110 protein-coding genes and 3 pseudogenes (1 of these 113 cut by a window edge) are annotated in these 111682 nt (G+C 71.8%); 54 read left to right on the forward strand and 59 right to left on the reverse strand.

Annotation, left to right across the window (positions count from 1 at the left end; translation table 11 throughout):
* Positions 1-257: 257 nt before the first annotated feature.
* Positions 258-989, reverse strand: coding sequence for a class I SAM-dependent methyltransferase (locus AB0C96_RS25070; RefSeq protein ID WP_362920000.1), 732 nt, complete (start codon positions 987-989; stop codon positions 258-260).
* Positions 990-1301: 312 nt separating this feature from the next.
* Positions 1302-1472 carry a hypothetical protein gene (locus tag AB0C96_RS25075; protein ID WP_362920197.1) on the reverse strand — a complete coding sequence of 57 codons (171 nt, stop codon included), beginning with the start codon at positions 1470-1472 and terminating at the stop codon, positions 1302-1304.
* Between the two features lie 10 nt (positions 1473-1482).
* Between AB0C96_RS25075 and rho the strand changes: the two genes are divergently transcribed.
* Positions 1483-2571, forward strand: coding sequence for a transcription termination factor Rho (rho, locus tag AB0C96_RS25080; RefSeq protein WP_362920184.1), 1089 nt, complete (start codon positions 1483-1485; stop codon positions 2569-2571).
* 31 nt (positions 2572-2602) lie between these two features.
* Here rho and AB0C96_RS25085 read toward each other — a convergent pair whose 3' ends face one another.
* The 3 genes from AB0C96_RS25085 to AB0C96_RS25095 form a co-directional block, all read right to left on the reverse strand.
* On the reverse strand, positions 2603-3115 hold the full coding sequence (locus AB0C96_RS25085; RefSeq protein WP_362920186.1) for a DinB family protein: 513 nt from the start codon (positions 3113-3115) through the stop codon (positions 2603-2605).
* A gap of 82 nt (positions 3116-3197) precedes the next feature.
* On the reverse strand, positions 3198-3740 hold the full coding sequence (locus AB0C96_RS25090; protein ID WP_362920002.1) for a DoxX family protein: 543 nt from the start codon (positions 3738-3740) through the stop codon (positions 3198-3200).
* A 636-nt stretch (positions 3741-4376) separates the two neighbouring features.
* Positions 4377-4616 (reverse strand): chaplin, encoded by a 240-nt coding sequence (locus AB0C96_RS25095; protein ID WP_362920004.1) that lies wholly within the window; start codon positions 4614-4616, stop codon positions 4377-4379.
* A gap of 289 nt (positions 4617-4905) precedes the next feature.
* On the opposite strand from AB0C96_RS25095, the gene AB0C96_RS25100 reads away from it, so the two are divergent.
* From AB0C96_RS25100 to AB0C96_RS25115, 4 genes and pseudogenes are all read left to right on the forward strand, one after another.
* Complete coding sequence (locus tag AB0C96_RS25100) at positions 4906-5484, forward strand: hypothetical protein (protein ID WP_362920006.1); 579 nt, start codon at positions 4906-4908, stop codon at positions 5482-5484.
* Between the two features lie 148 nt (positions 5485-5632).
* Positions 5633-6243: pseudogene (locus AB0C96_RS25105) on the forward strand (HAD family phosphatase).
* Positions 6244-6277: 34 nt separating this feature from the next.
* A complete protein-coding gene (locus tag AB0C96_RS25110; RefSeq protein ID WP_362920008.1) occupies positions 6278-6955 on the forward strand; it encodes an AIM24 family protein in 678 nt (225 codons plus the stop codon).
* Positions 6956-7039: 84 nt separating this feature from the next.
* On the forward strand, positions 7040-7813 hold the full coding sequence (locus AB0C96_RS25115) for a ribonuclease H (protein WP_362920010.1): 774 nt from the start codon (positions 7040-7042) through the stop codon (positions 7811-7813).
* Between the two features lie 105 nt (positions 7814-7918).
* Here AB0C96_RS25115 and AB0C96_RS25120 read toward each other — a convergent pair whose 3' ends face one another.
* Positions 7919-8836, reverse strand: coding sequence for a helix-turn-helix transcriptional regulator (locus AB0C96_RS25120; protein WP_362920012.1), 918 nt, complete (start codon positions 8834-8836; stop codon positions 7919-7921).
* Between the two features lie 89 nt (positions 8837-8925).
* Here AB0C96_RS25120 and AB0C96_RS25125 point away from each other — a divergent pair, with 89 nt between their 5' ends.
* The gene (locus tag AB0C96_RS25125; RefSeq protein ID WP_362920013.1) at positions 8926-10254 is read left to right on the forward strand and encodes an MFS transporter; all 1329 of its coding nucleotides are present in this window, start codon (positions 8926-8928) and stop codon (positions 10252-10254) included.
* Here the strand turns inward: AB0C96_RS25125 and AB0C96_RS25130 are convergent.
* Complete coding sequence (locus AB0C96_RS25130) at positions 10245-10892, reverse strand: TetR/AcrR family transcriptional regulator (RefSeq protein ID WP_362920015.1); 648 nt, start codon at positions 10890-10892, stop codon at positions 10245-10247. The genes AB0C96_RS25125 and AB0C96_RS25130 overlap by 10 nt on opposite strands.
* Positions 10893-10903: 11 nt before the next feature.
* Between AB0C96_RS25130 and AB0C96_RS25135 the strand changes: the two genes are divergently transcribed.
* The 4 genes from AB0C96_RS25135 (at position 10904) to AB0C96_RS25150 (ending at position 14584) form a co-directional block, all read left to right on the forward strand.
* Positions 10904-11284 (forward strand): agmatine deiminase family protein, encoded by a 381-nt coding sequence (locus tag AB0C96_RS25135; protein WP_362920017.1) that lies wholly within the window; start codon positions 10904-10906, stop codon positions 11282-11284.
* Positions 11285-11380: 96 nt separating this feature from the next.
* Entirely contained in the window at positions 11381-12778 is a 1398-nt protein-coding gene (locus AB0C96_RS25140) for a tetratricopeptide repeat protein (RefSeq protein WP_362920019.1), read from the forward strand.
* 73 nt (positions 12779-12851) lie between these two features.
* Positions 12852-13601, forward strand: coding sequence for a class I SAM-dependent methyltransferase (locus AB0C96_RS25145; protein ID WP_362920021.1), 750 nt, complete (start codon positions 12852-12854; stop codon positions 13599-13601).
* A 71-nt stretch (positions 13602-13672) separates the two neighbouring features.
* Positions 13673-14584 (forward strand): aminoglycoside phosphotransferase family protein, encoded by a 912-nt coding sequence (locus AB0C96_RS25150; RefSeq protein ID WP_362920023.1) that lies wholly within the window; start codon positions 13673-13675, stop codon positions 14582-14584.
* Here AB0C96_RS25150 and AB0C96_RS25155 read toward each other — a convergent pair.
* The 4 genes from AB0C96_RS25155 to AB0C96_RS25170 form a co-directional block, all read right to left on the reverse strand.
* Positions 14574-15413, reverse strand: a complete 840-nt coding sequence (locus tag AB0C96_RS25155; RefSeq protein WP_362920024.1) for an alpha/beta fold hydrolase — start codon at positions 15411-15413, stop codon at positions 14574-14576. The two genes, AB0C96_RS25150 and AB0C96_RS25155, sit on opposite strands and share 11 nt — an antisense overlap.
* Positions 15410-15841, reverse strand: coding sequence for a helix-turn-helix domain-containing protein (locus tag AB0C96_RS25160; protein ID WP_362920026.1), 432 nt, complete (start codon positions 15839-15841; stop codon positions 15410-15412). Before AB0C96_RS25160 ends, AB0C96_RS25155 begins: the two co-directional genes overlap by 4 nt.
* 84 nt (positions 15842-15925) lie before the next feature.
* Positions 15926-16660 carry a methyltransferase domain-containing protein gene (locus AB0C96_RS25165; protein ID WP_362920028.1) on the reverse strand — a complete coding sequence of 245 codons (735 nt, stop codon included), beginning with the start codon at positions 16658-16660 and terminating at the stop codon, positions 15926-15928.
* A 289-nt stretch (positions 16661-16949) separates the two neighbouring features.
* Entirely contained in the window at positions 16950-17609 is a 660-nt protein-coding gene (locus tag AB0C96_RS25170) for an NAD(P)H-dependent oxidoreductase (RefSeq protein WP_362920030.1), read from the reverse strand.
* A 242-nt stretch (positions 17610-17851) separates the two neighbouring features.
* On the opposite strand from AB0C96_RS25170, the gene AB0C96_RS25175 reads away from it, so the two are divergent.
* From AB0C96_RS25175 to AB0C96_RS25185, 3 genes are all read left to right on the forward strand, one after another.
* Positions 17852-18841: an ornithine cyclodeaminase family protein gene (locus AB0C96_RS25175; protein WP_362920032.1), complete on the forward strand. Its 990-nt coding sequence runs from the start codon at positions 17852-17854 to the stop codon at positions 18839-18841.
* Positions 18838-19104, forward strand: a complete 267-nt coding sequence (locus AB0C96_RS25180; RefSeq protein ID WP_362920033.1) for a hypothetical protein — start codon at positions 18838-18840, stop codon at positions 19102-19104. The genes AB0C96_RS25175 and AB0C96_RS25180 overlap by 4 nt, the downstream gene beginning before the upstream one ends.
* Before the next feature lie 94 nt (positions 19105-19198).
* Positions 19199-19840 (forward strand): AAA family ATPase, encoded by a 642-nt coding sequence (locus tag AB0C96_RS25185; RefSeq protein ID WP_362920034.1) that lies wholly within the window; start codon positions 19199-19201, stop codon positions 19838-19840.
* Between the two features lie 32 nt (positions 19841-19872).
* Here AB0C96_RS25185 and AB0C96_RS25190 read toward each other — a convergent pair whose 3' ends face one another.
* Positions 19873-20580 carry a TetR/AcrR family transcriptional regulator gene (locus AB0C96_RS25190; protein WP_362920035.1) on the reverse strand — a complete coding sequence of 236 codons (708 nt, stop codon included), beginning with the start codon at positions 20578-20580 and terminating at the stop codon, positions 19873-19875.
* Positions 20581-20671: 91 nt separating this feature from the next.
* Between AB0C96_RS25190 and AB0C96_RS25195 the strand changes: the two genes are divergently transcribed.
* The 3 genes from AB0C96_RS25195 to AB0C96_RS25205 all read left to right on the forward strand — a co-directional run bounded on the left by AB0C96_RS25195 (position 20672) and on the right by AB0C96_RS25205 (position 22600).
* On the forward strand, positions 20672-21064 hold the full coding sequence (locus tag AB0C96_RS25195; protein WP_362920037.1) for a DUF4345 domain-containing protein: 393 nt from the start codon (positions 20672-20674) through the stop codon (positions 21062-21064).
* A gap of 129 nt (positions 21065-21193) precedes the next feature.
* On the forward strand, positions 21194-21820 hold the full coding sequence (locus AB0C96_RS25200) for an alpha-ketoglutarate-dependent dioxygenase AlkB (RefSeq protein ID WP_362920039.1): 627 nt from the start codon (positions 21194-21196) through the stop codon (positions 21818-21820).
* Positions 21821-22021: 201 nt separating this feature from the next.
* Positions 22022-22600 carry a hypothetical protein gene (locus AB0C96_RS25205; RefSeq protein ID WP_362920040.1) on the forward strand — a complete coding sequence of 193 codons (579 nt, stop codon included), beginning with the start codon at positions 22022-22024 and terminating at the stop codon, positions 22598-22600.
* 34 nt (positions 22601-22634) lie between these two features.
* On the opposite strand, the gene AB0C96_RS25210 is transcribed toward AB0C96_RS25205, so the two are convergent.
* From AB0C96_RS25210 to AB0C96_RS25225, 4 genes are all read right to left on the reverse strand, one after another.
* On the reverse strand, positions 22635-23570 hold the full coding sequence (locus tag AB0C96_RS25210; protein WP_362920041.1) for a LysR substrate-binding domain-containing protein: 936 nt from the start codon (positions 23568-23570) through the stop codon (positions 22635-22637).
* Between the two features lie 164 nt (positions 23571-23734).
* Positions 23735-25270 carry an aldehyde dehydrogenase family protein gene (locus AB0C96_RS25215; protein WP_362920042.1) on the reverse strand — a complete coding sequence of 512 codons (1536 nt, stop codon included), beginning with the start codon at positions 25268-25270 and terminating at the stop codon, positions 23735-23737.
* A gap of 34 nt (positions 25271-25304) precedes the next feature.
* Positions 25305-26696: a VOC family protein gene (locus AB0C96_RS25220; RefSeq protein ID WP_362920044.1), complete on the reverse strand. Its 1392-nt coding sequence runs from the start codon at positions 26694-26696 to the stop codon at positions 25305-25307.
* Between the two features lie 46 nt (positions 26697-26742).
* Positions 26743-27918: an FAD-binding oxidoreductase gene (locus AB0C96_RS25225; protein WP_362920046.1), complete on the reverse strand. Its 1176-nt coding sequence runs from the start codon at positions 27916-27918 to the stop codon at positions 26743-26745.
* A 375-nt stretch (positions 27919-28293) separates the two neighbouring features.
* Here AB0C96_RS25225 and AB0C96_RS25230 point away from each other — a divergent pair, with 375 nt between their 5' ends.
* Together AB0C96_RS25230 and AB0C96_RS25235 are read left to right on the forward strand one after the other, a co-directional pair.
* Entirely contained in the window at positions 28294-28641 is a 348-nt protein-coding gene (locus tag AB0C96_RS25230; RefSeq protein ID WP_362920047.1) for an Ig domain-containing protein, read from the forward strand.
* A gap of 80 nt (positions 28642-28721) precedes the next feature.
* Positions 28722-29960, forward strand: a complete 1239-nt coding sequence (locus AB0C96_RS25235) for an FAD-dependent oxidoreductase (RefSeq protein ID WP_362920188.1) — start codon at positions 28722-28724, stop codon at positions 29958-29960.
* A gap of 76 nt (positions 29961-30036) precedes the next feature.
* Here AB0C96_RS25235 and AB0C96_RS25240 read toward each other — a convergent pair whose 3' ends face one another.
* Positions 30037-30936, reverse strand: a complete 900-nt coding sequence (locus tag AB0C96_RS25240; RefSeq protein ID WP_362920049.1) for an MBL fold metallo-hydrolase — start codon at positions 30934-30936, stop codon at positions 30037-30039.
* Between the two features lie 174 nt (positions 30937-31110).
* Positions 31111-32604, reverse strand: a complete 1494-nt coding sequence (locus AB0C96_RS25245; RefSeq protein ID WP_362920051.1) for an alpha/beta hydrolase — start codon at positions 32602-32604, stop codon at positions 31111-31113.
* A gap of 175 nt (positions 32605-32779) precedes the next feature.
* Here AB0C96_RS25245 and AB0C96_RS25250 point away from each other — a divergent pair, with 175 nt between their 5' ends.
* From AB0C96_RS25250 to AB0C96_RS25305, 12 genes and pseudogenes are all read left to right on the forward strand, one after another.
* Positions 32780-34036 carry an ATP-grasp domain-containing protein gene (locus AB0C96_RS25250; protein ID WP_362920053.1) on the forward strand — a complete coding sequence of 419 codons (1257 nt, stop codon included), beginning with the start codon at positions 32780-32782 and terminating at the stop codon, positions 34034-34036.
* Complete coding sequence (locus AB0C96_RS25255; RefSeq protein WP_362920055.1) at positions 34033-34902, forward strand: DUF364 domain-containing protein; 870 nt, start codon at positions 34033-34035, stop codon at positions 34900-34902. The genes AB0C96_RS25250 and AB0C96_RS25255 overlap by 4 nt, the downstream gene beginning before the upstream one ends.
* Positions 34899-35993 (forward strand): pyridoxal-phosphate dependent enzyme, encoded by a 1095-nt coding sequence (locus tag AB0C96_RS25260; RefSeq protein ID WP_362920057.1) that lies wholly within the window; start codon positions 34899-34901, stop codon positions 35991-35993. Before AB0C96_RS25255 ends, AB0C96_RS25260 begins: the two co-directional genes overlap by 4 nt.
* Complete coding sequence (locus AB0C96_RS25265; RefSeq protein WP_362920058.1) at positions 35990-37078, forward strand: dipeptide epimerase; 1089 nt, start codon at positions 35990-35992, stop codon at positions 37076-37078. The genes AB0C96_RS25260 and AB0C96_RS25265 overlap by 4 nt, the downstream gene beginning before the upstream one ends.
* Positions 37075-38334, forward strand: a complete 1260-nt coding sequence (locus AB0C96_RS25270; protein ID WP_362920060.1) for an MFS transporter — start codon at positions 37075-37077, stop codon at positions 38332-38334. Before AB0C96_RS25265 ends, AB0C96_RS25270 begins: the two co-directional genes overlap by 4 nt.
* A gap of 10 nt (positions 38335-38344) precedes the next feature.
* On the forward strand, positions 38345-39136 hold the full coding sequence (locus tag AB0C96_RS25275; RefSeq protein ID WP_362920062.1) for a class I SAM-dependent methyltransferase: 792 nt from the start codon (positions 38345-38347) through the stop codon (positions 39134-39136).
* A gap of 30 nt (positions 39137-39166) precedes the next feature.
* On the forward strand, positions 39167-40756 hold the full coding sequence (locus AB0C96_RS25280) for an ABC transporter substrate-binding protein (protein WP_362920064.1): 1590 nt from the start codon (positions 39167-39169) through the stop codon (positions 40754-40756).
* A complete protein-coding gene (locus tag AB0C96_RS25285; RefSeq protein WP_362920065.1) occupies positions 40753-41706 on the forward strand; it encodes an ABC transporter permease in 954 nt (317 codons plus the stop codon). The genes AB0C96_RS25280 and AB0C96_RS25285 overlap by 4 nt, the downstream gene beginning before the upstream one ends.
* On the forward strand, positions 41703-42563 hold the full coding sequence (locus AB0C96_RS25290; RefSeq protein ID WP_362920067.1) for an ABC transporter permease subunit: 861 nt from the start codon (positions 41703-41705) through the stop codon (positions 42561-42563). The genes AB0C96_RS25285 and AB0C96_RS25290 overlap by 4 nt, the downstream gene beginning before the upstream one ends.
* A complete protein-coding gene (locus AB0C96_RS25295; protein ID WP_362920069.1) occupies positions 42560-44047 on the forward strand; it encodes an ATP-binding cassette domain-containing protein in 1488 nt (495 codons plus the stop codon). Before AB0C96_RS25290 ends, AB0C96_RS25295 begins: the two co-directional genes overlap by 4 nt.
* 69 nt (positions 44048-44116) lie before the next feature.
* Positions 44117-44654: pseudogene (locus tag AB0C96_RS25300) on the forward strand (oxidoreductase C-terminal domain-containing protein); the annotation flags it as partial.
* Between the two features lies 1 nt (position 44655).
* Positions 44656-44847: pseudogene (locus AB0C96_RS25305) on the forward strand (cytochrome P450); the annotation flags it as partial.
* Between the two features lie 7 nt (positions 44848-44854).
* Here the strand turns inward: AB0C96_RS25305 and AB0C96_RS25310 are convergent.
* Complete coding sequence (locus AB0C96_RS25310; protein ID WP_362920190.1) at positions 44855-45214, reverse strand: CAP domain-containing protein; 360 nt, start codon at positions 45212-45214, stop codon at positions 44855-44857.
* Here AB0C96_RS25310 and AB0C96_RS25315 point away from each other — a divergent pair.
* Positions 45114-45440: a hypothetical protein gene (locus tag AB0C96_RS25315; RefSeq protein WP_362920199.1), complete on the forward strand. Its 327-nt coding sequence runs from the start codon at positions 45114-45116 to the stop codon at positions 45438-45440. The genes AB0C96_RS25310 and AB0C96_RS25315 overlap by 101 nt on opposite strands.
* 553 nt (positions 45441-45993) lie before the next feature.
* On the opposite strand, the gene AB0C96_RS25320 is transcribed toward AB0C96_RS25315, so the two are convergent.
* Positions 45994-46899 carry a LysR family transcriptional regulator gene (locus AB0C96_RS25320; RefSeq protein WP_362920071.1) on the reverse strand — a complete coding sequence of 302 codons (906 nt, stop codon included), beginning with the start codon at positions 46897-46899 and terminating at the stop codon, positions 45994-45996.
* Positions 46900-46982: 83 nt separating this feature from the next.
* Between AB0C96_RS25320 and AB0C96_RS25325 the strand changes: the two genes are divergently transcribed.
* Positions 46983-47933, forward strand: a complete 951-nt coding sequence (locus tag AB0C96_RS25325; protein ID WP_362920073.1) for a PhzF family phenazine biosynthesis isomerase — start codon at positions 46983-46985, stop codon at positions 47931-47933.
* Positions 47934-48035: 102 nt separating this feature from the next.
* On the opposite strand, the gene AB0C96_RS25330 is transcribed toward AB0C96_RS25325, so the two are convergent.
* The 5 genes from AB0C96_RS25330 to AB0C96_RS25350 all read right to left on the reverse strand — a co-directional run bounded on the left by AB0C96_RS25330 (position 48036) and on the right by AB0C96_RS25350 (position 54992).
* Positions 48036-48917 carry a carbohydrate ABC transporter permease gene (locus AB0C96_RS25330; protein ID WP_362920074.1) on the reverse strand — a complete coding sequence of 294 codons (882 nt, stop codon included), beginning with the start codon at positions 48915-48917 and terminating at the stop codon, positions 48036-48038.
* On the reverse strand, positions 48914-50320 hold the full coding sequence (locus AB0C96_RS25335; RefSeq protein ID WP_362920076.1) for an ABC transporter permease subunit: 1407 nt from the start codon (positions 50318-50320) through the stop codon (positions 48914-48916). Before AB0C96_RS25335 ends, AB0C96_RS25330 begins: the two co-directional genes overlap by 4 nt.
* A gap of 18 nt (positions 50321-50338) precedes the next feature.
* Positions 50339-51682 carry an ABC transporter substrate-binding protein gene (locus AB0C96_RS25340; RefSeq protein WP_362920077.1) on the reverse strand — a complete coding sequence of 448 codons (1344 nt, stop codon included), beginning with the start codon at positions 51680-51682 and terminating at the stop codon, positions 50339-50341.
* Between the two features lie 77 nt (positions 51683-51759).
* On the reverse strand, positions 51760-53517 hold the full coding sequence (locus tag AB0C96_RS25345) for a glycoside hydrolase family 13 protein (RefSeq protein WP_362920079.1): 1758 nt from the start codon (positions 53515-53517) through the stop codon (positions 51760-51762).
* Positions 53518-53720: 203 nt separating this feature from the next.
* Positions 53721-54992: an ABC transporter substrate-binding protein gene (locus AB0C96_RS25350; RefSeq protein WP_362920192.1), complete on the reverse strand. Its 1272-nt coding sequence runs from the start codon at positions 54990-54992 to the stop codon at positions 53721-53723.
* Between the two features lie 172 nt (positions 54993-55164).
* Between AB0C96_RS25350 and AB0C96_RS25355 the strand changes: the two genes are divergently transcribed.
* The 3 genes from AB0C96_RS25355 to AB0C96_RS25365 are packed head-to-tail and all read left to right on the forward strand — an operon-like array spanning position 55165 to position 58756.
* On the forward strand, positions 55165-55671 hold the full coding sequence (locus tag AB0C96_RS25355) for a PadR family transcriptional regulator (RefSeq protein ID WP_362920081.1): 507 nt from the start codon (positions 55165-55167) through the stop codon (positions 55669-55671).
* Positions 55668-56429, forward strand: a complete 762-nt coding sequence (locus AB0C96_RS25360) for an ABC transporter ATP-binding protein (RefSeq protein WP_362920083.1) — start codon at positions 55668-55670, stop codon at positions 56427-56429. The genes AB0C96_RS25355 and AB0C96_RS25360 overlap by 4 nt, the downstream gene beginning before the upstream one ends.
* A 2-nt stretch (positions 56430-56431) precedes the next feature.
* The gene (locus AB0C96_RS25365) at positions 56432-58756 is read left to right on the forward strand and encodes an FtsX-like permease family protein (protein ID WP_362920084.1); all 2325 of its coding nucleotides are present in this window, start codon (positions 56432-56434) and stop codon (positions 58754-58756) included.
* A gap of 190 nt (positions 58757-58946) precedes the next feature.
* Here the strand turns inward: AB0C96_RS25365 and AB0C96_RS25370 are convergent, their stop codons facing one another.
* Positions 58947-60293: a cysteine desulfurase gene (locus tag AB0C96_RS25370; protein WP_362920086.1), complete on the reverse strand. Its 1347-nt coding sequence runs from the start codon at positions 60291-60293 to the stop codon at positions 58947-58949.
* A gap of 244 nt (positions 60294-60537) precedes the next feature.
* A complete protein-coding gene (locus tag AB0C96_RS25375) occupies positions 60538-61920 on the reverse strand; it encodes a family 2B encapsulin nanocompartment shell protein (RefSeq protein WP_362920087.1) in 1383 nt (460 codons plus the stop codon).
* Positions 61921-62549: 629 nt separating this feature from the next.
* Here AB0C96_RS25375 and gntA point away from each other — a divergent pair.
* Together gntA and AB0C96_RS25385 are read left to right on the forward strand one after the other, a co-directional pair.
* A complete protein-coding gene (gntA, locus tag AB0C96_RS25380; protein ID WP_362920088.1) occupies positions 62550-63290 on the forward strand; it encodes a guanitoxin biosynthesis heme-dependent pre-guanitoxin N-hydroxylase GntA in 741 nt (246 codons plus the stop codon).
* A gap of 73 nt (positions 63291-63363) precedes the next feature.
* Complete coding sequence (locus tag AB0C96_RS25385; RefSeq protein ID WP_362920090.1) at positions 63364-63639, forward strand: hypothetical protein; 276 nt, start codon at positions 63364-63366, stop codon at positions 63637-63639.
* Between the two features lie 34 nt (positions 63640-63673).
* Here AB0C96_RS25385 and AB0C96_RS25390 read toward each other — a convergent pair whose 3' ends face one another.
* The gene (locus tag AB0C96_RS25390) at positions 63674-63976 is read right to left on the reverse strand and encodes a hypothetical protein (RefSeq protein ID WP_362920092.1); all 303 of its coding nucleotides are present in this window, start codon (positions 63974-63976) and stop codon (positions 63674-63676) included.
* A gap of 273 nt (positions 63977-64249) precedes the next feature.
* Positions 64250-64750 (reverse strand): RICIN domain-containing protein, encoded by a 501-nt coding sequence (locus AB0C96_RS25395; protein WP_362920094.1) that lies wholly within the window; start codon positions 64748-64750, stop codon positions 64250-64252.
* 695 nt (positions 64751-65445) lie between these two features.
* Here AB0C96_RS25395 and AB0C96_RS25400 point away from each other — a divergent pair.
* Positions 65446-66309 carry a DUF5707 domain-containing protein gene (locus AB0C96_RS25400; protein ID WP_362920095.1) on the forward strand — a complete coding sequence of 288 codons (864 nt, stop codon included), beginning with the start codon at positions 65446-65448 and terminating at the stop codon, positions 66307-66309.
* Between the two features lie 286 nt (positions 66310-66595).
* Here the strand turns inward: AB0C96_RS25400 and AB0C96_RS25405 are convergent, their stop codons facing one another.
* From AB0C96_RS25405 to AB0C96_RS25415, 3 genes are all read right to left on the reverse strand, one after another.
* The gene (locus tag AB0C96_RS25405; RefSeq protein ID WP_362920097.1) at positions 66596-67312 is read right to left on the reverse strand and encodes a methyltransferase; all 717 of its coding nucleotides are present in this window, start codon (positions 67310-67312) and stop codon (positions 66596-66598) included.
* 73 nt (positions 67313-67385) lie between these two features.
* Positions 67386-67637 (reverse strand): DUF6355 family natural product biosynthesis protein, encoded by a 252-nt coding sequence (locus AB0C96_RS25410; RefSeq protein ID WP_362920194.1) that lies wholly within the window; start codon positions 67635-67637, stop codon positions 67386-67388.
* Positions 67638-67934: 297 nt separating this feature from the next.
* On the reverse strand, positions 67935-69275 hold the full coding sequence (locus AB0C96_RS25415; RefSeq protein ID WP_362920099.1) for an esterase: 1341 nt from the start codon (positions 69273-69275) through the stop codon (positions 67935-67937).
* Between the two features lie 292 nt (positions 69276-69567).
* On the opposite strand from AB0C96_RS25415, the gene AB0C96_RS25420 reads away from it, so the two are divergent.
* Positions 69568-69735: a hypothetical protein gene (locus AB0C96_RS25420; RefSeq protein ID WP_362920101.1), complete on the forward strand. Its 168-nt coding sequence runs from the start codon at positions 69568-69570 to the stop codon at positions 69733-69735.
* Between the two features lie 46 nt (positions 69736-69781).
* On the opposite strand, the gene AB0C96_RS25425 is transcribed toward AB0C96_RS25420, so the two are convergent.
* Both AB0C96_RS25425 and AB0C96_RS25430 read right to left on the reverse strand, forming a co-directional pair.
* Positions 69782-71065, reverse strand: coding sequence for an aminotransferase class I/II-fold pyridoxal phosphate-dependent enzyme (locus AB0C96_RS25425; RefSeq protein WP_362920103.1), 1284 nt, complete (start codon positions 71063-71065; stop codon positions 69782-69784).
* Positions 71066-71240: 175 nt separating this feature from the next.
* The gene (locus AB0C96_RS25430) at positions 71241-72641 is read right to left on the reverse strand and encodes an FAD-binding oxidoreductase (RefSeq protein ID WP_362920105.1); all 1401 of its coding nucleotides are present in this window, start codon (positions 72639-72641) and stop codon (positions 71241-71243) included.
* Positions 72642-73310: 669 nt separating this feature from the next.
* Between AB0C96_RS25430 and AB0C96_RS25435 the strand changes: the two genes are divergently transcribed.
* Positions 73311-74312, forward strand: a complete 1002-nt coding sequence (locus tag AB0C96_RS25435; protein ID WP_362920107.1) for a DUF2278 family protein — start codon at positions 73311-73313, stop codon at positions 74310-74312.
* Positions 74313-74336: 24 nt separating this feature from the next.
* On the opposite strand, the gene AB0C96_RS25440 is transcribed toward AB0C96_RS25435, so the two are convergent.
* The gene (locus AB0C96_RS25440) at positions 74337-74795 is read right to left on the reverse strand and encodes a MarR family transcriptional regulator (RefSeq protein WP_362920109.1); all 459 of its coding nucleotides are present in this window, start codon (positions 74793-74795) and stop codon (positions 74337-74339) included.
* A gap of 137 nt (positions 74796-74932) precedes the next feature.
* On the opposite strand from AB0C96_RS25440, the gene AB0C96_RS25445 reads away from it, so the two are divergent.
* Both AB0C96_RS25445 and AB0C96_RS25450 read left to right on the forward strand, forming a co-directional pair.
* The gene (locus AB0C96_RS25445; RefSeq protein ID WP_362920110.1) at positions 74933-75823 is read left to right on the forward strand and encodes an MBL fold metallo-hydrolase; all 891 of its coding nucleotides are present in this window, start codon (positions 74933-74935) and stop codon (positions 75821-75823) included.
* A gap of 211 nt (positions 75824-76034) precedes the next feature.
* A complete protein-coding gene (locus AB0C96_RS25450; protein WP_362920112.1) occupies positions 76035-76595 on the forward strand; it encodes a hypothetical protein in 561 nt (186 codons plus the stop codon).
* Between the two features lie 54 nt (positions 76596-76649).
* Here AB0C96_RS25450 and AB0C96_RS25455 read toward each other — a convergent pair whose 3' ends face one another.
* Positions 76650-77303, reverse strand: coding sequence for a TetR/AcrR family transcriptional regulator (locus AB0C96_RS25455; protein WP_362920114.1), 654 nt, complete (start codon positions 77301-77303; stop codon positions 76650-76652).
* 116 nt (positions 77304-77419) lie between these two features.
* Between AB0C96_RS25455 and AB0C96_RS25460 the strand changes: the two genes are divergently transcribed.
* Entirely contained in the window at positions 77420-78337 is a 918-nt protein-coding gene (locus tag AB0C96_RS25460) for an alpha/beta fold hydrolase (RefSeq protein WP_362920115.1), read from the forward strand.
* Positions 78338-78378: 41 nt separating this feature from the next.
* On the opposite strand, the gene AB0C96_RS25465 is transcribed toward AB0C96_RS25460, so the two are convergent.
* Together AB0C96_RS25465 and AB0C96_RS25470 are read right to left on the reverse strand one after the other, a co-directional pair.
* On the reverse strand, positions 78379-78870 hold the full coding sequence (locus AB0C96_RS25465) for a hypothetical protein (protein WP_362920116.1): 492 nt from the start codon (positions 78868-78870) through the stop codon (positions 78379-78381).
* A 139-nt stretch (positions 78871-79009) separates the two neighbouring features.
* On the reverse strand, positions 79010-79618 hold the full coding sequence (locus tag AB0C96_RS25470; protein WP_362920118.1) for a helix-turn-helix domain-containing protein: 609 nt from the start codon (positions 79616-79618) through the stop codon (positions 79010-79012).
* A 152-nt stretch (positions 79619-79770) separates the two neighbouring features.
* Here AB0C96_RS25470 and AB0C96_RS25475 point away from each other — a divergent pair, with 152 nt between their 5' ends.
* The gene (locus AB0C96_RS25475; protein ID WP_362920119.1) at positions 79771-81222 is read left to right on the forward strand and encodes an amidase; all 1452 of its coding nucleotides are present in this window, start codon (positions 79771-79773) and stop codon (positions 81220-81222) included.
* Between the two features lie 121 nt (positions 81223-81343).
* Here AB0C96_RS25475 and AB0C96_RS25480 read toward each other — a convergent pair whose 3' ends face one another.
* Positions 81344-82210, reverse strand: a complete 867-nt coding sequence (locus tag AB0C96_RS25480; RefSeq protein WP_362920121.1) for a dienelactone hydrolase family protein — start codon at positions 82208-82210, stop codon at positions 81344-81346.
* Between the two features lie 319 nt (positions 82211-82529).
* Positions 82530-83297 carry an alpha/beta fold hydrolase gene (locus tag AB0C96_RS25485; protein WP_362920123.1) on the reverse strand — a complete coding sequence of 256 codons (768 nt, stop codon included), beginning with the start codon at positions 83295-83297 and terminating at the stop codon, positions 82530-82532.
* A 154-nt stretch (positions 83298-83451) separates the two neighbouring features.
* Between AB0C96_RS25485 and AB0C96_RS25490 the strand changes: the two genes are divergently transcribed.
* A complete protein-coding gene (locus AB0C96_RS25490) occupies positions 83452-84357 on the forward strand; it encodes a LysR substrate-binding domain-containing protein (protein WP_362920125.1) in 906 nt (301 codons plus the stop codon).
* A 130-nt stretch (positions 84358-84487) separates the two neighbouring features.
* Here AB0C96_RS25490 and AB0C96_RS25495 read toward each other — a convergent pair whose 3' ends face one another.
* The 4 genes from AB0C96_RS25495 to AB0C96_RS25510 all read right to left on the reverse strand — a co-directional run bounded on the left by AB0C96_RS25495 (position 84488) and on the right by AB0C96_RS25510 (position 87543).
* On the reverse strand, positions 84488-84946 hold the full coding sequence (locus AB0C96_RS25495; RefSeq protein ID WP_362920127.1) for a recombinase family protein: 459 nt from the start codon (positions 84944-84946) through the stop codon (positions 84488-84490).
* A gap of 213 nt (positions 84947-85159) precedes the next feature.
* Positions 85160-85882, reverse strand: a complete 723-nt coding sequence (locus AB0C96_RS25500) for a VOC family protein (RefSeq protein ID WP_362920128.1) — start codon at positions 85880-85882, stop codon at positions 85160-85162.
* A gap of 182 nt (positions 85883-86064) precedes the next feature.
* Positions 86065-86616, reverse strand: a complete 552-nt coding sequence (locus tag AB0C96_RS25505; protein ID WP_362920130.1) for a Tn3 family transposase — start codon at positions 86614-86616, stop codon at positions 86065-86067.
* Between the two features lie 156 nt (positions 86617-86772).
* Positions 86773-87543, reverse strand: coding sequence for a TetR/AcrR family transcriptional regulator (locus AB0C96_RS25510; protein ID WP_362920132.1), 771 nt, complete (start codon positions 87541-87543; stop codon positions 86773-86775).
* 114 nt (positions 87544-87657) lie between these two features.
* On the opposite strand from AB0C96_RS25510, the gene AB0C96_RS25515 reads away from it, so the two are divergent.
* The gene (locus AB0C96_RS25515) at positions 87658-88734 is read left to right on the forward strand and encodes an alpha/beta hydrolase (RefSeq protein ID WP_362920135.1); all 1077 of its coding nucleotides are present in this window, start codon (positions 87658-87660) and stop codon (positions 88732-88734) included.
* Between the two features lie 72 nt (positions 88735-88806).
* On the opposite strand, the gene AB0C96_RS25520 is transcribed toward AB0C96_RS25515, so the two are convergent.
* From AB0C96_RS25520 to AB0C96_RS25550, 7 genes are all read right to left on the reverse strand, one after another.
* A complete protein-coding gene (locus AB0C96_RS25520; protein ID WP_362920137.1) occupies positions 88807-89952 on the reverse strand; it encodes a hypothetical protein in 1146 nt (381 codons plus the stop codon).
* 16 nt (positions 89953-89968) lie between these two features.
* The gene (locus AB0C96_RS25525) at positions 89969-91576 is read right to left on the reverse strand and encodes a hypothetical protein (RefSeq protein ID WP_362920138.1); all 1608 of its coding nucleotides are present in this window, start codon (positions 91574-91576) and stop codon (positions 89969-89971) included.
* A 75-nt stretch (positions 91577-91651) separates the two neighbouring features.
* Positions 91652-93505 carry a peroxidase family protein gene (locus AB0C96_RS25530; RefSeq protein WP_362920140.1) on the reverse strand — a complete coding sequence of 618 codons (1854 nt, stop codon included), beginning with the start codon at positions 93503-93505 and terminating at the stop codon, positions 91652-91654.
* 63 nt (positions 93506-93568) lie between these two features.
* Positions 93569-95482 (reverse strand): GMC oxidoreductase, encoded by a 1914-nt coding sequence (locus AB0C96_RS25535; protein WP_362920142.1) that lies wholly within the window; start codon positions 95480-95482, stop codon positions 93569-93571.
* Positions 95483-95497: 15 nt separating this feature from the next.
* Positions 95498-95911, reverse strand: a complete 414-nt coding sequence (locus AB0C96_RS25540) for a hypothetical protein (RefSeq protein ID WP_362920144.1) — start codon at positions 95909-95911, stop codon at positions 95498-95500.
* Positions 95912-96282: 371 nt separating this feature from the next.
* Positions 96283-96702, reverse strand: coding sequence for a nuclear transport factor 2 family protein (locus AB0C96_RS25545; protein ID WP_362920146.1), 420 nt, complete (start codon positions 96700-96702; stop codon positions 96283-96285).
* 323 nt (positions 96703-97025) lie between these two features.
* On the reverse strand, positions 97026-97544 hold the full coding sequence (locus tag AB0C96_RS25550) for a hypothetical protein (protein ID WP_362920148.1): 519 nt from the start codon (positions 97542-97544) through the stop codon (positions 97026-97028).
* Here AB0C96_RS25550 and AB0C96_RS25555 point away from each other — a divergent pair.
* Positions 97525-98601, forward strand: coding sequence for a hypothetical protein (locus tag AB0C96_RS25555; RefSeq protein WP_362920150.1), 1077 nt, complete (start codon positions 97525-97527; stop codon positions 98599-98601). The two genes, AB0C96_RS25550 and AB0C96_RS25555, sit on opposite strands and share 20 nt — an antisense overlap.
* Before the next feature lie 918 nt (positions 98602-99519).
* Positions 99520-100458 carry a YwqG family protein gene (locus tag AB0C96_RS25560; RefSeq protein ID WP_362920152.1) on the forward strand — a complete coding sequence of 313 codons (939 nt, stop codon included), beginning with the start codon at positions 99520-99522 and terminating at the stop codon, positions 100456-100458.
* 288 nt (positions 100459-100746) lie between these two features.
* Here AB0C96_RS25560 and AB0C96_RS25565 read toward each other — a convergent pair whose 3' ends face one another.
* Together AB0C96_RS25565 and AB0C96_RS25570 are read right to left on the reverse strand one after the other, a co-directional pair.
* The gene (locus AB0C96_RS25565; RefSeq protein WP_362920154.1) at positions 100747-101547 is read right to left on the reverse strand and encodes an alpha/beta hydrolase; all 801 of its coding nucleotides are present in this window, start codon (positions 101545-101547) and stop codon (positions 100747-100749) included.
* A 113-nt stretch (positions 101548-101660) separates the two neighbouring features.
* Positions 101661-101987 carry a putative quinol monooxygenase gene (locus AB0C96_RS25570; protein WP_362920156.1) on the reverse strand — a complete coding sequence of 109 codons (327 nt, stop codon included), beginning with the start codon at positions 101985-101987 and terminating at the stop codon, positions 101661-101663.
* Between the two features lie 107 nt (positions 101988-102094).
* Here AB0C96_RS25570 and AB0C96_RS25575 point away from each other — a divergent pair, with 107 nt between their 5' ends.
* The 3 genes from AB0C96_RS25575 to AB0C96_RS25585 all read left to right on the forward strand — a co-directional run bounded on the left by AB0C96_RS25575 (position 102095) and on the right by AB0C96_RS25585 (position 103844).
* The gene (locus AB0C96_RS25575) at positions 102095-102412 is read left to right on the forward strand and encodes a helix-turn-helix domain-containing protein (RefSeq protein ID WP_362920158.1); all 318 of its coding nucleotides are present in this window, start codon (positions 102095-102097) and stop codon (positions 102410-102412) included.
* Between the two features lie 74 nt (positions 102413-102486).
* Complete coding sequence (locus tag AB0C96_RS25580) at positions 102487-103236, forward strand: SOS response-associated peptidase (RefSeq protein WP_362920159.1); 750 nt, start codon at positions 102487-102489, stop codon at positions 103234-103236.
* Positions 103237-103337: 101 nt separating this feature from the next.
* Positions 103338-103844: an NUDIX domain-containing protein gene (locus tag AB0C96_RS25585; RefSeq protein WP_362920161.1), complete on the forward strand. Its 507-nt coding sequence runs from the start codon at positions 103338-103340 to the stop codon at positions 103842-103844.
* 42 nt (positions 103845-103886) lie between these two features.
* Here the strand turns inward: AB0C96_RS25585 and cynR are convergent, their stop codons facing one another.
* Positions 103887-104792 carry a transcriptional regulator CynR gene (gene cynR, locus AB0C96_RS25590; RefSeq protein ID WP_362920162.1) on the reverse strand — a complete coding sequence of 302 codons (906 nt, stop codon included), beginning with the start codon at positions 104790-104792 and terminating at the stop codon, positions 103887-103889.
* Between the two features lie 126 nt (positions 104793-104918).
* On the opposite strand from cynR, the gene AB0C96_RS25595 reads away from it, so the two are divergent.
* Positions 104919-105554, forward strand: coding sequence for a carbonic anhydrase (locus AB0C96_RS25595; RefSeq protein ID WP_362920164.1), 636 nt, complete (start codon positions 104919-104921; stop codon positions 105552-105554).
* Between the two features lie 172 nt (positions 105555-105726).
* A complete protein-coding gene (gene cynS, locus AB0C96_RS25600; RefSeq protein WP_362920166.1) occupies positions 105727-106197 on the forward strand; it encodes a cyanase in 471 nt (156 codons plus the stop codon).
* A 110-nt stretch (positions 106198-106307) separates the two neighbouring features.
* Here the strand turns inward: cynS and AB0C96_RS25605 are convergent, their stop codons facing one another.
* The gene (locus tag AB0C96_RS25605; RefSeq protein ID WP_362920168.1) at positions 106308-106781 is read right to left on the reverse strand and encodes a hypothetical protein; all 474 of its coding nucleotides are present in this window, start codon (positions 106779-106781) and stop codon (positions 106308-106310) included.
* 580 nt (positions 106782-107361) lie between these two features.
* Between AB0C96_RS25605 and AB0C96_RS25610 the strand changes: the two genes are divergently transcribed.
* The gene (locus AB0C96_RS25610; protein ID WP_362920170.1) at positions 107362-108387 is read left to right on the forward strand and encodes an alcohol dehydrogenase; all 1026 of its coding nucleotides are present in this window, start codon (positions 107362-107364) and stop codon (positions 108385-108387) included.
* 6 nt (positions 108388-108393) lie between these two features.
* Here the strand turns inward: AB0C96_RS25610 and AB0C96_RS25615 are convergent, their stop codons facing one another.
* The 4 genes from AB0C96_RS25615 to AB0C96_RS25630 form a co-directional block, all read right to left on the reverse strand.
* On the reverse strand, positions 108394-109356 hold the full coding sequence (locus AB0C96_RS25615; protein ID WP_362920172.1) for a nitronate monooxygenase: 963 nt from the start codon (positions 109354-109356) through the stop codon (positions 108394-108396).
* Positions 109357-109413: 57 nt separating this feature from the next.
* Positions 109414-109782, reverse strand: coding sequence for a VOC family protein (locus tag AB0C96_RS25620; protein WP_362920174.1), 369 nt, complete (start codon positions 109780-109782; stop codon positions 109414-109416).
* 133 nt (positions 109783-109915) lie between these two features.
* Entirely contained in the window at positions 109916-110404 is a 489-nt protein-coding gene (locus tag AB0C96_RS25625) for a hypothetical protein (RefSeq protein WP_362920176.1), read from the reverse strand.
* A 124-nt stretch (positions 110405-110528) separates the two neighbouring features.
* A protein-coding gene (locus AB0C96_RS25630; RefSeq protein WP_362920178.1) for an oxygenase MpaB family protein crosses the window boundary here: on the reverse strand, positions 110529-111682 show its 3' portion. Its footprint extends 292 nt past the window's final position; only the last 1154 of its 1446 coding nucleotides appear in the window; its start codon lies off the right edge, out of view — the gene reads right to left on this strand; its stop codon occupies positions 110529-110531.

Consider the following 111682-nt stretch of genomic DNA (forward strand, 5'->3'; position numbering starts at 1 on the left):
GCGTCGACGTGCTCTTCGCCATGCTCAGAGACGGCACCTTCTACGAGTCACGACCAGCCGTCCCTGCTTGACCAAACCCATAAGGGCACCCCCCCCGCGGGACCGCTTCGTCCAGGACGTCCGTATCCACTGGACCGTGATGTCCATGTGCTCCTCCGCCCCCTCCTTCCTCTTCCTCTTCTTCCGCCCTCCGCGCCTGCCGCCACGCTCGGCGGCCCGTCGCCCGCCCCGTCGTCCGCTCCGTGAACCGACTCCGTTCACCGGGCCCGAGTGGCCACCACCAACCGGCCCCGAGGGCTGCCGTCGGACCGCCGGCCGAGCTCGGGCAGTGCGAGCAACCGCACCTCGAACCCGGTCCGGACCAGCTCGGCACGAACCTCGGCGAGGCGGAACACCCGGTAGTACATGACGAAGGGCGGGTGCCACAGCGCATTGCGGACCCGCATCGCCGCGTCGAAGGCGAACAGCGTCCAATACGTGGGCGACCCCGGTCGGGGAGGCGCACCGATCGGGAAGACGAACCGGCCGCCGGGCCGCAGCACCGAGTGGACCTGGGCGAACAGCCCCGGCCGCTCCCTGGGGAGGAAGTGCCCGAACGCGCCGAAACTCGCGACGAGGTCGAAGACCGGCCCGAACGGCAGCGCCCGCGCATCCGCCCGCACCCACTCCACCTGCGGTCCGTCCGGGGCCACCGGTTCACGGTCCCGGCCCACCGCCAGCATCCCCGCGCTGATGTCGACGCCGGTCACCCGGTCCCGGCACACCTGCCGCAGTACGTCCATGCCCGCGCCCGTACCGCAGCACAGGTCGAGGCCGCTGCCGAACGGGCCGAGCCGTCGCAATGCGCGTGACACCGGAGTCAGCACCGACTCCGGCGTACGGAACGGCGTGTGGTCGAACTTCGGGGCGAGCAGGTCATAGCCGTGCTCGACGGACGACAGCGCCTGGACGGCGAGCTCACGGAGTGTGGGGCCCTGGGGAGTGAACATCGGACCTCAGCATACGGGCGGTCCACGGCGTGCCCGATGGTCTGCGGGGTGCCGGGTGGTCTGCGGGGTGCCGGATGGTCCGCGCCGAGTGGTACAGTGCGATCGAAGCGCACTTGTGTTCGCCGTATTTCCGGCGCCGGTGCCCGACCGCACCCCTGCGTGCGGCTCTTCCTCACCTCGCGAGTCCACCGCGTAAGCCTCTTGCGCACCCGGACCCACCGCGACCGCTTTCCTCTCTCGCCGGCCGCGGGCCCTCTGTGCGGCCCGCTCACCGAGGGCGTGCAGTGACCGCCCCTCGCAGCTCTGCCGGCTTCACCTCACCACTGCCAGCCATGGACGCACGGACAGATTCCCGAGGACATCGATGACCATCACCGACACAACCACCCGCACAAACAGGGTCATTGCCACTGCCCCAGCCACGACGACCACCACGACCAGCACGAACACGAACACGACCACGGCCACGTCGACGACCGCCACTACGGCCGGAATCCTCGACGTTCCCCGAGGGCAGCAGGAGAACGGTGTGCTCCGCGCGCACGGATGCCTCGCCTCGCCCCAGGACGTCCGCGTCCCCCTCGCGCTGATCCGCCAAAGGGGCCTGCGCAAGGGCGACTTCGTCGTGGGGACGTCCAGCCGGCCGGGTACCCTCACCGACGTCGCGTCGGTCAACGGCCGTCCGCCGGAGGCATTGCGTGACCGTCCGCACTTCCGCGACCTGACTCCACTGCACCCGCGGCACCGTCTGCGGCTCGAAAGCGCACGGGGTGGACTGACGCCGCGCATCGTCGACCTGATCGCTCCGATCGGAAAGGGACAGCGCGGCCTGATCGTCGCCCCGCCCAAAACGGGGAAGACCGTACTGCTGCAACAACTCGCCGCCGCATTCGCCGAAAACCACCCGGAATGCCGGCTGATGGTCGTCCTCGTCGACGAACGGCCCGAGGAGGTCACCGAAGTGCGTCGTCACGTACGGGGCGAGGTGTTCGCCTCCACCTTCGACCGGTCCCCGAGGGAGCACATCGCCCTTGCCGAACTGGCTGTGGAACGCGCGAAGAGGTTGGTGGAACAGGGGCAGGACGTCGTCATCCTCCTGGATTCCCTGACCCGACTGTGCCGAGCGCACAACAACGCCGCCGCGGTGGGCGGCCGAACCCTGAGTGGGGGCGTCGACGCCACCGCGCTGTACGGCCCCAAACGGCTCTTCGGTGCGGCCCGCTGCGCGGAGGAGGGCGGCTCGCTGACGATCCTCGCCACGGCCTTGGTGGACACCGGCTCTCGGGCCGACGACTACTTCTTCGAGGAGTTGAAGAGCACCGGCAACATGGAGCTGCGCCTGGACCGCGTGCTCGCCGGCAAGCGGCTCTACCCGGCGGTGAACATCACGATGTCCGGCACCCGACGCGAGGAACTGATGCTTCCGGCAGGCGAGTTGACGGCTGTCCGGCAGCTGCGCCGGGCCCTCCAGGTCGGCGACGAGGCGGCGAATGTGCAGGCGCTGCTGGAGAAGGTCCGACACACGCCGGACAATGCGACGTTCCTGCGGCAGATACGGTTCGGCACGGCTCCGGGCAACTGAACGGAGCTGACGTCTCCCCGAACCAGGGCGGTCAGTAGTAGCCCTTGTTGCCGTCGATCAGTTCCCGGATGGTGTCCAAATGGCCGGCATGCCGGGCCGTTTCCTCGATCATGTGGAGGAGCATCCATCGCAGCGTCGCGGCGGAGGCACGGAAATCCGGGTGCTTTCCGGCGTCGTCCAGCGAATGGGCCGCGATGATCTCGTTCGACACCGCGCATTGCCGGTCGTACTCCTGGAGGAGCTGGGCGAGCGGAACCCCTTCGACCATCATGTCGGCGTCCTCGGGCCCGTCGTCGAACTGCGGGCCCACGGCCGGCCGGCCCAGGAAGAGGATCTCGAACCAGCAGTGCTCGACCCAGCGCATGTGGGAAACCAGGCCCGCCGGCGTCATCAGGGGCGAGTCCGGCAGAACGGAACGCTGGGCATCCGCCTCCGACAACCCCTCGCATTTCCACCGGATGATGGCGCGCTGCATTTCAAGCCAGCCGACCAGCTGGGTCCGCTCGTCGGCGTCGTACGGAGGGCGTTCACGGAGAGAAGCCATGGTCGCTGACGCTAACTCGGCGACCGGTGCTTCGCACGGCAATTTCAGGCTGCCCACGGGTGGCCGACACCGTGGACATGGCTCACAGGAGCAGTATGACCATGGATCCGAGGCCGCCCAGACCCAGGGCGAGCGCCCCCCAGATCAACCCGCCGTCCCGCCACCGGAAGGGTCGGTCGAGGGCGAACTGGCCGGGGCCGATGGCGGCGACCGCGAGCGCGACGACCGCGATGGTGAGGGGATATTCGATACCGCCGTTCTGGGCCCAGAGGCCGCCCGATGCGCCGAGGACCATGGCGTTGATCATGACACCGATCAGGGCGGCCGAGGCGAGAGGCGTGAGGAACCCCACCGCGAGGCCGAGGCCGCCGAGGAGCTCCGAGGTGCCGGCGAGTCCGGCGAAGAACTCGCCGGGGCGGTAGCCGAGGGCCGCGAAGCCTTTGCCGGTCTCGGCGAGCCCCTGGCCGCCGAAGAGGCCGAAGAGTTTCTGGGCGCCGTGGCCGGCCGTGATCACTCCTACCGACAGGCGTAGCAGGAGCAGACCGAGATCGGCGCCGAGCTGGGTGGAGTGGAGGGCATCGGACCGGGCGTGTGTACCCGACCGTTGCCCGGCGAGCAGTTTCATGAGGTGTCGCTTCCCACACCGGCGCGTCGTGGGGCCGCGGTGTCGTACCCGGCGCCGGTGCGCTCGTGGTGGGGGAGTCTCGCAGACGATCTGGGGGCTACGGGGCGTGTGGGGCGCGGCGCGGGGGACAGCGCGTTCGGGAGATGAGGATCTCGCCCTTCACATTCGATCGTGCTACGCGAGGAGCCCCCTGCCTAGGGCTGTGGGCGACTTATCTCTCCTTTTCAAGAACACGGCCGGGGGCTGATCCGGTGACTGCGGTGTCACCCGTGGTCAGGGGCTCGCTCTCCCCGCTCGCGGGGTTCGGGACGGCGCCGCATGGACGGTGTGCCCCGGCCTCTGGCGCTCGCCTACCGGCCGGTACGTCCACCCGTGCTCGTCTCGGTGATCTTGATGTGAACGCCCCGTTCCCCTCTCGGTTCCCTCGCGATCCGTATCCGTACGCCCGCGTTCTGTCCGGGTGGGGTGCCCACCTGTCTGCCACCCCGGCCTGCCGGGAGACCCGGGGCCTGTTCGGGATGCGGGCTCAGTGGAAACGGGCCCTCGGTGGGGGAATCCGAGGGCCCGTTCCGTTTCTGTCGGCGCCCGTGGGGTGGGCTACCCACCCCGGGAGGGTCGTGCGCCGGACCGACCTCGTCAGCCGTTGACGCAGATGTTGCCGAAGGCGGGGTTGAGCACACCGACGATGCTGAGCGTATTGCCGCAGACGTTCACCGGCGTGTGGACGGGGACTTGGACGGTGTTGCCGGACAGGGCACCGGGCGAATGGAGCGATGCGCCCTGGGCGCCGCTGTCGGCAGTGGCCAGACCGGCCCCACCCAGGACGACTGCGCAGGCGCCGGCGGTGATGAGGGCACTCTGGATCCGGTGAGCCATCGATCGGTCTCCTTTACTGGCGACGAACACATACAGAAACGTTCTTGCCCCGGTGACTCCCGCTCCAGAGACGCGGGGCACGAAGATCAGGCGTCCCGGTGATCCGTCGGACGCGCGTTGACGGTCTCCCGTGCGAAGCGCAGACGGCAGCGCTGATCCCGGACGCTCGCGTCGCCTCGTGACGCCTCGCCCTGCCTCGCCTCGCCTCGTCTCCGCTCGACGTGGAGACTGTGACGTTCGATGCCCCCGGAAAACCGGTACGGCCGGCCAAGACGAGGAACGACACGACATGCGCGACGACTTCCGGCCCCGGAGTGACAACCCTGGTGAGTACGCCGCCCGTTCGGCCGCCGCGTGGGCATGGCTCTCCAGCGCCGTCGATGCCCAGCAGGAGGGCGAGTGGGTACTCGACGCGATGGAGCGGCAGGTGCTGGCCGACGTGGTGGCGTCGACCAACGCCTTGCACGGAGGACATCTGCCCCCGCACACCCAGGACCCCGTGCACACACGCGTCGGGCGCATCAGCAACTGGGCCGGTGTGCTGCGCCTGGCGGCGAGGGCCGGTGGGTGGGAGCTGCTGCCGGTCGTCGGGCGGGACCCCTCGGCCGGCACCCGGCCGGTGGGCATGGCGCATCTGCTGTCGGGTGTCTACGCGCTCGCGGAACAGGGCGAGCGGTGGCAGGAATGCATGCGGGACGTCGCGCGGATGCGCCATACCGCGGTGCGCGAGAGCGGGGTGCCTTCGGAGCAGAGCTTCGAGGAGGCGCTCGTCGAACAATGCCCGGGATTCGAGCGGGACTTGGCTGATGCCGAGGCGTTCTTCACGGGGCCCGGTTCGCTGGAGGATCTGATGCTGTTCTTCTACTGACCTTCTACCCACCTTCTGCTCACCTCCCACTGATTCGCCCTTGACCTTGTCCTTGGGGAAAGGCTCAGGGTGAGGGGGCCGGAGCGGCCGGCGGGACGGGCCTGGGTGTTCGTCTGCGGGAGGGCGAGGAACGCGGGGGAGGCGGAGGATGGGCGTGCGGTGCGTCATTCTCGACATCGGTGGAGTTCTGGAGATCACTCCGGCCACCGGCTGGGCCAGCAGGTGGGAACAGCGGCTGGGTACACCGCCGGGTGCCGTGAACGAGCGGCTGGGCGATGTCTGGCGGGCGGGCAGCGTCGGGGCGATCACCGAAGGCGAGGTCCGCGCACGGGTCGCCGAGGCACTCGGGCTGGGGCCGGTCGAGGTGGATGCGTTCATGGCCGATCTCTGGGACCAGTACCTCGGGGCGGCCAATGGGGAATTGATCGGATATGTGCGGGGCTGCGGTCCCGCTGCCGGCTCGGGATCCTGAGCAACAGCTTCGTCGGCGCCCGGGAACGCGAAGCGGCGCTCTACCGTTTCGGTGAGTTGGTGGACGACATCGTCTACTCCCACGAGATCGGGGTCTGCAAGCCCGATCCGCGCGCCTTCGAGGTGGCCTGCTCCCGGCTGGCGGTCGACCCTGAGGACTGTCTCTTCATCGACGATGTCGCGGAGAACGTCGAAGCGGCCGAGGCGATGGGCATGCAGGGTCTGCTGTTCCGGGGCAATGCGGAGGCGATGGCGCGGATGGCGCGTCATGTGGCGGCCGGTGCCTGAGTTCCGCACCACACCGCCGTCTACGATGCTCGCCATGAACAGTGAGCTTTTCGCATCCGAGAACATGGCCGTACCCGCCGCCGCGCCCGGCATGACACTCCAGAACGCCAAGTCCATAAAGTACGCGGTGGACGGCGAGTGTTACGCGCGGCAGGGGGCCATGGTGGCCTACCGCGGTGAGCTGCAGTTCGAGAAGCAGGGGCAGGGCGTCGGAAAGTTCCTCAAGCGTGCGGTCACGGGGGAGGGGCTGGCGCTGATGGCCGTGCGGGGCCGCGGCGAGGTGTGGCTCGCGCACGAGGCCGCCAACTGCTTCATCGTCGATCTCGCCCCCGGTGACGGGATATCCGTCAACGGCCGCAATGTGCTCTGCTTCGACCCGTCCCTCTCCTACGAGATCAAGGTCGTCAAGGGCGCCGGCATGGTCGGCGGCGGGCTCTTCAACTCCGTCTTCACGGGCCAGGGCAAGCTGGGCATCGTGTGCGAGGGCAACCCCATCGTCATTCCCGTCGCCCCGCAGGCGCCGGTGTTCGTCGACACCGACGCCGTGGTGGGCTGGAGCAGCAGCCTCCAGACCGCCCTGCACCGCTCCCAGAGCCTGGGCTCGATGCTCCGTGGTGGCTCCGGTGAGGCGGTCCAGCTCCGGCTCGACGGCGAGGGCTTCGTGATCGTCCGGCCGAGCGAGCTCCGTCCCGAAAAGGCCGCCGGCAACTGATCGCGTGCCGCGCGCCTTCCGCCGTTCCCCGCGCCCGTCCTTGCGCTGCGGGGCGCGGCTTCGCCCCCCGCGTCGCCGCCTGGCATGATCGCGCGCATGGCTGAACGCGTGATTGCCGCATGTGACGGCGCATCGAAGGGAAACCCCGGGCCCGCCGGCTGGGCCTGGGTCGTCGCCGACGCACAGGAGACCGTCGTCCGCTGGGAGGCCGGCCCCCTGGGCACCGCCACGAACAACGTCGCGGAGCTCACCGCACTGGAACGCCTGCTGGCGGCCACCGACCCTGCCGTGCCGATCGAGATCCGGATGGACTCCCAGTACGCCATGAAGGCCGTCACGACCTGGTTGCCCGGCTGGAAGCGCAAGGGGTGGAAGACGGCCGCGGGCAAGCCGGTCGCCAATCAGGACCTGGTCGTCCGCATCGACGCGCTCCTGGCGGGCCGCGCCGTGGAGTTCCGGTACGTCCCCGCGCACCAGGTGGACGGCGACCGGCTCAACGACCTCGCCGACCGTGCCGCGAGCCAGGCCGCGGTCTCCCAGGCAGCCGCCGGCAGCCAGCTCGGCTCCCCGGAGCCACCGGCGTCACCGGATGCCGGTGGCGCGGGCCGCCGCACCGCGGGCTCGGCGGCGAAGACCGCGTCGTCCAGGCGCCGTTCCGCGGGCGGCGCCGCCACGTCCACCCGCGCGGCGAGGCCGACCAACTCGGCGAACTCGACGTCGTCGCGGACCCTCAACGCCAAGTTCCCCGGTCGCTGCCGCTGCGGCCGCTCGTACGCGGCGGGTGAGCCGATCGCCAAGAACCCGGACGGCTGGGGGCACCCGGCGTGCCGATCGGGCGCTGCCCCGGACGCTCCCTAGGACACAGGCGGACGCAGCGTTCCGTCCGCACGGGCGGAACGCATCCGGCCGTCCCGTTCGTCCGCGGCCGTCAGCCGTCAGCCGTCAGCCGTCAGCCGTCAGCCGTCAGCCGTCCCCGGTGAGCCTGCGCACTCCGGCCTCGGCCGTGGCGTCGTCGGGCAGATAGCAGAGGAAGTGGTGGCCCGGCTCGTCCAGGGCCGCCAGCTTCACATAACGAAGGCGCAGGTCACCCACCTTCGGGTGGCGGAAGTGCCGCACCGCGGGCTGATAGACGGCGGTCTCCCGCCGCCTGTACCAACGGGCCGCGTCCGGGTCCCGGGTGATCTCCTCGGCGATCTCCGCGTACCGCCGGTCCTCGGGGTGGCGGGCGGCGTTGGCGCGGAACTGGCCCAGCAGCCCGCGCGCTTCGGCCTCCCAATCCGCGAGCAGGGCACGCGCCGGCTGCCAACGGAACACCAGCCACGGCAGATTGCGCCGCTTCGGGGGAAGGCGAGCGGGGTCGGTGAGCAGCGCGGCATAGCCCGCGTTCCACGCCAGCAGGTCCCAGTGCGGGTCGATGACCACGGCCGGGTTCGGGGCCACCGACTCCACCAGGGACAACAGGTTCCGGGAGACCCAGCCCGGCGGGTGGCCGGACGGCCCGGCGGTGTCCTCGACGAACGACAGGACGTGCGCGGTCTCCGCCCCGTCCAGGCACAGGGCCCGTGCCACCGCGCGCAGCACCTGTTCCGACGTACGGACCCGCCCCTGTTCCAGCCATGCGTACCAGGAACTGCTGATGCCGGCCCGTTGGGCGACCTCGTCGCGCCGCAGCCCGGGTGCGCGGCGCCGCGGGGCCACCGGCAGACCCAGTTCGACGGGAGACAGTCGCTCCCGGCGGGAGCGCAGGAAGGCGCCGAGTTCCTGGCGGGGGGGCAGGGTGGGGCGCGCTCCGTCGACCGGCGGTTCCATGACGCTCATCGCGTCGCCGTCTCCCTCCCGCTGGTGCTCGTCCTCGCTGCTCAAAGTATGAGTGATGGTCATCGTTTGACGAGCACCGGCGGACGACGCGGGTGATGGGCTGAACAGGGCCCGGGAATCCAGCCGGGCGCCCAGAAAGGAGCAACCCCGCCGTGTTCCGCGACACATCCGCGTCCACGTCGTCCACCCCCTCACCGACGCCCGGTACCTCCGCCGGGCCCGCGACGCCCGACCTGCCGGCAACGCCCGACCTGCCGGCAACGCCTGACTTGCCTGCTACAGCCGACTCGTCCGTAAAACCCGACCCGTCTGCCACACTCGACCCGCCCGAAACGTCCGACCTGCCCGTCCGCGCCCTCCGTCTGCTGCGGATCGCCGGCCTGGTCAGCAACTTCGACCGGTTCTGCATCGCCCCGATGCTGGTCCTCATCGCCGCGCGGCTCGGCACCGACCTGTCGACGGTGGCGCTGGCGGCGGGCGCCTACTACCTCACCTACGGCCTGACGCAGCCGGTGTGGGGCCTCGCCAGCGACCGGCTGGGCCGGATCCGGGTGCTGCGGCTCTCGCTCGCGGCCGGCTCCCTCGCCGCGGCGGTCTCGGCGCTCGCCCCGAACCCCGCACTGCTGATCGCGGCCCGCGCCCTCTGCGGAGCCTGCTTCGCCGCCTGCATCCCCGCCTGCCTGAGCCACATCGGCGACGTCGTCCCCGCCGCACGACGCCAACGCCCGCTCACCGACCTGATGACCGCCTTCTCCCTGGGCACCGCGCTGGGCACGGTCACGGCCGGCGCCCTGGCGCACTACGTCAGCTGGCGCCTGGTCTTCGCGCTGCCGGCGCTGCTCGCCGGGTACCTCTGGCATGCCCTGCGCCACCTTCCCGAACCGGCACGGCAGCCCGCCGGCGCCTCCCTGCTCGCCCCGTTCCGTGTGGTCCTCGGATCGCGGTGGATGTGGTACGTCATGGGTGTCGCCCTGCTCGAAGGCGCCGTGCTGCTGGGCTTCTTGACGTATCTGGCACCGGCGTTGGAGAGCCGGGGCGTGCCGGCCCCCGTCGCCGGTGCGGTGTCGGCGCTGTACGGCGTGGGGGCCATGGCGTGCGCGCAGCTGGTCAAGAAGCTGGTGGGCCGGTGGAGTCCCGTCCTGTTGATCGTGGCGGGCGGGGTGCAGGCCGCCGTGGCCTACGGTCTCGCGGCGGTGAGCCGGGGCGTGCCGGCCCTGGCGGTCACCGCGTTGCTGCTGGGCACCGGCTGGTCGTTCCTGCACACCACCGTCCAGTCGTGGGCCACCGCCGTGACCCCGGCGGCACGGGCCACCGGTGTCGCGATGTTCGGCGTCAGTCTCTACGGCGGCAGTGCGCTCGCCGGTGTCCTGACGGCGAGCGCGGCAGGACACCACGCGTACGGACACCTCTTCCTCGTCGCCGCCGTACTGACGCTTCCGCTGACCCTCGCGGCCGCCATCGGGCGCGCCCGCTACCGGTGACGCGGGCGTCGAACCGTCCGCGGAAGCTCCACCTCGACGGCGCCGCGGATCAGTTCGTGCGCGCGGTCCAGCGTCGTGGTCCCGCTCAGCCAGCGTTCGCTGAGGCCCTCGGTCAGGCCGGTCAGTCGTTCCGCCGCGGCGTACGCGGCGGCGTCGGCTCCGTCCGCCCCGCCCCCGTCTGCCCCGGCCCCGTCCGGCCCGGCGCCTGCCTCACCACGGTCGGCCGACCGCACCTGGTGCACGAGGCGTGCGACGTCCTCCACCCACGCGCGGGTCGCGCCGGCCAGCGGCTCCCGGAGGTCCGGGTTGAAGACCGCGGTGGCGCGCAACTCGCCCCAGGCCGCGCTGTTCTCCCGGACCTGCGCGATGTCCTGAAGCTCCAGCAGCAGCATGTCGGTGAGCTGGACGCGAGGATCGTCGGAGGACTCCAGCGCGGCGTCGGTGTAGCGGACCGCGCGCCGGCTGATGAACTCCAGGGTGCGGCGCAGCAATCCGGCGCGGTCCTTGAAGTGGTAGTAGATCAGCGCGGTCGAGACGCCGGCCTCCGCGGACAGCTCCTCGACGCGCAGCCCGCGCACACCGCGCCGCGCGATGAGCCGGGCGGCGGCTTCGAGGATCTGGGTGGGCCGGTCCGGCATCGCACGCTCCCGTGGTCCCGAGATATCGATGCGCGACACCGGACCGGTCTTCGTCCTCGAATCCGGCGTCCCCGGCGGCTCAGGAGTCCCCGGAAGCCCTGGACGGGGCCGTCGATGCGCGGGGCAGGCGACTGGAGGTCGTCGAACTGCCCGAGCCGGTCGACATCGGTCGCCGCGGGGACGGCTTCCTGGCCAGCTATGTGAACTACTACGTGGTCAACGGCGCCGTCGTGCTGCCCCGCTTCGGCGACCGCACGGCGGACGACCGGGCCGCGTCGCTCGTTCGCGACCTGTACCCGGGGCGGAAGGTCGTGCAACTGCCCGTCGACACCCTCGGAGAGGGCGGCGGCGGGATCCACTGCGCGACCCAGCAACGGCCCAGGACGCACTGAGCGGAAAATCGGCAGGAAACGCCACGAAGCAGCCGGGTTCGGCCAGTTGCGTGAAACGGCCTGACGCGGCCGTTCCGCTCCGGGGACGATGGCGTGATGACCACCGCGGACCGCCACGGGCACGCCATGACCGACACCGGCACCGAAGCCCTCGCCCAGTACGAACAGGCCCTGGACGACCTGCTCTTCTTCCGCCCTCAGGTCGTGGAGTCCGCGCGGTCGGTGCTCACCGCCTCGCCGGCCTCCGCGATCGGCCACGCCTTCGCCGCCTACCTGGGCGTGCTGGGGACCGAGGAGAAGGACGCGACCGCCGCCCGGGAGACCTTCGTCCGCTTCCGCTCCGGCGTCGACAATGCGCGGCTGACACCCCGCGAGCGCGGGCACCTCGCCGCCGCCACGGCGTGGCTGGACGGCGACGTCCACGGCGCCGGCCGCCTCCTCGGCGACCTGTCGGTCGAGTTCCCCCGCGATGTGTTGGCGCTCTTCGTTGGGCACCAGCACGACTTCCTCACCGGCGACGCCCAGCGCCTGCGCGACCGCATCGGCGGCGCACTCGACGCCTGGGACGAGGACGATCCGCACCACGGCCCGCTGCTCGGCATGTACGCCTTCGGCCTGGAGGAGTCGGGTCACTACGAACACGCCGAACAGGTCGGCCTGGCGGCCCTGGCGCAGCACCCGGGCGATGTCTGGGGGATCCACAGCGTGGTCCACACCTACGAGATGCGCGGGCGCTTCACGGACGGCATCCGGTTCCTCGACGCCCGCACCGCCGACTGGGCGAGCGGCACCCTGCTCACCGTCCACAACTGGTGGCACTACGCCCTCTACGCCCTGGAGGCCGGCGACACCGGTCGCGTCCTGGAGATCTACGACTCCGCCCTCCACCACGACGGGTCGGCGGACGCGGCCATGCAACTGCTCGACGCCGCCGCGCTGTTGTGGCGGCTGTACCTCGCCGAGGACGTCCACGACGCCCGGTGGGCCCGACTCGCCGACGCCTGGGAGAGCCGCCACGACGGCCCGCACTACGCCTTCAACGACGCCCACGCGGTGATGGCCTACGTGGGGGCCGGCCGGCTCGCCCGGGCGAGGCAGCTCGTCCAGGACCGGGAACGCTGGCTGGCGGCGGCGCCCGGCGTGAGCAACCGCGCGATGACCGCGGACGTCGGCCTGCCGGTCTGCCGCGCACTGATCGCCTACGGAGAGCAGGACCACGCCCGGGCGGCCGAGCTGCTGCTGCCGGTCCGCCACCGCCTGCACGACTTCGGCGGCAGCCACGCCCAACGCGACGCGATCCAACGGACCCTCGTCGAGGCCTCGCTCCGCGCCGGGCGCACCGAGCTCGCCCGCACCCTGCTCAGCGAACGCATCCAACTCCGCCCGATCTGCCCCTACAACTGGTCCGCCAAGGCCCGCCTGGAAGAGCACCTCGGCGACCCGGACCGGGCGGCGTCCGCCCGCGCACGCGCCGCCGCACAGGCGGCCACCTGAGCCCGCGACCGCGCTCGGCCGCTCGGCCCGACGAGGGTGGCCGACGCATCGACAGCACGGGGATGATGGCGCGATGTTCTCCGATGCCGACTCCGCTGCCCTCTACGACGTGCTGAACCCGTGGGACCCCGCGGTCTGGCCCGGCGATGCCTTCTACGAGGAGCTGGTCATGGCCGCGGACGCGGTGGCGGACGTCGGCTGTGGTACCGGTGGCATGCTGCACCGTGCCCGCGAGCAGGGGCACCGGGGACGCCTCGTGGGTCTGGACCCGGATCGGGCGGCGCTGCACCGGGCCCGGCGCCGGAGCGACATCGAGTGGGTCGAGGGAAGCGCGGTGAGCGCCCCGTGGCACGCCGCGTTCGACCTGGTGACCATGACCGGCCACGCGTTCCAGTGCCTCGTCGACGACGCCGAGGTGCGCGGGTCGCTGCGGGCGATCCGTGCGGCGCTGCGCGACGGCGGCCGGTTCGTGTTCGAAACGCGCCATCCGCAGGCGCGAGCCTGGGAGGAGTGGAACCCGTCGAACGCCTCCGACGTCACCGATGCCCGTGGACGCAGCCTGCGCGTCTGGCACGAGGTCGAGTCCGTCGTCGGCGATGTGGTCACCTTCAGCGGAACGACGGCGGAGCCGGCCGGGGCCGTCCTCCGCGTGGAGCGCACGCGCCTGCGCTTCCTGGACGTGACGACCCTGGACGCGTTCCTCGCAGAGGCGGACCTTGTGGTCGAGGCCCGGTACGGCGATTGGGACCGTGGGCCCGTCACCGGAACGAGCCGGGAGATCATCACGATCGCCGTACCGGCGCGGCGCACCGAATCCCGTTGACGGGCACCGTCCCCGCTCGCTTACATCGGCGTCGGCCCTGATCGGGGTCGGCTCCGATCAGGAAGGTACCGATGCGCGCTCGCAGGATGCACGCCGACGAGGCGGACATCGACCTCCCCCTGGTACGCCGGTTGCTCGGTGCGCAGTTCCCGCAGTGGGCGGGGCTGCGCCTCACGCCGGTCGACTCCGCCGGCACCTCCAACGCCATGTACCGGCTCGGCGCGGACATGGTCGTACGGCTCCCTCGCCGGGCGGGGGCCGCCGACGACGTGGCGAAGGAGCACCAGTGGCTGCCGCGGCTCGCCCCGTTGCTGCCGGCGGCCGTTCCCGCACCGCTCGGCGGCGGAGTGCCCGGCGAGGGGTATCCCTGGCACTGGTCCGTCTACCGCTGGTTGGACGGCCGGCCCCCGACCGCCGGCCGCATTGCCGCACCGGACCTCCTCGCCCGGGACATGGCGGAGTTCGTCGCCGCCCTCCACCGCATCGACCCGGCGGACGCACCTCCCGCCTATCGCAGCGAGCCCTTGGCGCTGCGCGACGCGGCGACCCGCACCGCGATCGCGGAGCTCCGGCAGCGGGCGGACCGGGAGCCGCAGCACGGACTCGTCGACACCGACGCGGTGACCGCCGTCTGGGACGCCGCGCGGCAGGCCCCCGAGTGGCCCGGCCCGCCCGTCTGGATCCACGCCGACCTCCAACCCGGGAACCTGCTGCTCGCCCGAGGACGGCTCGGCGCCGTCATCGACTTCGGGTGCGCGGGCCTGGGCGACCCCGCGGTCGACCTGATCGCGGCGTGGTACGTGCTGCCCGCCACCGCGCGCGGCGCCTTCCGCGCCGCCGTGGGGGCCGATGCCGCGAGCTGGTCGCGGGGCCGCGGCTGGGCCCTGTCGATCGCGCTCCTCGAACTCACCTACTACTGGGAGACCAACCCCCGCATGGCGGCCATCGCACGGCACGTCATCCGTGAGGTCCTCACCGGGTGAGGAACGCGAGGACGGCCTCGGTCCGGCCGAGGATCGCGTGCCCGACCTCGGGCAGGAGGTCCGCCGTGGCGTGCGGGACGCACTGCCGTACGCGCCGGAGGGTGTCCCGGGAGTCGAATATGGCGTCCCGGCCCCCCACCGTCACCTGCACGGGCATGGTCAGCCGGCGCAGCCGGTCGTAGGAGAAGACCGGCAGCCGCTCGGTGCGCGGCCTGAACTGGCCGAAGATCAGGGCCACTTGGTCGAGGACGGGCCGGTCCTCCGGGGCGTACAGGCCGGTGCCGACCTGTACGGAACGGCGCTTCCCCCAGTCCCCCAGGGGACGCAGCAGCAGCGCCTTGAACAGGAAGGCCGTCTTCTGCCTCCCGATACCACCGGGGCACAGGAGGGCCAGACGGGTCACCCGTTCCGGACGGCGGGTGGCGTAGTCCAGCGCCATCCAGCCGCCGAGGGAGGTCCCGACGACCGAGGTGGCGCCGATCCCGAGGCCCTCCAGTACCTCGTCCAGCCATCGGGCGTGGGCGTCGGAGGCCAGGGGCGGGCGGGACGGTGCGCTGAAGCCCGGTTCACCGATGAGGTCGAGGGCGTAGGTGCGGAAGTGCCCCGCCCAGGAGGCGATGTCGTCCCGCCACATCGTGGTGTTCGCCCCGGAGCCGTGCAGCAGCAGGAGGGGCGGGGCGTCCTCGGGTCCGGAGACGAGGACGAAGGTCTCGCCCTCGCGGGTCGGCACCCGCACCTGTTCGGCGGGGACCGGCCAACCGTCCAGCACGTCCTGGTAGCGCCGCCGGATCTCGTGCGCGCCGGCCTCGGACCGGTAGATCGTGCTCATGACGTGAGAACCCCCTCGACGTACTCCAGAAGTCGGGCCGTGTCGGCCAGGCCGCCCAACACGATCACCTTCATCCTGGCCCGCTCCTCGTCGTAGACCGTCTCGATCCGCAACGGCCCGTCCTCCGGGCGCCGGTGGGCGACCGAGGCCGTCAGGAGGGTGGTCACGCGGTGGACCGTCTCGGGGCTGATCGCGTCGATCTCCACGATGCTCGACACCTCGGTGTGCCGCCGGCGCCGTGCCGTCTCGACCGGGGGCGCGGGCACCGGACGGCCGGTGAACGCCTCCAGGTCCTGGTGTGTGATGCGGTACTGCTTGCCGATCCGGACCGCGGTGAGCCGTCCGTCCCGCACGTAGTTGCGGATGGTGCGGACGTGCAGCCCCAGGCGTTCGGCGACTTGTTCCACTGAGTAGAAGTGATCATTCACGAGACTACCTTAACTTCCTCTATAGGGAAGGGGAATGGGTAAGAGTGGAGGAGGTTAGGGAACTTTGGGGAATGTTGGGGTTCCTCAGTGGGCGGGGCGGCGGAACAGGGCCGTCCAGAGGAAGGGTTCGCCGAAGTGCGGGGACTCCGGCGGCTCGTCGTGCATGCGGCGCAGTTCGACCTCCGTCAGGTCGGAGAAGATCCCGCGCAGGGACTCCGGGGTGTAGGCGAGACCGCCGTGGAGACCGGCCTGGCGGTAGACCTCGGCGTCGTCGAGTTCGCAGCCCATCGCGCCGGCCGCGAAGCAGCTGAGGGCGAGGTGGCCGTGGGGCGCGAGGAGCCGGTCGACGAGGGCGAGGTAGCTGATCCGGCGGTGCGGTGGCAGATGGTGGAAGCAGCCCGAGTCGTAGATCAGGTCGTACGGGCCGTCGAGTTCGGCGCCGGCGAGGGCGAAGGCGTCGCCGCAGTGGAACCGCACCTCGGCCCCCACGTCACGGGCGCGGTCCCGTGCCCAGGCGATCGCCGCCGGCGAGAGGTCGACGGCGTCCACCGCGAAGCCCTCCGACGCGAGGTGGAGCGCATTGCGGCCCGGACCGCAGCCCACGTCGAGGGCGCGGCCCGGGCCGATCACTCCGCGTGCGAGGTACGAGACCAGGTTCTCGTCCGGCTTCGCCACGAAGAACGGCACCTGCCGGGAGCGGTCGGCGTAGAAGCCGTCCCACCACGCCGCGGCATCCCTCGTCCACCGATCGGCCCCCTGCGCGAACAGGCCGTCCAGCAGCCTGAGTACGTCGTCGACCGTGCGGATGTTCCGGTCCATCCGGACCCCCTTTCCCGGTCCCGCGAAGCTACCGCCGAGCGGGGTGAAAGCCCAGGTCGGCGCGGCTTCCCGAACGCCGTCACCGGCCGCGGGGCGGGCTCGGTCGAGGGGGTGGGGGCCGCCTCTCGGGGGGTGGGGAGAAGGGGCGCCGGCACACCAGTCGAAGGCCGTCACGGGGGTGGTGTCGGCAGTCCCGGCCGGACTTTCCGAACTTTCCGAGCACTGCGCCGACCGCTCGGTGCGCCGGACCGCTCGGTGCCCGGGGCGCACCCGGGGCGATCCGGTCCGTTCAGTCCTCCGCCCGCTGGGTGACCGGCGCTTCGGTGCGGTCTCCCAGGAACTCGTACCACCGGCGCTGGAGGCACACATAGCGGGTATCCGCCTCGACGAGGCCGAGGAAGGACGTGACGGTCTCCCCGAGCCGCTCCTGAAGCCCGGCGTCGGCCAGTTGACCGTCGTCGGTGAAGCCCTTGTGGGCACCGGCGAGGCTGAACATGTCCGGGTAGACCCGGGTGCCGAGGTGCTCCAGCGGAACCCGCAGGGCCCACAGCCCCCGGTTGCCGCCGACCATCGACGGAGAGGCGGAGAGGAGGAGCGCATGCTTGGTCTTGAACGGCTGCGGCCGGACCCGCGAGACCCAGTCGATGGCGTTCTTCACCACGCCCGGCACCGAGGCGTTGTACTCGGGTGAGGAGAGGACGAACGCATCGCACCGCTCCAACCGGTCGCGCAGCGCCAGCGCGCCGTCGGGCAGCCCCCGTGCCATCTCCAGGTCACCGTCGTACAGCGGCATGTCGAACTCCCGCAGGGTGGCGAGGTCCACGTCGGCACCGGCGTCGACCAGCATGCGGGCGGCGAGCGCGGCCAGAAGGACGTTGGTCGACTCCGCCCGCAGCGCAGCGCCGAGGACGAGTACGCGCAGCGGGCCGGGACGGGCAGCAGTGGGCATGGTCGGTCAGGTCCTTCCGTCGTGGGACACACGCCGTCAACGCGTGCCCTCCGGGGGCGACATCTGGGACAAGTGTGGGCGGTGCGCCCGCTCTCGTGGTGCACGCCGCGCCCGCGCTTGTCGTGCACGCCGCGCCCGGCCGGCGACCGCTGCCCGTGAGTCGGCACCGCGATCGGGGATACCGTCGACCTCGCGGCCGGCGCCGCGCCGGCCGTACGACGCGGAGCGGGAGGGTGAGGCGGATGCTGGTCCTGGGGCGCGCGCAGATCGAGGCTCTGCTCGACATGGACGTGCTGATCGACGCTCTGGCGCCGGCCATGCGGGACCTCAGCGCGGGGCGGGCCTGCGCACCCGACCGGGTCGCCGCGCTCGTTCCCGAACGGGACGGATTCCTGGCCGCCATGCCGGGGTTCGTCCCGTCGACCGGGGCGCTGACCGGCAAGCTGGTCTCGGTCTTCCCGCGCAACTCCGGCACGCCGCTCCCGACCCACCAGGCACTGATCGCCGTCTTCGATCCGGACACCGGCGAGCCCACGGCGCTGCTGGACGGCACGGCGATCACCGCGGCGCGCACCGCCGCCTGCTCGGCGCTCTCGGCCCGGCTGCTGGCCCGCGCGGACGCCTCGTTACTCGCGGTCCTGGGCACGGGCGCCCAGGCCAGGGCGCACGCCGCGGCGATGTGCCGGGTCCGCCCGATCCGCCGGATCCGGGTGGCGGGCCGGGACCGTGCCAAGGCCGCCGCCCTCGCCGACGCGCTGTCCGTCGAACTCCGGCTGCCCGTCGAGGCGATGGACACCTACGCCCGGGCGCTGGACGGGGCGGACATCGCGGCCGCGACCACCCACGCCGTCGACCCCGTGATCCGCCGGCCCTGGCTGACCGCCGGTGTGCACGTGACATCGGTGGGCTTCAACCCGGTCGGTCGGGAGGTCGACGACGCCACGATCGTCGAAGCACTGGTCTGCGTCGAATCGCGGCGGGCGGCGCTGGCGCCGTTCCCGGCGGGCAGCAGCGATCTGCTGGTACCGATCCGCGAGGGCGTCATCACGGAACACCATGTGCACGCCGAACTCGGCGAACTCCTCGCCGGCAGCAGGCCGGGCCGGTCCTCGCGGGACCAGATCACGCTGTACAAGTCGGTCGGGGTGGCGGTGCAGGACGCCGTGGCCGCGGCGCTGGTCGTCGCCGCGGCCCGCGAGCGGTCGATCGGCACGGAGATCCGCCTGGCGTGACGGCGCGAGCGAGGGCGGCGCGCGCACCGGGACCGGAGGACGGTGTCGACGACGTGGCCGCGCTCGTGGTGAATGCCGACGCCAAGGGCCGCCGGCTCACCGACGTGGTGGGCGGCCAGGCCATCGCCTTCCACCGTCGCGTCGGCGGGAAGACCCTGGCGTTCGGCAGCCATGGCGACGGCCTGGAATCCAGCACGCACATGTACGGGCCGGCGCTCGGGGACGTGGCCGAGCAGGCCTCTGCGCAGGCGCAACGCCGCTGACCGGCGGGCGCGGCCGGGACGCGCGCCGGGGACCGGTGGCCCCGTGTGCGCCGGCGTGGCGCCGGTGCCGCGCTCCGTGGCGTACCGTCGGCGCATGCTCCTATGGATCAACGGACCGTTCGGCGGTGGCAAGACACAGACGGCGTACGAGATGCATCGGCGGCTACCGGGCAGCGTGATCTGCGACCCCGAACACATCGGCTTCGGCCTCCACCGGACGCTGCGGATGCTGCCGCCGTCCCTGCGCAGCGACTTCCAGGATCTGCGGGCCTGGCGGCAGGGTGTGTTCGAGGTGCTCGACCTGGCCCTGACCCGCCATGACGGAGCGGTGATCGTGCCGATGACCGTGGTGGAGCCGGCCTACTTCCAGGAGACCGTGGGACGGCTCCGGGAACGCGGCCACGACGTCCGGCACTTCGCGCTGCTGGCCGACCGGTCGACCGTCCTGCGGCGTCTACGGGAGCGCGGCCTCGGTAACCTCGCGCGGCCCCTGGTGGGCAAGGGCGCGCCCCTGCGCGGGGAGAGCTTCGCGGTGTCGAAGCTCGACCTCTGCCTGGAACGCCTGCGTGCACCGGAGTTCGCCGAGGCCGTCCGGACCGACCGACTCACCGTCCCGCAGGTCGCCGAGCACCTCGCGGCCGCCACCGGGCTGACCCTCGCGCCGAACACCGACTCGGCGGTCCGGGGCCGTCTGCGCCGCGCCTGGACGGGGGTCAGGCACATCCGTTTCGACTGAGCACGAACTTTTGTGACGGTGCGTCAACTCCACTACTCAGGAGTGGTCCTGGAGTCGGGAGCGGTCACGGAGTCAGGGCCGGCACCGGAGTCGAGAGCGGTCCTGGAGTCGGGAGCGGTCCTGGAGGGCTCGGCGAAACCGGCGCCGGCGCCGAAGCGTTCGAGGTCGACGACCGCGCCCAGCGCGCCCGTCAGGGCGCCCACGCACATGTCGCGCAGTTCGGTGCGGGAGAACGTCTGGTGCGTCAGCCAGTCCACGCACATCGTGCGGACGAACACCAGCCAGCTCATCAGTGCCGTCGACACCATGCGCCGGGAGCCGTCCTCCAGCCCGGTGGCGTCGAGCAGGCGCTGCCTCAGGACGGCCAGTTCGTCGGTGATGACGGCCTGGATCACCGGGTCGCCGGAGAGCACCCGGTTCGCGGCGAGCACCGTGTTCCGGTTCGCGACGAAGTAGTCGATGTGGGCGTCGAGTCCGGCGGACAGCTGGTCGAGCACGGGGGCGGCGGGGTCGATCTCCGATGCGGCCAGCAGGCGGTCCGCGGCCTGCCGGTAGACCGCGGCGAACAGGTCGCGCTTGCCGGGGAAGTGACGGTACAGCAGGGCGCGTGAGACGCCGGCGCGTTCGGCGACGTGCTCCATGAGCACGTCGTCGTAGGGCTTGGCCGCGAAGAGCTCGGCTCCGACGTCGAGCAGCTGGCTGCGGCGCTCGGCGGGGTCGAGTCTGCGGCGGGTGGTCATGCCGTCCAGGGTAATTGACAGCTGTCTACCAGCGGCCGTAACGTCCGGTTAGTAGACAGGTGTCTACTAACCGGAGGGGGTCGATCCGACCATGGCCGGGCTTCTGAAGCGGCTTGCGCTGATCATGGGGATCGCCTGTGTGGCGATCGGGGCCTACCACCTCGTGCTCGGTGTCGACTCGGTGCCGGGCGAGGGCTCGGCCGGTGCCACCGTCGACAGTCGGGAGCGGTTCTACGGGGCGGTCTTCCTGGGGTACGGCCTTGCCTGGATCTGGGTGGCCCGGCAGTCGCCGGTCCCGTCACGGGCGGTGCGGTGGCTCGCCGGCGTCTTCCTGCTCGGCGGGGTCGGCCGGCTGCTGTCCCTGGCCGTCCACGGGCAGCCGCAGTGGTTCCAGTTGGTCCTGACGGCCATCGAGCTGGTGCTGCCACCGGTCTGCTTCTGGCTTTCGAGCGCCGACGAGCGGGCGGTGGCCCGCGCGCACTGACGGGAGTCCCGCTCCGACTCGCCGCGGGGCGTCCGCGCGCCGGCCCGTGCGTTCGGAGTTCGCCCCGGCGGCCGGTCGACACGCCAGCGCCACAGAACATACATTCGAATCTGCGGTTACGCTGGAAGCATGGGCATGAACCTTCAAGGATCGCTCTTCGACCAGACCGACGAGATCCGCCTCGGTCCGCTGCACGGGCTGCGCCGGACCGAGCTCGGTGACGGGGCCTGGATCGACCTGCTGCCCGGGTGGGTGAGCGGGGCGGACGCCCTGTTCCTGCGGCTCGCCTCCGAGGTCCCCTGGCAGGCCGAGCGCCGGCACATGTACGAGCACATGGTGGACGTACCGCGGCTGCTCGCCTTCTACCAGGCCGACGACCTGCTGCCGCACCCGGTGCTCACCGAGGCGAGGGACACGCTCTCCGCCCACTACACCGACGAACTGGGCGAACCGTTCACCACGGCCGGGCTCTGCTACTACCGGGACGGCCGGGACAGCGTGGCCTGGCACGGCGACCGGATCGGCCGGGGCGGCCGCGCGGACACGATGGTCGCCATCCTGTCCGTCGGCGCGCCGCGCGACCTGCTGCTCCGCCCCCGGCACGGCCACGGCACCGTCCGGCGCCCGTTGGGACACGGCGACCTGATCGTCATGGGCGGCTCCTGCCAGCGGACCTGGGAGCATGCGATCCCCAAGACCACGCGCGCGGCGGGGCCACGGATCAGCGTCCAGTTCCGCCCGCACGGTGTGCGGTGACGGGGAGCGGGCGGCGGGGCGACCGGTGACGGTGGGGCGCGGTGGAGGTCGGCACCCCGCGGCGTCGCGCATGCGTGCCGATCGCGACAACTTCGTCCCGCCGGTGGCCGGAAGCCACCCGGAGCGCAACGCCGATGCCCGACCGGCCGTCCTAGCGCATGTAACTGGATTCCTCTCTTCCACTCTCTCTGGGGGTAGATCATGCGACGGTTGGGGACGACGGCCGCGGTGTTGGTGCTGACGGGAGCCGGGGTGCTGGGCGCGGCCGGGGCAGCCGGTGCCGCACCCGTCCCGACGGGCACGACCGGACCGGTCAAGGCCTGCGCGACGCACTGGGGCAGCACGGAGAAGTCGCTCACCGGCGCGAACGCCAAGCCGTTGCGGGACATCAGGACCGGGCGGAACGCGTGTTACGACCGGATCGTCTTCGACATCGGCGGTGCGGCGGACGGCAAGGTCGGCTACCACGTCGGCTATGTCGACGCGTTCCACCAGGACGGGTCCGGCGAGCGGATACCGGTCAAGGGCGGCGCCATCCTGGAGATCTACGTGACCGCGCCGAGCTACGACCCCTCGACGGGCCGGCAGACCTACGCCGGACAGGCGGGCAAGTCGCTGCCGGGCGTCGACCTCAAGGGGTACCGGACGTTCAAGGACACCAAGTTCGGCGCCAGCTTCGAGGGACAGACCCAGGTCGGCCTGGGCGTGCGCGCCAAGCTGCCGTTCCGGGTGCAGCAGTCCGGCCATCAGCTGATCGTGGACGTGGCGCACACCTGGTGACCCGACCCCACGGGGCGACTTGGCGCACGGCGTGTCAGGGGTACGACGGCCCGGTGTCCTGAACCCGGGCGTCGTCGCTCCACGGCACGGCCCGCACCACGTCCACCAGGGCCCGTACCGACGGCCGGTGCGCGGAGGCGGCGCGGCACACCACCACCACATGCCGCTCGACGGTCTCCCGCAGCGGCACCACGTCGAAACGCGAGGCGCGCAACCGGAGCATCAGGCCGGTCACCGTGCTCACGCCGATGCCCGCCTCGACGAGCGCCAATGTGGTCGCGGTGTCCGTCACCTCGTGCCGGACGTCCGGTTCCACACCGGCCCGACGGCACGCGGTGCGCACCGCCCGGCCGTAGTAGCTGTCGGCCGCGGGCAGGATCCACCCCAGGTCGCGGGTGTCGGCCAGCCCGACGGCCCGACGGCCCGGCATCGTCCCGGCGGGCACCGCCAGCGCGAACCGCTCGCGGTGGAGCGGCAGCACCCGCAGGGCCGGATCGCGGGGGAGGGGCACGTCCGGGTAGTCCAGGCCGAGCGCCAGATCCACCGCCCCCGCGGCGACCGCGTCGTACACCTCGTCGACGTCCATCTCGCGGCTGTGCACGGCCAGTTCCGGATGCACGGACCGCACCCGTTGCAGCGCCGGCGGCAGGACCTCGGCGGCTGCCGTGGCGAACAGCCCCACCCGCAGCACACCGGAGATCTCCCGGCGGGTCCGCTCCAGCGCCTCGACGGCCTCCGCCTCGGTGGCCAGGATCCGTTCCGCGTGCCGGGCCAGCGCCACCCCGGCGTCGGTGAGCTCGACCCGCCGGCCGACCCGCCGCAGCAGCTCCGCGCCGGCGGCCTTCTCCAACGCCGCGATCTGTTGGGAGACCCCGCCCGGCGTGTAGCCGAGGGCCTCCGCCACCGCGGTGATCGTTCCGCGTCGGGTCAGCTCCACCAGGGAACGCAGCTGGGCGCTCGTCCAGTCCATCCAGGAATGTTAGGAGATCCGGCGCACGACGTCCGGGCGGAGGGGACGGGCGGAGCGTCCGGGCGAAGTGGACGAGCGGGGGACCGGTTGCCCGGCGGCGCCGGTGACCGCAGGGCCCGCCGCCGGTCCCTCCCCGCCTCTCGGCCGGCGGAAATCCCTTTCCTCTAAAGGAAGTTGACCCCCTGAGCGAGCGGCAGGTCGTCCGAGTGGTTCACGGTGTTCGTCGCCCGGCGCATATACGCCCGCCAGGCGTCCGAACCGGACTCCCGGCCGCCGCCGGTCTCCTTCTCACCGCCGAACGCGCCGCCGATCTCGGCGCCCGAGGTGCCGATGTTGACGTTGGCGATGCCACAGTCCGAGCCGTCGGCCGCGAGGAAGCGCTCGGCCTCCCGCTGGTCCCGGGTGAAGATGCTGGAGGACAGCCCCTGCGGCACGTCGTTCTGTAGCGCGATGGCCTCGTCGAGCGTGCGGTAGGTGAGCACGTACAGGAGGGGGGCGAAGGTCTCCTCGCGCACGATGTCGGTCTGGGCCGGCATCCGGACCACCGCCGGGCGGACGTAGGCCGCCCCGGGCGCGCTCTCCTGGAGCCGGCGCTCGCCGCCGGTCAGCAGCTTGCCGCCGTCGGCCTGGGCGGCCGTCAGCGCTGCGGTCATCGCGGTGTGGGCCGCCGGGCTGACGAGCGGGCCGACCAGCGTGCCGTCCTCGAAGGGGTTCCCCACGGGCAGCTGCTCGTAGGCGTGCACGATCTTCTCCTGGAGCCGGTCCGCCACGTCCTCGTGGACGATCAGTCGGCGCAGGCTGGTGCAGCGCTGTCCGGCCGTCCCGGCGGCGGAGAAGACGATGCCGCGCACGGCCAGGTCGAGGTCGGCCGAGGGGGTGACGACCGCGGCGTTGTTGCCGCCGAGTTCCAACAGGCAGCGGCCGAACCGGGCGGCCACCCGTGGGGCGACGGCGCGCCCCATGCGGACCGAACCGGTGGCGCTGACCAGCGCCACCCGGGCGTCGTCGACGAGGCGTTCGCCGGTCTCGCGGTGGCCCAGCACCAGCCGGTGCACGGCGGCCGGCGCACCGGTCTCCCCGGCGGCCCGGTCGAGCAGCGCCGCGCAGGCGAGCGCGGTGAGCGGGGTCAGCTCGGACGGCTTCCACACCACGGTGTCGCCGCAGACCAGGGCGACGGCGGTGTTCCAGGACCACACCGCCACCGGGAAGTTGAACGCGGAGATCACGCCGACCACGCCGAGCGGGTGCCAGGTCTCGGAGAGCCGGTGGCCGGGCCGTTCGGAGGCCATGGTGCGCCCGTAGAGCTGGCGGGAGAGCCCGACGGCGAAGTCGCAGATGTCGATCATCTCCTGTACCTCGCCGAGCGCCTCGGAGCGGATCTTGCCGGCCTCGATGGTGACCAGGTCGGCCAGGTCGTCCTTGTGGGCGGTCAGCAGTTCGCCGAGCCGCTTCACCAGGGCGCCGCGCTGGGGGGCGGGCACCAGGCGCCACCGCCGGAAGGCCTCGTGGGCATCGGCGACGGCGGCGTCCACGTCCTCGTCGGCGGCGGCCGGCAGACGGTACAGGGCGCCGCCGGTCAGCGGCGTACGGGACACCAACTCGCCTTCCTCGGCCGGTAGTTCGACACCCAGGCGGCGCAGGCTCCGGGTGGCCAGGGTGCGCAGGGCGTCGGTGTCCAGGGGGTGTGTGCGGGTGGTCACGGTGAAGGCTCCTCGGAGGTCGTGGGTGCGGGGGTCAGTCGTCGGCCGGGGGCCTGAGCCCCAGGGCCCGGTGCGCCGCCCGCAGCGAGCTGTCCTGTTGGGCGGCGTAGAGCTCGAACGGGTCGTGCACCGTGCGCTCGATGGCCTCGGCGAGCCACCGCTCGTCGTAGGGGGTCGCGGTCTGGGTGCCGTCCCGGGTGCCCTCGTCGGTCAGGTTGGACTGGAAGATCCCGGCCGCCGAGCGGGGCAGGAAGTCCTCGTAGACGACGGGACGGGCGGTCAGCCAGCCGTCGGCCAGCAGCGCCGCGCGGTCGGTGGGCGGCCGCCGGCCGTCGCGGGGGCGGTCGACGACCGGGTGGTAGGTGAAGAACGCCAGCCGGTCGGCGGCCAGCCGGCCCTCGTCGCGGGGGAACCGCGCCTCCCAGAGGCCGCGGGCCACCTGCTGTGCGGTGGCCCCGGGGTGCTCGGCGAGCCGCCGGTCGGTCTCCGCGACGAGCTCGTCGTACAGCGCCCGGCCGGTGCGGGTGAGGGCCACGCCGCGGGCCTCGACCTCACCGAACCGCACCCGCAGGGACGCGGTGCGCAGACTGCCGTCGGGTTCGCGGAACCTCCGCGGCTCGGCCAGCGCACGGAAGGAGGTCTGACGCAGCAGCACCTCCGGCCCGTCCCACCGCGGCGGGCCCTGGATCCGGTCGATCATCGCGATCCCGCGCTCCTCCATCAGGGCGTAGAGCCGGTCGATGTCCAGCACGCGCGGGGTGAGGTGGTTGACATGGGTGCTGGACACCCCGCCGATGTCGGCCGCGACTGCCGAGATCCGCTCCAACTCGGCGTACCAGGCGCGGTCGACGGGCTCGGGCGACAGCTCGAAGGCGGCGACGGCGAGGCCGAGGAAGCGCTCGGCCGGCTCCTCGGGGAGGCCGCCCTCGCGTTCGGCACGCCGGGCCAGCTCGATCAGCTCCGGAGGGAAGAGCTCGCGGCGGGCCAGGAACGCCTCCAGCCGGGCCTGCCGGTCGGCGTCGAAGAAGCGCCGGTCGGCCGGGGTGAGCAGGGAGGTGAACACCCGGAAGGGGTTGCGGGCCAACTCCTCGGCGTCGACGGGCCGGAAGGCGGTGGACACCACCGGAACGGCGCTCGACGACGCGTCGCGCAGGTCGTAGAACCCCACCGGGTGCATGCCCAGCGCGGCGAAGATCTGCGCCGCCCGGCGCATCTCCCGGGGGGTGCCGACGCGGATGGCACCGTGGCGTTCCGCGGTGATCCGGTCGATGCTGCCGAGGCGTTCGGCATCGGCGTCCCGGCGCAGGACCTCGTCGTTGACCTGGCCGGCCACATCGAGCAGCGTGGTGTACGCCGGGACCTCGGTCCCGTACATGTCCGACAGGCGACGGGCGAAGGCGGCGCGCAGCCGCCAGGTGGGGACCATACGAACCTCCTGGAGCGAGGAGCGGTGACCGCGGGGTCCGGGCCGCTCAGATGATGTGGGCCTCGGGCCGGGCGCCGTGCCCGGCGAACCGGTCCGCGGTGAGCGGTGCGACGTCGATCGGTGGAGTGGCGCCGAGGTACAGGTCGCGGACGACCTCGCCGACCGCGGGCGCCTGGAGGAACCCGTGCCCGGAGAAGCCGGTGGCGTACAGGAACCGGCTGACGTCGCCGGCCTCACCGATCAGCGCATTGCAGTCCGGGGTCATCTCGTACAGGCCGGCCCACCCGCCGGTGACCGGCAGCTCGCCCAGCGCGGGGGCGCGGCGCCGGGCCGCGGCACGGAACGGCGCCAGCCATTCGGGGGTGAACTGACGGCCGAAGCCCGGCTCCTGGCGCGGATCGGACAGGCCCACGAGGAGGCCGTCCGCGCCGTCGTTGTGGAAGTAGAGCGTGGAGTCCAGGTCGAGGGTGAAGGGGATCCGCGGGGGAGCGGGGCGCAGCGGTCCGGTGAAGGCGATCTGCCGCCGCAGCGGGGTGACCGGAAGGCCCACGCCGACCATCGCCCCGACGGCGGCGGACCAGGCCCCCGCACAGCAGATCACGGTCCCGGTGCGTACCGTCCCGAGCGGTGTGCGCACCCCCGTCACCGCCGCATCGGCGGTGTCGACGGCGGTGACGGGGCAGTCGGCCAACACGGTCGCTCCGTGCCGGCGGGCCGCTCGCAGATAGCCGGCCACGGCCGCCGCCGGCAACGCCCACCCGTCACCCGGCGAGAACGCCGCGGCGACGAAGCTGCCGGGGTCGACGTACGGGCACAGCCCGTGGGCCTCGCGCGGGGTGACCAGGCGGCTCGGCACGCCGAGCTCGTTCTGCACGGCGATGCTCCGCTCGAAGGTCGCCACCTCTTCGGCGTCACCGAGGAGGAAGAGGTAGCCGACGCTCTCCAGCCCGACGTCGGCGCCGGGGCGCCGGGCGAAGCCGCGCCAGGCCTCCAGACTGCGCTGCCCGAGGCGGATGTTGACCGGATCGGAGAACTGGGCCCGCACCCCTCCGATCGGTTTCCCGGACGAACCGGATCCCGGCCGGTCACGCTCCAGCAGGAGCACCTTCTCGACGCCGGCCTCGGCCAGATGGAACGCGATGCTCGCCCCGATCACGCCACCGCCGACGATCACCGCGTCGGCGTACTCGGGGAGGGGGCCGGCAGCCGTGGTGAGAGCCATCAAGGGCCTTCCCGTCCTCTCGTTCGGAGACAGACCACACGCCCGGCGGATGCACCGCGCCCGGGCGCCCTGCCGTGCGCCCGCCGGTGCACAGATCGTTGCGCGCCGTGCCCCGAGCGTCTACCGACGGGTTCTGCGATTGATCTGTTAGGGGCGCTATACGGTCACCCAAGCGCCGTCGTCCACCGCCGGCGCACCGCACCCCCACGGCCCCGGACGCCGGCCCGGCGGCGGCGCGCCGTGTCACCCCACCGCAGGAACTCTCCGCGAACCAGCCGGTCGTAACCCGGGGCGGCGGTGCCGCCCTGCTTACCATCACCGCATCGAGAGGTGCGCGCCGCGCGAGTGCGGGGCCGGGCGAAGCGAGGTATCGGCATGAGTGCGAGAGCGGGCTCGGTCCAGGCGCTGACCATCCAGCCGGCCGGGGGAGCCGGGCAGCACGCCGGCCGCAGCGAGGCCTTCCCGCAACCGCTGAAGGTCCGGCTCGTCGAGCGCAACTCCCTCCGTCCGGTGTCCGGCGCCGAGGTGACCTTCTGCTGGGCGTCGATGAGTCAACAGGCCCTCTTCGAGGGCGACGAGAGCGCCGTCACCGTACGCACCGACGCCGGGGGATACGCCCAGACCCCGCTGCTGATGGCCGGCGACGCGGTCGGCACGGCCCTGTTCACCGTGACCGCCGAGGGCGCCGACCCGGAGGAGCTGGAGATCACGGTCGACCTCTGAGCCGACCCCGCCGGCGCGGGACCGGCCCGGGCGTCCGGGCGTCCCGGCGGTGACGGATGTCGGTGGGTTCGAAGGGAGTGGTGGCGTTGGAGCGGACCACGTGCTGTGTCGTGGGCGGTGGCCCCGCCGGGATGGTGCTCGGGCTGCTGCTGGCCCGGGCGGGTGTGGCGGTCACGGTGCTGGAGAAGCACGGCGACTTCCTCCGCGACTTCCGCGGCGACACCGTGCACCCGTCCACGCTGGCGCTGCTGGACGACCTGGGGTTGAGCGAGCGGTTCGCCCGCCTGCCGCAGCGGCGGGTGACGACGATTCAGCTGCCCCTCGGGCCGGACCGTTCACTGGTGACGATCGGGGACATCGGCGCGCTGCGCGGCAGGTTCAACTACATCGCCATGGTGCCGCAGTGGGACCTCCTCGACCTGCTGGCGGACGAGGCCGGCCGGGAGCCGTCCTTCTCGGTGCGGATGAGCACCGAGGCGACCTCCTTCCTGATGGACCGGGGCCGGGTCACCGGGGTGCGGTACCGCACCTCCGACGGACGCACCGGTGAGCTGCGGGCCACCCTCACCGTGGCCTGCGACGGCCGCGGTTCACTGGCCCGCACACTGCCCGAACTGGGGCTACAGCGGTTCGCCTGCCCCATGGACGCCTGGTGGTTCCGGCTGCCGCGGCGCGACGGCGATCCGCACGGGCTGGTGGGCGGCGTCGGCGACCGGCTGCTCAGCGCCATGATCGACCGGGGCGACTACTGGCAGTGCGCCGTGCTGATCCCCAAGGGCACCGACGCCGAGCGCCGCGCCGCCGGCCTCGGGCCGTTCATGGCCAACTACGCGGTAGCCGCCCCCTGGCTCGCCGACCGCGTCCGGGCGCTGAGCTCCTGGGACGAGGTGAAGCTGCTCGACGTACGGCTCGACCGGCTCCGGCGCTGGCACCGCCCGGGGCTGCTGTGCATCGGCGATGCGGCACACGCCATGTCGCCGGTCTTCGGCATCGGTATCAACCTCGCCGTCGAGGACGCGGTGGCCGCCGCCCGGCACCTCGTCGCGCCGCTGTGCGCGGGGACGGTCGGCCTGCACGACGTACGTGCCGTCCAGCGCCGCCGGTGGCCGACGACGGTGCTGACCCAGGCGCTCCAGCGGTTCGCCCATGCACGGGTCATCGGGCCGGTGCTGGCAGGGGAGGCGCCCTTCGGCAACCCCCGGCGGGCGCGGCGGATGGCCGAGTGGGTCACCACCTCACGCTGGCTGAACCGGGTGCCGGCGTACTTCCTCGCCTACGGCGCCGTACGGGAACGTCCGCCGGTCGTCTCGATGCGCTGAGCGGTCGCTCCCACCCTGTCCGGCCACCCGGCCGACGACCTCGCTCAGGTGCTCGGCCGGGTGCTCGCCCTCCCCGTCACCACCGCACGGCGGTGAAGTCGATCGGCCGCGGCTGCATCTCCTGGACCCGGGCCGTCAAGGCCCGCATGCGCTCCGCCATCTGCGGTGCGGGCAGCCGCTTGCGGTCGCCGTGCCCGGGCAGCAGCCATTCGAAGCGCAGCCGGTCGACCGTATGGGCCAGCGACGCCGCCAGCTCCGTGATGGAGTACCAGGTGACGCTCTCCGCCACCTCGATGTCGCCGGTCGCGCGTGACCAGTAGAAGCTGTCGCCGCTGAAGCAGTACCGCTCGTCGGCGACGTAGAGCACGCTTCCCCGGGTGTGGCCGGGCAGCGGATGGGCGAGTACGCCCTCGCCGACCTCCACGGTCCCGGTTCCGCGCAGGATGCGGTCCGCCTCGGGCGACGCCGCGAGATCGCCCTCGTGGATCCATAACCGGGCCCCGAAGCGGTCGGCGTACCGACGCCCGTGCGCCGCATGGTCCTGGTGGGTGAGGAGGACGTCGGTGATGCGGCCGAGCTCCTCGTACCGCCCGGCCAGCGACTCGCTCCAGCGAGGCGTGTCGACCATCATCAGCGTCCCGGAAGGGCGGCGCAGGACATAGGAGTTGGCCGCCGCGGTGTGCGGGGAGTTGTGCCCGCAGAGGTGGACGGTGTCGTCCAGGGCGAGCGGGAAGGGGTCCTGCGCCGGGTCCGGTCGATGGGACGTGCGGCGGATGGAACGGGAGTGACAGGCGAACGCGGCCGCGTGCAGCCGGCGTTCCTCCGCCTCGTCCCGCGGCTGCCGCAACACCCGTGACCGGCCGTCCACCTCACCGATCAGACCCGGCGCCAGCTGTCTGGCGACGTCGCAGTTGTTGCAGCGTTCGTCCACGTACCAGTCGGCGGCCGTGCTCTCCGCGGTGTGTGCATCGTCCATGGTGTGCGCCCCACTTCGTGCGTGCGGTGGACCGGGTTCGGCTCCGGCCCCGTGCACCACGAGGTTCCCTGGTGGGCGGTGAAAAGCGGAAGGGGGGTTGGGTCTTGTTTCTTCCGGTTTCCACCTCTCTCACGGGAGGACGAATGTGCTGACGCGTGCATGACATATGCGCCCTCATGGGGTGGGGAGGCCCGGTCCCCGGCAGTCCACGTCGGTGCCCGGCACGGTGCCGTCGACCAGGTACGCCGCGGCCGCCTCGTCCACGCAGTCGTTGCCGCGGCTGGCGAACACCCCGTGGGAGTAGTCGTGGTGGAGGGTGACCAAGCGGGAGCCGGGCAGTCGGTGCCGCAGCGCGCGGGCGCCGGCGAGCGGGGTGACCGGGTCGTGCGCGGAGGCGATCAGCAGCGCCGGCGGTGCCGCGGGGCTGCCGAGCGGAGTGCGGTGGGCGGGCCGGTGGTGCCAGTACGCGCACACCGAAGCCTCCATGCCGGTGAGCACCGGCCGGAGGTCGCTCCGGCGCAGCCGGCGGAGGTCGGCCACGATGCGGGCGGGGTCGGGCGCCCGGCCGTCCGCGCACTTCACCGTGCGGTTGGCGGCCTCGTAGGTCCGTGCCGCGGCGCCGTCGAAGGGCTCGGCGGGCCGCAGCGGGCCGACGGAACCGTCGCGCAGATACGCCCGCAGGCCGTCGGCGAGACCCGTCCAGCGCTCGGTCCGGCCCAGCGCCCGGTACACGGTGCGGTCGAACTCCGCCGCACCGAAGCCGTTCACGGGGCTTCGGCCCAGGCCGTGACGCACCCTCTGGTAGGCGGCGCGCACGGACGCGGCGCGGGCGCCGAGGCCGAAGCGCTCCTGGTGCCGGGCCACCCACGAGAAGAACACCGCGCGCTGCCGTAGCAGGGCCCGGCTCTGCCGGAGGTCGAAGTCGTACCACTCCCAGGGCCCGACGACGCTGTCCAGCACCAGCCGCCCGACCCGCTGGGGGAAGCGGGCGGCGTACGCGGCGCCCAGGTACGTCCCGTACGAGACGCCCAGGAAGGCGATCCGGGGTTCGTCGAGCGCGGCCCGGATGGCGTCCATGTCCCGGGCGGTCTCCGTGGTCGACAGGAACGGCAGGGCGTCGCCGACTCCGCGGGCGCAGTCGTTGGCGATCCGGCGCAGGTCGTCGAGGTACCGCCGCTCGGCGGTGCGGCCGACCGGCACCGGGTCCCGGCCGGGGCCGTCGAAGAGTCCGCCCATCCGGCCGCAGTCCGCGGGCGCGCTCGCGCCGGTGCCCCGGGGGTCGAACCCGATCACGTCGTACGAACGCCGCACCCGCTCGGGGAGTTTGGCGCGCTTGGTGACGGCGTAGCCGAGGCCCGGTCCCCCGGGGCCGCCCGGGTTGACCAGCAGGACGCCGCGCCGCTCGGACGCCGGTCCGGAGGCGCGGACGCGGGACACCGCGATGTCGATCCGGATGCCGTGCGGGCGGCTCCGGTCCAGCGGCACGCTCAGTCGACCGCACTCGACGCGCTCCGGGGCCGGCGGAGTCGGTACGGACTGCGGACAGGGGCCGAAGCGGAGTGCGGGCGCCGGGGGAGCGGCGTGGGCCGGGCCGGCCGGGAGCACGGTACCGGTGACCGTGAGGGCGCAGAGCAGGCCCAGGCGTCGGAGGGTGGGAAGCGGAATCACGGGTCTCGCCTTCGGAGAGGTGTCGGGTGGAAATGAAAATGATTATCGTTTACGGTCTGATGGTCAAGGCGGGCGGTCCGCACCCCCGTGTGTGCTCCCCGGACCGCCACCCGCCTCCCCATCACCCCATGGCGGCGTCCCCGTACGCCCAACTCGCCTGCGAAGAAGGGAAACCGTGGCTCATCTGCTGATGGTCGAGAGCTGGGTCGGAGCGATGAGCAGACTGCTGCCACGCGCGATCCGCGAGGGCGGACACGAGTTCACCTTCCTCACCCGCGATCTCCACCACTACCTGCGCTCCGCGCCCGAGGGGACCGGTCATCCGCTGCTCGGCGCCCGCAATGTGCTGACCGCGGACACCAACGACCTCACCGCGCTGCTGCCGTACGTCGAGCGCCTGCACACCGTGCTCTGCTTCGACGGCGTGGTCACCTCCTGCGACTACTACCTCCCGACGGTCGCGCGGATCGCCGGCCACCTCGGCCTGCCCGGCCCGACGCCCGAAGCCGTCGAGAACGCCTGCCGCAAGGACGCGACCCGTCGGGTGCTGGCCGCCGCCGGACTGCCCGGCCCGCGCTTCGCGGTCTGCGCGGACCGCTCCGAAGCCGTCGCCGCGGCCGCGGAGATCGGCTACCCGCTGGTGCTGAAGCCCGTGGACCTGTGCGCGGGCATGTTCGTCCGGCGCGTCGACGACGAGGCGGAGCTGATCCGGGCCCACCGCGCACTGGACGGCTTCCCCGTCAACGCCCGTGGCCAGCGCCGGGCGTCCGTGGTCCTCCTCGAAGAGCTGCTGCACGGGCCCGAAGTCAGCGTGGAGACCGTGACGTTCGGCGGAACCACCCAGGTGGTCGGGGTCACCGACAAGAGCGTGGGCGGGGCGCCGGCCTTCATCGAGACCGGCCACATGTTCCCCGCGGACCTCCCGCCGGCCGCCACGGCGGCGGCCCGGGACACCGCGGTACGGGCGATCGCGGCGCTCGGACTCGACGGCGTGGTGGCGCACACCGAGATCAAGCTGACACCCGACGGCCCCCGTCCGGTCGAGGTCAACCCGCGGCCCGCCGGCAACCGGATCACCGAACTGGTCCGGCACGTCACCGGCATCGACCTGGCCGCCGCCTGTGTGGAGGTGGCGATCGGACGGCCGCCCCGGCTGACCCGGCAGCGGACCGGGCTGTGCAGCGCGGCCGTCGGCTTCCTGGTGCCCGAGGCCGCGGGCGTACTGGAGGCGGTCGAGGGCGGCGACGCCGTCCGCGGGGCGGCAGGGTTGCTCGAACTCCAGCTCGCCGGGGCCGGTACGGCGGTCAAGGCCGACGGCAGCAACAACACGTACCTGGGACACGTCATGGCCGGCGACGCCGAGGGTCCGGGCGCCCGGCGGCGCGTCGAGGCGCTGCTGTCCCGGCTGGACGCGCGGGTGGTGACCCGATGACCCCGTCCACCGCCCCGGCCACGCCCGCCGCCACCGCCCGTGCCGCGTCGTACGACGACCTGGTGGCCGGCGTGCTGCGCGGCGACTTCGGCCCCGACCCGCGCACCCAGCGGATCGCCGTGGCCTTCAGCACCCGCCAGTCCGTCCGCCACGAGGGCCGCACCGGCGGCTACCGCAACGAAGTGCTCAGCCTGCGGCTGGCCGCGGCGGTCGGCGCCTGCGCGGTGGAGCCCGGCACACTGCCGGACGCCGCGGTCGAGGACTGCGTCGGTGCGGACGTCGCCCGGCTGCTGACGCACGAGCTGCGCCCGGTGCGGGTCGCCGCCCTGGACGCGTACCTGATGCACACCCACCCGCACACGCCCGGGAACGGCGCCCGGCCCTGGTCGCTGCCGGCCGGCTCGTCGCTGCGGAAGTCGCGCGCCCGGGCCCGGGCCGTCGCCGGGCTGGTCGACGCCGCGCCCGGCGCCCGGGTCCTCGTCGTCGGCGTGGTCAACTCGCTGCTGGAGGCGCTGCGGGAGCGCGGCCTCGGCTATGTGCCGTGCGACCTCAAGGGCGGGACGACGGAGTGGGGCGAGCCGATACGCACCGATGCGCTCGCCGAACTGGCGGGCTGTGATGCGGTGCTGGCCTCCGGGATGACCCTCGGCAACGGCACCTTCGAGCCGCTGCGCGCTCAGGCGCTGCGGCACGGCACACCGCTGGTGATGTTCGCCCAGACCGGAAGCGCGGTGCTGCCCCGGCTGATCGGTGCGGGGGTGACCGCGGTGTGCGCGGAGCCGTACCCGTTCTTCTGGCTGGACGGCGGTCCGGGCATCCTCCACCGCTACCGGGCCGGTACCGCGAACCAGGGAGCCGCCCGGTGACCACGGCCGTCGTACGTCCCACCGGGAACCGGGAGTTGCTCGGCCTGCTCGGCCGCACCCCGCTCGCCCGCATCACCACCGACCTGCCCTGCCCGCAACCCGGGTTCTGGGCCAAGCTCGAAGGGCTCGGCGCCGGCGGGATGAAGGCCAGGGCCGCGGTGTCCATGCTGCTCGGCGCCGAGGAGCGCGGCGAACTGCGGCCCGGTGCGCCGGTCGTGGAGTCCACCTCCGGCACCCTCGGCGTCGGCCTGGCCTTCGCCGGCCAGGCCCTGGGCCACCCGGTCGTCCTGGTCGGCGACGCCGAACTGGAGCCGTCCATGCGGCAGTTGCTCCGGTCCCACGGGGTCCGGCTGGACATCGTCGACCGGCCCGCGGCCGAGGGCGGCTGGCAGGCCGCCCGGCTGGCCCGGCTGCGCACCCTGCTCGCCGAACTGCCCGACGCCTACTGGCCCGACCAGTACAACAACCCCGACAACGTGGCCGGCTACGCCTCCCTGGCCGCCGAGCTCGCCGCCGAACTCGACCACCTCGACGTCCTGGTGTGCAGCGTCGGCACCGGAGGCCACAGCGCGGGAGTCATCGGCCCGCTGCGCCGGCACTGGCCCGGACTGCGGCTCATCGGCGTGGACGCCACCGGCTCCACCATCTTCGGCCAGCCCGCCCGGCCCCGGCTGATGCGCGGACTGGGCAGCAGCATCCACCCCCGCAACGTCGCCTACCCCGCGTTCGACGAGGTGCACTGGGTCGGCCCGACGGAGTCCGCCGACGCCTGCCGGCGGCTCGCCACCGGCAACTTCGTCAGCGGCGGCTGGAGCACCGGCGCGGCCGCGCTGGTCGCCGCCTGGGCGGCCCGTGTCCAGCCCGGAGCCGTGGTCGCCACGGTCTTCCCCGACGGCCCGCAGCGCTACCTCGGCAGCGTCTTCGACGACGACTTCGCCACCGCGCACGGCCTCGACCTCGCCCGCGCCGCCCCCCGCCCGGTCGAGATCCCGCACCCGCGGGCCGTGGAGGCCACCGGCTGGGTGCGCTGCCGCACCGTCACCGATCCCCTGACACCCCCTCGACACCCGTACCGGAGAGAGCACCCGTGAAGGTCAGTCAGCGCACCGTACGGCTCGAACTCGCCGAGCCACTGCGCATATCCCGCGCCACGATGGCGGCACGCGACGCCGTCTGGCTGTCCGTCGAGCACCGAGGCCGGCGCGGCCACGGGGAGGTGGTCAGCAGCGCCTACCACCGCCTCGACACCCGGACCATCGAGTGGCAGGTGGCCGAACTCGCCCTGGAATCAGGCAGGTTCGGCGACCCCGAGAGCGCCCTGGACGCGCTGTGCGACGGCCCGCCACCCGGCCGGGAACCGCACCCCGCGGTGGTCGCCGCGTGGGAGTCCGCCCTCCTCGACCTCGTCGGCAAGCGCACCGGAACGCCCGTGCACCGGCTGCTCGGCTCGGCCACCGCACCGGCCGCCGTCACCGCCCGCACCATCGGGATCACCACCCCGCGGCAGGCCGCCGCACAGGCCGCCCGGCTGGTCCGGGACGGCTTCTCGCTCCTCAAGGTCAAGGCTGGCGCGGCCGACCCCGAGGAGGACCTGCTGCGCGTACAGGCCGTACGCAGTGCCGCCCCGTACGCCCGCCTGCTGCTCGACCCCAACGGGGCCTGGCCGGCCGCCGAGGCCCCGACCCTGCTGTCCCGCTACGCGGACCTCGGCGTGGAGGCCGTGGAGCAGCCCATCGCCCCCGGCGACCCCGAGGCGTTGGCTCGCATCGCCGCACGCTCCCCGCTGCCGGTCATCGCCGACGAGGACGCGGTGGGCTTCGAGGACGCCCGTCGGCTGGCCGGCCGGGTCCACGGCATCAACGTCAAGCTCGCCAAGTGCGGTGGCGTCGGTGCGGCCCTGCGGATCGCCGAACTGCTCGCGGGCAGCGGCACCGCGTTGATGCTCGGCTGCCTGACCGCCAGCACGCTCGGCATCGCCCCCGCCGTGCACCTCGCCGACCGCGCCCGCTGGACCGACCTCGACGGCCACCTGCTGCTCGCCCACGACCCCTGGACCGGCATCGGCGGCACGGACGGCACCGTACGGGCGAGCCACCGCCCGGGGCTGGGCGTGGCGCCGGTGCCCCCACCCGACCTGGGGACCGCGGCGGACCGGAGTGCGGAGGCGGCGGTATGAGGACCTGGCACGAGATGCGCCGCTTCCCGCTCGCCATCCGCCTGCTGCTGATCAACCAACTCGGCGTCAACACCGGCTTCTACCTGCTCATCCCGTACCTCGCCGGGCACCTGGGGGAGGACCTCGGGATGTCCGCGGCCGTCGTCGGCATCGTCCTGGGCGTCCGCAACCTCAGCCAACAGGGCCTCTTCCTCATCGGCGGCTCGGCGTCCGACCGGCTGGGCGCGCGCGGCGTCATCATCGCCGGCTGCGCGTTGCGGACCGTCGGCTTCGGGCTCTTCGCGCTCGGCGACGGACTCGCCGTGCTGCTCGCCGCCTCCGTGCTCAGCGGGCTGGCCGGGGCGCTGTTCAACCCGGCCGTACGCGCCTACCTCGCGCAGGAGGCCGGCGAGCGCAAGGCCGAGGCGTTCGCGCTCTTCAACGTCTTCGCCACCACCGGAGCCCTGGTCGGACCGCTGCTCGGCAGCGCCCTGCTGGCCGTCGACTTCCGGGCCTCCGCGCTCACCGCCGCCGCGATCTTCGCGCTGCTCACCGTCGCCCAGGCGCTGGTGCTGCCCCGGCGGGCGGTCGAGCCCGCGCCGAACGGGGTGCTCACCGACTGGCGCGAAGTCCTCGGCAACCGCGTCTTCCTGGCGTTCTCCCTGGCCATGGTCGGCCTGTTCACCATGGAGAACCAGCTGTACCTGCTGCTGCCCGCCGGCGCCCGGCAGGCCACCGGCTGGGACGGTGCGGCCGGCCTGGTCTTCCTCGTCGGCACCGCCGCCAACCTCGCCCTCCAACTGCGCCTCACCCGTGCCCTGGCGCACCGCGGCAGCCGGGCGCGCTGGATCGCCGTCGGACTGGCCCTGATGGGGCTGGCGTTCGTCCCGCCGATGGCCGTCGCCGGCCTCGGCGCCCACCCCGGCGGCCTCGGCACCGCCGTCCTGCGCGCGCTGCCCGTGCTGGCCGGGGCGCTGCTGCTCTACCTCGGCGTCATGGTCGCCCAGCCGTTCGTGATGGAGCTGATCCCCGACTTCGGCCGCCCCCAACTCACCGGCACCTACTTCGGGCTGTTCTACGTGGTCTCCGGCATCGCCGCCGCGGTCGGGAACACCGTCGTGGGCTGGGCCATGGACACCGGTACCCGCGCCGGCACCCCATGGATCCCCTGGGCGTGCTGCCTGGCCTTCGGCCTGCTCTCCGCGGCCGGCGTGACCTGGCTGCACCGGCTGCGCGGACTGCCCGTACGCGACCCCGCCGTCCTGGCGACGGCCTGAGGAGACGGCGATGACCAGCGGAAACCTTCTCACCGACCACCCCGCCCTGTACGAGGCGCGGTTCCCCGACCCCGGGCGGCTGGCCGGCCGGTGGGCCGAGGACACCCTGCGCCGGTACGGCGCCGGCCCACGCGTCCTCGACCTCGGCTGCGGCACCGGCCGCGACGCCGCCCACCTGCACCGGGCCGGCCGCGACGTGGTCGGCGCCGACCTCTCCGAGGCGATGCTCCGGCACGCCCGCACCCACCACCCCGGCCCGGAGTACGTCCCGGCCGATCTGCGCGCCTTCGCCTTCCCGCACCGGCGGTTCGACGCCGTCCTCTGCCTGGACAGCGCACTGCTGTACTGCCACACCAACGACGACCTCGACGGCTTCCTGGCCTCCTGCCGGGGCGCACTGGCCCCCGGCGGACTGCTGGTCGCGGAGATGCGCAACGCGGCGTTCTTCCTCGGCCGGACGGAGCTGCTCGACGCCCCCTCCGTCACCGGCTTCCGCCGGCAGGGCACCGCGTACACCGCCACCACCACCCTCCGCGTCGACCGCCCCGCCCAACTGCTGCGCCGTACCCGCATCTGGACCGCCGACGACGGGTCGGCCCCGGTCGAGCAGCGCTCCGCATGGCGGCTGCTCTTCCCACAGGAGCTGCGGTACGCCCTCGCCGCACACGGCTTCGCGGCGCTCGCGCTGTACGACGGCCCGGGGCCGCGCACCGAGCCCGCCTGGCAGCAGGGCGACCCGCCCGGCCGCCGCCTGGACGGCGACCGGCTGCACCTGGTCGCCCGGCTGACCCACCACGACTGAGCCCACCACCCGAACCCAAGGACGCCTCCCATGCCTCCCGTGCCCCTCGACGACCCCCACCTCCCCGGACTGCGCCGCCGCGGCTTCCTGGCAGCCGCCGGTGGCGCGGCCGGCCTCGGTGCGCTCGCCCTCGCCGGCTGCGCCGGCCCCGGCACCTCCGGCGACTCCGCCCACGACACCCGTCCCCGGCGCGGCGGGACGCTGCGCGCCGCATTCGCCGGCGGCGGTGCGAGCGAGACCCTCGACCCGCACCTCACCAACCTCTTCGTCGACGCCGCCCGCGCCAAGGCCCTCTACGACAAACTCGCCGACTACGGCGCCGACCTCGCCGCCACACCGCGGCTCGCCGCGTCCTGGGAACCGAACGCGGCACTGGACCGCTGGACGGTCACGCTCCGCAAGGCGACCTTCCACGACGGCAGGCCGGTCACCGCCCGCGACGTCCTCTACAGCTACCGGCGGATCGCCGACCCCGGACGGGCCTTTCGCGCCAGGGCCTCCCTGGAGCCCATCGACCTCACCGCGAGCCGGGCCGTGGACGAGCGGACCGTCGCCTTCGTCCTCAAGCGGCCGACCGCCGAATTCCCCAACGTCCTCGCCGCGTTCGGCGCCTACATCGTCCCCGACGGCGCCCGGGACTTCGACCACCGGCCGGTCGGCAGCGGTCCGTTCCGCCTGGTCTCGTTCACGCCCGGACGGTCCACCGTCCTGCGCCGCAACGACGACTACTGGGACGGCGCCCCCCACCTGGACCGGCTGGAGTTCCTGGTCGCCAACGAGGAGTCGGCCCGGGTTAACGCCCTGCTCGGCGGCCAGGTCCAGTACGCCCACGAGCTGACGCCGACGACCGCGCGCGCCCACGAGGGCCAGGGGCGGATCGAGATCGTACGGCTGCGCAACAGCGCCATGCAGGCGTTCGCGATGAAGACCGACCGCCCACCGTTCGACGACGAGCGGGTGCGCCAGGCCTTCTTCCTGATCGCCGACCGCCAGGAGCTGGTCGACGGCGCGCTCTCCGGCGCCGGCACGCTCGGCAACGACCTCTTCGGCAGGGGCTACGAGTACTACGCGGACGACCTGCCGCAGCGCACACCGGACCTGGACCGGGCCCGCCACCTGCTGCGGAAGGCCGGCGCCGACGGACTGCGGGTCACCCTGGACACCTCCACCGTCGCCACCGGCTTCACCGAGGCCGCCGCCGTCTTCCGCGACCAGGCCGCCAAGGCCGGGGTACGGGTCCGGGTCGCCATGCGCAGCAAGGACAGCTACTGGCAGGACACCCTGGACTCCGGGACGCTGTGCTGCTACCGCTCCGGTGCGATGCCCATCGAGTCGCACTTCTCCCAGCGGCTGCTGAGCGGCTCCACCACCAACGCCACCCGGTGGCGGCACCGGGACTTCGACGCCCTCTACCAACAGGCCCAGTCCACCAGGAACAAGGCCGACCGGGCCGCCGTCTACGCGCGCATGCAGCGCCGCCTGCACACCGAGGGCGGCTTCCTGGTCTGGGGCTTCGCCGACTGGATCCTGGGCACCGCCCGCACCGTCCGAGGTGTGGCGCACCGGGCGCCCGCCAACACCCTCGACTGGGCCCGCTTCGACAGGGTGTGGCTCGCATGACGGGTCTGCGGTCCTGGCTGGTGCGGCGGCTGCTGCTCGGCGCCGGCCAGACCGTCGCGGTCGTCCTGCTGGTCTTCGCCCTCACCGAGGCGCTGCCCGGCGACGCCGCGGTCGCACTCGCCGGCGACCAGCCCGACCCGGCACGGATCGCGGCCGTCCGGGAGACCCTGCACCTGGACCGGCCCGCCCACGAGCGGCTCGCGCAGTGGGCGGGCGGACTGCTCCACGGCGACCTCGGCACCTCCCTCACCTCGGGCCGACCGGTCGGCTCCTACCTCGCCGACGGCTTCGGCCCCACCCTGCTGCTCGCCGCGCCCACCCTGCTCCTGCTGGTTCCCGTCGCGGTCGGCCTCGGCGTGCTGGCCGCCCGGTACGAGGGGCGGCGCCCCGACCGCGTCATCAGCGCGGTGACCCTCGGCGTCTACGCCGTACCGGAGTTCGCCCTCGGGGTACTGCTGGTCGCGCTCTTCGCGCTGCGCCTGGGCTGGCTGCCCCCCACCGCCCTCGGCCACGGCACCGACCTGTTGGCCCACCCCGCGGTGCTGGTACTGCCCGTCCTGGTCCTGCTGTCCCGGCCGGTGTGCTCGCTGACCCGGCTGATCCGCGCCGGCATGATCGACGCGCTGGCCTCCCCGTACGTCGCCCAGGCCCGCCGCTACGCCGTCCCCGGCGCGCGCATCCGCTATGCCCACGCGCTCCCCAACGGCCTCGCCCCCGCCGCCCAGCAGCTCGCCCGGACCGTCGACTGGCTGCTCTGCGGTGTCATCGTCGTGGAGGCGCTGTTCGCGGTCCCCGGACTCGGCACGGTCCTGATGAACGCCGTCGCGGAGCGCGACGTCCCGGTCATCCAGGGCCTGGCGGTCGTCTTCGGTCTCACCGCGGTCGTCCTCAATCTCGGCGCGGACCTGGTCACCCACCGCCTCGCACCGCGTACGGAGGTGGCCGCATGACGTCGGACACCCGGGCCGGCCGGGGACGCTTCGCCGCCGGCCTGTTCCTGGTCGCCGGGCCGCTGCTGCTCGCCCTGCTCGGGCCGCTGTGCGCCGGGGAGCCCGGACTACGGGCCGCCTCCTTCACCCTCGGCGGGGGCCACTGGGCGGGCACCGACTTCGTGGGCCGCGACGTCTGGCGGCAGGTACTGCTCGGCGGTCACCCGGTGGTCCTGACCGCCCTCGCGGCGACCGCACTGGCCTACGCGGTCGCGCTGCCGCTGGGCCTGGTCGGCGCGCTCACCCACCGCCGCTGGCTCGAAGAGCTGCTGATGCGCCCGCTGGACGTGCTGCTGGCGGTGCCGTCGCTGCTGCTCGTCCTGCTGGTCGCGGCGGTGTTCACGCCCGGTGCCGGGGGACTGGCCCTCCTGGTGGCGCTGGTCAACGTGCCCGACGCCGCCCGCACCGTACGGGCCGCGGCGGCCGAGGCGGCGGCCCGCCCGGCCGTCGAGGCGCTGCGCATGCAGGGCGAGGGCTGGTGGCGGATCGCCGTGGGCTACGTCGGCCGGGCCGCCCTGCGCCCTCTCGCGTCCGACGCCGGGGTCCGGCTGACCGGCGTGCTGTACCTCGTGGCCACCGCCGCCTTCCTCGGCGTCGGCACCGAACCCGACGCCACCGACTGGGCGGTGATGGTCGACCGCAACCGGACCGGCCTGTTCGTCCAGCCCTGGGCCGTCGCGCTGCCCGCCCTGCTGATCGCCGCCCTGACCACGGGCACCAACCTGCTCTGCGACGCCGCGCTCGGCCGGCGCGGCCGGCGCGCCCGTACCCCGCGGAGCGCCCGCGAGCCGGGCCACCACGAGAGGAGCACGCCATGACCACCGACACGGTCGCCGAGATCCAGGACCTGCGCGTCGAGGTCGACGGCCGGGCCCTCGTCGACGGGGTGTCCCTCCGTCTCGTAGCCGGCACGGTCACCGCCCTGATCGGTGCCTCCGGCAGCGGCAAGACCACCACGGGTCGCGCCCTGCTGCACGCGTATCCGCCCGGCGCCCGGGTCACCGGCACCGTACGCGTGGCCGACGGCGTCGTCGGCCACGTACCGCAGCACCCCGCCGCGGTGCTCAACCCCGCTCGGCCGGTGTCCGCCCTCCTCGCCGACATCGCCCGCGTGCAGGTGCGCCACCGGCCGTGGCGCGCCCGCCGTCCAGCCGCCCGGCGGCGGGTCCTAGAGGCCCTCGCCCGGGCCCAGGTGCCCGACGGCGCCACGCTGTTGCGCCGCTACCCCCACCAGCTCTCCGGTGGCCAACAGCAGCGCATCGTCCTCGCCCAGGCGCTGCTGACCGGTGCCAGGATCATCGTCGCGGACGAACCCACCACCGGCCAGGACGAGATGACGAAGCGTCAGATCATCCGGCAGCTGGCCGCCCTGGCGGAGCAGGGCCTCGCGATCCTCCTCCTGAGCCACGACCTGGACGTGGTACGCGCCCTGGCCGACGAGGTCCACGTCCTGCGCGCCGGCCGCATCGTCGAATCCGGCCCGGCCGCACGGCTCTGGCGGTCCCCCCGGCACTCCTGGACCCGCGACCTGCTCGCGCACCACGACCCCGCGCCCGTCGGCGACCGGCCCTCGGCCGGGACCCCCGCGACCCTCCACGTCCGGGACCTCACCGCCCGCCACCGCACCACCACCGTCCTGCACCCCACGGACCTCGTGCTCCACGCCGGCACCTGTCTGGCCGTCATGGGCCGCTCCGGCAGCGGCAAGACCACCCTCGCCCGCTGCCTCGCCGGACTGCACCGGAACCACGACGGCGAGGTCCTCCTCGACGGCACCGTCCTGCCCAAGAGCCTGCGGCACCGCAGCCGCGCGCAACTGGCCGCGGTGCAGTACGTCTTCCAGGACGCCCAGGCCGCATTCGACCCCCACCGCCCGGTCGTCGACCAGGTGGCGCGCACCGCCGTCCGCCTGCGCGGCCGCACCGGGCCGGCGGCCCGGGCCGAGGCCGAGCACGCCCTGAGCACCCTCGGCCTCACCCTCGACCTCGGACGCCGCACCCCCGACGGGCTCTCCGGCGGCGAACTCCAGCGCGCCGCCCTGGCCCGCGCCCTGCTGGCCCGCCCCAGGGTCCTGATCTGCGACGAGATCACCGCCGGCCTGGACGCCGTCACCCGCCGCGGCCTGCTCACCCTCCTCGCCGGCCTCCCCCAGACCCACCCGGACCTCTCCCTGGTCCTCATCACCCACGACCGCGACACCGCGGCCATTGCCCACCGCATCGCCGTGCTGGACGCCGGGCGCCTCGACGTGCGGCAACGAACAGCAGCAGCCACCCGGCGTGGACGGGCGCCGTCCGGATGACCCACCAACAGGCCCGCGCCGAACCCCTCCCGCGGCAAAGGACGCGCCCGCGGCACCGGAGAGCCCCGCCACGGGCGGCTCACCGGCGCGCGGTTCTCCGACGGCACGCGGATCGACGCCGACGTCGCCGTGGTCGCCCAAGGGCGCGATCCGCAACACCGAGTGGCTCGCCGACTCGGGGCTGGCGGCCGGCCCGCGCGGGGTGACCTGCGACGCCGGCTGCCGGGCCTTCGACATGTACGGGATCGCCACCGACGACGTCTTCGCGGCCGGTGATGTGGCCCGCTTCCCGCACCCGCTCTTCGAGTACCAGCTGCTGGCCCTGGAGCCCTGGGGCAACGCCGCCACCCAGGCCGAGGTCGCCGCCCACAACATGGTCGGCCCCGGGCCGCGGCGGCGCCCGCACCTGACCGTGCCGGCCTTCTGGTCCAGCCAGTTCGGCCTCAACATCAAGTCCGTCGGCGTGCCCACGTTCTCCGACCAGGTGGTCATCGCACAGGGCTCGCTCCAGGAAGCCCGGCTGGTCGCCGTCTACGGCTACCGGGGACGCGCGACCGCGGCGGTGACCGTCAACATGGCCAAGTGGCTGGAGTACTACCAGCGCCTCACACCTGGGGTTCGGCAGCGGCATCCACAGCTGCTTCGGCGCGCCGCTGGCCCGACTGGAGACCCAGATCGCGTTGACCGGGCTGATCCGGCACCTCGGCAACCCCCGTCTGGTCGAGGATCCACCGCCGTACCGGCGCAGCCCGGTGCTCCGCGGTCCGCGCCACCTGTTCAGCGAGGACGGCCGAGGCTGAGAGCGGCCTATCGGGCCGTTCCGAAGTCCTGCGTCCAGTAATCCCCGGGCTGTGCGAGGCCCACGCCGATCTCCTTGAACGAACAGTCGAGGATATTGCGCTTGTGACCCGGGCTGGACATCCAGCCCTTCATCACGCTGTCGGGAGTGGAGTAGCCGTAGGCGACGTTCTCGCCGTAGGCGCTCCAGTTGTAGCCGGCCCGGGTGATCCGGTTCCCCGGATCCGAACCGTCGGAGCCGGTGTGGGACATATTGCGGTGGGCCGCCATGTCGTTGCTGTGGTCCTGCGCGGCCTTGGTCAGCTTCGCATTGAGCGTCAGCGGTGAGCATCCGACCTTGCTGCGCTCGCTGTTGACGAGTTGCAGAATGCGGGTCGCGGTCGTGGAGGCCGCCGCGGACGATTTCGAGGCGCTCGGAGTCGGCGCCGCGGAGGGTTTGAAGGCGCTCGGAGTCGGCGCCGCGGAGGATTTCGAGGCGCTCGGAGACGGTGCCGCGGAGGATTTCGAGGCGCTCGGAGACGGTGCCGCGGCCTTCGCCGGCTGGGTCGGCGCCGCGGTCGGGCTCGGGCTCCAGGTGCCGCCCGACCAGTGGTGATGGTGGCGGTGGTGGGCGGAGTTCTTCGAGTGACCATAGCCGTGGCCGGGACCGTGGGCATAGCCGTGACCGCTCCCGTTCCCCGGCCAGTTCAGACACGCCATTGCGACGGAGGGCACCGCCACGGCGCTTATGGCGACGGCGACGATCGTTCTCTTCCGGTAGTGCCGCTGTCTTCGGTGCTTCGTCATCGATGACCTCACTGAGCTGCGGAGATGCCGTGGGGTCGTCATTCTTGGGACCGCTGCCGCACGGGGCAAGAAACGTGCATACTATGCCGCCTCGTAGCCGCGCATGCCCCTTGTCACGGGTGTTCCGGCATGCTGCCCGGAATATGGATCTTCGCGGAACGGATGGCGCCCCGTCAGAAGTCCTTATGCGCCCTATGTGCGGGCCCGTGCGCGATATTGATCGAATTCCTCCGGGCCGTCCAGGGGCTATTCCTCAATCAAGACGGACAAATCCCATATGTCATAGGCGGGCTCATCTACTATTCGGCTTAGTTGCCACGGGATACCCTATGGCGGATGTCACAGGATGCGGGATTGCGCCCTCAGGAATCCGCGTCGAAGGCCTGTGTGAGGGCCTCCGCGACGACCTGGGCGCCCGGCGACACCCACCGCCTGTGGTGTCGCACCAGCTGGACGGGGACGGGCCGGGCCTCGGGGCCGTCCACCACCGTCAACCGGCCCTCGGCGAGCTGCGACGCGACCGTGACGCGCGGGAGCAGGGTCAGGCCGAGCCCGGCGGCGACGCACGACCGGGCCGCGTCGATGCTGCCGAAGCGGGTGATCCTCGGCCGGGCACCGGGCACGCCCCGCAACCCCCGCACCAGCCGGTCGCTGTACGAGCAGCCCTCCTCGTGCACGAAGAAGCTCTCCCGGGTCAACTCGTCCCAGTCGGCCGCGCGTCCGGCGAGCGGATGGCCGGGCGCCGCCACGTAGACCAGCGGTTCACTGGCGATCATGCGGGCCAGCAGGTCGTGCTCGGCGACCTCCGGCTCCAGCAGCAACGCCAGGTCGAGCCGGCCGGTCCGCAGGCCGTCGACCGCCGCGGCCGTGCCGACCGCGTCCAGATGCACATCCAACCTGGGGTGCTCGCGCCGCAGGGCGGCGATCACCCCCGGCAGCCGGGACGCGCACAGGGAGTCGCCGGCACCGACCGCGACCTGGCCCTCGACCGCCCCGCTCGCCGGGTCGCCCTGCACCGCCGAGGCTGTCGCACGCAGCCGGGCCACCGCATCGAGCACCTCCTCTGCCTCCTCCAGCAGCCGCACTCCGGCCCGGGTGGGAACCGTCCCGGACGGCATCCGGTCGAACAGCGGGATCCCCAACTCCTTCTCCAGCGTACGGATCTGCACGGTGACGGTGGATTGTGCGAGATGGAGCGAGCGGGCCGCGGCGGTGAAGCTGCCCACCTTGGCGAGGGTCACGAACGTCCGCAGAAGTCTGGTGTCCACCGGCGCACGCTATCGCACAATTCGATGGGATCAAGCAAGAGGAATCGTTGGACTCGATCACCACTTGATGGCACGGTGAACCCATGACCAGCACACAGAGGACACCGGCCGGAACCTCCCCCCGGAACGCCGCGCAGCCCCCGCACACCGCACCGCTCCACCCGCCGGCCTCCGGCGCCACCGTGGACGTACTGCGCTACGCGGCCTTCACCGACGACCCGGCGGGCGGCAACCCCGCGGGCGTGGTCCTCGACGCCGAAGCCCTCGACGACGACCGGATGCTCGCCGTCGCCGCCCGGGTCGGCTACTCGGAGACCGCGTTCGTCACCGCACACGACCCCGCCGCCCGCCGCTACCGGCTGCGCTACTTCAGCCCCCGCGCCGAGGTCGCCTTCTGCGGACACGCCACCATCGCCACCGCGGTCGCCCTCGCCACCCGCACCGGCCCCGGGGACCTGCTCTTCGACACGCCCGTCGGCGAGATCAAGGTGGGCACCACCGCCGACGGCACGACGGTCCGCGCCACCCTCACCAGCGTGCCGGCGCACTCCCGTCCGGCCACCGACGAGCACGTGGAGCCGGTGCTGCGCGCCCTGCACTGGAGCCGGGACGACCTGGACGCCGACCTCCCGCCGCACCTCGCCTTCGGGGGCAACGAGCACCTCGTCCTGGCGGTCCACAGTCGGGCCCGACTGGCCGCCCTGGACTACGACTTCGACGCCCTGCACGACGTCATGCGGCAGTACGGCTGGACCACCGTCCACCTGGTCAACCGTGCCGCCCCCGACCGCCTCGACTTCCACGCCCGGGACCCGTTCCCGGTCGGCGGAGTCGTCGAGGACCCGGCAACCGGCGCCGCCGCCGCGGCCTTCGGCGGCTATCTGCGCACCCTGGGCCTGGTCACCGAGCCGCTGCGGGTGCACATCCGGCAGGGCGAGGACATGGGCCGTCCCAGCGACCTCTACGTCGACCTGCGCCCGGACGACGCACGGGTCCGCGTGACGGGCGAGGCCGTCCCCCTCCCGACCCCCTGACGACCCCCTCGGCCGGGGGAGGGCGCCGCCGCGCCCGCGCACGCACCGGGGCCCGCCGCATGGCGCGGCGGGCCCCGACGCCCCCTGCCTCCCCGGTCGGGGTCACTTGACCGAACCGGCCATGATCCCCTGCACGAAGTGCCGTTGGAAGGCGAAGAACACGATCAGCGGCACGACGAGGGAGAGGAACGCACCGGGCGCCAGTACGCCGATGTTGCTGCCGAACTGCCGCATCTGGGACTGGAGGGCCACCGTCAGTGGCTGCGACTCGTTGTCCGCGAAGAGCAGCGCGACCAGCATGTCGTTCCAGACCCAGAGGAACTGGAAGATGGCCAGGCTGGCGATGGCGGGTCGGCCCAGCGGCAGTACCAGTTGGGAGAAGATCCGCCACTCCCCGCCGCCGTCCATCCGCGCGGCCTCCAGCATCTCCTTGGGGATCTCCGCGAAGTAGTTGCGCAGCAGGAAGATGGCGAACGGCAGGCCGTACGCGGTGTGGAAGAGGATCACGCCCGGGATGGAGCCGAACAGGCCCAGCGCACCGAACAGCTTGGCCACCGGCAGCAGTCCGATCTGGACCGGCACCACCAGCATGGCGACCACCATCAGGAAGATCCAGTCCCGGCCGGGGAACTCCATCCAGGCGAAGGCGTAACCGGCCAGCGCGGCGATCACCACCACGGCGACGGTGGCCGGCACCGAGATCAACACCGTGTTCCAGAAGGCCTGGACGATGCCCGAATCCTTCAGCAGCGTCGTGTAGTTGTCGAAGGAGAGCTGACCGGGCGAGGTGAGCGCGGTCCACCAGCCGGTGCTGGCGTTCGCCTCCTCCGAACGGAGGGAGGAGAGGAAGAGACCGGCGGCCGGGGTGAGCCAGACCAGGCCGATGACGACCAGGAACACCTGGATCGCACCGCGGCTGAGCCACGTCACCGGACGCGCGGCCGCCCGCCGCCGGGGCGCGGCGGTTCGCTGAACGGTGGTCATGTCTGGCTCCTGCGGAAGCGTCGGATGTTGAGGGCCATGGCCGGCACCACCAGGAGCAGCAGCAGAACGCCGAGGGCGCTGCCCAGGCCCTGGTTGTTGCCGCCGCCGAAGGACACCAGCCACATCTGTAGGGCCAGCACGTTGGCGTCCTGCTGCACGGGGCCGGGGGCGATGATGTAGACGAGGTCGAAGACCTTCATCACGTTGATCACCATCGTCACGAACACCACGCCCAGGACCGGGCCGAGGAGCGGAACGGTGATCCGGCGGAAGACCTGCCACTCGTTCGCGCCGTCCATCCGCGCGGCCTCCATGACGTCCCGCGGCATCGAGGAGAGCCCCGCGCCGATGAGGACGAGCGCGAAGCCGGTCCAGATCCACATGTAGGCGCCGATGATGGCGGGGGTGATGAGGGCGGGACCGAGCCAGGAGATGCCCTCGTACGGCGGGGCGAAGTCCTTGGCGGGGAGCTGGACGGCGTAGTCGCCCGGGGCGAGTCCGGTCAGCCGGTAGGAGCCGTCCGGCCCGGTGGTGGCCGTGGCCGCCACCTTGCCGCGGGAGTCGACCGCCTCGACGGACAGTTGCGGCAGCCCCCGCTCGCCGCGGTCCACGACGCCGGGCTTGCCGCCACCGCCGGGGGTGAAGTCGAGGTAGACCACACCGCGCAGCTCGCCGTGGCCGGCCGGCGATGCGGCGGCCGGGGCGGCGGGCCGCGCGGTGTGCGGCATGTCCTGGGGGGCCACACCGACCAGACCGAGGTTGACGGTGTGGCCCGGCCCGGTGCGCTCGGCCGTGCGGTAAGCGCCGTCCTGACGCTTCATCAGATGGCGGTCGCCGAGCCGTGCCTTGGCGGTCGGGAACGAGACGGACTTCCCCTGGAAGGTGTCGTGGACGCCGACGGTGACCGCGTTGAGCACACCGCGCTGCGGATCCTGCTCGTAGGCCAGCCGGAAGATGATGCCGGCGGCGAGGAACGAGATCGCCATCGGCATGAACATCAGCAGCTTGAACGCCGTCTTCCAGCGGATCTTCTCGGTGAGCACGGCCAGGACCAGACCGAGTCCGGTCAGCAGCGCCGGGGCGAACACGACCCAGATCGCGCTGTTGCGGATGGCCCGGAGCGTGGCCGGGTCCTGGAACATCGCGGTGTAGTTGTCGACGCCGACGAAGGTGCTGCCCGAGGCGTCGTACAGGCTGCGGATGACCGAGAACACGATGGGGTACGCGACGAGCGCGCCCAGCAGCAACAGCGCGGGGAAGAGGAACACCGCGGCGATCTGGCGCCGCCGTCGCACGGCGCGTCGCGCCGGGGCGCTGGGCCGCCGCCGCGAGCCGCCGTGTGGGGGGTGGGACGGGCCGCCGCGCGTCTTCGCGGGCGGCACCGTGGGTGTGGTGACAGACATGGGTCGGGCCCTTGGTCCTTACTTTCCGTACGCCTTGGCCGCGGCGGCCTCAAGCTTGTGGGCCGTGGCCGCGGGGTCGGAGGGGTCGCGCAGGAAGTCCTGGAGCAGCTTCCACTCGCCGGCGCCCTGGGTGCCGCCGAACGCCGCGGGCGCCTGGTCGGACATGTCGAAGCGGACGGAGTTCCCGGCGTCGGTCAGCGACTTGGCGGCCTCGCGGGTGACCTCGTCGTGGTAGGCGTTCGCGGGCACCTTCTTGTTGGGGGAGATGTAGCCGCCGGCCTTGGCCCAGATGCCCGACGCCTCGGGCGAGGCCAGGTACTTCACCAGGTCCATCGCGGCCTTCTTCTCCTTGCCGGCCTTGAGCACGACCGCGGCGTCACCACCGCTGACCACCGGCGCCTTGCCGCCGTCGACCGACGGGAACGGGAAGAACTTGGCGTCCTTGCCGACCTGCTTGTGCAGTTCGTCGGTGACCAGGGCGCTGACGAAGTCGCCCTCGTAGACCATGGCCGCCTTCGGCTCGGGGCCGAAGACCTGCTGGACGGACTCGGGGAAGTCGGTGCGCAGCGCGCCCGCACCGCCGCCGGCGACCATGTTCTTGTCGCCGAACAGCTTGCCCAGGGTGGTCAGCGCCTTGACCACGCTGGGGTCGGTCCACGGGATCTTGTGGGCGGCGAGCTGGTCGTACTTCTCCTGCCCGGCCTGGGAGAGGTAGATGTTCTCGAACCAGTCGGTCAGCGGCCAGCCGGCCTCACCGGCGACGGAGAACGCCGGCAGGCCGGAGTCCGAGAGGGTGCGGCCCGTCTTGAGCAGGTCCTGGTACGACGTGGCGGGTTCGACCCCGGCCTGGGTGAAGGCCTCCGGGCTGTACCAGACGGTCGACTTGTGCGACGCCTTGAAGTACAGGCCGTAGTAGGTCTTGTCGACCGTGCCGTAGTCCTTCCACACCTGGGCGAAGTTGCTCTTGGCCTCGTCGGAGACCTCCTTCGACAGCGGCTCCAGCCAGCCCTTCTTCGCGAACTGCTGGAGCACGCCGACCTGGGGGACCATCACCACGTCGGGTGCGTTCCCGCCTTCGATCTGGCTGCCGACGACGGTCGAGACGTTGTCGCCGGTGGAGGTGAAGACCACCTTCGCCCCGGTCTTCTCGGAGAACGCGTCCAGGACCTTCTTGAAGTTCTGCTGCTCCACGCCGGTCCAGACGCCGGCCACGGTGATCGTCTGGCCGTTGAGCTCCTGCTTGCCGCCGCCGGCGGAGACACCGCCGCCACAGGCGGTGGCGCCCAGCGCCAAGCCGAGCACGGCGGCGCCGGACAGGGCGGTGCGGGTGTGTCGTGCGGAGAGTCGTGCGGATCGTCTCATCGTTCGTTCCCTTCGCGAGGAGTGAGAGGTGGGGTCTGTGGAGCGGGGAGCGGCAGCCGGGGCTGCCGGGGGAGGGGTCAACGGGGGTCGGGAGTGTCCATCCACCAGGCGGCGGTGGAACCGGGCAGTGTCCCGGTGGGGCAGTCGCCGCTCGCCAGCAGCGGGACGCCGGATACCGGCGCCGGCACCGGATCGGTGCCGAAGTTCACGGCGCACACCAGGCCGTCGCCACGGACGAACGCCAGCACCTGGGGCTCGGACTCCAGCCAGCGCAGGGTGCCCTCGCCGAGCTGGGGGAGGGTGCGGCGCAGATGCAGCCCCTCGCGGTACAGGTGCCAGAACGAGTCGGTGTCGGTCAGCGCCCGGTCCGCGGTGTGCTCGGCGAACCGCTCCGGCTGCGGCAGCCAGGTCCGCGCCGCCGCGGCGTCCGCGGTGAAGCCGAACGGGGCGGAGCGCCCGGACCAGGGCAGCGGCACCCGGCAGCCGTCGCGGATGTGCTGCCGGCTGCCCGTACGGTGGAAGATCGGGTCGGTGAGGACCCCGTCCGGCAGGTCGTCGACCTCCGGCAGGCCCAGCTCCTCGCCCTGGTAGACGTACGCCGCGCCGGGCAGCGCCAGCATCAGCAGGGCCGCGGCGCGGGCCCGGGCCGGCCCCGACGCGCCCGCGTCGCCGCCGGGTTCGGCCGCGTAGCGGGTGACGGTGCGGACCTGGTCGTGGTTGTTGAGCACCCAGGTGACGGTGGAGCCGGTGGCCGCGATGTCGGTGAGCGCCTCGGAGATCACGGTGCGGAAGGTGTCGATGTCCCAGGGCGCGGTCAGCAGGTGGAAGAAGAACGCCTGGTGCAGCTCGTCGGGCCGGACGTAGGCGGCCTGTTCGCTCGGCGTGCGGACGGAGACCTCGCCGACCAGCAGCCGGTCGTGGCCGTCGCGGGCGGTGTACTCCTCGCACAGTGCGCGCCAGTCGCGCCATATCTGGTGCACCTCGGGCTGGTTCCAGGCCAGCGGGTTGACCGAGTCGCGGGTCCGCTCGTCGGCCGACGGGTCGGGGGAGTCGGGGAGTTCGGGGTGCTTGAACAGCCCGGCGGCCACGTCGATGCGGAAGCCGTCCACGCCGCGGTCCAGCCAGAAGCGCAGCACCTTCTCGAAGTCGGCGGCGACCACCGGGTTGCGCCAGTTCAGGTCGGGCTGTTCGGGCGTGAACATGTGGAGGTACCACTGACCGTCCGCGGCGTTCCCCGCCGGGCCGGCGCCCTCGACCCGGGACCAGGCCGGACCGCCGAACATCGCCCGCCAGTTGTTGGGCGGCAGCGCGCCGCCGGGACCGCGCCCGTCCGCGAAGTGGAAGAGCTCCCGGGCCGGGCCGCCGGGCGCCTCCTCCAGGGCGGTGCGGAACCACGGGTGCTCGCTGGAGCAGTGGTTGGGGACGATGTCCAGGAGGACCTTCAGGCCCAGCCGGTGGGCGTCGGCCACCAGGAGGTCGAACTCGGCGAGGTCGCCGTAGACGGGGTCGACGCCGTAGTAGTCCGCGACGTCGTACCCGTGGTCGTGCTGCGGGGAGGGGTAGAACGGGCTGAGCCAGACGCCGTCCACCCCGAGCTTCTTGAGGTACGGCAGCCCCGTGCGGACGCCGGCCAGGTCGCCGATGCCGTCACCGTTGCTGTCCCGGAAGCTGCGGACGTAGACCTGGTAGATCACCGCGTCGCGCCACCAGCGCTGTGCGGAGCTGCGGGACACGGTCCCGGTGGCCGGCGCGGGCGCGGGGCCGGCCGGGCCGGAGAGGGAGGGGGAGGGCGCGGAGTCGGCCGGGTAGCCGTTGTCTGCGGTGGCGATGAACATCTGCCGTGATCCCGTTCTTGCATGGGCACGCTGTGCGGCCTGCGGGTCGCTGTTATGCATGCATGTTAAGTAGGGATGTCTTTTCGATGTCAACGGAACGGACGAATATCGCTTCGGGATGCCCGGATTTGAGGGGAAATAAGAAAGCGCAGCCGGTCAGGCTGTACCTAACAAGTAACTAGGAAGGGGGTGGGTGAGCTGAGTCAGCCGCGGCCGACGATGGCTCCGAGCTCACGCTTCAGACGCGCGACCGTGGCGTCCGTGCTCCGTCGGTGGACCAGCGCGTCATGCATGACCGCCTGCACCGCGAGGCTCACCTGGTCGTACCGCGGGCTCTTCAGTCGCGGCCGGGCCGTCAACACGGCCCGCTTGAGCGTCGGCAGGTACGGGAACCGCCGCACCAACTGGGGATCGGTGTACAGATCCGCCCACACCGGTGGCAGCGCGCCCTCGGTGAGCACCCGCCGCTGGACCGGCTCGCTCGTCAGGTACGAGATCAGCTCGGCGGCCGTCTTCGGGTGCCGCGACTGGGAGTTGACGGCCAGATTCGAGCCGCCCAGCGCACTGGAGCCCGGCCCGGACGGGCCCGGCAGCGGCACCGCGCCGAACTTCCCCGCCACTTCGGACGAGGGGCCGTTGGCGAGCGCGTACGCATACGGCCAGTTCCGCAGGAACAGCAGGTGGCCGTCCTGGAAGGCCTTGCGGGACTCCTCCTCCTTGTACGTCAGCGCCCGCTGCGGGATCCACCCCTGGCGCACCCCGTCGAGCAGGAAGGACAGGCCCCGACGGGCCGCGGGGGAGTCCACCGTCACCCGGGCGCCCTCACCGGCCAGCACCGAACCGCCGGCCGACTGCACGGCCTCGACGACGTTCGCGGTCAACCCCTCGTACGGCAGGAACTGGCCCGCGTAGCCGTCCAACCCGTACCTGGGTGCGACCGTCTTCGCCAGCTTCGCCAACTCGGCCCAGGTGCGTGGCGGTCGCGCACCCTCGCGCGCCAGCACGTCCTTGCGGTAGTAGAGCAACCCCGCGTTCGTCACATAGGGGACCGCGTAGAGCCGCCCCCGGAAGGTGGCGGTGTCCACCACGGGCGGCAGGAAGTGTTCCAGCGGGAACTGTTCGCCGCTCACCGGCTTGATCCAGCCCGCGGCCGCGAACTCCGACGTCCACGCCACGTCGATGTTGAGCACGTCGAAGCGGGCGCTGTGCGAGCGCAGCTCGGTGACCATCTGGGCACGCACCTCGTCGGCCGCGTCCGGCAGCTCGACCAGGGTCACCTTCTCGCGCGGATGCTCGGCGTTCCAGCCGTCCAGGACGCCGCGCAGATAGCCCGTGAGGTCCCCGCCGGTCACCAGCGTGACGGGGCCGCGTCCGGTCGAGGCGCCGGCCGGCTCCCCGGCCTGTGCGCCCGCGCTGCCCGCGAACAGCAGCGAGCAGATGAGCAGAGCCCTGCCGGCGGCACGCTTCCACCGCATGGGCTCCTCCTTGAACCAGGCGTCGACGGGACACTGGACCGACAGCCCGCCCCATGTATACCTGTTAGCCATGCGGGATACTAGATGTCGCAGGAAGATACGCCGACGGACCGGATCACACCCGGACGCGTCCAGATAACCGACAAGCAGGGCGGGGAGGGAGAGGAAGAGCGTGCGGCTGCCACTCCTGGCTCTGTTGGTCGGCGGACCCGCACACGGCTACGAACTCAAACAGGCCCTTGAGAACCTCCTGGGTGCGGCATACCCTCAGCCGAACGTCGGCCAGATCTACGTCACCCTGGGCAGGCTGGAGAAGGCGGGCCTGATCGAGGGCGAGGACGTCGAGCAGTCGGACCGTCCGAACAAGCGCATCTACCGGATCACCGAGGCGGGACGGGAGACGGTGGACGCCTGGTTCGAGGAGACCACCGTCGAACCACGGGTGCGGGACGAATTCTTCATGAAGCTCGCCCTCGCCCCCCGAGTCGGGACCGCAAACCAGATCGCCCTGATCAACAAGCAGCGCCGCCAGTACCTCAACACCATGCGTGACCTGTCGAAACTGGCGGCGGTCGAGGCCCGGGACAACCGGCTCGCCCGTCTGTTGATCGAGGGCGCGATGCTGCATCTCCAGGCGGACCTGGACTGGCTGGAGCGCTGCCAAGAGGAGTTGGAATGAACCAGGACGAGCCGTCCGGCCCGATACTGCGGGCAGCCGGCCTGGTGAAGACCCACCGGCCGGAGGGCGCCGCCCCCGTGCACGCCGTACGGGGCGTCGACCTGACCGTCGAACGCGGCGAATTCGTCGCCGTCACCGGACCTTCCGGAGCCGGCAAGTCCACCCTCCTGCACCTCCTCGGCGGCCTCGACCGCCCCGACAGCGGTTCCCTCTGGCTCGGTGGCCGCCAGGTCGACGCCTACAGCGAGGCACGCTGGGCCGAGCTGCGCCGCAGCCACATCGGCATCGTCTTCCAGTTCTTCAACCTGGTCTCCAACCTCTCCGTCGCCGACAACGTCGAACTGCCCGCGCTGCTGGCCGGCCGGTCCCCCCGGCAGGCCCGGACCGCCCGTACCGAGCTGCTCGACGAGCTGGGCCTCGCCGGCAAGGAGAACTGCACCCCCGGCGAGCTGTCCGGCGGCGAACAGCAGCGCGTCGCCCTGGCCCGCGCACTGGTCAACACCCCGAGCCTGCTCCTCGCCGACGAACCCGCCGGCAGTCTGGACAGCAAGGCCACCCGGGAGGTCCTCCGACTGCTCGCCCGCTTCCACCAGCGCGGCCAGACCATCGTCCTGGTCACCCACGACGCCAAGATCGCCAGCGCCGCGGACCGGGTGATCAGCTTCTTCGACGGCCAGGTCATCGACGACGCACGCCTCGGCGGTGCCGACGACCGCCCCACGGCCGGCGTCTCCGACGTCCTCAGGCTCCAGGGCTGACCGTGCGAGCAGCAGCCCGCTGGGCCCAGGCGCACCTGAGAGCACACCGCCCCGCCGCGGTGCTCATCGTGCTGGCCACGGCCGGGATCACCGTCTCGCTCCTGCTGGCCACGGCCCTCTTCGCCTACGCCACCGACCCCTGGCAGCGCACCTTCACCCAGTCCTCCGGCGCCCACGTCTGGATCCACACCCGGGCCGGCACCCCCGCCGGCTCCCTCGCCGACCTGGACGAGGTGCGCGCCACCTCCGGCCCCTTCGCCACCGTCCGCACCACCGCGAGCCTGCAACCCGCCGGTACCAAGGCGACGCTGGAACTCCGCGGTGTGCCCCACCTCCCCGCCGTCGCCACTCCGCAGACCGTCTCGGGCCGCTGGCTCGATCCGGCCGCTGACGCCGGCCGCACCAAGGGCATCGTCCTCGACAGCTCGGCAGCGCGGGCAATATGGGCAAAACCGGGCGATTCGCTCACCCTGAGCGGCTTCACCGCCCCCCTGCGGGTCGTGGGCATCGCCGACACCGCCGAGGTCCCCTTCCGCGCGGGCGAGACCCCGGGCGTCGGCTGGGTCCTGCCCGGCACCCTGGCCGCCGCCGGCTCCGGCCCCGACCAGCGCGGCCGCACCATCGGCCTCCAGCTCACCCACCCCCAGGACACCGACTACGTCGTCCAACGGGCGGTGACCCGGCTCGGCGCCGACCAGATCACCGACGTCTCCACCTGGCGGCAGGCCAAGTCCGAGGCCGCCGGCGACAACCGGCTGCTGGCCCGGCTGCTCGCCCTCTTCGGCCTCGGTGCCCTGCTTGCCGCCGCCCTCGCGGTGGGCGGCGCCATCGCCAGCCGCATCCGCGGCCACCTACGGGACATCTCGATCCTCAAGGCCATCGGTTTCACCCCCGGCCAGGTGGTCCGCATGTACCTCGCCCTCCACCTCGGCTTCGCCCTGCTCGGTGTCACCCTCGGCGCCCTGGCCACCCAGGTGATGGGCGCCGTGGTCCCCGGTCAGATCGGGGACGCCATGGCCGTATGGAGCCAGCTCCCCGAGCGCACCTGGCTGCTCCTCGCCATCTGTAGCGGCGTGGTGGTCTTCATCGGGTCGGCGACCTGCCTCACCGCCTGGCGGGCCGGGCGCGTCCCGCCGGTCCCGGTGGCTCGCGCGGCCGGCCCGGCCACCCTCGGCCGCACGTCGGGCATGACGCGTCGGGCCCTCGGCCTCAAGATCCCCCCGGCCCTGGTCCTGGGCTGGCGCAGCGCCTTCCACCATCCGCTGCGCTCCTCGGCGGCCGTGGCGCGGCTGGCCGCACCGCTGCTGCTGATCACCATCGCCCTGGGCGCCTGGTCCACCCTCGGCCGCTTCACCGCCCACCCCGAGACGGTCGGCCTGCCCGCGGCGCTGACCGTGCGCTCCGACTCCCTCGGCGACCGTGCGGTACAGCACCTGCTCTCCGCCGAGGGGCAGCTGACCGCCGCCTACCCCGGCGCCGAGGTCCAGGCGCTGGTGCCGGGTCAGACCGGCACGATCACCCTGCGCGGCCTGGGCACCGACGCCCACCCCTACCCCTCCGCCCTGGCGGAGGGGCGCACCGCGCACGGCCCCGACGAGGCGGTCGCCGGACAGGGCCTGCTGGAGCTCCTCGACGCGCACGTCGGAGACTGGGTCCGGATGACCGTCGCCGGCCGCCCGCACGTCCTCCACATCGTCGGCCGCACCCTCGAAACCTCCGACGCCGGCCGGGTGATCTCCACCTCCCTCGACACCTTGCGCGACGACGGCACCGCCGGACCCGGCCGGCCGGACTTCTACCACCTGGTCCTGCGCCATGGCGCCGACCCCAGCGCCGTACGCCACGCCTTGACCACGGCCTCCGCCGGCCGCCTCGAAGTGCGCCAGATCCCCAACCCCGCCGACCAGCTCTCGGCGATCCCCGGCGTCACCGCCGGCCTGATCACCGTGCTGGTCCTGATCGGCCTCGCGGAGCTGGCCACCACGGTCGGCGCGGCCGTGCGCGACCGCAGTCGCGATCTGTTGGCCCTCCGGGCGGTCGGCCTGACGCCTCGTCAGATCACCGCCGTGATCGTCTCGGCCACCGCCTTCGTCACCCTGGCCGCCGCCCTCGCCGGCACCGCACTGGGCGTGCTTGCCTCCCAGTGGCTGATCAACCTCCAGGGCAGCACCAGCGGCTGGGGCACCGGCATCGCCCAGCGCCCCGCCCTCGGCACCCTGCTCCTGGTCATCGCCCTCGCGGTGCTCACGGCCGGGGCCGTCGCGGCCCTGCCCGCCGCCCGCGCGGCACACCGGCGCCTGGCGGATTCGGCGGCGGAAGTGCTCTAGCGGGCAACGGGGAGTCCTCCAGGGAGCGACCGGCAGCGGCTCCCGGCACACCGATGCCCGTCCGACGGACCACATCGGACGGGCATGGGAGGGGCGTCGACAGGCCCTCGGCCGGACGCCGCATCGGGCGAGCATCGAACGTGTGCCGAAGGGGCCTCGGTCGGACGACGGACGGAACGCTCCGGTGACGTCAACCGCCCAGATGCAGTCGCTGGAGCGACGCCACCAGCTTGTCCACCTCCTCACGGGTGTTGTACAGCGCGAGCGAGGCGCGGGCCGCGCTCTCCAGCCCGTAGTGGGCCAGCGCCGGCTGGGCGCAGTGGTGGCCGGCCCGGATGGCGATGCCGTCCCGGTCCAGCCAGTCGGCGATCCGTGCCGGGTCGTGGCCGGCGAGGGTGAAGGTGAGGACGCCGATCCGGTCCGGCGCGGAGCCCAGCACCTCAAGTCCCGGCACTGTCGCGAGGGCCTGCTGTGCGTACGCCATCAACGAGGTCTCGTAGGCGGCGATGGCGTCCCGGTCGAAGGCGGTCAGCCAGTTGAGCGCGGACAGCAGGCCGACCACGCCGGAGATGTGCCCGGTGCCGGCCTCCAGGAGATGCGGTACCGGGGCATAGGTGGTGCGGCCGAAGTCGACCGACTCGATCATGTTGCCGCCGCCCTGCCACGGCGCCATGGTCTTCAGGACCTCCGGTTTGGCGTACAGCGCGCCGATGCCCGTCGGGGCGAACAACTTGTGCCCGGAGAACACGTAGAAGTCGGCGTCCAGGTCCTGCACGTCGACCGGGAAGTGCGCCACCGCCTGCGCCCCGTCGACCAGCACCTTGGCCCCGTAGCGGTGCGCGAGCGCGGCCATCTCGCGGACCGGAGGAACGCTGCCGAGCACGTTCGACGCATGGCTGATCGCCACCAGCTGGGTGCGCATGGAGAGCAGGTCGGCGTAGGCGTTCAGATCGGTCTGCCCGTCCGGTCGCAGGGGCACCGGCACGACCCGGGCCCGGGTCTCCTTGGCGACCAGCTGCCAGGGGACGATGTTCGAGTGGTGCTCCAGCACCGGTACGAGGATGTCGTCCCCCGGGCCGAGGTTGGCCCGCCCCCAGCTCTGCGCGACCAGGTTGATGCCTTCGGTCGTGCCGCGGACGAAGACGATGCTGTCCGGGGAGGGCGCGCCCAGGAACTGTGCGACCGCCGCCCGGCCCGCTTCGTACGCCTCGGTGGCTTCCCGCGCCATGGTGTGCGCGCCGCGATGGATGTTGGAGTTGGCCGATCCGTAGAAGCCCGCGAGCGCCTCGATGACCTGGCGGGGCTTCTGGGTCGTGGCCCCGTTGTCCAGCCAGACCAGCGGGTGACCGTTGACCGTCCGGTGCAGGATCGGGAAGTCCCGGCGCGCCAACTCCGGTGAGAAGGCGGCCGGTTGACCGGGCAGACCGGTGCCCTGGCCGGGGAGCGCGGTCGGCTCCGCGGGCTGGGCCACGGGGTAGGAGGCCGTTGCGGCTGCCGGACCCGCGGCCGCGACGGGATCCGGGACCGTGGTCGGCACACCGGCCCCACCAGCGGTCGGCACCTGATCCGGGGCGGACGCCGGCACGGGAGCGGACACCGGGATCGAGGTGGCCGATGGCATCGACGTGCCCGCCGGCACCGAGGGCGACGTCGGCATCGAAGTGGCCGCCGGCATCGACGGGGACGTCGGGGTCGAGAGGGCCGACGTCATCGAGGGGGACGTCGGAACCGGACCGGTCGGCGACGCCGACGGCGGCGTCAGCCCCAGACCCTGCGTAACGTCAGGAGTAGTCATGGTAGTTGGAGACCTCGACGTTCTGGAGCACGGCAAGCGCGTCTTCCACCAGCACCGCGGCGTTGAAGTACGCCGTCATCAGGTACGAGGTGATGCCCTTGTTGTCGACGCCCATGTTCCGCATCGACAGGCCCGGCTCCACCTCGTCCTCGATCTTCGCGGGACGCAGGCCGACCACGCCCTGCTCGGCCTCGCCCACGCGCATCAGCAGGATCTCGGTGGTGCCGACTCCCGCGCCGCCGGAGAACCGCACCTTGTCGGAGGGGAGCAGCGGCACTCCGCGCCAGGTCAGCAGCGGACTGCCGAACCGGGTGTCGATGATCGGGGGCACACCCCGGCGCGTACACTCCCGCGCGAACGCGGCGATGGCCCTGGGGTGCGCGAGGAAGTAGCCGGGCTGCTTCCACACCCGGGTCAGCAGCTCGTCCAGGTCGTCCGGCGTCGGCGATCCCGTCCGGGCCTGCACCCGCTGCCCCGGCGCCACATTGTTGAAGAGCCCGAACTCCGGGTGGTTGAGCAGTGAGGCCTCCTGCCGCTCGCGCAGGGCGTGCACCGTGAGGTTGGACTGCGCCCGGGTCTGGTCGATGGGGCCGTTGTAGAGGTCGGAGACCCTGGTGTGCACGCGCAGCACGGTCTGCGCGAGGGTCATGTGGTACTCGCGGGGGGTGTCCTCGTAATCGACGAACGTCCCGGGCAGGTCCGGTTCGCCGACGTGCCCGGCCTTGAGGTCGACCGGAACCTCGGCGCCCGGAAGGACACCGTCGGCCGCGAGGTAGGCGTCCATCGCGCCCCGCACCGCCGCGTCGCGATCGCACAGCCCGGCCAGCACGCTGCGTTCGACGCACAGGGCCACGCCGGGGGTGAGTGCCCGGACGCGGTACGGCAACGGCTCGGACCGGGTCCAGGCGTCGAGGTCGAAGAACTGGCCGTCGCCGATCACTTCGAGGACGGCGTCCTCGCCGTAGCGGCCGTTCACCCGCTTCTCGGCGCGTCCCTGCGCGATCACCCACAGCCGGTCGTGGGCGTCGCCGTCCTGGGCGAGCATCTCTCCCGCCTCGAAGGCCACTTCCGTGAAGGCACCGGCCAGTTCGGCGAGCAGGGCGTCGTCGGCCTCGCGGAGATAGGGCAGTTCCCGCAGATCGCCGGGGATGATCCGGGGCGAGCCGCCGTCGTTGTGGGTGCTGATGCGGTCGTCCCCGAGGACGTAGGTGCGGCGCCGGTTGACGCGGAAGACGCCCGCTTCGACGTCCACCCACGGCAGGGCGCGCAGCAGGTACCGCGGGGTGATGCCGCGCATCTGCGGGCTGGTCTTGGTCGTGGTCGCAAGCTGCCGTGCCGCATCCGGGCTGAGGCTCAACCGGTCGTTCACAGGACCCCTCCTTGCAGACAGGCATGCCGATCGGCCGGCGCACGGCCGACGACACGCGGGAACACCCCGATCGTGTTGTCGGAGTCCGCGGCCCCGCAACCAACCGTTCGCCGGTGCGAGGCCTGAATTGCTCGCCGCACTGAATGCCTGATTCCGCAAGGGTGTGCGACTACGTGGAGTCACACCGTCGTTACCATGCAAAGAAATCCCCGACGCATGTACGCCGAGGTCGTCCGGGCGGGTCATTCCTCGTCGCGCCACGCCGCACATCCGACCAGATTTACTCTCATAACACGGCTTTGTATTTCTTAAAGCACGACTTATGACGCTGGTCCATGACGCTCCGTCATGCCCGTGTGGCGGCGCGGGAGCCGGTGTCGGTGGCGCGGGCCCGGCACGCCTTCGCGGCACGTTCGATCTCTGTCCGCTTTGTGCCTTGTGGGGTCGGTCCGTACCCCACAGTGTCGATCTCGACAGCCGTCGATCACATCGCCCGAAGGGACCGCAGCAAGCAGTCATCGCCCGCCCCGGCCTCCTCGCCGGTGTGACCTCGTCCACGAGGCGGCAGCCGTCCCGTTGGACGGCCTGACGTCCCCCACCAGCCGACCCATTCCAGCCAAGGTCCCGCCATGACTGAACACCACAGCAACGCCGACACCACCAGGACGCTCCGAGCGGAACTGGAACGCTTCATCCACACCCACGAGTTCAGCTGCCTCGGCGCACGCGCCGCACTGAGACGCAACACCCTCACCCATCGGCACTACCGCAGCATGGGCGACGCCGCATCAGCGGCCGAAAACCACCGCGACCTCGTCGACTACGTCGGTACGGTGCGTCCGCTGCTCTCCGACCAGAGCTTCCGCACCTTCGTCGCCACCTTCGACGAACCCGGCCTGGTGGACGAGCTCGCCTTCGAAGAACGCATATGGCAGCACCTCCAGCTCATGCACGACATCGACAGCCGGACGCACGGCCTCGACCGCGGCGCCTCATCGGACCCCGGCCAGCCCAACTTCGGATTCCACACCGGCGGGCACGCCTTCTTCGTCGTGGGCATGCACCCCGGATCCTCCAGGGCCAGCCGCCGCTTCGCCGTACCGGCCATCGCCTTCAACTCCCTGGCGCAGTTCGTGCTCATGGGCGAGAAGTTCTACTCGATGCAGGGCGCCATCCGCCGCCGCGAGGCCAAGAACAACGGCTCCGTGAATCCCAGCTTCACCCGGTACGAGTACGAGCAGCCCGCGCGGCACTTCTCGGGCCGCTTCACCGAGGAGGACTGGAAGTGCCCCTACGTCTCCCGTCACGAGCCGGCCACCGAGGACTTCACCGCGGGCCTCATGCAGCACGGCGGGCCCCGGCAGCGGTGACGGCGAGCGGCCGCAGGCGCGCACCGGCCGTCGCCGGTTGCGGTCTCCGCGCTGGTCGGGGCACGCTTGCGCCATGTCGCACGTAAGGCTGGAAGCCTGGATCGGTGGGGAGTGGCTGGAGGTGGACGCCGTGAGCGTCACCGTCGGCGAGTCCGCGCTGACACTCTCCTTCGAACGTCAGCGGACCGAGGCCGGGTACCGGGGGCTCATCTGGGAGCCCCTGGAGAAGTTCCTGCGCGAGTACCATGACGAGCCGCTCGTCGTGGTACCGCTGGGGCGCAGCCTGCCGGTGATGTTCGGCCCGGGCGCCGCGGGGCCCTTCCGGCTGGCCGAGATGCCGGACGCCTGACGCTCTCGGAGGACGCGCAGGGCGGGCCGGGGACTCATTGCAGCCCGGTCTCCGCCTTGCTGAACAGCACGCCCTCGGAGTAGAAGAACACCGCGCTGCTGGTGCCGTCGGCGCCGTAACACGTCCAGGTGATCGGGTAGCCGTCGCCGGGTTGGGACTTGTCCTCCTGCTGGCATGTGCTGGCGTAGCGGAACAGGACCTTCTCGCTGCTGCCGGCCTTGATCTGCTGGTACTCGGCCAGGGTCAGCGGATCGCTGGCGACGGCGCTGCCCGCGTAGGCGCCGGCGGCCAGGAGGAGGCCGAGGCTACAGATGCCGGCTATCGCGCTCTTCGTCATGGAGGGGTGTCCTTCTGGGGCCGGGGCCGGGGCCGACCGAGGTGCTGGTCGGAAAGGGAGAGTCTATCCGCGGCGCCAGGGCCTGGTGGAGCGGCGAGGTGCGCCAAGGGCCGCCGCCCCACCAGGTTGAGCCGTCCGCCATGGGCCCGGTGGCGGGGTGTTCACCGTGCTGCTCGTCGCCGGCTGGCTATGGGGGGAGGGTTCCGATTACCCACGACGAGCCCGCTCGGCCGGGCCGAGCGGTGGTCACGAAGGTCCATGGGGGACGTGTGGTCAGCCGATCAGGGGAATCCACCGCTGGTCGTCGGCGCCGGTGCACGGTGCCAGGGCCACCGCAGAGCGGTTTCCGGCGTCGGCGATGCAGCCCCTGGCGAACTTCCGGCTGACCAGCGCGGAGCCTTCGTCTCGGTTCGCGTAGTCCCAATACTGGGCCTGCACACCGGAATTGCAGTCCTCCAGGGCGATCTGCTGCCCTATGCCCTTGGCGGTGACGCAGCGGCCGGGGAGGTGGGCGCTCTCCAGTTGGTAACCCTGGAAGCGTCCGGCCTTCAGATAGAAGTCCTGAGTCCCGCTGGAGTCCGGCGACCAGGCCTTCACGGTGTCGTTTCCGAAGGCGTCGAGGTTGCGGTCGCTGCCGACGTTCTGGAACGTGTACCGAACGTCCGGCTGGACCGTGGACAGGGTTGCCGCGTTCGCACTGCCGGTCGCCAGCAGGCCCACGCTCAACAGCGTCGATGCGGACAGAACGGCGGCCATGACCTTGCGACTTGCCACGATCTCCTCCTGCTCTCGTGACCTTTGCGCGCCTCACGCACGGCACCCGCGGGCCACCTGAAAAGGTTGAGTGTGCACTTTCCTGAGGCATGTGCCTCGGCAAGGAACTTACGGTTTCCCGGAGTGTGTCCGGAAGGTGCATTTCAGACGCCCAATCATGGGAAAGGGCGCGGTTTTTCCCGCTTTGCATTCTCGCAGGGATTGTCTCCGGACAAGTGATGATTCAGACCGGTTATGGGCTGTCCTTAAGTGATAGCGGAGGGTTCGGACGAAGTGTCGGATTTTCCGGCCACTACTCGGACGTCAGTAGGCGGGCCGGACCGGGAGTGGATAGAGGGAGTGGTCGAGTACCCCTGGGGAAGAGTGATCGGCGGTGGCCGGCAGTCGGTGGAGGCAGTGTCGGTAACCGTCCCCCGTTGGGGATCCGGACAGGCGCGAGGTGCCGTTCGCCCCGTGCCGCGGCGCGATTCCGTAAGCGGTCGGATGACCGAATCCATGCAAAGGCCGACATCGAGGTCTATGCCGCCCGTCCTTTCCTGACCCCGACGGTGCGGTCGAAAAAGATCCACACGGGTTGTACAACCCTTGACTACCGTCGCCGGTCTGGTGAGCGGAGTCAGCGGACTCCAGCCCGATCCGGGTCCCACCGGCCGTTTTCCCGTGCCGGTGGAACCCCTTTCCCATTCGAGGAACGCATGCGCATTCCTGCCACTGCCGCCGCACTGTCCGGCGCCCTGGCCCTGACCGCCCTCGTCGTCCCGGCCGCGCAGGCCGCCGACGCCGAGGGCCCCGCCGCCGCCCAGGCGCGGGTCTCGTCGTCCGCCGCCTCGTCCCCCGCCACCACCGCGCAGGACGAGACACAGGGCGACACCACGATCACGAACGTCACCGTCAACGGCGGCAAGGACATCGTGGTCGGCACCAGCCTCAAGAAGACGGTCACCCTCACGGTGACCGCCACCGACCCGTCCGGCATCTACGACGGCTACGCCTTCCTGTGGCACGGCACCGACATGAACACCGAGAGCGGTGTCGACGGCGCGATGACCCCGAGCAGCGACCACGGCACCTGCACGCCGGTCAACGCCACGACCTCCACCTGCTCGGTCACCGTCGTCGCCGACCCGAACGACAACATCTACGGCAATGTCCTCGCGGGCCGCTGGCATGTCTTCGCCTCGGCGGTGGGCAATGACGGCGACTACACCATCCACGACTCCTACAAGTCCGGGTGGGTCAAGCGCGCCGCCCAGCTGACCACCAACGCCGCGCCCGAGCCGGTGACGAAGGGCGCGACCCTCACCGTCACCGGGGCGCTGACCCGGGCCAACTGGGACACCCACACGTACCGGGCCTACGGCGTCGGTTCCGTGCAGCTCCAGTTCCGCAAGCAGGGCGCCAGCAGCTACACCACCGTCAAGACCGTGACGTCGGACAGCAGCGGCAACCTGAAGACGACCGTGCAGGCCGCCGAGGACGGCACCTGGCGCTACGTCTTCGCCGGCACGCCGACCACCTCGGTGGCGACCGCAACCGGTGACTACGTCGACGTGAAGTAGTCGCCCGGAGTGTCCTAGGCAGTCCGGAAGGGGCGGCCGGCACGGCCCGGTAACGGGCCCGCCGGCCGCCCCGTCTGCTGGTCATGAGCCACCGCCGGCAGACCATGTGTCCCGCCCGGGGAATGTCCTTCGCCGGCCCCGGCGAGCCCTTCCCGTGGCTGGCCGAGGCTCGCAGACGAGGAGTGGATGCCCGGAACACTCATCTGGAGACCACGGTCCTGCGCGAACCCCCGGCCCGGATCGCCGAAGCCCTGCGGCTGACCTCTGGGCAGGCGGTCGTGCCGCGTCATCTGATGCTGGCCTTCGACGAGGAGCCGGCGGCCTCGACGATGGAGGCGAAGGTCGGGGTGGGCAGGATGCGGGTGCGCAGCAGGCCGGCGCGGGCGAAGAGGGTGTCCAGTTCCGCCGGGCCGCGCTCCCTGCCCGTCACGATCGTCATCATCGCCACGTCCAGGGCCTTGCCCGGATGTGTCTCGTTGCCCGGCGACGGGACCGAGTCGACGACCAGGACCCGCCCGTCGGGGGCCAGGGCTCGGCGGCACGACAGCAGGATGCGGACCGCGTGGTCGTCGTCCCAGTCGTGCAGCACGTGCTTCAGGACGTAGACGTCCCCACCCGCCGGCACCGAGGTGAAGAAGTCACCCGGTGCGGTGCGCCAACGGCCGGCCAACTCCGGTTCAAGCAGGACGTGTTCACGCAGCGCGGGCTGCTGGTCGAAGAGCACCCCGGACAGATCCGGATGGTGCAGGAGCACCTGGCGCAGCAACCCGCCGCGGCCGCCGCCGACGTCGACGACCGTGCCTGTCCGGGGGAACGGGTAGGCGCCGGCGATCAGAGCGTCCATCGGCTCGGAGAACGCCGCCATACCGGTGTCGAAGAGCTCCCGGGCGCCGGCGTCCCGGTTGACGTACGTGAAGAAGGGGGCGCCGAAGATCCCGGGGAAGGCCGGTTCGCCGGTGCGTAACGTCTCGTCGAGCCCCGATGAGGTGCCGGCCGTCCGCACCCACCACGTCCGCACCACGGCGCCGGCGGCCGCACAGGACCCGCACCGGTTGCGGCTGGCCGTCTGGCGATGGTCAGCACGTCCGTCCCAGGTAGTGCGCGTCCTGGATGCGGGAAGCCGATCCCAACCACGTACGACCGGGGCCTACGCAGAGGTCATAGTCGGGGGCCAGGGCGACCCGTACCTTGATGACGACGTGCGAACCGTCGGTGGTGCAGTGACGGTAGTAGGCGTCGCTGCTCGTCTTGTAGAAACCACAGGGTTCCGAGGCCACGGCCTGGCCCGGTGTGGTCATCGTGGCACAGAGCGCGGCGGCTCCGAGCATGGCGGCGACAGTACGGCGCATGGAAACCCATCCCCCAAGGTCCAGTGGTGAGCCGTCGCCGATCGGCGAGTCGGCCCCGCATGACTCCCCGCCACGTGCGTGCCCATGCACGGCGCCACACGTGTGGGTGACGGGGGATCGGGCCATGACCGCGCGCGCTGCCGCGTGCTGGCTGTTTGAGGTGTTGTGTTGTTGGTCTGGGTGAAGGAGACCGCGGGGCGCTCGGTCACCGGCTGAGCCAGGAACGGAGTCAGGGACGGAGCCAGGGGCCCCGCGGGCTTCTCGGGAGAGGACTTCTCAGGAGGCGTACTTCATCTCCGGGAAGCGGGGCGAGGGTCCGTCGAGGAGGTGGTCGTCGTGGTGGCGCAGCCAGCGGTCGAAGAACGAGGAGACGTAGGCCCGGGTCGCCGCCACGGCACGGTCCGGCCGTACGGTCCCGATGTCGTCCGTGACGACCTGCGCGGGTATCGCGCCCTGGTCGGCGAGCTGGGGGAGCAGGGGCGCCGCGTCGGTGTACGCACCGTGGGCACCGCCCTTCAGCGTCACCTGGCGGTGCCAGCCTCGGGAGTTCTTCTCTAAGGCGGTCCATGACGCCTGGTTGTCACCGGCGCCCTGGTCGGAGCCCATGAGCAGGAACGGGCGGTCCAGACCGTCGCGGGCGACCGTGCTCAGCGCGCTGCCGTGGCCGTCCGGTGTGGTGGGGAAGTCCATCTGGCCGTCCATGTTGATCCCGGCCTTGATCCGCGGGTCGTCGTGCATGGTCTGGGCGGCCGTGAATCCGCCCGCGGAGTGACCGACCATGCCGACCCGCCGAAGGTCCAGGGCCTCCGCCAGGCCGCGCGGAAGGGAGTGCGCCTGGGTGCCCCGTCCCGCGCGGAGCGCCCCGAGCTGGTCCAGTACGAAGCGGGTGTCGTCGACCCTGGCCCGCATCGATGTGCGCAGCAGGCGGCTGATGTCGCGGTCGGGCCGTTCGGCGAGGTCGGGGAAGACCGACTCCGCGACGCGCTCGCCCGGGAACTGCACCTCGGACGCCTCGTAGGTGTGGTCGACCGTCCCCACGATGTAGCCGTGCGACGCCAACTCCTCGACCAGGCCGGTGTTCCAGGTGCGCGGGTCGCCCAGGCCCGCCGAGTAGAGCACGACCGGGCGGGGGCCGCCGCGTGCGACCGGCGCGTGCTCGCGGGCATGCGTGCGCGTCGCCGACCAGTCCGTACTGCCCGGTGGGACCTGGTAGTTGCGGTTGGCCATGCCCCGCTCGGTGCCGAAGTGGGTCGCCGCGCGGCGCTCCATGTACGGTGCCCGCCCCTCCCCACCAGGGCCGCGGCTCGCCGGGTACCACAGGCTCACCATCAGCTCCCGCGTCCGCTCCGGCCGCCACGGGTCCTTCCGTCCCGGGTCGACCAGGTGGAGGGCCGTCGTGCCCACCGCATAGGGCCCGGTGGGCCGTGGCAACTGCGCCCGCGCCCGGTGACTCGCCGATGCCGGCCCCGCGCGGCCGGCGCCCCCTTCGGCGGAGGCGACGGCAACCCCCGTACCCCATAAGGACGTTGCGGCCAGCAGCGCGACACCCGCGGTGACCCATCGCGTGCGGCGTACGCCCGCACCCGCGGTGCGGCCGCTGTACTCGAAGGACGACACCTTCGACTCCCCCTTCCGTTCTCCACCGCAGCCCGGTTCGGCGCGGCGCGTTACTGACACCGACGGTACGGATCGGGCTGCTTCTCAGGCGTCATGCCCGCGGTGTAGTCGCCCCCGAAAAGTCCCCCACTCGAGCGGTGCTCGTACCCCCAAAGGACCCCTACGTCTTCTTCTCGCTTCTTCCGCGCCCTCACACCCTCAGACCCTCAGATCTGGCTCAGATCATGTGGCGTCCGACCGTCGGCTGCATACCCTGGCAGTACCGAACCTTCGAACGGAGGACCGACGACCGATGAACGCCACGCTCAGCCGCCTGACTTCCCGCATCACGTCGTTCGTGCTGCACGGGCGCCGCCCGAGGCTCGACCACCCCGACGCGCACCGACCCGCCCTGGGCGACCAGTACGCCGGTCTGATCAACCACTACCGCCCCTCCACGCGTTCGGGGGCCGGCGTCTGAGGCCAGGGCCCCTTCTGAGCCCCGGACGTCGTCGCCGGCGGAACGGTCAGTCCGGTGCGGCGGCCAGGTGTTCGTAGCCGACCAGCCGCACACAGGTGGCCAGGCCGTCGATGGCCTGCTGGAGTTCCGTGGTGTCCGGATAGCTGGGGGCGATCCGGATGGTCCGGTCCCGGGGGTCGTCACCGTAGGGGTGGGTGGCGCCGGCGGGTGTCAGGGCGATCCCGGCGTCGGCCGCTCGACGCACCACCTCGCGGGCGCATCCGTCGAGGACGTCGAGGGTGATGAAGTAGCCGCCCTTCGGGACGGACCAGGTCGCGAGGCCGGTGCCGTCGAGGTGCTCGGTGAGGATACGGTGCGCGGCATCGAACTTCGGCCGCAGCAGCTCGCGATGCTTGCGCATGTGCTCCCGCACACCGTCGGCGTTCCGCAGCAGCAGGGCGTGACGGAGTTGGTTGATCTTGTCGGGGCCGATGGAGCGCTTGGCGTTGCAGGCGAGCCACCAGCGCAGGTTGGCCGGCGAGGAACCGAAGAACGCCACGCCCGCGCCGGCCAGGGTGACCTTCGACGTGGACCCGAAGACGAAGACCCGGTCGGGGTGGCCGCTGTCGGCGCACGCCGTGAGGATGTCGGCGACGTGGACTTCGTCGTCGGTCAGGTGGTGCACCGCGTACGCGTTGTCCCAGAAGATGCGGAAGTCCGGTGCCGCGGCCGGCAGGGCCGCGAGTCGCCGTACGACCTCGTCGCTGTAGCAGGTGCCGTCGGGGTTGCTGTACTTCGGTACGCACCAGATGCCCTTGATTCCGGCGTCGGCCCGCACCAGGCGCTCCACCTCCGCCATGTCGGGGCCCTCGGCCGTCATCGGCACCGGGATCATCTCGATGCCGAACCGCTCGCACAGCGCGAAATGCCGGTCGTAGCCGGGGACGGGACACAGGAAGGCGATCCGGTCCTCGTCCGCCCACCGGCGCGTCGCTCCGGGAAGCGTGCCGAGGAGCGCGTGCACCAGACAGTCGTGCATCAGCTCCAGACTGGAGTTCCCCGCGGCCGTCAACTGCTCGGCCGGCACCTGGAGCGGACCGCTGAAGATCTCCCTGAGCTCCGGCAGTCCTTGTGGCGCACCGTAGTTGCGGCAGTCCGTGCCGTCGACTGCGGTGTGGCGGTCACCGGGCAGCGCGAGCAGCCCGGCGGACAGGTCGAGCTGCCGCGCGGACGGCTTGCCCCGGGTCAGGTCCAGTGACAGCCCCTGTGCGACCAGGGTGGCGTAGTCACGCCGGGCCGCCTCCAGGCGGGCCGGCAGCGAGTCGGTGCTTATGTCTGTGGAGGCGGTCACAGGGGTCCTTCGACGGTGCGGAGAGGGCGGGTGGTGTGGTGGCGGACGTTACAAGGGCGTCGGGCAACCGAACAAGCGAATTCGGCGCAAGTGCATGCGGCACAAGTGAATGCGGCCAGTGCCGTGCGCTCGTGCCGCTCGCCGTGCGGGCGCGACCCTGGGCGGACGACCGTGCCTACGCCCGGGACAGACTCTGTGCGAAGTCGAAGACCCGGTTCGGGTCGTAGTCGTGCGCGACGGAGCGCAGCCGCTCCAGGTTCGCGCCGTAGTAGCACCGTGCCCAGTCGGGCAGCGCCGGGTCGATGTAGTTCACGTAACCGCCGCCGATGCCCAGGTCGGTCAGCCCGGCCACGACCTGGCCGACGCTGCGCGTCACGTCCGCTTCGGACGCCACCGTGGCCGTCGCGTAGATCTGGGCCGTGGCGAACGCCGTCCGGTGCGGGAAGGCGGTCTGCTGGGCGCCGACCTCGGCCACCGCGCCACCGAGCGGGTCGAGGATCAGTGACATGCCGGCGCGGCCGGTGAGCAGGGCGACCACCGCGCGGGGGTCGGACGCGGGCGCGCTCAGTACCCGCGACGACGCGACGAACGACTCCCGGTCGGGTCGGCCGGCGAAGAAGCGCATGGCATTGAAGTAGTCCCGGTCCTGGACCGTCCGCCGGCTCGGTAGGACGCCGGTGCGTGCGACGAGATCGTCCAGCAACGGACTGCACGCACTGCTCGGCCCGACGAAGCACCCGGACACCCGACAGCTCGGGACGCTCCCGCCCGACATGTTGAAGTTCGCCCACAGCTCCTTGGGCGCGGCCGTGATCCACGGCTGCCACGCCGTCAGCACCTCCGCCGCCTTCCCGGTGGGAAAGGCGAGCGTGAACACGGTCAGCGCCGGAGCGGGGTCGGTCGCGAAGGTGAAGCGGGTCACGATCCCGAAGTTGCCCCCGCCGCCACCGCGCAGGGCCCAGAACAGGTCGGGGGTGCGGGTGGCCGAGGCCGTCAGCGTGCGCCCGTCGGCGGTGATGAGCTCGGCGGAGACGAGGCGGTCGCAGGTGAGCCCGAACGCGCGTTGCAGCACACCGATTCCGCCGCCCAGGGTCACCCCGGAGATGCCGACGGTGAAGCAGGAACCGCCGGGCAGACAGCGGTTCGCCTGACTGAGCCCGGTGTAGACACTGCGGAGGGGCGCACCGGCACCTACGGTCGCGGTGCCGTCGTCCCGGACCGTCACGTCCGCCATGCGGCGCAGGTCGAGGACGAGACCGCGGTGCGGCGCCGAGTAGCCGACGTAGGAGTGTCCGCCGCTACGGGCGGCCAGCGACACCCGGTTCGCGGCCGCCAGTACGCATGCGCGGACGTCCTCCGCGGACTCGCACTGGGCCACCGCGGCCGGAACATGGTTGTCGTTGAGCGGGTTGAACAGCTTCCGGGCGTCCTCGAACCCGGGGTCTCCCGGTCGCAGCAGCGTTCCCTGCAACCCTCGGCGCAGGCCGTCCCAGTCCACCTTGGCCTTGAAGGGACCGACCGCCGTCGACGACTCCCGGGGCGCGTGGAACAACGGCGCCCGCGCCATGGTCACCATCTCCTCAGCAGAATGCGCAGAATTCGAGGAAGGCGGGTGCGCGCTCATACGGCGTGGATGTGGTGGATGCCTTCACGCTAACACCGTGCGACGGCCCCCTCGAATCGATCAGCCGCTGGTCCGACGGCCCGCCTCGCCGGCCCGATGGCTCGGAGGACTCTCCTTTTGCGTTTCAATTTTCGGTCCGTTCAACCGTCTTGGTTTCCGGTCTTGGTTTCCGGTCCGTCCGTCCGTTTCGGCCGAGGACGGAAATGCGCCGTGAGCTGATCTCCGACGACTCGGCGCGGCGAACCGGAATGGAACGGGTGCGACTGCGGACGGACGAGAGCAGACTGGTGAAGGGGAAGCCCCCGCAGGACCGGAAGGCGACCGCGGAGCGCCTCGGCCGCATGGACCTCGATGTTCCGGCCGAACAGAGCAGGTCGAGGACGAGGCCGGGCCGCGGCTCTTCGAGGCGAGCCGGGCTGCGGTTCCTTCAGAGAACGAAGCCGGGCTGCGGTTCTTCCTCGCTCGGGAAACCCACCGAGCCCACCCGGTCCGCACGTCCGTGCACGGCAGTGGTCCCCGGCTGGTCGACGCTGCCGGCAGGACGGGCCGTTCGACCACATCGGGATCTGGCTCGTTTCCGGGCCATGACCGACCACTGATCCGGAGGAGGACGGGAGCACCATGCCACTGAAGAACTACGGCGTACTGGCGGCCAGAGCGGCCGAGCGACGGCGTGAAGGCGCCGCCGATACGCCGCACTACCAAATCCGCCTCACCGACCACAGCGGCAATTCCTACCGCGCCGCGATCAACGTCCTGTCCCAGCAGGCGCCTTCCGAGCTCCTGTACGTGGCGCTGGACGACTTCCGGCACCCGATGACGCAACTGCTGCCACAGGAAGGCAGCGGTTGGACGCCCCTGGGGTCGCAGGCGGGCTCCGCCAGCCTGGACTTCATCCGCGGCAACCTCTTCGACCACTCCCAGATGCGGACGTTGCCGCCGGAGTTGCCCGGTGTGGACAACGATCTGGCCGACCTCCTCGACCACTCCGTCCAGCGGGCCATCGCCGATCCCACGGCGTCCCTCTACCTCTTCGGGCAGCGGTTCCGCGAACGCTCGGCCGACAAGGTGTTCCGCTTCCGGCCGACCGACGGCGTGCACGACGTGCATATGAACCAGGGGAATTCCGGAAATTTCCGCAAGGACGACGGCGTCCGGCAGGACGGCGGCATCCTCGTGCACTTCCCCGCCGAATCCCGGTGGGTGGCCGTCTTCCTGGCATTCCAGTCACAGTCGTGGCACACCGATGACACCACCGGTCACACCATCCCCGCCGTGTCGCGTGCGGCCGCCGAGGAGGAGGCGACCCTGCGCATCATCGCCGCTCTGGTCAACCCCGTCTCCGCCACGCAGGAGGAGGAGACCGTCACGCTGGTCAACACCTCCGCCGACGCGGTCGACATGAACGGCTGGCACCTCTCCGACCAGCAGCGGCACCTGCTGTCCCTGCCCGCTGAGAGCCTCGACGCGGGCGCCACGATCGTGGTGCCGGCCCATGACGGGTTCCATCTCGACGACGACGGGGGCTCGATCACCCTGCTCGATCCGGACGGGCTGAAGGTGCACGGTGTGTCCTATACGGAACAGCAGGCCGAACGGAGGGGGTTGACGCTCACGTTCTGACGGGCCGCGATGCCGGTACGGCGGTCATGTGCTGCGCCGGCCGCCGGACGAGTCGACCGCGTGGTACGCGACGGCCTGTTCCAGCAGCTGGTGCAGGGTGCGCTGCTGCTCCGAGGTCAGGCCCGCCAGGGGGGAGTCCGTACTGAGCAGCGCGAGGAGCTGCTCCCGCAGCGCCTCACCGTGCGGGGTGAGGGCCAGCTGCTTGGCGCGGCGGTCGGTGGGGTGCGGGCGGCGTTCGATCAGCTGCTGATTCTCCAGCTTGTCGACGACGAAGGTCGCGTTGGAGGGCTCACAGCCCATGCGCTCGGCGAGCTCCCGCATGGTCATCGGCCCGGTCAGCTCCCGCAGTGCGGTGGCCTGGGGGGCGGTGAGGCCGAGCTTGGCCGCGCGCTTGCGCACGTGTTCCGCGATCTGCTGGGCCATCCCGTTCACCAGGCCGCACAGCTGTCGCTCCGCGCTGGCCTGTGCTCCCGGGTTCGTCATACGGCAATCCTAGCAAGTGCACCCAACCTGAATATTGCAAGCTTGAATAGTTCTAGCTTGATGCTTATGGTGGCGGTGTCGCCCGACCCCACCGGCGGCACCGACAGTCCTTGTCGTTCTCGAAGGGATCAGCCGCCGTGTCCAACTCCGCACTCCACCAGGGCGAACGACTGCGCCGCCCGTCGCCCGTCCGCTCGCTGCACCTGGGGGAGACCAAGGTGACGTACGTGCCGGACGGAGCGGTCCAGCTCATACCGCGGAGCTGGCTGCCGGACACCACCGACGAGGTGTGGGCCGCGCACCCCGAGTACCTCGACGCAACCGGCAACCTCGTGGCGGGCATCGGCGGCCTGCTGGTGGAGCGCGGCGCTCGCGCGCTCTTGATCGATGCCGGATTCGGGCCCCAGTCGCTCCCCGCCGAACCCGGCGCTGCGTACGGCGCCATCCACGGCGGTGCGCTCCTGGACAACCTCGCGGCACTCGGCCGCGGGCCGGAGGAGATCGAGGCGGTGGCCTTCACCCATCTGCACCTCGACCACCTCGGCTGGGCGTGGCATCCGGCCCCGGGCAGCGACCGCCCCGCCTTCGCGCACGCCGACTACCTGGTGGCCGAGCCCGAGTGGTCCCAGCGCCACCTCCTCGAAGCGCACGGCACCGGCAAGGAGACCCTCGCCGCGCTGGAACCGTACGTCCGGACCGTGTCCGACGGCGAAGAGGTCTTCCCCGGCGTGCGGATGCACCTCACGCCGGGCCATACGCCCGGTCACGCCGCCTACGTCATCACCTCGGGCGGCCGGCGGCTGATCGCCTTCGGCGACGCCCTGCACTCGCCGATCCAGGTGGACCACCCGGAGTGGTCCGCGGCGCCCGACCACGACTCCGCACGCTCCGCCGACTTCCGCCGCCGGCTCGTCGCCGAACTCCAGGAGCCCGACACGATCGGCTTCGGCGTGCACTTCGCCGATGTGGTGTTCGGGCAGGTCCGCCCGGACGGAGACGGCCCGGCCTGGCGTCCTCTCGACGCGTGACCCGCCCGTCCGGGCCGTGTGCGCGACGGCTCGGACGGATGCGCCGCGGCGGCCGTGGGGGAGGGGCCGGTAAGGGGCGCGATCCCTTCGGCATCCCCGTCGGCACCGCCTTCGGACTCGTCCAACGGCCCACGGGGCGGCACCTGTTGACGGGCGGGGTGGAGTTGAATGGCCCTCCCCGCACCGTTCCGTCCGAGAGGATCGACCCGTCGTGGCCCAGCTCATCACCCGTGTCACCGACCCCGAGCTGTTCGTCGACGCCGGTCAGATCGACATCGTCGACGAGGGCCTGGAGTGCTACGTCGCCGACGAGTCCGCGACCGGAATCGTCGACGCCCGGCCCGGGGGCTCCGGGGCGGCGGTGATCTGCGCCACCGAGATCGGCCACGTCGTGATGACCGCCGAACTGTGGGACGGCCCACCGCCGTTGTGCACGGACGGTTGGCAGGACGTCGCGGACATGCCGCTGCACTGGCTCCGTGACGAGGCCATGGAGATCGGGGGCGAGGGTACCTCGCTCACGGAGCCGCCGACGTTCGCCTTGCGGGCGGGGCTCCACATGATCAGGGTGGCGGGCAGGCACCGCGACGAGCCCGACCCCCGGGACGACCGCGCCCCGGCCGAGGAGTACCTCATCCAGGTCTGGCCCGCCCACCCCGGGGCGGCCACGGCCGGCCCCGTCCTGCACAAGCGGACCAGTGCCCTCGCCGCCCGCCGTACCGCACTCCGAGCCGGTCTCCCGAGGGCGGGACGGGGCGGGACGCCTGGCTAGTGCCCGGCTCCACCGTCATCCGGCGTCCCCCACCCCTCCCAACACGAGCCGAAATCAGGGGAGTTGACGTGACTCCCGGGTCCGCCGCGCCGGTGCGGAGCGCCCCCCGCCCTGGAAGATCCGGTCCAGGTGGTGGTCCAGGACGTCGGCCGCGGACTCCGGGCTGCGCTGGCCGACCAGGACGCTGGTGCCGAGGCCGGCCGACATGGCGAGCAGGCCGACGGCTTCCGCCTGCGGGTCGGTGTCCGGCGCGACGAGATCCGCGTCCCGTGCCTGCCGCAGCAGTTCGGTCACGGTGTGCTCGGCGGCATCGGGGTCCTTGATGAAGGGCTGCGCTGCGAGCCCCTGGTCCGTCACGGCCAGCATCGCGTACGCGGTGTGGAGGAGGTGGAAGACCCGACTCTCCTCATCGGTCGGCAGCGCGGCCATCAGCAGCGCCTCGATCATCGCGCGCGGCGCCGGTGCGTCCCCGGCGGCCCGCACCCGGGCCGCGACCCGTTCCTCGAATCGCCTGGTCAGGTGCTGCAACCCGTAGTGCAGCAACTTCTCCTTGGTCTCGAAGTAGTACTGCACCAGCCGCAGTGACACGCCGGCCTCCGCGGCCACGTCGCGCATCCCCACGGCGTGCAGCCCGCGCCGCCCCGCGACCCGGACGAGTGCCTCGGCGATCTGTGTGCGTCGCTCTGCGTGGTCCACGCGCTTGGGCATCGGCCGCTACTCCGCTCGTTGTCTGCGCTGGTCTGAGCCCTGGTGGGCACCTTGATGATACAGCCGTACCAACATCATGGTACGTTCGTATCACGAAAACCCGATGCCCCCCGGAGGTGGCCGTGTCCGACACCACGACCCGAACTCAGGCCGAGGTCGGCCGCTATGTGAGCGATGCCTTGCGGGACCGCTACTTCGCGGCCTGCGACGCGGTCTACGCCCTGGGGGTGCCCGCGCTCGACGAGACGGATGTGGAGACCTCGTTCGGCACCACGCGCGTCTACCGGTACGGCCCTGCGGACCCGGCCGCCCGGTCCCGTACGCCGGTCGTCCTGGTGCACGGCGCCGGCTCGTGCTCGGCCATGTGGTACCCGAACACCGCCGCCCTCAGCGCCGACCGCCCGGTCTATGCGATCGACACCCCGGGCGATCCCGGGCGCAGTGTGCAGCGGGCACCCATCCACGAACCCGCCCATGCCGCACAGTGGTTGGACGAGACGCTCGCCGGGCTCGGCCTCGACCGCGTGCACCTCGTCGGCTCCTCCTACGGCGGATGGCTCGTCCTGAACCAGGCGCACCGCAGGCCCGGGCGCCTCGCCTCGGTCACGCCGCTCGACCCCGGCGGGCTGGAGAAGGTGGGGCTGCGCTTCTTCGTCTGGATCTTCGTCAGCCTCTTCGCGACCTTCGCGCCCAAGGTGTTCCGCCCGCGGCTGGCGGCCTGGTTGGAGCAGCCGGTCCTCGTCGTGCCGGAGCTCCGCGCCATGATCAGGTCGGGCGTTCGCGCCTACCGCATCCGCCGGCCGGCTCCGTTGCCGCTGTCCGAGGACGAACTGCGCACCATCCGCACCCCGCTGTACCTGGTGCTCGGCAAGCGAAGCCTCCTCGTGCACCCGCAGCGGCAGGTGGAACGCGTTCCGCGCCTGGTACCGGGAGCTCGCGCCGAGATCGTGTCGGAGACCGGGCACGGACCGCAGATCGACCATGCGGACATGGTCAACGACCGGATCCGGGGCTTCCTGAACTCCGTCGATTGACGGCTGTCGACGCCGGCGGACCGCGTTGCTCCGTCCGGCCGCTACGGACGCGTCGGCCCCGGGTGGGCCAGGGCGTCGACGAGCGCCCGGACCGGTCGGAGCGCACGGTCGCCGTCGCCGATGATCGTGAGGAGGGTCGGCAGCGGCTGCACGACACGCACCAGGCGCCCGGCCCGGACGTAGGAGCCGGGGTCGTGCAGAGCGGCATCGACCGCGTCGCGGGTCCAGTAGGTCCGGGCGAGGCCGTGTGCCCAGCGGTGCTCCTCCTCGTACGGCAGCCATCGGCCCGCGGCGTAGTCGTCGGCGAGGCGGGTCGCCCGCCGTGTCATCGCCCGCCAGGTGAAGTCCTCGGCGAGGAGGTCGGGGTGGCTCCGGCCGGGGCGGTCATCGCCGCACGGCGCGCACAGTAAGGCCCGCCGACCGGGCGTGATCGCCGATTGTGCGGTCGCCTCGGGTGCGGCGGCCGGGCGGCGGTCATGGCAGAGGTCGCAGGTCGCCGCGGTGTCGTAGGGGTGTCGGGGGATGGCAGTCACGCCAGCTCAACGATCCGGCCGTCAGAAGGTCCCTGCCCGCTCCGTGGCCCCCTCCCCGGCGTGCGACCCGGCCGGTGGCGGCGCGGAGTGCGGGGGGCGGGTGAGGATACGGCGCAGGATCACTCCGTGGCGCGCCCCTTCACAGGGCAGCCTTGGGGGCCGAGTGGCGGTCCAGGACGGCCTCGACGATCCTCATGAGCCGCTCACCCGCGTGCTCGATGCTTCCGTTCTGGGCGCTCACCTGGGCTCCTTCAAGGACGAAGGTGATCTCCGCGGCCGCCTCGTCCGGATCGGCCAGCCCGGCCCGTGCGCACAGGTCGGCGAGCCGGCGCACCTGGCCGGCCTTGTGGGCTTCGATCAGCCGACGCGCCGGGTGGGTGCGGTCGGGTAGTTCCGCGATGGAGTTGATGAACGGACAGCCCCGGTGGGAAATCTCGGGAAGTCCGTCGGCGATGAACCGGGCCATCCCCACGATCTGTGCCCGGGGCTCGTCGGGGTGTGCGTCCTCCAACCGGTCGAACACAGCGGTGTAGTCGGCTGCGACGATGCGGAGCCACTCCTCGACCAGCGCGTCCTTGGTCGCGAAGTGGCGGTACAGCGCCATCTTGGTGGTCTCGGCCCGGCTGGCGATCGCCTGGACACCCACCGCCTTGATCCCCTCACGCGAGAAGAGCTCCTCCGCCGCGTCGAGGATCCGCTCCCGGGGCGGCAACGTGGCCACCCTGCTCTGTCTGCTGGCCCTGTCCATGTTCGCCCTACGACCCCTCATCGGTCCGGTGGGGCGGTGCACCGCCCTGGCCGCAATGTTACGGTACCGATCAGTCCCACACGATACCGATCGGTCTCTTGAGGTACCGATCGGTATCGCTGATCGGTATCGATTCTCGTGAACGGACGAACATGAAGCTCTCCGAGTACGTGAGCTACGACGGCGTCGGCCTGGCCGACCTGGTGGCTCGCGGCCAAGTGACTGCCGCGGAACTCGCCTCGACCGCCCAGCTGGCGTCCGACCTGGTGAATCCGCAGATCAACGCCGTCGTCGAGACCTGGCCCGCACAGGACACGCCGGCTCCGGGTAGTACGCCACTGGCGGGGGTGCCCTTCCTGATCAAGGACCTCGCCGTCGCGATGGCCGGCAAGCGGGTGGAGCTGGGCAGCCGTATCGCCGCCGGAAACGTCGCCGGGGCCGACTCATCGCTCATGGCGCGCTTCCGTCGCGCCGGGCTGGTGACGCTCGGACGCACGGCGACTCCGGAGTTCGCATACAGCACCACCACGGAAGGCGTCCTGTACGGCGCCACCCGTAACCCCTGGGACCCGACCCGTAGCCCTGGCGGCTCCAGCGGCGGCTCGGGAGCCGCCGTCGCCGCGGGCATCGTCCCGATCGCGCATGCCACCGACGCGGCGGGCTCCATCCGTGTCCCCGCCGCCAGCAACGGTCTGTTCGGGCTGAAGCCGACCCGCGGTCGGATCTCCATGGGCCCCGACGCGGACGAGGTCTTCAACGGGCTCGCCGTCCACGGCGTCCTCAGCCGCTCGATACGCGACAGCGCCGCGCTGCTGGACCTCGTCCACGGCCCCGAGGCCGGTGACCCCTATGTCGCCCAGCGGCCGGAGCGGCCCTATGCGCAGGAGATCACCCGCTCCCCGGACAACCTGAGGATCGGCCTCCTCACGCGGCCCTGGGGCGGTCGGGCTGTCGACGGCGCCGTCGTCGACGCCACACTCCGCTCCGCACGGCTCGCCGAGTCACTGGGGCACCGGGTGGCAGAGGTCCAGGTCGACCTCGGCGTCGGCTGGGAGGAATTCATCCTGGCCAATGCCCGTCTCTGGAGCACCAATCTGGTGACGTGGATCGACGGCTTCGCCGCGGCCTTCGGGCGACCCGTCGACTCCACCACTGTCGAACCCGAGATGCTGGCCAGTTACGCCTACGGACGGCAGGTCAGCGGGGCCGAGTTCGTCCACGCGCTCGCGATGCGCAACCGCGTCGCGCGTGCGATCGGCCAGTACTTCACCGACTACGACCTGCTGCTCACCCCGACCCTGCCCGAACTGCCGCTCCCCTTGGGCACGTACGCCGAGGGTGCCGAGGGCGCCGACGGTCTCGGCTGGCTCAGGCAACTCTTCCACCGCTCGCCCTTCACCGCCGCGTTCAATGTCGCGGGCACGCCCGCCATGTCCGTCCCCCTGGAGACCGACCTTGCCACCGGACTCCCCATCGGCATCCAGTTCGCCGCGGGATACGGGCGCGAGGACGTCCTCTTCCGTCTCGCCGGACAGCTGGAACAGGCCGCTCCCTGGGCACAGCGGACCCCCGCCGTGTGGGCGGGCAGTCACCACAACGCCTGACCGCGCTCCCACTTGTCCTTCTTGTCCTTCTGTCGTGGCTACCCGAGCGCAAGGCCTTCTGGTGTGAGAAGAGCTCTCGCACACGGACGCCCATCACTCCAGGATCAACCGGCCCCTCGGATCACGCCTCTGCCGGAGTGCTCGGCGCGTCCTCGGCCCGGTCGGGGCGCTGCTCCACCAAGCGGGTGCGGAGCAGGTCGAGCACCGCGTCCAGGGCCCCGCGGGTCGGTTGGCCGGCCTCGTCGACGAGGTGCTCGGTCAGCACGGAATGCACCGGCGTCACGGCGTCGGGGTTGGCGAACGAGTCGTCCAGTTCGACGGCGGTGAAGGCCTCGCCGAGTTCGCGGCGCAGAAAGGCGAACCGGTCGCCCGGCACCAGCCGGTCCCCGCGGAACCGCAGCCCGGTGACGCGAAGGCCCTCGCGCTCGCAGCGGCCGCGGACGGTGGCGAGGTCCGCGGCGGAAATGTCGATGGTGGCGGCCCGGCGCTTGGTGAGCGGCACCGGCAGCGACGGCTGGGACAGGACGGGGACGAGGAGGCGCTCATCGGCGGCCATGGCCAGGGCGAAGCCGCCGGTGACACACATGCCGACGGCCCCGACGCCCGGGCCGCCGCAGCGCCGGTGCTCGTCCGCGGCCAGCGCCCGCAGCCAGGTCACCACGGGGGAGGACTTCCCGGTGGCCAGCAGGGTGAACTCCCGGCTCACGCACACCTTCCACAGCGACGAGGCCATGTAGAGCCGGGACTTCAGCCGGCCGTGGGCCGACGGGTGGGGGTCGCGCCCGGGCGTGCCGAAGAGGACCGGGAGCACGGCGGTGCAGCCGAGGGCGGCGACCCGTTCCGCGAACTCGAGGACCTTGGGCGTGATGCCCGGGATCTCGGCCAGCACGATCACCGCGGGCCCGGTGCCGCGCCGCAGGATCCGGCGGGTGGCGCCGTCGTGGGTGAAGGTGTCACGGTCGAAGCCGGTCAGGTCGTGATCTGCCATGGAGTGCCCCCGCCTCGTTGGTCGTTGCTCGCCCGCTGCTGTCCGGAGCGAGGCGCCTCTCCCCCGCCCGGCGCGGTGCACGATGAGACTACCCGTCAGTAGTCCGCCGCGGGGGCGGTCGGCTCTCGGAGTCCCTTGTCCACCTTATGGACGACGACGCATGCGCCCCTGGCCATGGACGAGATCGAGCTGTGCGGTGACCTGATGCCGGCCGCGCGCACCGGCGGTCGCCGTCAGCTGGCCGGAGACGCCGGCGGCACGTCGACCTCGACGAGGGGCCTGGTCGTTCTCCTCCGGCGCGGGGTGGTGGACCGATGTGTCAGCGCAGGGCGTCGCGGAGCGCCTGGTTGAAGCGCGCGGCCTGGTCCTGCTGGGACATGTGGCCGGCGCCTTCGACGACCGTCAGCCGGGCGCCGGGGATCAGGCCTGCGCACTCCTCGGGGACGTCGAGCGGGACCTCGGTGTCCAGTTCGCCGTGCAGGAAGTGGGTGGGCACCCGGACCTGGTCGAGGCGGGCGCGCGGGTCGTAGCCGGCCTGGTCGGTGATGAGTTCGTCGATGCGGAAGGTCGAGTCCAGCAGTTGACGTAGCGTCCAGTCGATCAGGGCGGTGCCGGCACCGGGCCGGTACCAGTGCGGGACGAAGTCGGCGAGCGCGCCCGCCCGGTCCGCGCGCAGGTCCGCCAGGAGCTGGTCCATCTGCTCCTGCATTCCTCGGGAGAAGTGGTGGACGCCGGCGTCGACGGGGATGATGGCGCCGATCTTCTCGGGTGCGGCCAGTGCGGCCTCGATGGTGAACGCGCCGGCGATCGACGATCCGATCAGTACCGGCCGCTCCAGTGCGAGGGCGTCGACGAACTCCAGGACGTCATGGGTGATGTCGGCGATGGTGTAGCCGGTGGTGGGCCGGTCGGAGCGGCCGCAGCCCCGCCAGTCGACGGTGATGACCCGATGGTCGCTCATCAGGTCCGCCGCCTGGGCGTCCCAGACCCGGCCACTGGTGCCCCATCCGTGCAGGAACACCAGGGGGCGGCCGGTGCCGTGGTCTTCGTAGTGGAGCCGGGCGCCGTTGACGATCGTGTGGGCCATGGCCGTCCCCTGCCTTCCGCGGACTCCCGCTGCCGGGGCCGCCGTCGTGGTCGAGCTGCGTTGACGTGCGCAATTCCAACGCAGGGGCCGGTGCCGACCAAGGGGCAGTTCGCTCCTACTCTGATCAAGGATCGTGATCAATGGAGGGGTGGTCGTGGAACTGCGTCAGGTGCGCTACTTCATGGCCGTGGCCGAAGAGCTGCACTTCGGACGTGCCGCGGAACGGCTGCACATCGTGCAGCCGACGGTCAGCCAGCAAATCCGGCGGCTGGAGCGCGAGTTCGGGCTGGAACTGTTCCACCGCACCACCCGCACGGTGACGCTGACCGCCGCGGGCCGGGCCTTCCTGCCGCACGCCCACGCCATCCTGCGCACCGAGCGTGCGGCCACCGAGGCGATGGCCGCGGTGCGGGCCGAGCAGGAGGCGACGCTGCGGCTCGGCACCAGCGTCGGGTTGGGCACCCGCCTGGACGACCTGCTCACCGCGCTGGGCGAACGGGCCCCACGGCTGATGGTGGAGCTGATCAGTGCACCCTCGGCCGTCCGGCTCCAGCGGGTTCGCGACGGGGAGCTGGACGCCGCCTTCGTCCGCGGCGTCGAGCACGGTCCCGGGCTGGAGTTCATCCCCCTCTGGCAGGACGTCCTGGTCGCGGCGCTGCCTGCCGGGCACCCGCTGGCCGCCCAGCCGGACGTGGCCCTCGCCGACCTGTCCGACCTCCCGTTGCGCATCGCGCCCAGGGACACCAATCCGCACCTGGTCGACACCCTCGTCGGCGCCTGCCGGGCGGCCGGATTCGAGCCGGTCATGGGCCCGGCCTTCACCACCGACCAGGACACCATGGCCGCCATCGCCACCGGCCGGCCGAGCTGGACGGTCTACTACGCACACCAGGCCGCGATCCAGCCGGCCCCGCGCGTCGTCTTCCGCCCCTTCGCCGAACCCGCCCCGAGCCTCCGCACCTACCTGGCCGTGCGTCCCGATCCGCCGTCCCGGGAGCTCGCCGCCCTGCTCGATGCCTGCGACCAACGGGAGCCGGCCGGGCCCACCGCACGCCCGTAGCGTGCAGGGCGCCGCCGGGCCACCACGGCCCGGTCGGTCACCGAGGCCGTCACGGCCCTGTTCTCGTATAGCTACGGCCAGGTGGTGTGTGGCCCTGCGTAACGCTCGGGGCTGCGGTCGTATAGCTCGGCTACGCTGGCGAGGCTGTCGCTGTCTGCTCGTCGTGCTCGCGGAGCATCCGCATCACGGTGGCGGGCGAGGGGTGCTGGCCCTTCTTCGCGCCGGTGGTGATGACAAGCCGCTTGGCGACGTCGCCCGCCTTCAGCTCCTCGGCGAGCATGGCCAGTTCGATGCCGCGGCCGAGCCGCTTGTGCTCGTGGACAACGATGGTGAGGTGCACACCGGAGGAGCGGATCTCCCCGGCGAGCTTCACGGTGGCCTCCAGCTCGGGGCGCCGGGTGGCACGAGTGGAGATCTTCTCCGAGAAGACACGGGTCACCCCGGCCTCGGCGAGGGAGTCGAGCTGTGCGTCGAGAGAATGCCGGGCGGTCGAGGCGCGGACGTGCCCGACTGGCTCGGCGCCGGCGGTTGCGGGCCGGGGCAGCTCGGTCCAGAGCGAGCCCGGCTTGCGTACGGCGGGGGTTGACACGCTGAGCGCCTTAGCGAGTTGGGGCACGAGGCGGAAGCGGGCGGTGTGGTACTGAATGGCCACCTTGCCCCTGTCGGTCCGGCAGGGCGACCCGGCCGGGGCAGCACAGGTGGACATCGGGCAGGCGTGCCATCGCCGCAGGTGGACTGCCGGATGTCCGGGTGTTTCACGAGCGACCACCTATGAAACACAGCCTACTCGACAGCAGCCCCGCTACCGGGGCCTCTGTACGCAGAACTCGTTGCCGTCGGGGTCGAGCATCAGCACCCGGCCGCCGTCACCCTCGCCGGTGTCAGTGCGCGTCGCGCCGAGCGAGATCAGGCGGTCGAACTCCGCCTCCCAGTCGGCGTCGGCGGGGAGCGCCAGCTCGAAGTACAGCCTGTTCGTGCCCGTCTTCGGCGACACCGGAGGACCACCCCACGTGATCTTCGTACCGCCGTTCGGCGATTGGATCGCGGTCTCCTGGCCCTGGTCCCAGACCAGCGGCCACCGCAGCGCCTCGCTCCAGAAGTAGCCGACCTCCTGCGTACCGTCGCAGGCCAGCGCTCCGATGGAACCGGTGTCGGCGAGGAACTTGTTGCCCGCCTCGATGACGCAGAACTCGTTGCCGTCGGGATCGGCGAGCACCACATGCCCCTCTTCCGGGAGTTGGCCCACGTCGATGTGTTTCCCGCCGAATTCCAGCGCCCTGGCCACCGTCTGCCGCTGATACTCCGGGGAGGTGCTCGTCAGGTCGAAGTGCGCCCGGTTCTGGCCGATCTTCGGCTCCTGGCTCGGCAGGAATCGAATGCGGAACCCGGCGGCATCAGGGGGCAGGATCGCGACGTCGTCGTCCGGACCGTCGGCCAACTCCCAGCCCAGGACCCCGGACCAGAACCGCGCCAGGCCCGACGGCCGGGTCGCATTGAAGCAGATCGCGAACAGTTGACTGGTCATACCCCGTGCATCTCCTATCCACTGACGGTCGATACGGCGCCTCGCCCTCCCGGCGAGCGCAGCCTAGGGGTGACCGTGCGGCACCTGCATCCGAGTTTCCGTCGTGGGGGAGCCCGGTCCCCCACAAGATGACGATGGTGCGGAACAGTACCGTCGTCCACGGCACCGGCTGAGCCAGCCCGTCACGCCGGCGCGGCAGCCGGTTCGCCCTCGGGGGTGCGCGGCGCGGGCACGGCGGCGGCGCGGGCGGTCAGGTCCAGGTCGAGGCGCCGGTTCATATCCAGCTCGAACCGGCCGTAAGGGTTCACGTGCGTCCAGAACAACGGTGACAGTGCCCGCCGGTCCGCGTCGGTGAGGGGGTTGGCCCACTTCGGATCGGCGAGGACCTGCTGCATCAGCAGCGTGTTGACGTAGACCAGGGCGGACTGGAGCAGGTGGAGCGCGAGCATGGACACCTCCTGGGACTCCTTGTCCTGACCGGCCAGGTCGCCGTCCTTTCCGTAGAAGAGGTCCTTGTTCGCGGAGTTCCAGTTCTCCACGACCTGAAGGCCCTCGTGGATCTCCCGGCGCAGTTCGACGTCTGCGAGGTAGTCGCAGATGAACGCCGTGCGCACGGCCCGGCCCAGCTCCTCGATCGCCTGGTAAGTGGGGTGCTTGGGGCCGCCGCGGGTGAAGCGGCGCAGGACCTGCTCGGCTTCGGCGGTGCCCAGGCGTAGGGCGGTGGTGTACTTCACGATCACCCAGCGTTACTCGCCACCTGGCCGTAGCTATACGAGAACAGGGCCGTCACCTCCGAGCGTCCCGTCGCGGACCGGTACCCCCGACCCGAGAACTGGTCCCGCCGCCTCGGTGCAGGCCGCGCCGCCCACCGCGTGGCGAGCCGGTGAGCGTCAGGACGACGTTCCTCCGGCGCGGTCGATGAGTGCCTGGACGCCGTCGAGGATGCGGTCGAGACCGAAGCCGAGCGGGTCGAGGGTGGTCGGTTCGAATGCGCCCTCGGCGGTGGCCCTGGTCAGCGCGGGGAAGCGGTCGGCGTGGCGGTCGAGCAGTTCGCCGGTGAGGAGGTTCCACTCCCGGTCGTGCTCCTCGTCGAAGTCCAGGAGCTGTTGGGCGAGGTTGCGCACCAGTCCGACGAGGAGCAGGAAGACCTGGTGCCGTTGGGCCGCGGTCAGGCCGGTGGGTTCCAGGGCGGCGAGTGCGGCGTCCAGCCAGGCGAGTTGGTTGGGCCCCATGATCTGACGGCGCATCGCGGTGGCGGCGAGCAGCCAGGGATGGGTGCGGTACACCTCCCAGCACTGGTGGGCCCATTCCGTGAGCCGCGCGCGCCAGTCGGGGGCCGCGGCCGAGAGGTCGGGCCCGCCGTCGACGACGGCCTCGACCATCAACTCGACGAGTTCGCTCTTGCCGGGCACATAGCGGTACAGAGCCATCGCCGAGACGCCGAACTCGGCGGCGACCTTGTTCATGGAGACGGCGTCCAGGCCCTCGGCGTCGGCCAGGGCGACGGCCGCCGCGGCGATGGCGCGGGGGGTGAGACTGGGTTTGGGGCCGCGGGTGGGCTGTTCCTGCTCGCCCCACAACAGCGCGATGCCCGCGCGCAGATCGCGCTCCTTCCTCTCCCTGGTCTCCTTCTTCTCCGTCGGTTTGGCGGATCGAGCCACGGCGGTCCTCCCGGTAGGCGGTGCTCGGCGGGCGATTGACACCCACCTCCAACTGTATATAGCTTAAGCAGAGCAAAAACTGCTGATGGCCTAAACAGTTTAGGGGGATCACTCATGCTCGGTGTCATCGCAACCGCCGCCGCCGTCCTCGCGGGCCCTGCCGCGGGCGTGCTGGGCTACCGTCAGATCAAGCGGACCGTCCTCGCCAAGAGGCTGCGGATCACCACTCCGAACGGGATCGACGAGTCCGGCTACGTCCGGATCGGCGGCATCGACCAGTGGATATCGATCCGTGGCGAGGACCGCCGCAACCCGGTGATCGTGGAGGTCCACGGCGGCCCCGGCGCGTCCAACCTCATCTTCGTTCCCCGCACCCGGGAGTGGGAGCGGCACTTCACCGTCGTGCGCTGGGACATGCGCGGCGCCGGCAAGACCTTCGCCCGCAGCGGCCCCGACGGGCAGGGCGAGTTGAGCCTGGACCGGCTGTACCGCGATGCGCTCGACGTGACCGAGCACGCCCGCACCCGGCTCGGCGTCGACCGGGTCCTCCTGGTCGCCAACTCCTTCGGCACCGTGATCGGCCTCCGCCTGGCCCGCAACCACCCGGAGTTGTACTCGGCCTACGTCGGCACCGACCAGAACATCAACGCGGGCGGACGCGAACGCGCCGCCCACCACGCCCTGTTGGAGCGCCTGGAGACGGCCGGCAAGCGCAAGGAACTGGCCCGCGTCACCGCGATGAGCGCCGACCCGTCGGCCTGGACCGCGCACCAGTGGACCGACTACAGCAAGCTCGTGATCACCTCCGACCCGCTGTCCTACGACACCATGAAGACCGTGGTGATCCGCTCGCTGTGGTTCTCGCCCCTGCACAACCTCCGCGGACTGCGGCAGTACCTCAAGGGCATGACCTTCTCGGAACGGATCGCACCCGAGGCCGTGACCATCGACGAATGGGCCGAGGGCACCGCGTTCCGCATCCCGTTCTTCGTCTTCCAGGGCGAGAGCGACGTGCTCACCCCGCCCGGGCCGGCCCTGCGGTTCTTCGACGACGTCTCCGCACCGGTCAAGGACTCCGCGCTCATCCACGACGCGAGCCACTTCGCCTCGTTCCGCCACCCCGGCCGCTTCCTCGATCTGCTGCTCGCGAAGGTCCGACCGGCGATCACCGGCGAGACGACCACACGGTGAGCCGGCACCCGGCGGCGACCGCACCGACCTGACCGGCCGGGCGACACGCCCTGGAGGAGTGCGTCCGCGCCGCTACGACGCGCGTCGGGTGCTGTGGAACTCCCGGACCGGGTGGGGCCCCGGGTAGCCGTGCGCGGAGCGCCCGCGGGGTGCGACGGCGTCGGGTGTGAGCTCGCGGGACGGGTACTCCACACAGGCGGTCTGCGGTTCGGTCGTGCTCCGACCGAACCGGCAGGCGACGGCCATGAGCTTCATGGTGACGAAGTCGGCGATCTGGGCGCCGAACTCGATGGGTCTGCCGTTGATGGTGATGTCGCCGACGGTGAAGTTCCGGTCCGCGGGGACCTCGTAGACCGCGCGCAGCGGGTGGTCGTGGTCGCCGCGCCGGTAGCTCCAGTAGCCCTTGGGGTCGGAGCCGTCCGGCGCACGCCAGCCGTCGGTGGCGAGGTCGTCGAAGTAGATCCCCACGGGGTCGCTCAGCGCGACATCGGCCTGTTGCCGGGCGATGCCGTTGACCACCTCACCGATGTGCGGGTCGCTGTTGCGCTCGGCCACGCCGTACCTGCTGCACGCGATGAGCTCCTGTGCGCCGGTGAGTTCCCGGCCGCCGACGACCCGCCGGATCGTGGCGGCGGCAGCGAGCTCGATCTCCGCGCCCAGCGTGTTGGACTCCTGGACGAGGTGCATCGCCCCGTGTGTGGGGGAGTCGTTCCACTTGTTGCGTCGGAGGTAGCGGCCGTCCGGGCCGACGAGGTCACTGTGCTGGACGTCCGTCCCGATGTGGCGGCGGTAGAGCTCCAGCGCCGTGTCCGGGCTGCTCTGCGCCAGCACGTCCCAGTACTCGGGGCCCTCACAGGTGAACGTGACGCGGGTGATCGCCCCGGCGCCGTTGCGGGTCACGCTCCATTCGCAGTACTCGTCCTGCACGTCCCGGCTGGCGTCGGCGCGCTGCCAGCGCTGCCGGTCGGAGACCGCGAGCCGCAGTCGGTTGGGGAACGCGGTCCAGGTGACGGTTGCCTCGACCGCGTCCGGCGCGGTCTCGGTCTTCGTGAGGTCGACGAACTGCGACCGGGGGCCGTCGTGCAGCGCCTGGCCGGGGTCGGGGCCCCGGATCGCCTGGTCGACGCCGTCGGTGATGAAGTCGTTCCACGCCTTCAGCCCCACGTCGTCCAGGTCGGTGAGCCCGCCAGGGGGGCCGTATGCGGTGAGTGTGGTCATGTGGAGGTCCTCCGTGTCAGGTCGCGACGGTGACGGTGGCGTCCTCGTTCATGCGGAGCCGCGGTGCGTCGAGGGGGATGTCGGTCACCGGGAGGGTGAGTTCGAATTCGTTGAGCCTCATCTCCTTGAACGCGCGACGGCGCGACTCGGCCAGCCTGACGCAGTCCTCGAAACCCGCAGCCGTACGGATCCGTGCCGCGACGTGTCGGAGGTAGGCGTCCACGCGGTGTGCGAAGGCGGCCTGCCACGCGGTGTCCGGCACCGACCAGTTCCGGGTGAACCGGCCTTCCGGGCTGTCGGCGGGCAGCGTCGCGGCGGCGGCTCCGATCGCCGCGGCGATGTCCGTGCACCAGGTGGCGGCGGAGACGGTCCCGGTGGGCACGTACCGCATCAAGTGGGCGCGGGCCGCGCTGAAGACCGGATTGGGGAAGTCCACCATCAGGGCGCAGGCGGCGAACTTCGCCGGGACGAGGCCCTTGTCCACCAGCTGCCGCACCACGTCGTTGTCCTCGTGCGCGGCCTCCGGTACGGGGAACGCGAAGAAGCCGTCGCCCTGCCGGGAGAAGCCGCTCGTCCGGTCCACGAGCCGGAAGCCGAAGGCGGCGAGGCTGTCGACGTAGAGCGCTGCGGGTGCCGCCGGCGCGGCCTCCACGCCCACCGGCAGCCCGAGGCCGTCGATCAGCGCATCGGCGTTCAGCCAGAAGCCCATGGGGAGGACGAGATCCCGGCTGTCGGGGGTGACGGTCGTGCTCTGGGTCGAGGTACTGGCCAGGTTGACGGTGGTGCTGGTGAACAACTGGCGCAACAGACGGTCGGGGTGCTCCACCGCGCCGTTACCGGCCACGGCGGCGAGGCGCGCCGTGGTCCACCGGCTCACCAGGCCCCGCACGCTGAGTTCCAGCCGCTCGGCACCGATGACGTCGGGGAACAGCGGGCTGGTGCGCACCGGGTCGTCCGGCGCGAGCTGGATCGACGCCGCCATCGACTGCCAGTTGCTCCACGGCTGCTTCAACTCCTTCATCACCACGCTGCCGTTGACATGGCTGTCGAAGCAGCCCTGTCCCCGCGACTCGGGTGCCAGCGCGGACCACGAGTTGCCGGTCCAGACCCACGTCCGGGAGATCCGCATGTAGTAGTTGAAGACCTCGGCCACCGGGTCCCAGGCGGCGACCTGGAGGAAGGCCGAGCCGGGATCGGAGCTGATCAGCAGGTCCGGGTCCTTGCCAGGGTCGGCACGGGTGACCGCGAAGCGTATGTCGCGCGGCAGTTCGGGGGCCTCGTCCGGCGGGATCTGCCCGGACTCGCCGACCATGTACACGGCTTGCGTCGGCACGGCGCCCGCCTGTGTGAGCCCGGCCAGCACCTCCTCCAGCGTCATGGGCCAACGCCCCTGGTGGAAGAAGACCACCGCCATCGGATCCCGGAGGCCGGCCACCTCCTCCTCGGCCATCGGCCGGGGCCGCCGGTCGACGCCGCTGACGCCGCGGTGCAGCGTCCCCTGGTCGAGCGCATCGCCCTCGGCCGCGGCCCCCTCGACGTCGGCCCCGCCGCCGGGAGCCTCCCTGGCCGCCGCCATCCACGCGGTCGCCCTCCGCCCCTCAGCGGTGCGTTCCCACAAGGACATGCTCCCTCCTGTGCTCCTCCGCTCCCACGGAACCGGCAGCCCTTGAGGACTGGCCGTGCACGGTCGACGCCCCCGTCAGTGCGCCGTACCTCCGGCGGTGTGCCACGGCACGAAGGCGTTCGTCAGCCCCGCGAGGGCGGTACGCAGCTCCGGGTGGTGGCGCAGCAGCACCGTCACCATGGAGTTGTCGTCGATCCAGGCCATGCCGGCCTTGGAGTACACCTCGGGGGTGTAGTACTCGGTGAAGAACCGGTCGCTGTTCAGCCGGCGTGACGCCATCAGGATGAAGATGCGGAACGCGGTGTCGCTGAAGGCGAATCCGGCCGGGAGCTTCTCCGCGTACATCCCCACCATCAGGTCGACCTTCTCGATGTCGCCGTCGTAGAGCCGCTCGATCTCCCGGGCCCAGCCCGGGTTGTCCGTCAGTTCCTCGAAGCTCTCGGCGGGCTTCAGCCGCAGCAGCCGCCGGAAGGCGTTGTAGCGGGGGACGCCCAGTTCCCGCGTGCGCAGGATGTCGGTGGCGGCGAGGTCCTGGAGATGCCCGTCCGGACGCTCGAACTCCTGGAGGAACTTGGGGAAGTTGTGCAGGGTGACCAGGCCGGGGTGGAGCGTGCCGAAGCTGTAGAGCAGATCGGCCATCTCGGTGGTCTCCAGGACCTTCAGCGCCCCGGGGCCCGCGATGTCGCGGAGGGTGTGGTGGCGCAGGGTCGCGTCGTCGGCGACGGAGCGCAGGTGCCACTCGTCACGGATGAGCGGATGCATGCGGTAGACGGCCACGAACTCCTCGGTGAGGGCGTACGGGACGCCGTAGTGGTCCGTTTCGCCGCCGGGGATGCCGCTGATGACCTCGCTCCCGCTGATCCGGCCGACCAGGTCGTGGACGCGCTCGCCCGCGATGCCCCACCAGTTGGCCCGCAGCGCCTTCACGGTGGTGGGGTGGCTGATCACGGCCGGTGTCCACTCCACGGTGTGGATCTTGGCCAGCAGCGCGGCGTTGACCAGCCGGGCGCGTTGGAACAGCTCCTCGTCGCCCCAGGACGGGTACGCGGCGTGCAGATGGTCGCAGATCGCGTTGTGCTCCCGGGCGAACAGGTTCTGCATCATGGCGAGGCCGAGCCAGAAGCCGGGGACACGTGACGGATCGCGCGAGGGGTCCGAGGGGAACGGGGACTGCTCGTCGTCCCAGAGGTGCAGCATGCCCAGCTCGCCGGTGCGCATCAGCCGCTGCTCCGCGTCGTTCGACCCGTAGATCTGGGACGCGTCCCACCAGTGGGAGGAGACGTTGACGCGGGTGTCGGGCGTCCCGGCGGGCGCCTGGGGGTCACGGGTCGGGTCGTCCGGTGTCCGCATGATCCGCATCGGGTGCTCCGGCCACGGATCGTCGTCCACGAGCGGGACCTCCCAAGGCCGTTCGGTGGGGCTCGTACCGTGGCTGAACCAGTCGCGGATCATGAACTGGAGCCAGGCCGACACCAGGGCGTTGACCGACTCGGCGGGGACCAGCTCGCCGCGGGTCAGCAGGGCGCGGCTGACCGCGCGCGGGTTCGGCCCGGACAGCACGTCCTCGGGGGCCGCCGGGGCGATCCGGTCCAGCGGGATGTTCCGGCCGAAGCGGGTGCCCGCCATGCCCATCCGCGGGTCGCCGAGGTCGTTGTGGCTGCCGTCGGCGGTCCGGTTGACCTTCTGGTTCGCGGCGGGCGGAGCGGGATCGGGGAGGTTGACCGACGGCAGCTGGCCGGTGTCGTGGAGGTTCTTCTGCCGGAGTCTGACGCGCAGTCCGAGGAGCGTCAGCAGGCCGGGAATGACCGGCAGCCGGTCCCAGCCGATGCGCCGGTCGAGATATTCGGCGACGTCGGTGACGATCCGCCAGGGGAGGGACGTACGGTACCCGGCTCCCGAAGTGTGTGCGGCGCGTCGTTGCGTGCTCATTGCGGTACTCCTTGGGTAGCTCCTGTTCGGTTCGCGGAAGGGGGCGACGAGGCCGTAGCGGCTTCAGGCGCGGACCCTGTCACCGAGGATCACGTCGCTCGCCTTCTCGCTGATCATGTAGATGGGGGTGGCGACGAAGAACCCGGGAATGCGGGGGAACACCGAGGCGTCCACGATCCGCAGGCGGTCCACGCCGCGCACCCGGAAGCTGCTGTCGACCACTGCCGAGGGATCGTCCGCCCGGCCCATCCGGCAGGTGCAGGACGCGTGGTGGCCCCACGCCTCGTTCTGTACGAAACGGCGGATGTCGGCGCGGCCACCGACCTCCTCGCCGGGCCACAGCTCCTTGAGGATCACCGAACCGGCCCGGCGGTTCATCCCGCGCACGAACTCCACGGCGCCGACCATCGCTTCGAGGTCCACGCCCGCCTCGTCCGTGCCCTCGGAGAAGTAGTGGAAGTTCACCAGCGGGGTGTCACGGGGATCGGCGGAGCGCAGCCGCACCCGACCCCCGGTGTTGTGGGTGCGGCTCTTGAGGATGGCCCAGGTGAAGCGGTCCCGGTGGCGGGTCAGGTCGAGCGAGTAGCCGGGTGCGTAGCCCCGGAAGTCGAACGGGCCGCCGAAGACGAACAGGTCCGGCGCGTCCAGCTCCGGCCGGGACTTGCGGGTCACACCGACGACGGCGCCGTTGGTCGTGTACAGGCCCTCGCCGCGCTGCCAGGCCCGGTAGCAGCGGTCCGGTTCGGATCCGGGCCCGGGCGGGTGGAAGTCGCAGTCCTTGATCAGTGGGAACTCGCGGTCCATCTGGCTCACCACGCCGACCTCGTAACGGTCCTGGAGATTGGCGCCCACGCCCGGCAGGTCCATCCGCACCGGGATGCCGTGCCGCTCCAGCTCCGCTCGCGGTCCGATGCCCGAAAGCATCAGCAGCTGGGGCGTGTTGAAGGCCCCCGCCGCCAGGATCACCTCACGGGAGGCGAGGACCCGGCGCAGGGCCGGCGCGCCGCCGGTAGGCGCTCGGTTGCCGGGGTCGGCCCGGTAGGCGTGCGCCTCGTCCAGATAGTCGACGCCGGTCGCCGCACCGCTCGCGTCCAGCACGACCCGGACCGCCAGGACGTGCGTCCGCACCACCAGGTCGTCCGGACGGCTGCGCTGCACCGCCTGGACGCGCTCGCGGACCGCGCTGCGCCGCCCCTTCGCCGTGGAGATCGGGATCTGCCACAACCCTTGCAGCGCATGGGTCTGCACCCGCCAGTCGTTGGGGTCGACGAAGGAGCCGAAACCCTCCAGCGGGGACAGCGGCCGGCCGAGGAAGTCGGCGAGCTCGTCCTGCCCGGCGGAGAGGATGACCTCCAACAACTGCTTGTCCTGGACCGCCAGTCCGGGGTCGGCGAGGGCCGTCGGCAGCCAGCCGTCGAACCCGTGCCGTGCGTCGTTCCGGTACCGGGCGGCCGTGGAGGGCAGGACCTTCAGCAGCGCGGCAAGCAGCGGGTTGCCGGGCGGCGCCTTGGGCCTCGGCCGGTACGTACAGCGCTCCAGCCGCTCGAAGTACCGGCGCATCGCCGCGCTGCGCCACGTGGCGTCGCCGGTCTCCTCCGCGATCGCGTCCCAGTCCCGGTTGTACGGATAGACGGTGATCAGCGCGTGGTGCGCGGTGCAGCCGCCGACCGCCCCCGCACGCGGGTAGAGGATGCCCCGGCCCGGCACGAGCTTGCTGTCGCGCTGGTGCTGCTGCTCGTCGGCGTAGTGCCGTACGTAGTAGTTCCAGCACTGGACGGGATCCTCGGAGGCGTCCGCGTGGAAGGCGGGCACCAGGTAGGCGTCGTTCCCCTCGGCGCCGCCCGCGTCGAGCAGCAGGACACGGGCGCCCGCGGTGGCGAGGTTGGCGGCGAGCGGTCCGCCGCCCGCTCCGGCGCCGACGACCACGTAGTCGAACCCCGTCTCGGCCGGGGGAGCATTACTCCGCTCTTCGCTCATTCCGCTCCCCCTCGGTCACTTCCGCTTCCCCCTCGCGGAGTTGGCGAGGGAGGTGGTCGCGCTGGCGGCCAGCACCGTGTTCGTGGCCGAGATGACGGTCGTCAGCGCCGCGGTGCGCGGCGGAAGCTGCCCGCGGACGCCGAGCATGGCCGCCGTGACCGTGTCGCTGCCGTGGATCAGCACCCCCTCGCGCAGGTCTTCCTGTAGCCGCTGGCCCCGGTTGGTCAGCAGGTCGAGGCCGAGCAGGATGGTACGGATCCCGAAGAGCCGAAAGGCGTAGACGGCCGCCGGACTGAGCGGCTCACGGTCGGGGTCGAGCCGGCGGATGAGCAGGGCCGGCGTCAACAACCCGGTGACCCCGTTGAAGAGCCGGACTCCGGCGAGTGCGTAGACCGAGACAGGACGGCGGCCGGGACGCTGCGTGGCCATCACGTCTCCTCAACGTGCGGTGACTCGTGTGGTGCGGTGACGGAACTACCGCCGCATCCCCGACAGGGGAGAGGGGACCCTCGACGGGGGAAGAGTGAGCGCGGACAGGGGGAGAGGAGACTCTCGGCGTCTCCTGTCGGAGACCTCAAGAGAGACCGCAGGAACACCTTCTCAACAGAGACCCTCTGGAGTAAGGACCCGCTGAGCCGCCCTCTGAAAACTCTGGAAACTCTGGAACAAAGCCCCTCTGAAAAAGTCCAAATAACAATCAAACACTCCACATAACATTCTATGGGCCCCGCCACCCACCCGCATTTCGACGGTGCGGGCCGTCACCGATGGCCCAGCGGGGCCCTTTTCCCGGTGCGGGCTCAGGGCGCGGCGAAGAAGGCGCTCATGCCGTCAACGTCCGACAGATAGCTGTCGATCGCGGTGATGCGGCCATGGTGGACGGTCAGCACGGTCGCGAGGTGTTCGTCGAGCCTGCGGCCGTCGGGGGCGGTCGCCGTGTTGCGGAGCGAGAGGGCGGCACCGTGCGCGCCGAGAAGGATGTGCAGCAACTCCGTGCGCACTCCACGGCCCGCGATCTGCCGGGCCCGGTCCACCGCCGCGTCCGCGCCGTGGACGGTGCCGGAGATGGTTCCGGCGCCCGGCATGGTCCAGGCGATGTCGTCCGCCAGCAGACCGCGCAACGTCTCCCACTCCCGGTCCCGGAACGCGGCGAGGAAGCGTTCCGCGATCGTGGGATCGAAGGGTTCGGTGACCGTGGGGTCGGGGCCGTTCGTGGACATGGGTTTCTCTTTCTTCACCGACTGTCGTCAATTCCCCGTCGAGCCTAGGCGGTTCACTCCGACCGCAGGACCCGCCAGCCAGGTGCGCTCACCACCTGGTCCGCTCTCACCGTCGGCCGCGGGGCACCGCCTGGCGAGGAGCGGACCTCCGCGGTGACACCTGTAAGCGGATGTGATCCAGATCATCCGCTTACGACGGATGAATCGGTTCTTTGTTCCCGATGTCCGTGACACGATCTTGAGAATCGCTACCCGTCGGTAGCGACGACCGCCGGGGCGCCGACTCTCTCGGTCGTCCTGTGGTCCACCCCCACTTCACCTCTTCAGGACCCAACCTTGCGCAGATCCACCAGGATTGCTCCTGTATTGGCCATCACCGCTGCGTCACTGCTCGTCGCAGGGTGCTCGACCGCGGGGTCCCCGTCCGCCGGCACGTCCGACGGCGGCAAGGAGTCGGCGGCCGCCGCCGGTTCCACGGCCTCGCCGCAGTTGAGCGTCCGGGGCACCGACGACGGCAAGGGCGACGGTGCCCAGAGCGCCGTGGCCAGGCCGGGCGGCAGCCGCCAGGGACGTCTCGCCGAGAAGTCCGCGCTCAAGGTCGCCTCCTTCGACCGGAACAGTGGACGGGCCGTCATCACCGCCCCGGCGGTGCGGCCTTCGCCGAGCACGCCGGGTGCCCCGTCGAAGTCGCCGTCGTCCGGCAGTCCGTCCGCCACACCCTCCGCCCCCTCGTCCGCGACGCCCTCCGGATCGCCCTCCGGATCGCCGTCCGTCGACCCGTCCGGCGCCCCCTCGAAGGGTGCGCCCGCGCCGAAGCAGGCTGTGGCCGTCGGCGACGTCATCGCCAGTGCACCCGCGCCCGGTGCGCCCCAGGGCGTCCTCGCGAAGGTCACCGAGGTCGTCGGCAAGACCGACCGGGGGACCGAGGTCAAGACCGCCCCCGCCACGCTCGACGCGCTGCTCGGCAACTCCACGGCCCACGGCACGGTGCCCGTCGACCCGTCGTCCGTCAAGGTCGAGCCCATCGCCCCCAAGGTCAAGGTCTCCTGGGCCCGGACCGGGGGCCTCCACTTCGGCCCCGAAGGCGCCAAGCTGCCCCTCGGCCGCCTGCGCCTGGACGTCGGCGCCTCGCTTCCCACGCCCCCCGGCGGGCCCGTCTCCGCCGAGGCGTCGGCCACCGGCTATGTGCAGCTCGCTCCCGAAGTCGACTTCTCCTACGAGGGCGGCAAGGGCGGCGGCGTCGGCGGCGCTTCGCTGACCCTGTCCGGCAACTGGTCCTCGCAGTGGGAACTCAAGGGTCGGGCGGCCGTCTCCACCGAGGCCCAGCCGCTGCGCGTGCCCTTCGCCAAGCTGCACGCCGACCCCGTCATCCAGGTCGGTCCGGTGCCGGTCGTGGTCAACCTCGACCTCACCTGCTACCTCCAGGTCGACGCGGACGGAAAGGCGAGCGTCGACGTCAAGCAGGACCTCAAGGGCGACTTCACGGTCGGCGGCACCTACCAGCACGCCAAGGGCTGGGCCCCGGTGGCCAAGGCCTCGATGCACAGCACGCCGGTGCGGGCCACCGCGGCCGCCGCCGGCAACGTCAAGGCCGCCCTCGGCGCGGAGGCCAGCGTCGGCCTCTACGGCAGTGTCGGCGTGACCGCCAACGTCTCCCCGTACCTGCGCGCCGAAGTCGCCGGCACCGCCTCGGCCGCCACCGACGGCTCCGCCTCCGCCAGCGGTAGCTGGTCCGCGTACGGCGGTGTCGACCTGTCGGGTGCGCTCCGTGCCCACCTCGACATCTTCGGCACGCCCATCTTCGAGCGCCGGATCCCGCTGGGGCCGGTCAACCGTGAGTGGAAGCTGGCCAGCGGCACGGGCACGTGGAGCCGCAAGCCCGCTGGGACACGGCACTGACGGAGCCTCGGCTCCCCCTCCCGAGAGGCTGACGCCGACCACGTCCGCCTTCCGCGATCGAGCGCTCCAGCCGGCATCCTCGCCGGCTGGAGCGCTCGCTTCGTGTCAGAGGTCGAGTTCCGTCCGGGTGCTCCCGGGCGGGGAGAGTGCGGGATCCCGTCCTTCGTCGATGGCGAACTCGTCTTCAGGCCAAGGGAGTTCATCGATCGGGGGAGTGGTCGGGCCGTCGCCGTGTCCGCCGTCGTTCGGCTACGGTGCCAACCACGCCGCACTGGTGATCACGGCCGACGAAGGGGAGCGGCCGAGATCGGGGTAGAACCGAGAACGGGGTACGGCCGAGGTCGAGGCAGGGCCGAGAGCGGGGGAGGGGCATGTTCAACGAGAAGGACGTTCTGGAGGCGGTGCGGCGGCACCTCGCCGAGCGCGGTGACACACCGGGCACGCACTGCGGCAACGGCAAGGTCGCCTGCTCGCGCTGCCAAGGCCGAGGTGACCTGCCCTGTGAGGCATGGACAACGTGTGCCGACTGCCGCGGCATCGACGCCTGTCTGCGCTGCGACGGTACCGGGCGCCGAAGCGGAAAGACGTCGGATGCCCATGGACGCACAGAGGACGAACGCGTCACCTGTACACAGTGCGGCGCGGCCGAGGCCGCCTGCTCCACGTGCCGTGGCCGGGGACGCATCACCTGTGCGACCTGCCGGGGCAGCGGCGTACGAACAGCCTTGGCAGTCCTCTACGTGCTCTCCCGACTCGTTGCGTAGAGCCATCTCGTAGGGCCATCTCGTAGAGCCGTCGCATCGCACGCAGATCGCGGTGTACTGACGCCCGGCCCACGGAACGGGATCCAGGGTGGAGAGGCCCCGACGGGCGGGCCTGCGGAGGGCGTTGTCAGTGGTCGGGTGCATCATCGTTCCCATGACACAGAGCACCACCACGACCCCCTCCGCGAGCACGGCGGCGAACACGGCGGCGAGTGCCTCCGCGAGCACGACCGCGGGCGCCTCCGCGAGCACGACCGACACGCTGCACACGCTCGCGCGCGAGCACCTGCCCGGCGACATCGCCGAGCGGTGGATCGGCCTGCTGCGGCCGAGCCTGCGCCTGGAGAAGGCCACGGACACGGGTACGGATCCGGTCGTCGGCCGGCTCGGTGGCATACCGGAGCTACCGGAGAACGAGCAGTGGCCCTTGTGGGACGGGCACGGCCCGCTCTCCTTCGTCGGTGCGCTCGACTGTGCCGTACTCCCCTCCACCGCCCTCGACATCGACCTGCCGACTGACGGCACGCTGGCCTTCTTCTACTTCGACGGGCAACTGGACGACGGTTGTGCGCTGGTCGCACCCGATGAGCCCGACAGCTGGGCGGGAGCCCGCGTGCTGTACATACCGGCGGGCGTCCCCGTCGCCGAGCGGGCGGCACCGGAGGGGATTCGGCCGTACCCCGAGGTGCCGCTGACGGCTCGCCTGGAGACGACGGCACCGTACCTCTGGCACCCGGTGGTCCACCGCGAGTTCGCGCCGATGCCCGACGACCATCCACTGTGGGGCGACGACTTCCAGGAGGCCCTGTGGGACCACATGGAGGGCACGGAGCACCGCATCGGCGGGCACGCGAACCCGGTGCAGGACGAGGTGGAGTCCGAGGTCGCCCGCGGTGCCCTGGGCAGCCCGCCGTGGGACGACCCCCGGATCAAGGAGGAGGCCCTCCGCTGGGTGCTGCTGGCCCAGTTCGACACGGATGACGACGCCGACATGATGTGGGGCGACTGCGGTGCCCTCTACTGGCTCATACGCCCCGAAGACCTGGCGGAACGCCGTTTCGACCGCGCGATGTTCACCTGGCAGTGCAGCTGACGGGAGGCGATCGAACGGCCCTGGGACGAACGGCGATGCTCGCCGGTCCTCCCGTAGGGCCTGCTCCTGCTGCGACGAGGAGATCGACGGTTTCGGGATGGGGGACGTCGATCGCCCGACAAGGGGAGCCAGGGGCCAGCCAATGTAGGGAGGCGGTAGGCGCGAGGAGCGAGGCGCGAGGAGAGCGAGGTGCGCAAGCCCCGTCCCACGCCCATCAGCCCTCCCACGCCCACCAGCCCTCCCAGCCCCGTCACCCGCACCATCCCCACCCCCCCCGTATCGTCCGGCTCAGGCTTCGAAAGCGCGGCGTAGCGCGGCGGCGAAGTCCGCCGGGTGCGTGAGGAAGCCCACGTGCCCGCCCGGGAACTCCGCGATCCCGGTGCCGATCTGGTCGGCCAGGGCCTGTGTCGTGCGGTGCAGGAGCGTCGCCGGGCCCGCACCGCCGATCACGAGGGTGAACCGCGCCGAGCGCAGCGCGTCGAGGTCCGGCCGGAAGCGGACGAACGTGCGCAGCTCGTAGGCGAGGCACGTCTCCAGGTTTACACGGATGCGGGCCAGCATCTCCCGCACGGGCGCCGGTAGGCTATAGGTCGGTTCCGGCGGTCCGTCCACGCCGATCGCCTCGCTGAACGTCCGCAACGCGCTGTCCACGCCCTCGCGTTCGTACAGCTCGTAGACCTCCTGGAACAGCGCGTGCCAGCGGTTCGCATCGGGCAGCAGGTCGATCACGAACGGTTCATGCGCCACCAGCGCCCGCACCTGGCCGGGGTGCCGGGCCACGACGTCCATGCCGATCATGCCGCCGTAACTGGTGCCGAAGACACACGCCGGTTCCTCGGCGGCGACCGCCCTCAGCAGCAGGTGGGCGTCGTGGCCGTGCTCCTCGATCCACTGCGCCTCGGGTGAACCCGTAAGGCGGCTGCGGGAGTTGCCGCGCAGGTCGTAGGTGATGACGGTGTGGCTCTCCGCGAGCAGGCCGGCCAGTGGCCCGAACATGGCCGCGTCGCCGTCACCGCCGTTGATGAGCAGCAGGGGTGGGCCCGATCCGCGCACTTCGTAGTGGATCTCGGCGCCGGGCACGGTCAACATACCTGTCTTCATAGGACGTTCAGGGTGCACCGGCGACGGGTCGCCGGGCAATGGCGTCAGCCAGGAGGGGAATGACGCCCGCACGCATCGGCACGGACGCTACCCTGCACGCCTCAGAGGTCCTGGGTGGCGGCGGGCTGGTAAGGGCTGTGCATGGTGAGGAAGCGAATGTCGAGGTCGGACCGGAGATAGTCCATGCGCCGCTCCCAGAAGGCCCGCATATGGGGGAGAGCCAGGTGGGCGTCGAGGTCGGCCTGGGAGCGCCAGGCCTCGTAGAAGACGAAGACGCCGGGTTCGTCGCGGTCCTCGTGGAAGTGGTACTCCAGGCAGCCGGGCTCCTGTCGGGTCGGCTCGACGAACGAGAGCAGCAGCCGCTTCAGCTCTGCGGCGCGTTCGGGCTTGGGGCGGGCGGTGCCGACGAGCGTCAACGGTTGGACCATGGGGTTCTCTCCTCGGTAGGTACTATTGATCTCGTACCTATCGAACGTAAGCGAGGGTATAGGTACGATGCAAGTCGTACCTGTGGGGTCTGAAGGGAGTCGTGCGGATGCCCGATGCTGAAGGTCACCCGGCCGTAGCGGAGATCGAACTCGGCTCGGTGCTCGCCGCGCTGGCGGATCCGTTGCGCCGCGGGGTGGTGCGTGCGCTGGCGGCCGAGCCCGACGGGACGGCGCGGACGTGCAGCTCGTTCGCGCTGCCGGTGTCGAAGGCGACCGTCACGCACCACTTCCGCACGCTGCGCGAGGCGGGGCTGATCCGGCAGGTCGACCGGGGCAACAGCCGGATGGCCAGCCTGCGCCGGGCCGACATCGAGCGGCGGTTCCCCGGACTGCTGGACATCGTGGCGGCCGAGCCGGAGGAGTGACCGGGGCCCGTACGGCCGGCGGAGGCGTGGAGTGGCCGGGGCCCGTACGGCCGGCGGCGTGGCAGGGTGGAGGCATGTGCGGCAGATACGTCTCCACCCGGCGCCCACAGGATCTCGTGGACCTGTTCGACGTCACGCGCTGGGATCCTGACCAGGCGCTGGACCCGAGTTGGAACGTGGCCCCGACCGACACCGTGTGGTCGGTGCTGGAGCGGGTCGCGCGCGACACCGGGGAGATCACCCGGCAGCTCCGCCCGCTGCGCTGGGGCTTGGTGCCGTCGTGGGCGAAGAGCCTGAACGTCGGCGCGAAGATGATCAATGCCCGGGTGGAGACGGTGGCGGAGAAGCCGGCCTACCGTCGGGCGTTCGCCAAGCGCCGGTGCCTGCTGCCGGCGGACGGCTTCTACGAATGGCAGGCCATCGCGGCGACCGAGACCGCCAAGGCCCGCAAGCAGCCGTACTTCATCAGCCCCGAGGGCGGGCAGGTGATGGCGCTCGCCGGGCTGTACGAGTTCTGGCGCGACCCGGCGGTGGTCGAGGACGACGCCCCGGGGGCGTGGTGGACCACCTGCACGATCATCACCACCGAGGCCATCGACGCCGCCGGCCGCGTCCACCCCCGCATGCCCCTGGCCATCGCCCCTACCGACTGGAGCGCCTGGCTCGACCCCGCCCACCAGGACCCGGGCGAGCTGCGCGGCCTGCTGGGTGCACCCGCCGCCGGACACCTGGACGCCCGTGCGGTGTCCACCGCGGTCAACGACGTGCGCAACAACGGCCCGCAGCTCCTGGACCGTGCCCCCGACGGCCGGATCGACGGCTGAGCCGTCGGCCTGCCGCTCCTCACCGGACAGGGCACCCACCGGCGGCTGGATGGGCGGGAAATGGCGCGGCACGCCCGCTGGCGCCTCGGTAGCGTGACCAGGTGACTGCCCAAGAGAACTTCTGCCGCCGGTCCGCACGCGTCGTACTGATCGACGAGGCCGATCGTGTACTTCTGTTCCGCTTTCACGTCGATCCGGAGCATCCCGAGGGCGGGCACGCCTGGTGCACTCCCGGAGGGGGCGTCGAGGACGGCGAGTCCCTGGTGGAAGCGGCAGCCAGGGAACTGCACGAGGAGACGGGCCTGTCCGTCGAACCGGACGTACTGGGCGCCAAGGTCGCGGAGACGTCCGGGTACGCCGATCTCGGCTGGGCGAAGGGCATGTTCCAGGACGTCTTCTTCCATTGCCGGATCGCGACGCACCGAGTGGACATCGACGGCCAGGGCGCCGACGAGCTCCGGTACCACGCGGGGTATCGCTGGTGGCCGCTTGACGAGCTGGCTGCCAGCAGCGAGACCATCTACCCGCTCGGCCTGGCCGAGTTGGCCGCCGGACTGGCCGCCGGCCGTACCCCCTCGGAACCGGTTCGACTGCCCTGGCACCACTGACGAGGGCCGGACGACCGGCCCGCCTGACGGGCCGTTGTCGGCTCAGGCCGGAGTGTAGGCGCGGGCCCGGACGAGGTCGTGGGCGAGGCGGGTGAAGGCCTGGGCGGCGGCGCTCTGGTAGGCGTCGGCGCGGCGGAGGAGGGTGACGGTGCGGGTGGGGAGGGTGGGGTCGAGCGGGACCGGGGTGAGGTGCGGGTGATCGTGGGTGATGGCGTCGGGAAGCACGGTGATGAGCGGGGTGCGCTGGACGATTTCGGTCAGCGCCTGGAGGGAGTTGGCCTCGACGGCGATGTGCGGGCGGATGCGATGCCGGGCGAAGTAGCCGTCGACATGGCCGCGGGTGGCGAAGTCGCCGCTGAGCAGGGCGAGATGATGCCGCGCCAGGTCGCGGACGGGTAGCGGGCGGCTCTCGGGGGCGACCGGGTGGTGGGCGCCGGTGACGAGGCCGAGGGGTTCGGTGAACAGGGCGGTCGCCTCGATGCCGGGCAGGTGGTCGCCCGCGAAGGCGATGCCGAGGTCGAGGTCGTCGGCGAGCAGGTCGGCCTCGATCCGGTTCTGGCTCATCTCCTGGATGGTCAGGGTGATGCTGGGGTGCCGGGCGTGGAGGTCGGCGATCAGAGGGCCGACGAGGTAGGCGGTGAAGGTGGGGGTGACCGCGAGCCTGAGATGGCCGCGGGAGAGGTCCTGCACGTCATGGAGGGCGCGTTCCGCGGAAGCCAGCTCGCGCAAGGCGCGCCGGGCGTGGTGCGCATAGGTCTCACCGGCGTCGGTGAGGCGTACGGCCCGGCCGGTGCGGTCCAGTAGCTGCACGCCCAGAGTGCGTTCCAGCTGTCTGACCTGCTGCGACAGGGTGGGTTGGGAGATGTGCAGGTCCTCCGCGGCGCGGGTGAAGTTGCCGTGGTCGGCCACAGCGAGCAGGTAGCGCAGATGACGCAGTTCCAGAGCCATGCGCGCGACTATAGATGTCGTCGATAGCAATCATGGGTATTGCGTCTTGGACGCTATAGACGCAGGTGGTGCAGGGTGGAGGGACCCGACCCGCCCTGTGGGCGGCAGCACCGAAGGGAGTGACCCATGCACGACCTCACCGAGGGCCTCACCCGCTTCCAGCGGGACGTCTTCCCGGCCAGGGCGGACCTGTTCGCCCATCTGGCCACGCACCACATGCCCCACACGCTGTTCATCAGCTGCTCCGACGCCCGCGTCGTCCCGGAGCTGATCTGCGGCAGCGAGCCGGGTGAGCTGTTCGTCATCCGCACTGCCGGCAACCTCGTCCCCGCCTACGGCACCGGCGCCGACGCCGTGGCGGCGAGCATCGAGTACGCCGTCGCCGTGCTGGGCGTGACGGCGATCGTCGTGTGCGGGCACTCGTCCTGTGGCGCGATGACCGCGCTGGTCGAGGGGCGCGACCTGTCCGATGCTCCCGCCGTCGCGGACTGGCTGCGGTACGCGGACGCCTCCCGGGCGCGCACCACCGTCCCCGACGACGTTCCGGCGCTCGTCCGCGCGAACGTGCTCGCCCAGCTGGCGAACCTGGCCACCCACCCGTCGGTCGCCCGTGCCATGACGGAGCATCAGATGACCCTGCACGGCTGGGTCTTCGACATCGCATCCGGCCATGTCGACGAACTCGACGCCGCCGGGTCAACCGCCGCTCCCGCCGAATCCACCGCCGTTTCCGCCGGCTCAACCGCCGTTTCCGCACGCTGACCGGCGTCCCTCGCCCCGATCCCTGCCGCAGCGCCGCGGCGTGGGATCACCCCACCCACCCGTGAACTCGCCGTCCCGCCCCGGAGCGCGGGCCGGCACAAAAACCGGCACAAACACCGGCACAAACACCGGCACAGACGCCGGCACAGACATCCGAAAGGAACACCCTTCCATGGCACACGCACAGTTCGACCCCACCGCCCGCCAGGCCCTGGCCACCCGGGCGGTGGAGGCCAAGACCAGCAAGGACCTCACCTGGCAGCAGCTCGCGGACGCCTCCGGCCTGTCGGTGGCCTTCACCACCGCCGCCGTGCTCGGCCAACACGCCCTGCCCGAGGCGTCCGCGAGGGCCGTCGCGGAACTGCTCGGCCTGGGTGCGGACGCGGCGATGCTGCTCCAGACGATCCCGACGCGCGGTTCGATCCCCGGCGGCATCCCGACCGACCCGACGATCTACCGCTTCCACGAAATGCTCCAGGTCTACGGCACCACGCTCAAGGCCCTGGTCCACGAGCAGTTCGGCGACGGCATCATCTCCGCGATCAACTTCAGGCTGGACGTGCGGAAGGTCGCCGACCCCGAGGGCGGTGAGCGCGCGGTGATCACCTTGGACGGCAAGTACCTGCCCACCAAGCCCTTCTGACCCTCACTCAGACGCGGACGCGCCACGCTGAGGAACCGGGCCAGGACAGGCACACGTTGTTCTGACGGCGCCGGCCGGCGCGCCGGCGGCGGCCCTGTTACGGCCCTTCCTCAGCGGGGCCACTTCTCCGGAGTGCTGCTGGTGATCACGTGGCAGACGGCGGGCTTCCCGGGGCCGGGGGACTTTCCTGAGGCGACGACGCGGATGCCGTCCAACAGGATGCGGCAGGAGACGACCCCGTCCCCGGTCGGGGTGACCTCCACACGAGCCTCCTTGCCGGTGTTGACGACGACATGCGTGCGCCAGGGCAGCTTGGTGGTGCCCAGTCGCTGGTCCTTGTGGCCGGGCTTGAAGGTGTCCGGGTTGTACTGGTAGCTCAGGGCGGCGGCCTGTGCCGCGCCGTCGGGGGACGTGGCCTCGTACGTGAGGGACCAGGCGTTTCCGCCTCGCCACTTCTTGATCTCGGACACGTTGTTCTTGGCCCACAACATCCCGCCGAGGATGAGGGCTCCGACCGCCACGAAGGCGATCACGAAGAGGACGTCGCCCCGGAATCGGCGGGACGACTGTTTCGCGGGTGCCATGGTGACCTCGGCCCGTTTCTGTGCCTTGCCCGTGCCGCGTGGTGCGGTCTGCGGTGTCGCGGTGGTGCACGCGGCGTCTTCTTCTCTGTCCGCGCTACCGTACCCGCGGTGACCACGGTGGGTGGTCGACCCGCTGGCCGATCTGCGCCTCCGCCTCCGGTCGCATCCTTGCCATACGGAGGGTGACCCAAAGGATGACCGACGAGGGGGGTGAACAGGGATGAAAGGGGCGAACGGCCCGAGGGGAAGCGGCGGTGGCGCGCGGTGGGACGTTGCGGCGGAGCGCTGTGTCGGCAGAGGCAGGGGCAGCGGCAGAGGCAGGGCAGGCTTGACGCCGCGTGGGCCATCGTGACCGTCCGTGACATCGGCAGTGGGTCTGTTGCCGGGCCGCAGCGGGCCGGGCGCGGGCGGTACCGCCGGTGCTCGGTGCTCGGGCCACTACGGGGGAGGCCCTCAGCTCGTCCCTTCCCCTCGCTCTCCCTTCGCTCTCCCTTCGGCTTCCCTTCCGCGCGCGCGATCGGGGTCGAGCTGGTCTGCTGGATTACGGGGGCCGTCGTGCCCGTTTCGGGGAGAGGTCCAGATGACTACCTATCGAGTTGCACAGGTCACCGCCGCCGGCGGGCCCTTCGAGATCGTCGAGCGCGAGGTGCCGCAGCCGGGCCCCGGCCACGTACGGATTGCCGTGGAGGCCTGCGGGGTCTGCCACAGCGATGTCGTCTTCGTGGACGCCGCGGTACCAGGCGTCCGCTTTCCGCTGGTCCCCGGCCATGAGATCGCCGGGCGCATCGAGGCACTGGGCGAGGGCGCACAGGACGGCGGCTGGCAGGTCGGCGACCGCGTGGCCGTCGGCTGGTTCGGCGGCAGTTGCGGCCATTGCACCCCCTGCCGGCAGGGCGACTTCATCGTGTGCGAGAACCTCAAGGTCCCGGGGTGGGCCTACGACGGGGGCTTCGCCGAGGAGGTGATCGCACCGGTCGATGCACTGGCCCGGATTCCCGAGGCGCTGGTGGCGACCGATGCGGCACCCATGGCCTGCGCGGGGGTGACCACGTACAACGGGCTGCGACGCAGTCCGGCCCGGCCGGGTGACCTCGTCGCCGTGCTCGGGATCGGCGGGCTCGGCCACCTGGCGGTGAAGTACGCGGCCGCGATGGGCTTCGAGACCGTGGCCATCGCCCGCGGTGCCGACAAGGCCGACTTCGCCAAGCAACTCGGCGCCCACCACTACATCGACAGCACCGCGGACACCGCCGTCGCAGACGCCCTACAGTCCCTCGGCGGCGCCAAGGTCGTCCTGGCCACCGCTGCCAACTCCGAGGCCATCACGGCGACCGTGGACGGGCTGTCGCACCGCGGCGAGTTGGTGGTGATCGGCGCGGTTCCCGACCCGATGGGAATCAGCCCGGTCCAGTTGATCATGCGCGCGACGACCGCCCGCGGCCACCCCTCCGGCACTGCGCAGGACGTGCAGGACACCATGGCGTTCAGCGCCCTGCACGGGATCCGTCCGACGGTCGAGATCGTGCCGTTGAGCCAGGTCACCGAGGCGTACCAGAAGATGCTCTCGGGCGCCGCCCGCTTCCGGATGGTGCTCACCAACGGCTGAGCCGCATCAGCCCTTCCCCGCCCGGGCCAGCGCCTCCTCGGCCTGTGCGGCGAGGGTGCCGACGAGGGCGGTTGCCGAGGGCAGGTCGTCGATGAGGTCGATGGCCTCGCCGGCCCACACCGGCAGCGGCGGGAGCTGACCTTGCGTCACGCCCTCCTGGTAGGCCCGGGCGGCCCGTGCGTCGGCGGCGAGTTCGGCCTCACGCCCCCGCCACTCGTCGAGGAAGGGGTGCCCGAGGGTACGGGCGGTGTACTTCGACGGCCACCGAGCGCCCCGGGCGATGTCCAGCACGCGGCTGCGCTCGGTGTCCTGCCCGCTTCCCTCGACGATCGCCTTCGCGGCCGAGGGGTCGACGAGGGCCTCGGCCGTGGCCTGGAACCGGGTGCCGACCAGTGCCCCGGCCGCTCCCAGGGCGAGGGCGGCGGCCACGCCGCGGCCGTCGGCGATACCGCCGGCCGCCAACACCGGCACCGGCGCCACCAGATCCACCACCACGGGCACGAACGGCAGGGTGGACCGCCCACGCCGGGCGCCGTGCCCGCCGCTCTCGGTGCCCTGCGCCACGATGACGTCCGCACCCAGGTCCGCCGCCCGCCGGGCCTCCTCCAGATCGGTGACCTGAATGATCAGCGCCGCCCCCGCCCGGCGGATGCGCTCGGTGAACGGGCTCGGGTCCCCGAAGGACAGCATCACCGCTCTGGGCTCGTGCTCCAGTGCATGCTCGACGGCGCGGTCGTCGATCGCCCAGGTCAGGAATCCGATGCCCCATGGGGTTCGGGTGCGGTCGCCGAGGAGGGGCAACTCGCGGGCCAGCCACTCCCGATCGCCGTCGCCGCTGCCCAGCAGCCCGAGCCCGCCGCCGCGGGAAACGGCTGCCGTCAGTGCACCACCGGCCGGTCCCCCCATCGGCGCCAGGGCGATCGGGTGCTGCACACCGAACAACTTCGTGAATGCCGTCGATAATCCCATGCCCGCATCATGCCCCGTCGGCGGTCCGGAACCGAGGCGTCGGGCATCCGCAACTGGTCAGCCGTGGCTGGTGTCGATGACGCAGAAGCGGTTTCCGTCCGGATCGGCCAGTACGACGAAATCGGGATCCTCGGGATAGCGGTCCCAGTCGACGTGCTGGGCGCCGAGCGACACCAGCCGCTCGATTTCAGCGGCTTGATCTGCCGCGTCCGCCGCATAGAGATCCAGGTGCACCCGGGGGTGTTGCTGCACCGGCGTCTCGCTGAGTCCCAGGGACAGTTGGACGCCCGTTCCCTCGGCCGGCACCAGGACCACCCAGTCGTCCTCCATCTCTTCGCGCGGGACGTAGCCCAGCGCTTCCCTCCAGAACGCCGCCGCACGCGGCACGTCCGACACACCCAGCACGACGGATCCGATCGTCACCATGCGCTCTGCTGTTCCTCCCACGCCGGACACCACACCCGTCGACCCTATGACCTGACCCTGGCCTCAGCCATGCCGCCAGGTGCGACCTCCTGTTCATCCTCATCGACCCCGACGACGCACGGGGCGGCCGCGGCTACCCGCCGAACATTCCGCGACACAGCTGGAGCAGGTCCGGGCGCACCTCGCCGGACGCCATACGGCACATGATGCGCGGGTCCACCGGCGGCCGCGGCCGGGGACGCGGGCGTCGCCCGGCCGCCGGGCGCTTCGGCGTGTCCGCGCGGTGTGCCGGTCGCACCGCCCGCCGCGGAGTCGCGGCCGGCGTGGTCCCCTGCTGCTGGGGCGCATGCGCCTGCAGGGGGTACCCGGACGGCGACGGGTGCCCGCTGTGGAGGGGCTTCAGGTGAGGGCGCTTGTGCGGCCGGGCGACGACCAGCCGCTCGCGCGGACGCTGTTGCGCCGGTGTCGTCAGGGCCCCGGTTCCGGGCGGTGCCTGCGCTGCGGCAGTCGCGGCGCGCGGGTGTGCCGCGCCGGCCGGGTCGGGGTGGGTGGCGGGGACGGCGACGCAGCCGGTGGCGAGCAACAGGAGCGCGGCGGCGGTGATCAGGCGATGGTGGGGCACGTCGACACCGTCTCGAAGCGCGGCGGGGGAGACAACTCGCCGCACCACACACCACGCGGATGAGGGAGGGCGGTGTTACGGCACCTCCCCACGGACGCCCGCGGGGAGGTGCGTACGGGGCGTTTCAGGGGCGTCCCAACAGGTGGGTTCCGGCGGTGGTATCGGTGCGTGCGGTGAAGTACTCGGTGAAGGCGCATACGAATTCGTCTTCGGTGATCCGTCCGTCGCCGTCGGCGTCGAGCTGGCGGAAGCCGTGGTTCAGTTCGGCCGGGTGGACGCGGGAGCTGCCGAAGACGACGCGGTACTCGTCCGGGCCCAGGTGTCCGCTGTGGTCGGTGTCCGCGGCGCGGAAGAGGGCGCGCAGGGCCGTGTGCAGACCCCTGTGGAGGTAGTCGGGGTCACGGTCGATGCCGGCGAGGGTGGCGGCGGTGAACTCGGCGAGACTGACGCGGTCGTCGCCGTCGGTGTCCATGGTGGTGCGGATGTGCTCCCACCATGTGGCGAAGCCGGCGTACACCTCGGCCTCGCGCTGTTCGTCGAGATCGAGCTGCCAGCAGACGTTGTGTGCCATGGCCTGTAGGTCGGCGGCGTTGACGTATCCGTCGCCGGTCTGGTCGAGGACCTGGCGGAAGAAGGCCTCCACCCGCGCTCGCCGTGTGTCCTTGCCGCGGTGGTGGCGGGGCCGGGGCAGACGGCCGGTTGCCCCGGCCCCGTCCGTCGTGCCGTCACTGGGGGGTGCGGCGGACGGCCGGGTGGCGGGGATGCCGGTCAGGGGAACGCGGTAGCGCAGCCGGTCGGGGAGGCGCGTCATGAGCTGGCGCATGCCGCGGTGCAGCGCCCAGGACAAGCCGGCGGCGCTGCGGGTGCGGCGCAGGTCGAACCGCTCGCGGAAGGCGGGAGGAAGGTCGGCGAGGGTCAGCGCGGTGACGAAACGGGCGACGACCCGACGCAGCAGTGGCCAGGCGGGCCGGAGGCGTCCCAGCCGGTGGGGGGCCGGGGCCTGGCGCAGCATCTGGAACAGCAGGTCGTGCACGGCCTCGCTGTACTCCAGGCGTTCGCGGATGGTGCGTTCCACATAGCCGGGCACGTCTGCGGCGGTCGCCGGGAACAGCTCGTCCGGCACCGCGAACTCTGCGCACACGGCGCGGAACTCGGCGTACAGCCGGTCGAGTTCGGAGGCGCTCATGGGGTCACCGGACAGTTCGCGCATCGCCGTCATCGACTCGTACAGCGTCACCAGCACCCACGTCTGCACGGCCGGATCCTGTGCGGTGAACG

The sequence above is a fragment of the Streptomyces sp. NPDC048506 genome, assembly GCF_040651315.1.
Lineage (GTDB): Bacteria > Actinomycetota > Actinomycetes > Streptomycetales > Streptomycetaceae > Streptomyces.

What these genes read in the sequence shown, in the direction of transcription:
- AB0C96_RS25070 (WP_362920000.1), bottom strand. Translation starts at nt 989, where the DNA reads ATGTTCACTCCCCAGGGCCCCACACTCCGTGAGCTCGCCGTCCAGGCG.
- AB0C96_RS25085 (WP_362920186.1), bottom strand. Translation starts at nt 3,115, where the DNA reads ATGGCTTCTCTCCGTGAACGCCCTCCGTACGACGCCGACGAGCGGACC.
- AB0C96_RS25090 (WP_362920002.1), bottom strand. Translation starts at nt 3,740, where the DNA reads ATGAAACTGCTCGCCGGGCAACGGTCGGGTACACACGCCCGGTCCGAT.
- AB0C96_RS25095 (WP_362920004.1), bottom strand. Translation starts at nt 4,616, where the DNA reads ATGGCTCACCGGATCCAGAGTGCCCTCATCACCGCCGGCGCCTGCGCA.
- AB0C96_RS25100 (WP_362920006.1), top strand. Translation starts at nt 4,906, where the DNA reads ATGCGCGACGACTTCCGGCCCCGGAGTGACAACCCTGGTGAGTACGCC.
- AB0C96_RS25110 (WP_362920008.1), top strand. Translation starts at nt 6,278, where the DNA reads ATGAACAGTGAGCTTTTCGCATCCGAGAACATGGCCGTACCCGCCGCC.
- AB0C96_RS25115 (WP_362920010.1), top strand. Translation starts at nt 7,040, where the DNA reads ATGATCGCGCGCATGGCTGAACGCGTGATTGCCGCATGTGACGGCGCA.
- AB0C96_RS25120 (WP_362920012.1), bottom strand. Translation starts at nt 8,836, where the DNA reads ATGACCATCACTCATACTTTGAGCAGCGAGGACGAGCACCAGCGGGAG.
- AB0C96_RS25130 (WP_362920015.1), bottom strand. Translation starts at nt 10,892, where the DNA reads ATGCCGGACCGGCCCACCCAGATCCTCGAAGCCGCCGCCCGGCTCATC.
- AB0C96_RS25140 (WP_362920019.1), top strand. Translation starts at nt 11,381, where the DNA reads ATGACCACCGCGGACCGCCACGGGCACGCCATGACCGACACCGGCACC.
- AB0C96_RS25145 (WP_362920021.1), top strand. Translation starts at nt 12,852, where the DNA reads ATGTTCTCCGATGCCGACTCCGCTGCCCTCTACGACGTGCTGAACCCG.
- AB0C96_RS25150 (WP_362920023.1), top strand. Translation starts at nt 13,673, where the DNA reads ATGCGCGCTCGCAGGATGCACGCCGACGAGGCGGACATCGACCTCCCC.
- AB0C96_RS25155 (WP_362920024.1), bottom strand. Translation starts at nt 15,413, where the DNA reads ATGAGCACGATCTACCGGTCCGAGGCCGGCGCGCACGAGATCCGGCGG.
- AB0C96_RS25165 (WP_362920028.1), bottom strand. Translation starts at nt 16,660, where the DNA reads ATGGACCGGAACATCCGCACGGTCGACGACGTACTCAGGCTGCTGGAC.
- AB0C96_RS25170 (WP_362920030.1), bottom strand. Translation starts at nt 17,609, where the DNA reads ATGCCCACTGCTGCCCGTCCCGGCCCGCTGCGCGTACTCGTCCTCGGC.
- AB0C96_RS25175 (WP_362920032.1), top strand. Translation starts at nt 17,852, where the DNA reads ATGCTGGTCCTGGGGCGCGCGCAGATCGAGGCTCTGCTCGACATGGAC.
- AB0C96_RS25185 (WP_362920034.1), top strand. Translation starts at nt 19,199, where the DNA reads ATGCTCCTATGGATCAACGGACCGTTCGGCGGTGGCAAGACACAGACG.
- AB0C96_RS25190 (WP_362920035.1), bottom strand. Translation starts at nt 20,580, where the DNA reads ATGACCACCCGCCGCAGACTCGACCCCGCCGAGCGCCGCAGCCAGCTG.
- AB0C96_RS25195 (WP_362920037.1), top strand. Translation starts at nt 20,672, where the DNA reads ATGGCCGGGCTTCTGAAGCGGCTTGCGCTGATCATGGGGATCGCCTGT.
- AB0C96_RS25200 (WP_362920039.1), top strand. Translation starts at nt 21,194, where the DNA reads ATGGGCATGAACCTTCAAGGATCGCTCTTCGACCAGACCGACGAGATC.
- AB0C96_RS25205 (WP_362920040.1), top strand. Translation starts at nt 22,022, where the DNA reads ATGCGACGGTTGGGGACGACGGCCGCGGTGTTGGTGCTGACGGGAGCC.
- AB0C96_RS25210 (WP_362920041.1), bottom strand. Translation starts at nt 23,570, where the DNA reads ATGGACTGGACGAGCGCCCAGCTGCGTTCCCTGGTGGAGCTGACCCGA.
- AB0C96_RS25220 (WP_362920044.1), bottom strand. Translation starts at nt 26,696, where the DNA reads ATGGTCCCCACCTGGCGGCTGCGCGCCGCCTTCGCCCGTCGCCTGTCG.
- AB0C96_RS25225 (WP_362920046.1), bottom strand. Translation starts at nt 27,918, where the DNA reads ATGGCTCTCACCACGGCTGCCGGCCCCCTCCCCGAGTACGCCGACGCG.
- AB0C96_RS25230 (WP_362920047.1), top strand. Translation starts at nt 28,294, where the DNA reads ATGAGTGCGAGAGCGGGCTCGGTCCAGGCGCTGACCATCCAGCCGGCC.
- AB0C96_RS25240 (WP_362920049.1), bottom strand. Translation starts at nt 30,936, where the DNA reads ATGGACGATGCACACACCGCGGAGAGCACGGCCGCCGACTGGTACGTG.
- AB0C96_RS25255 (WP_362920055.1), top strand. Translation starts at nt 34,033, where the DNA reads ATGACCCCGTCCACCGCCCCGGCCACGCCCGCCGCCACCGCCCGTGCC.
- AB0C96_RS25270 (WP_362920060.1), top strand. Translation starts at nt 37,075, where the DNA reads ATGAGGACCTGGCACGAGATGCGCCGCTTCCCGCTCGCCATCCGCCTG.
- AB0C96_RS25275 (WP_362920062.1), top strand. Translation starts at nt 38,345, where the DNA reads ATGACCAGCGGAAACCTTCTCACCGACCACCCCGCCCTGTACGAGGCG.
- AB0C96_RS25280 (WP_362920064.1), top strand. Translation starts at nt 39,167, where the DNA reads ATGCCTCCCGTGCCCCTCGACGACCCCCACCTCCCCGGACTGCGCCGC.
- AB0C96_RS25285 (WP_362920065.1), top strand. Translation starts at nt 40,753, where the DNA reads ATGACGGGTCTGCGGTCCTGGCTGGTGCGGCGGCTGCTGCTCGGCGCC.
- AB0C96_RS25290 (WP_362920067.1), top strand. Translation starts at nt 41,703, where the DNA reads ATGACGTCGGACACCCGGGCCGGCCGGGGACGCTTCGCCGCCGGCCTG.
- AB0C96_RS25295 (WP_362920069.1), top strand. Translation starts at nt 42,560, where the DNA reads ATGACCACCGACACGGTCGCCGAGATCCAGGACCTGCGCGTCGAGGTC.
- AB0C96_RS25315 (WP_362920199.1), top strand. Translation starts at nt 45,114, where the DNA reads ATGTCGTTGCTGTGGTCCTGCGCGGCCTTGGTCAGCTTCGCATTGAGC.
- AB0C96_RS25325 (WP_362920073.1), top strand. Translation starts at nt 46,983, where the DNA reads ATGACCAGCACACAGAGGACACCGGCCGGAACCTCCCCCCGGAACGCC.
- AB0C96_RS25330 (WP_362920074.1), bottom strand. Translation starts at nt 48,917, where the DNA reads ATGACCACCGTTCAGCGAACCGCCGCGCCCCGGCGGCGGGCGGCCGCG.
- AB0C96_RS25335 (WP_362920076.1), bottom strand. Translation starts at nt 50,320, where the DNA reads ATGTCTGTCACCACACCCACGGTGCCGCCCGCGAAGACGCGCGGCGGC.
- AB0C96_RS25340 (WP_362920077.1), bottom strand. Translation starts at nt 51,682, where the DNA reads ATGAGACGATCCGCACGACTCTCCGCACGACACACCCGCACCGCCCTG.
- AB0C96_RS25345 (WP_362920079.1), bottom strand. Translation starts at nt 53,517, where the DNA reads ATGTTCATCGCCACCGCAGACAACGGCTACCCGGCCGACTCCGCGCCC.
- AB0C96_RS25350 (WP_362920192.1), bottom strand. Translation starts at nt 54,992, where the DNA reads ATGCGGTGGAAGCGTGCCGCCGGCAGGGCTCTGCTCATCTGCTCGCTG.
- AB0C96_RS25360 (WP_362920083.1), top strand. Translation starts at nt 55,668, where the DNA reads ATGAACCAGGACGAGCCGTCCGGCCCGATACTGCGGGCAGCCGGCCTG.
- gntA (WP_362920088.1), top strand. Translation starts at nt 62,550, where the DNA reads ATGACTGAACACCACAGCAACGCCGACACCACCAGGACGCTCCGAGCG.
- AB0C96_RS25385 (WP_362920090.1), top strand. Translation starts at nt 63,364, where the DNA reads ATGTCGCACGTAAGGCTGGAAGCCTGGATCGGTGGGGAGTGGCTGGAG.
- AB0C96_RS25390 (WP_362920092.1), bottom strand. Translation starts at nt 63,976, where the DNA reads ATGACGAAGAGCGCGATAGCCGGCATCTGTAGCCTCGGCCTCCTCCTG.
- AB0C96_RS25400 (WP_362920095.1), top strand. Translation starts at nt 65,446, where the DNA reads ATGCGCATTCCTGCCACTGCCGCCGCACTGTCCGGCGCCCTGGCCCTG.
- AB0C96_RS25410 (WP_362920194.1), bottom strand. Translation starts at nt 67,637, where the DNA reads ATGCTCGGAGCCGCCGCGCTCTGTGCCACGATGACCACACCGGGCCAG.
- AB0C96_RS25420 (WP_362920101.1), top strand. Translation starts at nt 69,568, where the DNA reads ATGAACGCCACGCTCAGCCGCCTGACTTCCCGCATCACGTCGTTCGTG.
- AB0C96_RS25430 (WP_362920105.1), bottom strand. Translation starts at nt 72,641, where the DNA reads ATGGTGACCATGGCGCGGGCGCCGTTGTTCCACGCGCCCCGGGAGTCG.
- AB0C96_RS25435 (WP_362920107.1), top strand. Translation starts at nt 73,311, where the DNA reads ATGCCACTGAAGAACTACGGCGTACTGGCGGCCAGAGCGGCCGAGCGA.
- AB0C96_RS25440 (WP_362920109.1), bottom strand. Translation starts at nt 74,795, where the DNA reads ATGACGAACCCGGGAGCACAGGCCAGCGCGGAGCGACAGCTGTGCGGC.
- AB0C96_RS25455 (WP_362920114.1), bottom strand. Translation starts at nt 77,303, where the DNA reads ATGCCCAAGCGCGTGGACCACGCAGAGCGACGCACACAGATCGCCGAG.
- AB0C96_RS25470 (WP_362920118.1), bottom strand. Translation starts at nt 79,618, where the DNA reads ATGGACAGGGCCAGCAGACAGAGCAGGGTGGCCACGTTGCCGCCCCGG.
- AB0C96_RS25475 (WP_362920119.1), top strand. Translation starts at nt 79,771, where the DNA reads ATGAAGCTCTCCGAGTACGTGAGCTACGACGGCGTCGGCCTGGCCGAC.
- AB0C96_RS25480 (WP_362920121.1), bottom strand. Translation starts at nt 82,210, where the DNA reads ATGGCAGATCACGACCTGACCGGCTTCGACCGTGACACCTTCACCCAC.
- AB0C96_RS25485 (WP_362920123.1), bottom strand. Translation starts at nt 83,297, where the DNA reads ATGGCCCACACGATCGTCAACGGCGCCCGGCTCCACTACGAAGACCAC.
- AB0C96_RS25500 (WP_362920128.1), bottom strand. Translation starts at nt 85,882, where the DNA reads ATGACCAGTCAACTGTTCGCGATCTGCTTCAATGCGACCCGGCCGTCG.
- AB0C96_RS25515 (WP_362920135.1), top strand. Translation starts at nt 87,658, where the DNA reads ATGCTCGGTGTCATCGCAACCGCCGCCGCCGTCCTCGCGGGCCCTGCC.
- AB0C96_RS25520 (WP_362920137.1), bottom strand. Translation starts at nt 89,952, where the DNA reads ATGACCACACTCACCGCATACGGCCCCCCTGGCGGGCTCACCGACCTG.
- AB0C96_RS25525 (WP_362920138.1), bottom strand. Translation starts at nt 91,576, where the DNA reads ATGTCCTTGTGGGAACGCACCGCTGAGGGGCGGAGGGCGACCGCGTGG.
- AB0C96_RS25530 (WP_362920140.1), bottom strand. Translation starts at nt 93,505, where the DNA reads ATGAGCACGCAACGACGCGCCGCACACACTTCGGGAGCCGGGTACCGT.
- AB0C96_RS25535 (WP_362920142.1), bottom strand. Translation starts at nt 95,482, where the DNA reads ATGAGCGAAGAGCGGAGTAATGCTCCCCCGGCCGAGACGGGGTTCGAC.
- AB0C96_RS25540 (WP_362920144.1), bottom strand. Translation starts at nt 95,911, where the DNA reads ATGGCCACGCAGCGTCCCGGCCGCCGTCCTGTCTCGGTCTACGCACTC.
- AB0C96_RS25545 (WP_362920146.1), bottom strand. Translation starts at nt 96,702, where the DNA reads ATGTCCACGAACGGCCCCGACCCCACGGTCACCGAACCCTTCGATCCC.
- AB0C96_RS25550 (WP_362920148.1), bottom strand. Translation starts at nt 97,544, where the DNA reads ATGACGTCGCCGACGGCCACAGCCTGCTTCGGCGCGGGCGCACCCTTC.
- AB0C96_RS25560 (WP_362920152.1), top strand. Translation starts at nt 99,520, where the DNA reads ATGACACAGAGCACCACCACGACCCCCTCCGCGAGCACGGCGGCGAAC.
- AB0C96_RS25565 (WP_362920154.1), bottom strand. Translation starts at nt 101,547, where the DNA reads ATGTTGACCGTGCCCGGCGCCGAGATCCACTACGAAGTGCGCGGATCG.
- AB0C96_RS25570 (WP_362920156.1), bottom strand. Translation starts at nt 101,987, where the DNA reads ATGGTCCAACCGTTGACGCTCGTCGGCACCGCCCGCCCCAAGCCCGAA.
- AB0C96_RS25575 (WP_362920158.1), top strand. Translation starts at nt 102,095, where the DNA reads ATGCCCGATGCTGAAGGTCACCCGGCCGTAGCGGAGATCGAACTCGGC.
- AB0C96_RS25580 (WP_362920159.1), top strand. Translation starts at nt 102,487, where the DNA reads ATGTGCGGCAGATACGTCTCCACCCGGCGCCCACAGGATCTCGTGGAC.
- cynR (WP_362920162.1), bottom strand. Translation starts at nt 104,792, where the DNA reads ATGGCTCTGGAACTGCGTCATCTGCGCTACCTGCTCGCTGTGGCCGAC.
- AB0C96_RS25595 (WP_362920164.1), top strand. Translation starts at nt 104,919, where the DNA reads ATGCACGACCTCACCGAGGGCCTCACCCGCTTCCAGCGGGACGTCTTC.
- cynS (WP_362920166.1), top strand. Translation starts at nt 105,727, where the DNA reads ATGGCACACGCACAGTTCGACCCCACCGCCCGCCAGGCCCTGGCCACC.
- AB0C96_RS25605 (WP_362920168.1), bottom strand. Translation starts at nt 106,781, where the DNA reads ATGGCACCCGCGAAACAGTCGTCCCGCCGATTCCGGGGCGACGTCCTC.
- AB0C96_RS25610 (WP_362920170.1), top strand. Translation starts at nt 107,362, where the DNA reads ATGACTACCTATCGAGTTGCACAGGTCACCGCCGCCGGCGGGCCCTTC.
- AB0C96_RS25615 (WP_362920172.1), bottom strand. Translation starts at nt 109,356, where the DNA reads ATGGGATTATCGACGGCATTCACGAAGTTGTTCGGTGTGCAGCACCCG.
- AB0C96_RS25620 (WP_362920174.1), bottom strand. Translation starts at nt 109,782, where the DNA reads ATGGTGACGATCGGATCCGTCGTGCTGGGTGTGTCGGACGTGCCGCGT.